The organism is Streptomyces sp. NBC_01446 (assembly GCF_026340095.1).
Classification (GTDB): Bacteria; Actinomycetota; Actinomycetes; order Streptomycetales; family Streptomycetaceae; genus Streptomyces; species Streptomyces aureus.
The window spans coordinates 4917672-5032233 of the sequence record NZ_JAPEPO010000001.1 but is presented as its reverse complement, the minus strand read 5'-3'; the positions used below and the strand labels follow the sequence as shown (position 1 = coordinate 5032233).

Annotated in this window: 98 protein-coding genes, 2 tRNA genes, 1 other RNA gene and 2 pseudogenes (2 of these 103 only partly in view); 31 read left to right on the top strand and 72 right to left on the bottom strand. The window is 70.0% G+C overall.

The features are described 5' to 3' along the window. Together OG456_RS22570 and OG456_RS22565 are read right to left on the bottom strand one after the other, a co-directional pair. Positions 1-230: the 5' portion of a co-chaperone GroES gene (locus OG456_RS22570; protein ID WP_116512770.1), read on the bottom strand. Its footprint begins 127 nt before the window's first position; only the first 230 of its 357 coding nucleotides appear in the window; the start codon lies at positions 228-230; its stop codon lies beyond the left edge, outside the window. Positions 231-275: 45 nt separating this feature from the next. Beyond that, a complete protein-coding gene (locus OG456_RS22565) occupies positions 276-614 on the bottom strand; it encodes a DUF3618 domain-containing protein (protein WP_266563773.1) in 339 nt (112 codons plus the stop codon). A 129-nt stretch (positions 615-743) separates the two neighbouring features. Here OG456_RS22565 and bcp point away from each other — a divergent pair, with 129 nt between their 5' ends. The 5 genes from bcp to OG456_RS22540 all read left to right on the top strand — a co-directional run bounded on the left by bcp (position 744) and on the right by OG456_RS22540 (position 4536). Further along, positions 744-1211 carry a thioredoxin-dependent thiol peroxidase gene (gene bcp / locus OG456_RS22560; protein ID WP_266563771.1) on the top strand — a complete coding sequence of 156 codons (468 nt, stop codon included), beginning with the start codon at positions 744-746 and terminating at the stop codon, positions 1209-1211. 140 nt (positions 1212-1351) lie between these two features. Continuing rightward, entirely contained in the window at positions 1352-2863 is a 1512-nt protein-coding gene (proP, locus tag OG456_RS22555; protein WP_266563769.1) for a glycine betaine/L-proline transporter ProP, read from the top strand. 236 nt (positions 2864-3099) lie between these two features. Then, positions 3100-3591: an HNH endonuclease signature motif containing protein gene (locus OG456_RS22550; RefSeq protein ID WP_266563767.1), complete on the top strand. Its 492-nt coding sequence runs from the start codon at positions 3100-3102 to the stop codon at positions 3589-3591. Between the two features lie 249 nt (positions 3592-3840). Further along, positions 3841-4416, top strand: a complete 576-nt coding sequence (locus tag OG456_RS22545; protein ID WP_266563765.1) for an HNH endonuclease — start codon at positions 3841-3843, stop codon at positions 4414-4416. A gap of 36 nt (positions 4417-4452) precedes the next feature. Next, positions 4453-4536: transfer RNA gene (locus OG456_RS22540), tRNA-Leu, on the top strand. Between the two features lie 49 nt (positions 4537-4585). On the opposite strand, the gene rdgB is transcribed toward OG456_RS22540, so the two are convergent. From rdgB to OG456_RS22520, 4 genes are all read right to left on the bottom strand, one after another. After that, a complete protein-coding gene (gene rdgB / locus OG456_RS22535) occupies positions 4586-5191 on the bottom strand; it encodes an RdgB/HAM1 family non-canonical purine NTP pyrophosphatase (protein ID WP_266563763.1) in 606 nt (201 codons plus the stop codon). Positions 5192-5237: 46 nt separating this feature from the next. Further along, positions 5238-5636 (bottom strand): hypothetical protein, encoded by a 399-nt coding sequence (locus tag OG456_RS22530; RefSeq protein WP_266563761.1) that lies wholly within the window; start codon positions 5634-5636, stop codon positions 5238-5240. Between the two features lie 108 nt (positions 5637-5744). Continuing rightward, positions 5745-6482: a ribonuclease PH gene (gene rph / locus OG456_RS22525; RefSeq protein WP_266563759.1), complete on the bottom strand. Its 738-nt coding sequence runs from the start codon at positions 6480-6482 to the stop codon at positions 5745-5747. 91 nt (positions 6483-6573) lie between these two features. Then, positions 6574-6894: a PTS glucose/sucrose transporter subunit IIB gene (locus OG456_RS22520; RefSeq protein WP_264484677.1), complete on the bottom strand. Its 321-nt coding sequence runs from the start codon at positions 6892-6894 to the stop codon at positions 6574-6576. A gap of 141 nt (positions 6895-7035) precedes the next feature. Between OG456_RS22520 and OG456_RS22515 the strand changes: the two genes are divergently transcribed. Further along, positions 7036-8325 (top strand): PTS transporter subunit EIIC, encoded by a 1290-nt coding sequence (locus OG456_RS22515; protein ID WP_266563756.1) that lies wholly within the window; start codon positions 7036-7038, stop codon positions 8323-8325. A 252-nt stretch (positions 8326-8577) separates the two neighbouring features. Then, positions 8578-9843: a PTS transporter subunit EIIC gene (locus OG456_RS22510; protein WP_266563754.1), complete on the top strand. Its 1266-nt coding sequence runs from the start codon at positions 8578-8580 to the stop codon at positions 9841-9843. 71 nt (positions 9844-9914) lie between these two features. On the opposite strand, the gene OG456_RS22505 is transcribed toward OG456_RS22510, so the two are convergent. Next, the gene (locus tag OG456_RS22505; protein ID WP_266563752.1) at positions 9915-10667 is read right to left on the bottom strand and encodes an MBL fold metallo-hydrolase; all 753 of its coding nucleotides are present in this window, start codon (positions 10665-10667) and stop codon (positions 9915-9917) included. 208 nt (positions 10668-10875) lie between these two features. Here OG456_RS22505 and OG456_RS22500 point away from each other — a divergent pair, with 208 nt between their 5' ends. Next, positions 10876-11379, top strand: a complete 504-nt coding sequence (locus tag OG456_RS22500) for a type II toxin-antitoxin system PemK/MazF family toxin (protein ID WP_266563750.1) — start codon at positions 10876-10878, stop codon at positions 11377-11379. Between the two features lie 172 nt (positions 11380-11551). Here OG456_RS22500 and OG456_RS22495 read toward each other — a convergent pair whose 3' ends face one another. The 7 genes from OG456_RS22495 to clpS form a co-directional block, all read right to left on the bottom strand. Next, complete coding sequence (locus tag OG456_RS22495) at positions 11552-12502, bottom strand: PLP-dependent cysteine synthase family protein (protein ID WP_266563748.1); 951 nt, start codon at positions 12500-12502, stop codon at positions 11552-11554. A gap of 5 nt (positions 12503-12507) precedes the next feature. Then, the gene (locus OG456_RS22490) at positions 12508-12786 is read right to left on the bottom strand and encodes a MoaD/ThiS family protein (protein ID WP_266563746.1); all 279 of its coding nucleotides are present in this window, start codon (positions 12784-12786) and stop codon (positions 12508-12510) included. A gap of 136 nt (positions 12787-12922) precedes the next feature. Further along, on the bottom strand, positions 12923-13027 hold the full coding sequence (locus tag OG456_RS50530) for a putative leader peptide (protein ID WP_323136349.1): 105 nt from the start codon (positions 13025-13027) through the stop codon (positions 12923-12925). Between the two features lie 105 nt (positions 13028-13132). After that, on the bottom strand, positions 13133-13549 hold the full coding sequence (locus tag OG456_RS22485) for a Mov34/MPN/PAD-1 family protein (RefSeq protein ID WP_227294987.1): 417 nt from the start codon (positions 13547-13549) through the stop codon (positions 13133-13135). A 151-nt stretch (positions 13550-13700) separates the two neighbouring features. After that, positions 13701-15173, bottom strand: a complete 1473-nt coding sequence (locus OG456_RS22480; RefSeq protein WP_266563742.1) for an amino acid permease — start codon at positions 15171-15173, stop codon at positions 13701-13703. 357 nt (positions 15174-15530) lie between these two features. Further along, the gene (locus tag OG456_RS22475) at positions 15531-16136 is read right to left on the bottom strand and encodes a DUF2017 domain-containing protein (protein ID WP_266563740.1); all 606 of its coding nucleotides are present in this window, start codon (positions 16134-16136) and stop codon (positions 15531-15533) included. A gap of 35 nt (positions 16137-16171) precedes the next feature. Continuing rightward, positions 16172-16489 carry an ATP-dependent Clp protease adapter ClpS gene (gene clpS, locus OG456_RS22470; protein WP_100593970.1) on the bottom strand — a complete coding sequence of 106 codons (318 nt, stop codon included), beginning with the start codon at positions 16487-16489 and terminating at the stop codon, positions 16172-16174. Between the two features lie 81 nt (positions 16490-16570). Here clpS and OG456_RS22465 point away from each other — a divergent pair, with 81 nt between their 5' ends. Next, positions 16571-17914, top strand: a complete 1344-nt coding sequence (locus tag OG456_RS22465) for a nicotinate phosphoribosyltransferase (protein ID WP_266563736.1) — start codon at positions 16571-16573, stop codon at positions 17912-17914. Between the two features lie 73 nt (positions 17915-17987). Beyond that, positions 17988-18572, top strand: coding sequence for an isochorismatase family protein (locus tag OG456_RS22460; RefSeq protein WP_266563734.1), 585 nt, complete (start codon positions 17988-17990; stop codon positions 18570-18572). Positions 18573-18763: 191 nt separating this feature from the next. Here OG456_RS22460 and OG456_RS22455 read toward each other — a convergent pair. After that, a pseudogene (locus tag OG456_RS22455) lies at positions 18764-19063 on the bottom strand (hypothetical protein); the annotation flags it as partial. Positions 19064-19185: 122 nt separating this feature from the next. Beyond that, complete coding sequence (locus OG456_RS22450; RefSeq protein ID WP_266563732.1) at positions 19186-21582, bottom strand: immune inhibitor A domain-containing protein; 2397 nt, start codon at positions 21580-21582, stop codon at positions 19186-19188. A gap of 397 nt (positions 21583-21979) precedes the next feature. On the opposite strand from OG456_RS22450, the gene OG456_RS22445 reads away from it, so the two are divergent. Further along, entirely contained in the window at positions 21980-22300 is a 321-nt protein-coding gene (locus OG456_RS22445; protein ID WP_266563730.1) for a hypothetical protein, read from the top strand. 36 nt (positions 22301-22336) lie between these two features. On the opposite strand, the gene OG456_RS22440 is transcribed toward OG456_RS22445, so the two are convergent. Both OG456_RS22440 and OG456_RS22435 read right to left on the bottom strand, forming a co-directional pair. Continuing rightward, a complete protein-coding gene (locus OG456_RS22440) occupies positions 22337-23107 on the bottom strand; it encodes an RDD family protein (RefSeq protein WP_266563728.1) in 771 nt (256 codons plus the stop codon). A gap of 99 nt (positions 23108-23206) precedes the next feature. After that, positions 23207-24853, bottom strand: a complete 1647-nt coding sequence (locus OG456_RS22435) for an RDD family protein (protein ID WP_266563726.1) — start codon at positions 24851-24853, stop codon at positions 23207-23209. 221 nt (positions 24854-25074) lie between these two features. Here OG456_RS22435 and OG456_RS22430 point away from each other — a divergent pair, with 221 nt between their 5' ends. Beyond that, positions 25075-25554, top strand: coding sequence for an SsgA family sporulation/cell division regulator (locus tag OG456_RS22430; RefSeq protein WP_266563724.1), 480 nt, complete (start codon positions 25075-25077; stop codon positions 25552-25554). 52 nt (positions 25555-25606) lie between these two features. Here the strand turns inward: OG456_RS22430 and OG456_RS22425 are convergent, their stop codons facing one another. Beyond that, a complete protein-coding gene (locus OG456_RS22425; RefSeq protein ID WP_266563722.1) occupies positions 25607-26977 on the bottom strand; it encodes an FAD-binding oxidoreductase in 1371 nt (456 codons plus the stop codon). Between the two features lie 108 nt (positions 26978-27085). On the opposite strand from OG456_RS22425, the gene OG456_RS22420 reads away from it, so the two are divergent. Beyond that, the gene (locus tag OG456_RS22420; RefSeq protein ID WP_266563720.1) at positions 27086-28747 is read left to right on the top strand and encodes a lipopolysaccharide assembly protein LapB; all 1662 of its coding nucleotides are present in this window, start codon (positions 27086-27088) and stop codon (positions 28745-28747) included. Between the two features lie 53 nt (positions 28748-28800). Here OG456_RS22420 and nthA read toward each other — a convergent pair whose 3' ends face one another. The 4 genes from nthA to hppD are packed head-to-tail and all read right to left on the bottom strand — an operon-like array spanning position 28801 to position 31117. After that, positions 28801-29388 carry a nitrile hydratase subunit alpha gene (gene nthA / locus OG456_RS22415; RefSeq protein WP_266563718.1) on the bottom strand — a complete coding sequence of 196 codons (588 nt, stop codon included), beginning with the start codon at positions 29386-29388 and terminating at the stop codon, positions 28801-28803. Further along, entirely contained in the window at positions 29388-29663 is a 276-nt protein-coding gene (locus OG456_RS50525) for an SH3-like domain-containing protein (protein ID WP_323136348.1), read from the bottom strand. Before OG456_RS50525 ends, nthA begins: the two co-directional genes overlap by 1 nt. After that, the gene (locus tag OG456_RS50520) at positions 29656-29940 is read right to left on the bottom strand and encodes an SH3-like domain-containing protein (RefSeq protein ID WP_116512741.1); all 285 of its coding nucleotides are present in this window, start codon (positions 29938-29940) and stop codon (positions 29656-29658) included. Before OG456_RS50520 ends, OG456_RS50525 begins: the two co-directional genes overlap by 8 nt. A 22-nt stretch (positions 29941-29962) precedes the next feature. Next, positions 29963-31117 carry a 4-hydroxyphenylpyruvate dioxygenase gene (hppD, locus tag OG456_RS22405; RefSeq protein ID WP_266563716.1) on the bottom strand — a complete coding sequence of 385 codons (1155 nt, stop codon included), beginning with the start codon at positions 31115-31117 and terminating at the stop codon, positions 29963-29965. A gap of 122 nt (positions 31118-31239) precedes the next feature. Between hppD and OG456_RS22400 the strand changes: the two genes are divergently transcribed. The 5 genes from OG456_RS22400 (at position 31240) to OG456_RS22380 (ending at position 35611) form a co-directional block, all read left to right on the top strand. Next, positions 31240-31710, top strand: coding sequence for an Lrp/AsnC family transcriptional regulator (locus tag OG456_RS22400; protein ID WP_266569382.1), 471 nt, complete (start codon positions 31240-31242; stop codon positions 31708-31710). Between the two features lie 131 nt (positions 31711-31841). Further along, a complete protein-coding gene (locus OG456_RS22395; protein WP_266563714.1) occupies positions 31842-32489 on the top strand; it encodes an ABC transporter permease in 648 nt (215 codons plus the stop codon). 91 nt (positions 32490-32580) lie between these two features. Next, positions 32581-33786, top strand: coding sequence for a betaine/proline/choline family ABC transporter ATP-binding protein (locus OG456_RS22390; protein ID WP_266569381.1), 1206 nt, complete (start codon positions 32581-32583; stop codon positions 33784-33786). Beyond that, positions 33783-34646 (top strand): ABC transporter permease, encoded by an 864-nt coding sequence (locus tag OG456_RS22385; protein WP_266563712.1) that lies wholly within the window; start codon positions 33783-33785, stop codon positions 34644-34646. Before OG456_RS22390 ends, OG456_RS22385 begins: the two co-directional genes overlap by 4 nt. Next, complete coding sequence (locus tag OG456_RS22380; protein ID WP_266563710.1) at positions 34643-35611, top strand: glycine betaine ABC transporter substrate-binding protein; 969 nt, start codon at positions 34643-34645, stop codon at positions 35609-35611. The genes OG456_RS22385 and OG456_RS22380 overlap by 4 nt, the downstream gene beginning before the upstream one ends. Before the next feature lie 43 nt (positions 35612-35654). Here the strand turns inward: OG456_RS22380 and OG456_RS22375 are convergent, their stop codons facing one another. From OG456_RS22375 to OG456_RS22360, 4 genes are all read right to left on the bottom strand, one after another. Further along, a complete protein-coding gene (locus OG456_RS22375; RefSeq protein ID WP_266563708.1) occupies positions 35655-36395 on the bottom strand; it encodes a S16 family serine protease in 741 nt (246 codons plus the stop codon). A gap of 508 nt (positions 36396-36903) precedes the next feature. Then, positions 36904-37545 carry an IclR family transcriptional regulator gene (locus tag OG456_RS22370; RefSeq protein ID WP_266563706.1) on the bottom strand — a complete coding sequence of 214 codons (642 nt, stop codon included), beginning with the start codon at positions 37543-37545 and terminating at the stop codon, positions 36904-36906. Positions 37546-37908: 363 nt separating this feature from the next. Next, entirely contained in the window at positions 37909-39717 is a 1809-nt protein-coding gene (locus OG456_RS22365) for a DEAD/DEAH box helicase (protein WP_266563704.1), read from the bottom strand. A 285-nt stretch (positions 39718-40002) separates the two neighbouring features. Then, positions 40003-41547 carry an MFS transporter gene (locus OG456_RS22360; protein ID WP_266563702.1) on the bottom strand — a complete coding sequence of 515 codons (1545 nt, stop codon included), beginning with the start codon at positions 41545-41547 and terminating at the stop codon, positions 40003-40005. A 213-nt stretch (positions 41548-41760) separates the two neighbouring features. Here OG456_RS22360 and OG456_RS22355 point away from each other — a divergent pair. Beyond that, positions 41761-41832 (top strand) — tRNA-Cys (locus tag OG456_RS22355). A gap of 109 nt (positions 41833-41941) precedes the next feature. Here the strand turns inward: OG456_RS22355 and OG456_RS22350 are convergent. Then, the gene (locus OG456_RS22350) at positions 41942-42583 is read right to left on the bottom strand and encodes a hypothetical protein (protein WP_266563700.1); all 642 of its coding nucleotides are present in this window, start codon (positions 42581-42583) and stop codon (positions 41942-41944) included. Positions 42584-42959: 376 nt separating this feature from the next. Here OG456_RS22350 and OG456_RS22345 point away from each other — a divergent pair, with 376 nt between their 5' ends. Continuing rightward, positions 42960-43316 carry a hypothetical protein gene (locus OG456_RS22345; RefSeq protein ID WP_266563698.1) on the top strand — a complete coding sequence of 119 codons (357 nt, stop codon included), beginning with the start codon at positions 42960-42962 and terminating at the stop codon, positions 43314-43316. A 63-nt stretch (positions 43317-43379) separates the two neighbouring features. Then, positions 43380-44045, top strand: a complete 666-nt coding sequence (locus OG456_RS22340; RefSeq protein WP_266563696.1) for a hypothetical protein — start codon at positions 43380-43382, stop codon at positions 44043-44045. Positions 44046-44348: 303 nt separating this feature from the next. On the opposite strand, the gene OG456_RS22335 is transcribed toward OG456_RS22340, so the two are convergent. Continuing rightward, positions 44349-44537 carry a hypothetical protein gene (locus OG456_RS22335; protein ID WP_266563694.1) on the bottom strand — a complete coding sequence of 63 codons (189 nt, stop codon included), beginning with the start codon at positions 44535-44537 and terminating at the stop codon, positions 44349-44351. Positions 44538-44553: 16 nt separating this feature from the next. On the opposite strand from OG456_RS22335, the gene OG456_RS22330 reads away from it, so the two are divergent. Together OG456_RS22330 and OG456_RS22325 are read left to right on the top strand one after the other, a co-directional pair. After that, the gene (locus OG456_RS22330; RefSeq protein WP_266563692.1) at positions 44554-45414 is read left to right on the top strand and encodes a hypothetical protein; all 861 of its coding nucleotides are present in this window, start codon (positions 44554-44556) and stop codon (positions 45412-45414) included. Further along, positions 45411-45953, top strand: a complete 543-nt coding sequence (locus OG456_RS22325; RefSeq protein WP_266563690.1) for a hypothetical protein — start codon at positions 45411-45413, stop codon at positions 45951-45953. The genes OG456_RS22330 and OG456_RS22325 overlap by 4 nt, the downstream gene beginning before the upstream one ends. A 751-nt stretch (positions 45954-46704) precedes the next feature. Here the strand turns inward: OG456_RS22325 and OG456_RS22320 are convergent. The 16 genes and pseudogenes from OG456_RS22320 to OG456_RS22240 form a co-directional block, all read right to left on the bottom strand. Next, complete coding sequence (locus OG456_RS22320) at positions 46705-47325, bottom strand: TetR/AcrR family transcriptional regulator C-terminal ligand-binding domain-containing protein (RefSeq protein ID WP_266563688.1); 621 nt, start codon at positions 47323-47325, stop codon at positions 46705-46707. Positions 47326-48966: 1641 nt separating this feature from the next. Beyond that, positions 48967-49128 (bottom strand): hypothetical protein, encoded by a 162-nt coding sequence (locus OG456_RS22310; protein WP_164324575.1) that lies wholly within the window; start codon positions 49126-49128, stop codon positions 48967-48969. Further along, entirely contained in the window at positions 49125-50357 is a 1233-nt protein-coding gene (locus OG456_RS22305) for an IS701 family transposase (protein WP_266556846.1), read from the bottom strand. Before OG456_RS22305 ends, OG456_RS22310 begins: the two co-directional genes overlap by 4 nt. 126 nt (positions 50358-50483) lie before the next feature. Continuing rightward, positions 50484-51200, bottom strand: a complete 717-nt coding sequence (locus OG456_RS22300; protein WP_266563684.1) for a hypothetical protein — start codon at positions 51198-51200, stop codon at positions 50484-50486. Positions 51201-51222: 22 nt separating this feature from the next. Next, complete coding sequence (locus tag OG456_RS22295; RefSeq protein WP_266563682.1) at positions 51223-53574, bottom strand: hypothetical protein; 2352 nt, start codon at positions 53572-53574, stop codon at positions 51223-51225. After that, positions 53574-54026 carry a hypothetical protein gene (locus OG456_RS22290; RefSeq protein ID WP_266563680.1) on the bottom strand — a complete coding sequence of 151 codons (453 nt, stop codon included), beginning with the start codon at positions 54024-54026 and terminating at the stop codon, positions 53574-53576. The genes OG456_RS22295 and OG456_RS22290 overlap by 1 nt, the downstream gene beginning before the upstream one ends. Before the next feature lie 705 nt (positions 54027-54731). Beyond that, positions 54732-55985, bottom strand: coding sequence for a type VII secretion-associated serine protease mycosin (mycP, locus tag OG456_RS22285; RefSeq protein WP_323136347.1), 1254 nt, complete (start codon positions 55983-55985; stop codon positions 54732-54734). 1826 nt (positions 55986-57811) lie between these two features. Then, positions 57812-58378: a hypothetical protein gene (locus OG456_RS22280; protein WP_266563676.1), complete on the bottom strand. Its 567-nt coding sequence runs from the start codon at positions 58376-58378 to the stop codon at positions 57812-57814. A 330-nt stretch (positions 58379-58708) separates the two neighbouring features. Next, positions 58709-61030, bottom strand: coding sequence for a xanthine dehydrogenase family protein molybdopterin-binding subunit (locus tag OG456_RS22275; protein WP_266563674.1), 2322 nt, complete (start codon positions 61028-61030; stop codon positions 58709-58711). After that, positions 61027-62685, bottom strand: coding sequence for a 2Fe-2S iron-sulfur cluster-binding protein (locus tag OG456_RS22270; protein WP_266563672.1), 1659 nt, complete (start codon positions 62683-62685; stop codon positions 61027-61029). The genes OG456_RS22275 and OG456_RS22270 overlap by 4 nt, the downstream gene beginning before the upstream one ends. Beyond that, positions 62682-63566: a xanthine dehydrogenase family protein subunit M gene (locus OG456_RS22265; protein WP_266563671.1), complete on the bottom strand. Its 885-nt coding sequence runs from the start codon at positions 63564-63566 to the stop codon at positions 62682-62684. Before OG456_RS22265 ends, OG456_RS22270 begins: the two co-directional genes overlap by 4 nt. Before the next feature lie 317 nt (positions 63567-63883). Then, positions 63884-65512: a beta-N-acetylhexosaminidase gene (locus OG456_RS22260; protein WP_266569380.1), complete on the bottom strand. Its 1629-nt coding sequence runs from the start codon at positions 65510-65512 to the stop codon at positions 63884-63886. 23 nt (positions 65513-65535) lie between these two features. Further along, positions 65536-66381, bottom strand: a complete 846-nt coding sequence (locus tag OG456_RS22255) for a carbohydrate ABC transporter permease (RefSeq protein ID WP_266563669.1) — start codon at positions 66379-66381, stop codon at positions 65536-65538. Then, positions 66378-67253, bottom strand: a pseudogene (locus OG456_RS22250) (carbohydrate ABC transporter permease); the annotation flags it as partial. The pseudogene OG456_RS22250 and the gene OG456_RS22255, both read right to left, overlap by 4 nt. A gap of 200 nt (positions 67254-67453) precedes the next feature. After that, on the bottom strand, positions 67454-67741 hold the full coding sequence (locus tag OG456_RS22245; RefSeq protein WP_100593929.1) for a DUF3039 domain-containing protein: 288 nt from the start codon (positions 67739-67741) through the stop codon (positions 67454-67456). Positions 67742-67841: 100 nt separating this feature from the next. After that, the gene (locus OG456_RS22240) at positions 67842-68402 is read right to left on the bottom strand and encodes a YqgE/AlgH family protein (protein WP_266563667.1); all 561 of its coding nucleotides are present in this window, start codon (positions 68400-68402) and stop codon (positions 67842-67844) included. Between the two features lie 326 nt (positions 68403-68728). On the opposite strand from OG456_RS22240, the gene murA reads away from it, so the two are divergent. Next, positions 68729-70069 (top strand): UDP-N-acetylglucosamine 1-carboxyvinyltransferase, encoded by a 1341-nt coding sequence (gene murA / locus OG456_RS22235; protein WP_100593927.1) that lies wholly within the window; start codon positions 68729-68731, stop codon positions 70067-70069. A 104-nt stretch (positions 70070-70173) separates the two neighbouring features. Here the strand turns inward: murA and OG456_RS22230 are convergent, their stop codons facing one another. From OG456_RS22230 to OG456_RS22165, 14 genes are all read right to left on the bottom strand, one after another. Continuing rightward, positions 70174-70455, bottom strand: coding sequence for an HU family DNA-binding protein (locus OG456_RS22230; protein ID WP_030680681.1), 282 nt, complete (start codon positions 70453-70455; stop codon positions 70174-70176). 296 nt (positions 70456-70751) lie between these two features. Continuing rightward, positions 70752-72185 (bottom strand): NAD-dependent malic enzyme, encoded by a 1434-nt coding sequence (locus OG456_RS22225; protein ID WP_266563659.1) that lies wholly within the window; start codon positions 72183-72185, stop codon positions 70752-70754. Between the two features lie 363 nt (positions 72186-72548). After that, positions 72549-74951: a UvrD-helicase domain-containing protein gene (locus tag OG456_RS22220; protein ID WP_266563657.1), complete on the bottom strand. Its 2403-nt coding sequence runs from the start codon at positions 74949-74951 to the stop codon at positions 72549-72551. Positions 74952-75032: 81 nt separating this feature from the next. Next, positions 75033-75833 (bottom strand): anti-sigma factor, encoded by an 801-nt coding sequence (locus tag OG456_RS22215; RefSeq protein ID WP_266563655.1) that lies wholly within the window; start codon positions 75831-75833, stop codon positions 75033-75035. After that, complete coding sequence (locus OG456_RS22210; RefSeq protein ID WP_227295039.1) at positions 75830-76405, bottom strand: sigma-70 family RNA polymerase sigma factor; 576 nt, start codon at positions 76403-76405, stop codon at positions 75830-75832. The genes OG456_RS22215 and OG456_RS22210 overlap by 4 nt, the downstream gene beginning before the upstream one ends. Before the next feature lie 146 nt (positions 76406-76551). Then, a complete protein-coding gene (locus OG456_RS22205; protein ID WP_266563651.1) occupies positions 76552-77145 on the bottom strand; it encodes a CGNR zinc finger domain-containing protein in 594 nt (197 codons plus the stop codon). Positions 77146-77239: 94 nt separating this feature from the next. Beyond that, positions 77240-77764: a GNAT family N-acetyltransferase gene (locus tag OG456_RS22200; protein WP_266563649.1), complete on the bottom strand. Its 525-nt coding sequence runs from the start codon at positions 77762-77764 to the stop codon at positions 77240-77242. 38 nt (positions 77765-77802) lie between these two features. Next, complete coding sequence (locus OG456_RS22195) at positions 77803-78963, bottom strand: uroporphyrinogen-III synthase (protein ID WP_266563647.1); 1161 nt, start codon at positions 78961-78963, stop codon at positions 77803-77805. A 97-nt stretch (positions 78964-79060) separates the two neighbouring features. Continuing rightward, positions 79061-80413: a NarK/NasA family nitrate transporter gene (locus tag OG456_RS22190; RefSeq protein WP_266563645.1), complete on the bottom strand. Its 1353-nt coding sequence runs from the start codon at positions 80411-80413 to the stop codon at positions 79061-79063. Between the two features lie 164 nt (positions 80414-80577). Further along, positions 80578-81549, bottom strand: coding sequence for a hypothetical protein (locus tag OG456_RS22185; protein ID WP_266563643.1), 972 nt, complete (start codon positions 81547-81549; stop codon positions 80578-80580). Positions 81550-81633: 84 nt separating this feature from the next. Beyond that, entirely contained in the window at positions 81634-82923 is a 1290-nt protein-coding gene (locus tag OG456_RS22180) for an acyltransferase (RefSeq protein ID WP_266563641.1), read from the bottom strand. Then, entirely contained in the window at positions 82920-85097 is a 2178-nt protein-coding gene (locus tag OG456_RS22175; RefSeq protein ID WP_266563639.1) for a glycosyltransferase, read from the bottom strand. Before OG456_RS22175 ends, OG456_RS22180 begins: the two co-directional genes overlap by 4 nt. After that, the gene (locus tag OG456_RS22170) at positions 85098-85781 is read right to left on the bottom strand and encodes a hypothetical protein (protein ID WP_266563637.1); all 684 of its coding nucleotides are present in this window, start codon (positions 85779-85781) and stop codon (positions 85098-85100) included. Between the two features lie 247 nt (positions 85782-86028). Beyond that, the gene (locus OG456_RS22165) at positions 86029-87042 is read right to left on the bottom strand and encodes a LysR family transcriptional regulator (RefSeq protein WP_266563635.1); all 1014 of its coding nucleotides are present in this window, start codon (positions 87040-87042) and stop codon (positions 86029-86031) included. Between the two features lie 83 nt (positions 87043-87125). Between OG456_RS22165 and OG456_RS22160 the strand changes: the two genes are divergently transcribed. Further along, the gene (locus tag OG456_RS22160; RefSeq protein WP_266563633.1) at positions 87126-88382 is read left to right on the top strand and encodes an MFS transporter; all 1257 of its coding nucleotides are present in this window, start codon (positions 87126-87128) and stop codon (positions 88380-88382) included. A 14-nt stretch (positions 88383-88396) separates the two neighbouring features. Here the strand turns inward: OG456_RS22160 and dacB are convergent, their stop codons facing one another. From dacB to ftsE, 6 genes are all read right to left on the bottom strand, one after another. After that, a complete protein-coding gene (dacB, locus tag OG456_RS22155) occupies positions 88397-90016 on the bottom strand; it encodes a D-alanyl-D-alanine carboxypeptidase/D-alanyl-D-alanine-endopeptidase (RefSeq protein WP_266563631.1) in 1620 nt (539 codons plus the stop codon). Between the two features lie 152 nt (positions 90017-90168). After that, positions 90169-90557, bottom strand: a transfer-messenger RNA (tmRNA) gene (gene ssrA / locus OG456_RS22150). 133 nt (positions 90558-90690) lie between these two features. Further along, positions 90691-91233: an SsrA-binding protein SmpB gene (gene smpB, locus OG456_RS22145; RefSeq protein ID WP_266563629.1), complete on the bottom strand. Its 543-nt coding sequence runs from the start codon at positions 91231-91233 to the stop codon at positions 90691-90693. A 30-nt stretch (positions 91234-91263) separates the two neighbouring features. Then, positions 91264-92418, bottom strand: coding sequence for a S41 family peptidase (locus tag OG456_RS22140; RefSeq protein WP_266563627.1), 1155 nt, complete (start codon positions 92416-92418; stop codon positions 91264-91266). Between the two features lie 78 nt (positions 92419-92496). Then, on the bottom strand, positions 92497-93414 hold the full coding sequence (gene ftsX / locus OG456_RS22135) for a permease-like cell division protein FtsX (protein WP_266563625.1): 918 nt from the start codon (positions 93412-93414) through the stop codon (positions 92497-92499). 44 nt (positions 93415-93458) lie between these two features. Further along, positions 93459-94148 (bottom strand): cell division ATP-binding protein FtsE, encoded by a 690-nt coding sequence (gene ftsE, locus OG456_RS22130; protein ID WP_116512695.1) that lies wholly within the window; start codon positions 94146-94148, stop codon positions 93459-93461. Between the two features lie 290 nt (positions 94149-94438). Here ftsE and OG456_RS22125 point away from each other — a divergent pair, with 290 nt between their 5' ends. Next, complete coding sequence (locus OG456_RS22125) at positions 94439-94630, top strand: hypothetical protein (protein ID WP_266563623.1); 192 nt, start codon at positions 94439-94441, stop codon at positions 94628-94630. A 74-nt stretch (positions 94631-94704) separates the two neighbouring features. Here the strand turns inward: OG456_RS22125 and OG456_RS22120 are convergent, their stop codons facing one another. The 4 genes from OG456_RS22120 to OG456_RS22105 all read right to left on the bottom strand — a co-directional run bounded on the left by OG456_RS22120 (position 94705) and on the right by OG456_RS22105 (position 99866). Beyond that, complete coding sequence (locus OG456_RS22120) at positions 94705-95355, bottom strand: hypothetical protein (RefSeq protein WP_266563621.1); 651 nt, start codon at positions 95353-95355, stop codon at positions 94705-94707. Between the two features lie 288 nt (positions 95356-95643). Beyond that, complete coding sequence (gene prfB, locus OG456_RS22115; RefSeq protein WP_266563619.1) at positions 95644-96747, bottom strand: peptide chain release factor 2; 1104 nt, start codon at positions 96745-96747, stop codon at positions 95644-95646. 78 nt (positions 96748-96825) lie between these two features. Beyond that, positions 96826-98061: a serine/threonine-protein kinase gene (locus OG456_RS22110; protein ID WP_266563617.1), complete on the bottom strand. Its 1236-nt coding sequence runs from the start codon at positions 98059-98061 to the stop codon at positions 96826-96828. 137 nt (positions 98062-98198) lie between these two features. Continuing rightward, complete coding sequence (locus OG456_RS22105) at positions 98199-99866, bottom strand: serine/threonine-protein kinase (RefSeq protein WP_266563615.1); 1668 nt, start codon at positions 99864-99866, stop codon at positions 98199-98201. Between the two features lie 404 nt (positions 99867-100270). On the opposite strand from OG456_RS22105, the gene OG456_RS22100 reads away from it, so the two are divergent. The 5 genes from OG456_RS22100 to OG456_RS22080 all read left to right on the top strand — a co-directional run bounded on the left by OG456_RS22100 (position 100271) and on the right by OG456_RS22080 (position 109854). After that, positions 100271-103630, top strand: a complete 3360-nt coding sequence (locus OG456_RS22100) for an FHA domain-containing protein (RefSeq protein ID WP_266563613.1) — start codon at positions 100271-100273, stop codon at positions 103628-103630. A gap of 211 nt (positions 103631-103841) precedes the next feature. Next, positions 103842-105245 (top strand): ABC transporter substrate-binding protein, encoded by a 1404-nt coding sequence (locus OG456_RS22095; RefSeq protein WP_266563612.1) that lies wholly within the window; start codon positions 103842-103844, stop codon positions 105243-105245. 9 nt (positions 105246-105254) lie between these two features. Next, positions 105255-106613, top strand: a complete 1359-nt coding sequence (locus OG456_RS22090; RefSeq protein WP_323136346.1) for a sugar ABC transporter permease — start codon at positions 105255-105257, stop codon at positions 106611-106613. Continuing rightward, positions 106610-107491 carry a carbohydrate ABC transporter permease gene (locus OG456_RS22085; protein WP_116512686.1) on the top strand — a complete coding sequence of 294 codons (882 nt, stop codon included), beginning with the start codon at positions 106610-106612 and terminating at the stop codon, positions 107489-107491. Before OG456_RS22090 ends, OG456_RS22085 begins: the two co-directional genes overlap by 4 nt. A 149-nt stretch (positions 107492-107640) precedes the next feature. Next, entirely contained in the window at positions 107641-109854 is a 2214-nt protein-coding gene (locus OG456_RS22080; RefSeq protein ID WP_266563610.1) for a bifunctional glycosyltransferase family 2 protein/CDP-glycerol:glycerophosphate glycerophosphotransferase, read from the top strand. A gap of 24 nt (positions 109855-109878) precedes the next feature. Here the strand turns inward: OG456_RS22080 and OG456_RS22075 are convergent, their stop codons facing one another. The 3 genes in view from OG456_RS22075 to OG456_RS22065 are tightly spaced (each overlapping or abutting the next) and all read right to left on the bottom strand, a layout consistent with a single transcriptional unit that may run on beyond the window. Continuing rightward, positions 109879-111045 (bottom strand): glycosyltransferase, encoded by a 1167-nt coding sequence (locus OG456_RS22075; protein ID WP_266563608.1) that lies wholly within the window; start codon positions 111043-111045, stop codon positions 109879-109881. Then, positions 111042-113804, bottom strand: coding sequence for a CDP-glycerol glycerophosphotransferase family protein (locus OG456_RS22070; protein ID WP_266563606.1), 2763 nt, complete (start codon positions 113802-113804; stop codon positions 111042-111044). Before OG456_RS22070 ends, OG456_RS22075 begins: the two co-directional genes overlap by 4 nt. After that, a protein-coding gene (locus OG456_RS22065) for a bifunctional glycosyltransferase/CDP-glycerol:glycerophosphate glycerophosphotransferase (protein WP_266563604.1) crosses the window boundary here: on the bottom strand, positions 113801-114562 show its final stretch. The gene runs 2748 nt beyond the window's last position; 762 of the gene's 3510 nt are visible here — the last part of the coding sequence; its start codon lies off the right edge, out of view; it ends in the stop codon at positions 113801-113803. The genes OG456_RS22070 and OG456_RS22065 overlap by 4 nt, the downstream gene beginning before the upstream one ends.

The following is a 114562-nucleotide window of genomic DNA, read 5'->3' as shown; positions in this document are numbered from 1 at the left end:
TCGTACAGCACCCGGTCGCCCGGCTCCACCGTCCGCACGTTCTGCCCGACGGCCACCACCACGGCCCAGGCCAGGCGCCGCCCGACCGCCGCGGTCGCCGGAATCAGGATGCCGCCGCCACTGCGCCGCTCGCCCTCGGCGGAGTCCTGCCGCACGAGCACACGGTCGTGCAGCATGCGGATGGGCAACTTGTCGTGCTGGGTGCTGTGCTTCTCGCTGTTGGCGCTCACGCCCCGAAACCTACCTGCCGCGGCCACGCCCGTACGCAGGAAGGGTCAGCGCTTGCGGCGCCGCACCGTCACCGCGAGCAGTCCCGCGAGCCCGACCACGGCGACAGCCACCGGAACGATGCGCTCCACACGCGGCGCGCCCTCCTCGGAGACGAACTGCACCTTCACGTCCGACACCAGCCGGTTCGCGGCCACATAGGCCCGCCCGACGGTGTGGTCGACACTCGCGACGAACTTGGCCTTCGCGTCACCGACGATCGTCTTCGGGTGCACTCGCACCCCGATCTCGTCGAGCGTCTCGGCCAGCGCCTCGCGACGGCGCTTTATGTCCGCCTCGATCTGCGCCGGGGTCCGCGCATCCGACGTTCTCGACGTGTCCGACACCGCGCTGCCTCCGTGGTCGCTGTTATGGCACTGGTCGTGGACAGTCTGTCAGCTCGGCGGCCGTCGCACCCCACGGCACCCCCATTACGCTCGGGTCCCGTACCCGTATCCCGTACGAGGAGTCCCACCATGAGCGAGCGACTGACGACCGGCGACACCGCCCCCGCCTTCACGCTGCCCGACGCGGACGGCAACGAGGTCTCCCTCGCCGACCACAAGGGCCGCAAGACGATCGTCTACTTCTACCCGGCCGCCCTCACCCCCGGCTGCACCAAGCAGGCCTGCGACTTCACGGACAACCTCGACGTCCTCGCGGGCGCCGGCTACGACGTGATCGGCATTTCCCCCGACAAGCCGGAGAAGCTCGCGAAGTTCCGCGAGAAGGAGAACCTCAAGGTCACCCTCCTCGGCGACCCCTCGAAGGAGACCCTCGAGGCCTACGGCGCGTACGGCGAGAAGAAGCTCTACGGCAAAACGGTGACGGGCGTGATCCGCTCCACGATCGTCGTCGACGAGGACGGCAAGGTCGAGCGCGCCCTCTACAACGTGAAGGCCACCGGCCACGTAGCGAAGATCATCAAGGATCTCGGAATCTGACCCCGGCCGCGGATCACCGCAGGCCTTCCCGGGTACGCGCAGATGTGACGGAAGTCCCCTCGAAGGGGACTTCCGTTTGCGATCGCCACCTTCGAGCAAGTGATTCCGTGGAACAACGCGTCCACAGAAGGGATCACTCCATGTCGGGCGTCCTCGACCCAGAGCAGACCGGGTCCGCCGCCGACCCCGCGGCGGTCAAACGCCACAGGACCCTCTTCCGCGCCGTCAAACGCAGGAAGAATCCACCTCTGCGGCGTACGGACATCACCGTCACCGACGAGGCGGCCGTGAAGCGGGCGGTCAAGGCAGCCTCGCTCGGCAATGCCATGGAATGGTTCGACTTCGGCATCTACAGCTACCTCGCCGTCACCATCGGCCACGTCTTCTTCCCCTCCGGGAACGCGACGGTCCAGCTGATCTCCTCCTTCGCGACCTTCGCCGTCTCGTTCCTGGTGCGACCCATCGGCGGCATGGTGTTCGGCCCCATGGGCGACAAGATCGGCCGCAAGAAGGTCCTCGCGATGACGATGATCCTGATGGCGATCGGCACGTTCGCCATCGGACTCATCCCGTCCTACGCCGTCATCGGCTTCTGGGCACCCGTCCTGCTGATCTTCTTCCGCCTCGTCCAGGGCTTCTCCACGGGCGGCGAGTACGGCGGCGCCTCCACCTTCATCGCCGAGTACGCACCCGACAAGCGCCGCGGCTACTTCGGCAGCTTCCTGGAGTTCGGCACCCTCGCCGGCTACGTCGGCGCGGCGGGCCTGGTCACCGTCCTGACCACCCTCCTCGGCAGCGGAGGCATGGAGTCCTGGGGCTGGCGCGTCCCGTTCCTGGTCGCGGGCCCGATCGGCCTCGTCGGCCTCTACCTGCGGCTGCGCCTCGACGAGACGCCCGCCTTCCAGAAACTCGAGGACGAGACCTCGCACCGGGCGTCCGACGCCGCCTCGAACGTCGAGACCACCGCCAAGGGCGACCTGGCCAAGATCTTCCGCGGCTACTGGCCGACACTCATCCTGTGCATCTGCCTGGTCGGCGCCTACAACATCACCGACTACATGCTCCTGTCGTACATGCCGACGTACCTGTCCGACGAGATGGGCTACAAGGAGTCCCACGGGCTGCTCATCCTCATCGCCACGATGGTCGTCCTCATGCTGGTCATCACCCAGGTCGGCAGGCTCTCCGACCGCTTCGGCCGCAAGCCGCTCCTCATGGCGGGGATGCTGGGCTTCCTCTTCCTCTCCATCCCCTCGTTCCTGCTGGTCAAGAACGGCGCCCTGTGGGCGGTCTCGCTCGGCATGCTGCTCCTGGGCCTGTCCCTGGTCTGCATGCTCGGCACCATGTCGGCGGCCCTCCCGGCCCTCTTCCCCACCCAGGTCCGCTACGGCTCGCTCTCCGTCGGCTACAACCTCTCCGCGTCGATCTTCGGCGGCACGACGCCCCTGGTCGTCACCGCCCTGATCAGCATCACGGGCACGGACATGATGCCCGCGTACTACGCCATGGCGGCGGCCCTGGTCGGCGTCATCGCGGTGGCCTGCATGAAGGAAACGGCCCAACAGCCCCTGGCGGGCTCCCCGCCGTCGGTGGAGACACAGGAGGAGGCGGCCGAACTGGTGGAGTCCCAGGCCCGGTCCCCGAAGTTCTGACCTTCCCTCGCCCTTCCTACCGACCCGGATCGGACCGCTCCGCATTTCGTGCGTGACGGTCCGATTTTCGGTTCGTTAGCCCGTACGAGGCGACGAACGGACAGCCGTACTGGAGGGGCACACATGGGCGAGAAGCGATACACGCGGGAGCTGCTGGAGGAAGCGGCTCGGGAGACGCGGACATGGGGTGCGGGGGTGAGCCGACCCGATACAGCAAGCGATACATCCGGCTGAAGATGATCGAGGCGGGCATCGACATCTCACACTTCCCTCAGCGGTGGGAACGGCACACTGAGGAGTTGCTGCGCGAGGTGGTGGCCGTCTCGTACAGCATCAAGGACGTCGTGCGGCGACTGGGAATCAGCAACGTCGGCGGAAATCAGGCACACATCAGTCGCCGGATCGCGAAATTCGGGATCGACACCTCACACTTCCTGCCCACTCCGCGACGGGCGGGAGCGCCGAAGGCTGCTCTAGTGCTTCGTAACCCCGACGACGGTCGCGTCCCCGGCGAACGGCTGCGCCGTGCCCTCCTACGTGACGGGCTCGCCGAAGACTGTGCAATCTGCGGAACCGGTACGGAGTGGAACGGTCGCCCCCTCTGCCTTGAGGTCGACCACATCAACGGTCAATGGTGGGACAACCGGCCGCAGAACCTTCGGCTCCTGTGCCCCAACTGTCATGCCGTGACCGATACTTACCGGGGCCGTAAGCGGAGGGAGGCGTGACGAACAAGTACCCCCGCAGCGTGCTGGCAGAGGCGGCCAAAGAATCGGCCAGCCTGGTCGACCTGATGCGCCGGGTGGGCGCCCCCATAGGCAGCAAGCCCTACAACTACCTGCGCCATCGACTCGCTCACTACGACATCGACACGTCCCACTTCCAGGACGAGCCGCTCCCGGAGCGCCCTAAGCGCTCGTACTCGAAGGCGATCCTGGGACAGGCGGCCCACCAGCATCCGCGAGATGTTCCCCCACATGGGAATCCCACCCGAGGACGGCCCGTACCAGCACGTCAAACGGAGGATCAGGCACTACAACATCGATACCAGCCACTTCATGCCGCCCCGGAGCCCACGCGACGGCAGCCTGTTTCCGGAACAGGAGTTCACACAAGCAGTCGCCGCCTCGCATGGCTTAGCCGACCTTATGCGCCGCCTAGGGCTCCCCGAGTTCAACGGGGCGGCGCGCAGCAAGGCCAAACGCAGCATCGACGCCTACGGTCTGTCGACCGAGCACGTCACCGGTCAAGGGCACGGCTCCGGGCAGCGCTCTCCCGCCCGCAGGAACGCCGAGGACATTCTGGTCCGGCTTCCTTCCGGCGCTCCACGTAGTCGCACAATGCTCCTGCGTCGGGCGCTGGACGACATCGACAGGGCACGTCTGTGCGCCGAGTGTGGTCTGGGCGAAACATGGCAAGGCAAGCGACTGGTCCTGGAGATCGACCACATCAACGGCGACAGGCTCGACAACCGGCCGGAGAACCTTCGCTACTTGTGTCCCAACTGTCACGCGACCACCAGCAGCTGGTGTCGGGGCGGCGAATCCGCCTAGGTTCTCGAGATGCCACCGCGTAACATGGGCGCCCATGCGGCCTTGGCGGAACTGGCAGACGCCTCGCGTTTAGGGCGCGATGGGAGAAATCCCGTGAGGGTTCGAATCCCTCAGGCCGCACCGGCAATGAAGGGCGCGACGTTCCCGACGCCGCGCCCTTCTTCGCATCTCAGCCCAACAACTCCCGCACCACCGGCACCAGCGCCCGAAATGCCTTGCCCCGGTGGGAGATCGCGTTCTTCTCGTCCGGGGTGAGTTCCGCGCACGTCCGCATCTCCCCGTCCGGCTGCAGGATCGGGTCGTAGCCGAAGCCGTTCGAGCCCGACGGGGTGTGCCGCAGCACCCCGCGCAGCTGGCCCTCGACCACGCGCTCCGTGCCGTCCGGCAGGGCCAGTGCCGCGGCGCAGGCGAAGTGGGCGCCGCGGTGGGTGTCGGAGTCGATGTCGCCGAGCTGGGCGAGGAGGAGGTCGAGGTTGGCCTTGTCGTCGCCGTGGCGGCCGGCCCAGCGGGCGGAGAAGATGCCGGGCGCTCCGCCGAGTACATCGACGCACAGGCCCGAGTCGTCGGCGACGGCGGGCAGGCCGGTGGCCTTGGCGAGGGCGTGGGCTTTGAGGAGGGCGTTCTCGGCGAAGGTGACGCCGGTTTCCCTGACGTCGGGGATGTCGGGGTAGGCGTCCGCGCCGACGAGGTCGTGGGGCAGGCCTGCGTCGGCGAGGATCGCCCTGAGCTCGGTGATCTTGCCGGCGTTGCGGGTGGCGAGGATGAGGCGGGTCATGGTGACCAGTATCGCGCCCGTGTTCGCGGCGGTGCTCGTGCCGGTGTCAGGGCGTGCAGACCTTGGTCAGTTCGCCGGCGGCATCGGTGACGGGGGTGATGTCGGGGGTTCCGTCGCCGTTCTTGATGGCCGTACGGACGTTGCCCACGGCGGTGTTGAGGTCGTCGACGGCCTTGGAGACGTCGGCGTTGTCGGTCTTGTCGCCGATCTTGTCGAGGTTCTTGTCGATGGAGTCGAGCGCCTTGTCGGCCTGCGCGGGGTCGTTCGTCGCGTTCTCGACAGCCTGTTGGAGGTCGCTGACGCTGTCGGCGATGGAGTCGGCGGTCTGGACGCAGTCGAGCGCCTTGTCGAGCGCGCCGCAGCCGGCGGCGGCCGGTACGGCGATGAGTGCCGCGGTGGCGGCTATGACGGCGATGCGGCGACGGTGGCGTGGGCGCGCGGCCATGGAGCGGTCCTCCCCTGTTGCGGATACGGGCGTACGGCGAGGTGCCGTACGCCCGTCCGTAGTGACGCGGTTGGCGTCTTTCGGGTTGCACCCTACTTGGCGTGCTCTTTACCTTTGGAGGGTGGCCTCGAGTGCCGCGCGCTGGGCGGTGGCGAGGTCGGCGCAGCCGGAAACGGCAAGGTCGAGAAGGGAGTTGAGTTCGTCGCGGGCGAACGGCTCGGCCTCGGCGGTGCCCTGGACCTCGACGAAGCGGCCGTCGCCGGTGCAGACGACGTTCATGTCGGTGTCGGCGCGTACGTCTTCCTCGTAGCAGAGGTCGAGGAGGGGGATGCCGCCGACGATGCCGACGGAGACGGCGGAGACGGTGCCGGTGAGGGGCTGGCGGCCGGCCTTGATGAGTTTCTTGCCCTGGGCCCAGGTGATGGCGTCGGCGAGGGCGACGTAGGCGCCGGTGATGGCGGCGGTGCGGGTGCCGCCGTCGGCCTGGAGGACGTCGCAGTCGAGGACGATGGTGTTCTCGCCGAGGGCCTTGTAGTCGATGACGGCGCGCAGTGAGCGGCCGATGAGGCGGCTGATTTCGTGGGTGCGGCCGCCGATCTTGCCGCGGACGGATTCGCGGTCGCCGCGGGTGTGGGTGGCGCGGGGGAGCATCGAGTACTCGGCGGTGACCCAGCCTTCGCCGCTGCCCTTGCGCCAGCGGGGGACGCCTTCGGTGACGGAGGCGGTGCAGAAGACCTTGGTGTCGCCGAAGGAGACGAGGACGGAGCCTTCTGCGTGCTTGCTCCACCCTCGTTCGATGGTGATGGGGCGGAGTTGTTCGGGGGTGCGGCCGTCGATGCGAGACATGGGGGGAGCCTAGCGAAAACGTCGAAGGCCCCGTTCCGGGTGTCCGGTGAGGGGCCTTCTTCGTGTGGTGTCTAGGCGGGTTGCCGGGTGCTCACATCATGTCTTCGATGTCGGCGGCGATGGGGTCGGCGTCGGTGCCGATGACGACCTGGATGGCGGTGCCCATCTTGACGACGCCGTGGGCGCCGGCGGCCTTCAGGGCGGCTTCGTCGACCTTGCTGGGGTCGATGACCTCGGTGCGCAGGCGGGTGATGCAGCCCTCGACCTCTTCGATGTTGTCGAGCCCGCCGAGCCCGGCGACGATCTTCTCAGCCTTGGTGGCCATGTGGTTCTCCCTGACTTCTCTCTTGGCCCGCCATGGGCCCGCTTTGTCACGGTAACCCACGGTTGGCCCATCTTCACGAGCGGTCATGCAACCCGTGACGAATGATGACGATCACGGCGTCATGCCCTCACAGGCCGGCGCCGACCGACCCGTCCCCCAACTGGTCTACACCAGTTTCCCACGACCGCCAAACGTACTGCCCCAGCGCCTTGTTCCGGGAGGACGCCCATGAGCGCCGACAGCGCGGCCGTCTACAAACCCAGCCCTTGGAACAACCTCTTCCAGGGGCTGCAGAAGATGGGTCGCAGTCTCCAACTCCCCATCGCCGTACTGCCGGCGGCAGGCATCCTCAACCGGCTCGGCCAGCCGGACGTCTTCGGTGACCAGGGCCTGGGGTGGACGGATGTCTCCAAGGTGATGGTCGGCGCCGGTGGCGCCCTGCTCGACGGCGCGCTCGGTCTTCCGCTGCTGTTCTGCATCGGTGTGGCGATCGGCATGGCCAAGAAGGCGGACGGTTCGACGGCGCTCGCGGCGGTCGTCGGTTTCCTCGTCTACTACAACGTCCTGCGCCAGTTCCCCGAGGCCTGCCCGGCGGGCTCCCAGGCGGTCGCGACGGGGTGCCAGGTGACGGTGGACCATTCGGTGGCGGCGTACACCTACCAGAATCCGGGTGTCTTCGGCGGCATCGTCATGGGCCTGCTCGCCTCCTTCTTCTGGCAGCGTTTCCACCGCACGAAGCTGGTCGACTGGCTGGGCTTCTTCAACGGCCGCCGTCTCGTCCCGATCATCATGGCGTTCGTCGCCATCGTCGTCGCCGCGATCTGTCTGTGGATCTGGCCGCCGATCGGTGACGCCCTGGAGAGCTTCAGCGACTGGCTCGTGGGTCTGGACTGGCTCGGCTCCGGCATCTTCGGTGTCGCCAACCGCGCGCTGCTGGTGATCGGCCTGCATCAGTTCCTGAACGTGCCCATCTGGTTCCAGTTCGGTACGTACACGAAGCCGGACGGCACCGAGGTGCACGGTGACATCAACATGTTCCTGGCGGGCGACCCGAACGCGGGCCAGTTCACCTCGGGCTTCTTCCCGATCATGATGTTCGCGCTGCCGGCCGCGTGTCTGGCGATGACGCACTGCGCACGCCCGGAGCGGCGCAAGGTGGTCGGCGGCCTGATGCTGTCGGTCGCCCTGACTTCGTTCGTCACCGGCATCACCGAGCCGATCGAGTACTCGTTCCTCTTCGTGGCACCGGTGCTCTACGCGATCCACGCGGTTCTCACCGGTGTCTCGATGGCGGTGACGTGGGCGCTCGGCGTGCACGACGGTTTCAGTTTCTCGGCGGGTCTGATCGACTACGTCATCAACTGGAGCTTGGCGACCAAGCCTTGGCTGATCATCCCGATCGGGCTGGCCTTCGCGGCGGTCTACTACGCGATCTTCAGATTCGCGATCACCAAGTTCGACCTGAAGACGCCGGGCCGCGAGCCGGAGGACCAGGTCGAGGACGTCACGAAGGCCTGACTCCCGCTCCCCCGAGCCCCGAGCTCCCGAAGCCCCCGGACCTCCTGGTCCGGGGGTTTTGTTTCGCGCTGTCGCATATGACCGAGCGCACAAGGATCCCGGGAAGGAGCGGGTTCCTTATACGACCTTCACCGTGCTACAACAGGTCTACACCACTGAGTGGTGTAGACCACGCGGCCGCAGAGCCGGGTTTCCGAGACGCCGCCGTCCCCACCTTTCCCCCGGGCGGCGCCTTGCCTACTGGAGGAAGTTGTGACCACGGCCAGTGCCGCCCCCGCGGCCGCCAAGAAGAAGGGCGCGGGCGCGATGGCTGTCATGCAGCGCATCGGCCGCAGCCTCATGCTGCCGGTCGCGGTGCTGCCCGCCGCCGCGCTCCTGGTCCGGTTCGGGCAGCCCGACATGCTCGGCAGGGACTCGTTCCCCACCTTCATCACCAAGCTGGCGTCGTACATGTCGGCGGGCGGCGGTGCGCTGCTCGACAACATGCCGCTGCTGTTCTGCGTCGGTATCGCCATCGGCTTCGCCAAGAAGTCCGACGGCTCCACCGCGCTCGCGGCGGTCACCGGCTACCTGGTCTTCCAGAAGGTGCTCGCCACCTTCACGGACAGCAACCTGCCGAAGGTCGCCGCCGTCGCCGACGGCAAGATCGTCATGAACGCGGCGCCGGTCAACGCCGGTGTGCTCGGCGGTGTCGTCATGGGCGTCGTCGTGGCACTGCTCTACCAGAAGTTCTACCGGACGAAGCTGCCCGACTGGGCGGGCTTCTTCGGCGGCCGCCGCCTCGTCCCGATCCTCTCCGCCTTCGCGGGCCTGGTCATCGGCATCGTCTTCGGTCTCATCTGGCCCGTGCTCGGTACCGGCCTGCACAACTTCGGTGAGTGGCTGGTCGGCTCGGGCGCGGTCGGCGCCGGCATCTTCGGTGTCGCCAACCGTGCGCTGATCCCGATCGGCATGCACCACCTGCTCAACTCGTTCCCGTGGTTCCAGGCCGGTTCGTACGAGGGCAAGAGCGGCGACATCGCCCGCTTCCTCCAGGGCGACCCGAGCGCCGGCCAGTTCATGACCGGCTTCTTCCCGATCATGATGTTCGCCCTCCCGGCGGCCTGCCTCGCGATCGTCCACTGCGCCCGTCCCGAGCGCCGCAAGGTCGTCGGCGGCATGATGTTCTCGCTCGCGGCCACCGCGTTCGTCACCGGCGTGACCGAGCCGATCGAGTTCACGTTCATGTTCATCGCGCCGGCCCTGTACGCGATCCACGCGGTGCTCACCGGTGTCTCGATGGCGCTGACCTGGGCGCTCGGTATGAAGGACGGCTTCGGCTTCTCCGCCGGCGCGGTCGACTACTTCCTCAACCTCGGTATCGCGACCAACCCGTTGGGGCTCGCGCTGGTCGGCCTCTGCTTCGCGGTGGTCTACTACGTGATCTTCCGGTTCGCGATCACCAAGTTCAACATTCCTACGCCGGGCCGTGAGTCCGACGAGGAACTGGCCGAGCTCCTCAAGGCCGAGAGCAAGTAGGCCCCGGCCCCCGCACGACGGCGAAGGCCCCCGGAACCGATGCGGTTCCGGGGGCCTTCGTCATGCCGGGCTCAGATCTCGTACACGCGCCCGGGCGCGGCCAGTTCGGCCGGTCCGGCGTACACGGCGCGGGCGTCCGCGAGGTTGACCTCGGGGTCCGTCCACGGCGGGATGTGGGTGAGGACGAGGCGGCGGGCGCCGGCCCTGGCCGCGGACGCGCCCGCCTCGCGGCCGTTGAGGTGGAGGTCGGGGATGTTCTCCTTGCCGTGCGTGAACGCCGCCTCGCACAGGAACAGGTCACTGTCCGCGGCGAGTTCGTCGAGCACGGCGCACGCGCCCGTGTCCCCGGAGTACGTGAGTGACCTGCCATCGTGCTCGACGCGGATGCCGTACGCCTCCACGGGGTGGCACACCTTCTCCGTGCGCACGGTGAACGGGCCGATCTCGTGCCAGCCCGGCTTCACGGTGTGGAAGTCGAAGACCTCACTCATCGAGGAGGCGGAGGGCGTGTCCGCGTACGCCGTGGTGAGGCGCTGTTCCGTGCCCTCGGGGCCGTAGACCGGGATCGGGGCGCAGCGGCCGCCGTCGTGGCGGTAGTAGCGCGCCACGAAGTAGCCGCACATGTCGATGCAGTGGTCGGCGTGCAGATGGCTGAGGAAGATCGCGTCGAGGTCGTAGAGACCACAGTGGCGCTGCAACTCGCCCAGGGCGCCGTTGCCCATGTCGAGTAGCAGCCGGAAGCCGTCGGCCTCGACGAGGTAGCTCGAGCAGGCCGAATCCGCGGACGGGAACGACCCCGAGCAGCCGACGACGGTGAGCTTCATAAGAGCCGGAACCTCCGCGCTGGCAGTCAGAGAGCGGGTGGGGAGCAGAAGGAAGAGGGGTCGAGCGGTCCGTCGAGCGTAAGGCGCAAAAGGGCCGGTCGCTCCTCCGTCGTGGGCCGTTGTGGGAGAACTCACCTGTGCTGTCACCGGTTCGGGGGGCGTGCGTCAGGTGCGGCGTCGCGCGGGTGCCACCGGTACCGTCTTCCGTATGGACACGTCATGGTGGCTCGCGCTCGCCGCGGTGCTGCTGCTCGCGCTCGTCGCGACGCTCGTCGACGGGTGGGGGCGCGGGCACCGTCGGCCCGGCGGCCGGACCCGCCCGCCACGGGGGCCCCGCGGACCGGGTGCGCGGCCGCAGCCGGGCGAGATCTGGTGGGCGCTGGTGCCGTACGAGGACGCGCCGGCGTCAAAAGGGGCCGCGCGTAGCGCGTCAGGCAGGGCGGTGGTGGGCGAGAGGCAGGCCAAGGACCGGCCGTGCCTCGTGCTGACGGTGCGCCGGCGGCAGGCGCGCGTTGCGAAGATCACCAGCAAGTACCACGACGAGCGGGCCGGGGTGATCGCGCTGCCGCCGGGCTCCGTGGGCGACGCGCAGGGCAGGCCGAGCTTCCTGGAGACGGATGAACTCCGCGAGGTTCCCGTGGGTGACTTCCGGCGCAGGGCCGGGGTGCTGGACCCGGTGGTCTGGGACCAGGTCCGGCATCTTGCGGGGTGACGTGAGAGCCGGCTGACGTGCCCGCGGGCTTACGTGACAGCGGCTTGCGCAGAAGCGGGCCTGAGCGAAAACGGGCTTACGTAGAAGCGGGCTTACGTGAGAGTGGGCTTACGTGCGAGCGGGGGCCGGGCCGTACTGCTGCCGGCCCGGCCCCCGCTTCGACGATTCGTGCTCACGCCCAGAGCTGGCCGTGCAGCGTCTCGATCGCTTCTTCCGTCGTGGCCGCCGTGTAGACGCCGGTCGACAGGTACTTCCAGCCGCCGTCGGCGACCACGAAGACGATGTCGGCGGGCTCTCCGGCCGCGACCGCCTTGCGGCCGACGCCGATCGCCGCGTGCAGGGCCGCTCCCGTGGAGACGCCCGCGAAGATGCCCTCCTGCTGGAGGAGTTCACGGGTGCGGGTCACCGCGTCGGCGGAGCCGACCGAGAAGCGGGTGGTCAGGACGGAGGCGTCGTACAGCTCGGGGACGAAGCCCTCGTCGAGGTTGCGCAGGCCGTAGACCAGGTCGTCGTAGCGCGGCTCCGCGGCGACGATCTTGACGTCCGGCTTCTGCTCGCGCAGGTAGCGGCCGACGCCCATGAGAGTGCCCGTCGTGCCGAGGCCCGCCACGAAGTGCGTGACGGAGGGCAGGTCGGCGAGGATCTCGGGGCCGGTCGTCGCGTAGTGGGCGCCGGCGTTGTCCGGGTTGCCGTACTGGTAGAGCATCACCCAGTCCGGGTGCTGCGCGCTCAGTTCCTTGGCGATGCGGACGGCGGTGTTGGAGCCGCCCGCCGCGGGCGACGGGATGATCTCGGCGCCCCACATGGCGAGCAGGTCCCTGCGCTCCTGCGACGTGTTCTCCGGCATGACGCACACCATGCGGTAGCCCTTGAGGCGGGCCGCCATGGCCAGCGAGATGCCGGTGTTGCCCGAGGTCGGCTCCAGAATGGTGCAGCCGGGGGTGAGCCGGCCGTCCTTCTCGGCCTGCTCGATCATGTGGAGCGCGGGGCGGTCCTTGATGGAGCCGGTCGGGTTGCGGTCCTCGAGCTTCGCCCAGATCCGTACGTCCTCGGACGGCGAGAGCCGCGGCAGCCGCACCAGGGGCGTGTTGCCGACCGCGGCGAGCGGGGAGTCGTACCGCATCCCGATCAGGCCATGCCGCCGGCCACGGCCGGCAGGATCGTGACGTTGTCGCCGTCGGTGAGCTTGGTGGTGATGCCGTCGAGGAAGCGGACGTCCTCGTCGTTCAGGTAGACGTTCACGAAGCGGCGCAGCTGCTCTCCGTCCACGATGCGGGCCTGGATGCCCGTGTGACGGGTCTCGAGGTCGGCGAAGAGCTCGGCGAGCGTGTCTCCACTGCCCTCGACGGACTTCTGGCCGTCGGTGTAGGTGCGGAGGATGGTCGGGATGCGGACCTCGATGGCCATGGCTGGACTCCAGTAGCAGGGGAGGGTACGGAAGGGCTTTGGCGTGCGCTGAAGCAGCGGTGCCCACGACACGTCGGACCGGCGGACTGGGTCCGCCGCAGCGGCCCGAAGCCTGCGAAGCAGTGCGGGGGACGCGTCAGGAATCGGGACAGATGGCGCTGGCGAGGCGGCACAGGTCGACGTGGAGGCGCGCCACGAGCAGCATGCCCGGCGTCTTGTCGCTCACGTCGTGAAGAACCATGGGGTCATCGTATCGATTCCCGTCCGGGATCCCGGAGTGTGATCTCACCATGTGGTCGATATCCGTCCGCTGAGTGGGACACGTATCCGGGAACGCGGGCCATGGCTACGGGGTGACCTCGACCTCTTCCTCGGTCACGACGCCCTCGACGATCCGGAAGGAGCGGAACTGGAAGGGTCCCGCGTCGTCGGTGTCCGCGGTGGAGACGAGGACGTAGTGGGCGCCCGGCTCGTTCGCGTAGGTGATGTCGGTGCGGGAGGGGTGGGCCTCGGTCGCGGTGTGCGAGTGGTAGATGATCACGGGCTCCTCGTCCCGGTCGTCCATCTCGCGGTACAGCTTCAGCAGGTCACCCGAGTCGAACTCGTAGAACGTGGGCGAGCGGGCGGCGTTGAGCATCGGGATGAAGCGCTCGGGCCTGCCGGTGCCCACCGGTCCCGCGACGACGCCGCACGCCTCGTCGGGGTGGTCGGCGCGCGCGTGGGCCACGATCTGGTCGTAGAGGGCCTGGGTCAGGGTCAGCATGGGGCTCAGGATAAGCAGACGGGCCCTCCCGTACCGGAGTGCGGTACGGGAGGGCCCGGATGCTGAGACGTGGGGTGTTGCCCCGGAACTGCTGAGATTGCTTGGACTGCTGGGACTGCTCGGACTGCGTCGACTACTTGGACTGCGTCGACTACTTGGACTGCGTCGACTGCTCGGGCTGCTTGCGCTTCGCGAACGCCGCGCTCTGCGGGTTGCGGCTGCGCAGGACGACGTACGAGATGCCGAGGATGACGGCCCACAGCGGCGCGCAGTAGAGCGAGACGCGGGCGTCCTTGTCGATGCCCATCAGCACGATCACCATGCCGATGAAGGCGAGCGCGAAGATGCTGGGGATGATGCCGCCGGGGGCCTTGAAGGAGGACTGGGGCAGTTCGCCACGGTCGGCCTTGATGCGGTAGCGGATCTGGCAGATCAGGATGACGATCCAGGCCCACATGCCGGAGATGGTGGCGAAGGAGACGACGTAGTTGAACGCCTCGCCGGGCCACTGGTAGTTGATCCAGACGCCGACCAGCATCATCGCGGCGGAGACCGTCGTGCCGATGAGGGGCGTGCCGGACTTGGTGAGCTTGGTGAAGAACTTCGGGCCCTGGCCGTTGAGCGCGAGGTCGCGCAGCATGCGGCCGGTGGAGTACATGCCGGAGTTGCAGGACGACAGGGCCGCGGTCAGGACGACGAAGTTGACGATGGCGGCGCCGACGCCGAGGCCCATCTTCTCGAAGGCGGCGACGAACGGGGAGACGCCCGGCTGGAAGTTCGTCCACGGCACGACCGAGAGGATCATGATCAGCGCGCCGACGTAGAAGACAGCGATGCGCCACGGCACGGTGTTGATGGCCTTGGGCAGGACGGTCTTCGGGTCCTTGGACTCGCCCGCGGTGACGCCGACGAGCTCGACGGCGAGGAAGGCGAACATGACCATCTGGAGGGTCATGAGGGTGGAGCCGATGCCGTTCGGGAAGAAGCCGCCGTCGGACCACAGGTGCGTGACGGAGGCGGTGTCGCCCGCGTCGGAGAAGCCGACCGTGAGGATGCCGGCGCAGATGAGGATCATGCCGACGATCGCGGTGACCTTCACCATCGAGAACCAGAACTCCAGCTCACCGAAGAGCTTCACGGAGATCAGGTTCACGACGTAGAGGATGAGGGTGAAGACGAGCGCCGTGAGCCACTGCGGAACGCTGTCGTGGGTCCAGTACTTCATGTACTGGGCGGCCGCGGTGACCTCGGTGATGCCGGTGACGACCCAGAAGAGCCAGTACGTCCAGCCGGTCACGAAGCCCGCGAAGGGGCCGATGAACTCACGCGCGTACTCCGAGAAGGAGCCCGAGACGGGGCGGTACATGAGGAGCTCGCCGAGCGCCCGCATGATGAAGAAGATGACGAGGCCCGCGATGGCGTACGCGAGGATCAGGCTGGGGCCCGCCTTCGAGATGCCCTTGCCCGCGCCGAGGAAGAGGCCGGTCCCGATGGCGCCGCCGATGGCGATCATCTGGATCTGCCGGGCACCGAGTCCGCGCTGGTAACCCTCGCCCTCACCGGACTCGCCGGGGGCCACGGCCTCATTGCCGTCGTGTTGCTTGCCGACCTGCACTGAGGTCATGGTGTTGCGCCTTTCTCCATGCCGATCCGTGCCGCTGCGGCTCGGATCGACTGTGACGATCCTCGGGGTCTGGGCCCCTGGATGGATGGAGCTGTGCCTACCGGCGGTCTGCCGGTCGGGGCGCACCCGACGGGACAGGGGTGGCGTCCGTCGGGCGGTCGTGAAGATTTATCACGACGGCAACACTGATCGAGAAAGGCACGTGTGGCACACACCACTGGAAAAACCGGACAAAAAACCCCTCGTGCGGCATACAAGACCGCTCAAGTGACAGGATCGTTATCCGGAATTGAGCAACCGCTGAGCGAACGCGCTTACATACGGACGCTTGGACTCCGCTCGATATATCCCGACAGGTCAGGGCATAAGGGTTTCGACCAGAGTCTCCTGGAGCCCGCCCAGCCACAGGTACGCCATCACCATCGGCTTGCGAGGGTCCTCGTCGGGAAGCCGGTAGAGGAGATCCGTGTCCTCCTCGTCGGTGATGTCGAGGCGGATGCCGATCGCGAGCCGCAGATCGTTGAGCGCGCGCATCCAGCGCAGGGACTCCTCGGGCGAGAGCTTGAGGACCGCTCCCCCCTCACCGGCGGACGTCAGCGCGTCCAGTGAGCGGATCACCGCGAGCGCGTCCTCGCGCTTGCCGGCCCGCAGGTCGTTCTCGGTGAAGCGCCTGAACTCGGCGGAGTGCGCGCGCTGTTCGTCCACCTGGTCCACCGTCGCCTCCTCGCCGCCCGGGCCGCCGTAGGCGTCGGGGAAGAGGCGCTGGAGCACCGGGTCGGACGGCGGCTCGCTCGGACCCTCCGCGAAGAGCTCGGCGAGCGGGTCGTCGGACGCGTCCCCGCCGGGCCCCGGGCCGATCAGCTCCAGGAGCTGGACCGCCAGGGAGCGGATGATCGAGATCTCGACCTCGTCGAGCGCGACGGCAGCGCCGCCGCCGGGAATCGGTTCGAAGTGTCCTGGCATCAGGTGCGTCGCTACTCCGTCGCTGCTTGCGTGCGCTACTTGCGGTCCTGCTGAAGGGTGGCCCACAGACCGTAGCCGTGCATGGCCTGCACGTCGCGTTCCATCTCCTCGCGGGAGCCGGAGGAGACGACCGCACGGCCCTTCTGGTGCACGTCGAGCATCAGCTTGGTGGCCTTGTCCTTCGAGTACCCGAAGTACGTCTGGAAGACATACGTCACGTAACTCATGAGGTTGACCGGGTCGTTGTGTACGAGCGTGATCCAGGGGACGTCCGGCTCCGGCACGGCGAAGGTCTCCTCCGCCGACTCGGTGCGTTCGATCTCTAGGGGTGCAGGAGCCGTCACACAGCCCATGCTGCCACTAGGGGGCGGCGACCGCACAAATGGGCCACGGAAATCGTCACACTGACGCTAATTGGGGGTAGCATCCCGCATATGAACACAGCGGACCTTGGCCTGCCGGTGGATGTTCCGTCGACAGCGCTCTTCACCGATCACTACGAGCTCACGATGCTCCAGGCCGCGCTCAAGGCGGGCACGGCCGACCGGCGCTCGGTCTTCGAGGTCTTCACGCGCAGGCTGCCCGAGGGGCGCCGCTACGGCGTCGTGACGGGCACCGGACGGGTGCTGGACGCCGTCGAGAACTTCCGGTTCGACGCCCGCGAACTGGGCTTCCTGCGCGAGCGCGGCATCGTCGACGAACGGACCCTCGAATGGCTGGCCGCCTACCGCTTCAGCGGTGACATCTGGGGCTACCCCGAGGGCGAGGTGTACTTCCCCGGCTCCCCCGTCCTGCGGGTCGAGGGCACCTTCGCGGAGTGCGTCCTGCTGGAGACGGTGATCCTCTCCATCCTCAACCACGACTCGGCGATCGCCGCCGCAGCCTCCCGCATGGCCTCCGCCGCGGGCGGCCGGCCGCTGATCGAGATGGGCGCGCGCCGCACGCACGAGCTGGCCGCCGTCGCCGCGTCCCGCGCCGCGTACGTGGGCGGCTTCGCCACCACGTCGGACCTCGCGGCCGGGTTCCGGTACGGGATCCCGACCGTCGGCACGTCCGCCCACGCCTTCACGCTGCTGCACGACGCCGAGCGCGACGCGTTCCGCGCGCAGGTCGACTCCCTCGGCGAGGGCACGACCCTGCTCGTGGACACGTACGACGTCACGGAGGCCGTGCGCCTCGCCGTGGAGATCGCCGGGCCCGGGCTCGGCGCCGTGCGCATCGACTCCGGAGACCTGCTGCTCGTCGCGCACCGTGTGCGCGGACAGCTCGACGAACTCGGCGCCACCGAGACGAAGATCGTCGTCACCTCGGACCTCGACGAGTACGCCATCGCCTCGCTCGCGGCCGCGCCCGTGGACGCGTACGGAGTGGGAACACAGCTGGTCACCGGCTCGGGGCACCCGACGTGCTCGATGGTCTACAAGCTCGTCGCGCGCGCCGAGTCCACCGATCCGAAGGCGCCGCTGCTGCCCGTGGCGAAGAAGTCCATGGGCGCGAAGACGTCCGTGGGCGGCCGCAAGTGGGCCGCGCGGCGACGCGACGAACAGGGGGTCGCCGAGGCCGAGGTGCTCGGCACGGGTCCCGTCCCGGCCCATCTCGTCGACCGGCAGCTCCTGGTCGAGCTGGTCAAGGGCGGCACGGTCGTGGCCCGCGAGCCGCTGGACGCGGTGCGCGAGCGGCACATCGCGGCGCTCGACGGGCTGCCGCTCTCGGCGAAGCAGCTGTCGCGCGGGGAAGCGGTGATCCCTACGGAGTATCTGATGAGCACGACCATTTGACGGTCACAGGCCCTCTCCCGCAACGCACTTCAAGTCTCTACGCTCGAAGTCTCCCAGCAGAAGGACACCTCCTATGCGCCGCGCACTGATCGTCGTAGATGTACAGAACGACTTCTGTGAGGGAGGCAGCCTCGCGCTGGCCGGCGGGGCCGACGTGGCCGCCGCCGTCACCGAGCTGATCGGGCAGGCGCCCGCCGGGTACCGGCACGTCGTGGCCACCCGCGATCACCACATCGCGCCCGGTGACCACTTCTCCGAGTCCCCGGACTTCGTCCACTCCTGGCCCCCGCACTGCGTGGCGGGCACGGAGGGCATCGGGTTCCACCCGAACTTCGCGCCCGTCGTCGCGTCCGGCGCGATCGACGCCGTCTTCGACAAGGGGGCGTACGCGGCCGCGTACAGCGGGTTCGAGGGGCTCGACGAGAACGGGGTGTCCTTGGCGGACTGGCTCCGCGCGCGGGGGATCACCGAGGTGGACGTGGTCGGGCTCGCCACGGATCACTGCGTTCGCGCCACCGCGCTGGACGCGGTGCGTGAGGGGTTCCGGGCTCAGGTGCTGCTCGATCTGACGGCCGGGGTGGCCGCGGCGACCACTGCGGCGGCGCTTGAGGAGATGCGGAGCTCGGGTGTCGAGCTGAGCGGTAAGCCCGTCGTCTGAGTTTCCCTCTCCCCCGGCCCGCCCGGCCGTGCCGATATGCGGCTCCGCCGCGTGGCCCGGGGCTCAGCCCCGGGCCACGCGGCTCAAACGCCGGAGGGGCTGGAACGGCCCGCCCTGGAACGACCGGCACCGAAATGGCCCGCCGGGCTGGAGGCCGAGCTGGAATAGCCGGCCCGGTCGGGGTGTCTCGGTCTCATGAGCGCTCTGATCGGGTGCCACAGTTCGCCCGCCGCGCAGCGGGGGGCGGCTCGCCAGAGCAGGCCGTCCGGGTGGTGGAGGACCGCTGTGACCTCGTCGGGCGTGGGGGGCTCCGCGTTGCCTCTCAGGTAGATCGCCCGCAGGCCCAGGTTGCGCAGCCGGGTCAGGGCGCGGGCGCGGTTCGCCGCGTGCACCAGGACCCGTACCGCACCGTCGTCCGGCGACGGGCTGGGCACGGTCAGCGCCACCACCACGCTGCCGTTCGGCAGCTTGCAGAACCCTCCTGCGGACATGACTGTCACACCCCCGTGAGACGTAGTGTCAATAAGGAACTCACAGGACGCACCTAAACACGATCGGCCGCCGCCCGCTAGAGGGCGACGGCCGATCATGCTTTGACCTGCGGCGATGTGGATTACTTCGCCGAGGGACCCACCTTCACCGTGATCGACGAGCCGTCGAGCGGCTGCCCGACGATCGAGATCCGGGTGTTGGTGTCAGTTGTCTGGACACTGCCGGTCGCGTTCTCCTTGTACCAGTACGTGCCCTTGTGGTCGTCGAAGACCGGAACGCCCAGCTGTGCCGGGATCTTGGTTTCGACGCCGAGCTTGTGCAGCGAGAAGCCCCGGTTCGGGAACCAGCTGAACGCGGCGTCGTACGGCTGGATCTTGTTGGTGATGTATTTGCCGTCGGCCCACTTGAGCGGCTTGGCATGCGCGTCGACCGGCAGGATCAGACCCTTGCCGGGGTGCTGGCCGACGTTGTTGTTGCGCTGCGAGGTGTCCCACTGCCAGATCATCAGGCCGGGACGGTACGAGTAGTGCTCGACCCAGTCGTTCTTCGCACCGCCGTCACGCCAACCGAAGTTGTACGGACCGACCTTGAGGGTCTGGTCGTAGGAGACGTACTGGCGGTTCTCCGCGAGGTAGAACTGCGGGAAGTCGCCCGTCACGGAGGCGCCGACGCGCGAGAAGCCGCGCGCGGTCCAGCCGTTGTCGTCACCCTCGGCGTTGTCGGTGAACAGCGCCTGGCCGTCCGCCTTGACGGTGAGGTTGTCGGCGGTGAAGCCCATGCCGCCGGCGCCGCCGTCCGTCTTGTAGCGGAAGCGGACGCTGATCTTCTTGCCCGCGTAGGCGTCCAGCGGGAACACCAGGTGCTGGAACTTGCCGGAGACGCCGGTCAGGGCCGGCTTGTCGCCGCCGTCGCGCGGGATGGTGACGCCGTCGGCGGTGCCGTCGATCGTCTTCCAGCTGGCGCCGTCGTCCGTGGACACCTGCGTGTACAGGTAGTCGTAGTCCTTCTCGATGTCGTACCAGCCGTCGAGTTCGAGGGCCGCCTTCGACCTGCCGGTCAGATCGACCGGGCGCGTCAGGGTGTTGGAGAGGTCGTCACCGTAGTCCGACCACCACTGCTTCGCGCCCTCGGTGGGCTTCACGATCTCGGTGGTGACGTTCTTCTTCTCGGGCAGCTCGACGACCAGGGCCTGCTTGCGCTTGGTGTTGTACTCCGAAACACCCAGCGTGTGCGTCGACTTGGTCGCCGCCTTGGCCTTGTCGTAGTCGAGCCAGCCGAGCTGCAGCTTGTCCCAGGCGGTCATGTCGCCCGGCATGTCGCCGATGGAGTCCTTGCCGGTGCCGAGCCAGGAGCCGGCCGACATCAGGGACCAGAAGCCGACCGAGTTCTCGCCGCTGTACGTGGTGTCGTACAGGTCGGGCAGGCCCAGGTCGTGTCCGTACTCGTGGGCGAAGACGCCGAGTCCGCCGTTCTCCGGCTGCATCGTGTAGTCGCCGACCCAGATGCCGGTGTCGCCGACCGGGGTGCCGCCCGCCTTGAAGCCGGTCGGGCCTGTGTCACCGTCGTCGCGGCCGTAGGCGTAGCCGCGGTGCGCCCACAGGGAGTCGCCGCCCTGCGCGCCGCCGCCGGCCGACCCGTCCTCGCCCGCGTGGACGATCTGGAAGTGGTCGATGTAGCCGTCGGGCTCGTTGAAGTTGCCGTCGTTGTCGTGGTCGGTACGGTCCCACTGGTCGTACTGGGACAGGTCCGCCTTGATGTCGGCGTCGGACTTGCCGGCCGCCTTCTGCTGCTCGACCCACGCGGTCACGCCGTCGCGGACGAGGTCCTCGACGTTCGGGCAGTTGTCGGCGCCGCAGTAGTTGGAGCCGTAACGGGCCTCGTTATAGGGGACCTTGACCCAGTCCGAGACCTCGCCGTCGACCGAGTAGCGGCCCGACGACGTCTTCTCGTAGTAGGTCTTCAGCGAGTCGACTCCCTTGCCCGAACCGAAGTACAGGTCCTGGAAGTGCTTGCTGCTGTAGTCCTTCTGCCAGGCCGTGCTGTTGTTCTTGGCACGGTCCGGCTCGGCTATCTGGTTGTGCAGCGGGCCGGGCGTGCCCCCGTACTTGGGCTTCAGGTCAGGCGTGTCGTCGTCGGCGCGGTCGACCAGCGTCGTGTTGTCGACCTTGTCGCCGAACTCCGTCAGGATCGTGAAGATCTTGTCGGTCCGCTCCCGGCCCAGCTCGACGTACTTGTCCTTGCCGAGCTTCACGACCTGTGAGCCGTCGCGCTTGACGACCTTCGACTTCCCGGAAAGCACCTGCTCCAGCGCGGTCTTGCGCTGCTGCTCCATCTGCTGACTGAAGGGGCCGCCGATGACGTGCCCCTTGCCCCCGTACGTCTTGCCGTGCGACGTGGAGCTTCCTACGGCCGGGGTGTCGGCCTGGGCGCCCGTCGCGAGGACCGATCCGGCAGCCGCGGTCGCGGCCAGCGTCACGAGCACGGCGGCGGATCTCAACGCCCGTCTCTTGGTGGTCACTTGATGGTTCCCCTCCTCCGTGGCGATTCAGCCACGTATCACAAGTGACGCTATTTGACCGGAGGTGAAGGAGAAATAACAGACCTTGACTGGGGCAACCGAAGTGCACTATGCAGTGGCGCGACACCGATATCCGGACACGGACTTACCCCCAACGGGCGCGCCGAACCGTCCACTTCGTGGACTCGGTGACTCCGTGCGCCCCCCGTGCACCGGCACCGTGGGTTAGGTCACGCTTACCGCCCGTTCCTCTCGGGCATGCGTCGGATTAGAGTCATTTGACGGCGCGCTACGGCCAAGTCGACCTGGCTCCGCATCCCTTACATATGCAGCTGCCAATGGCTCCTGCTATACGCCAGTCAAGTAAGCATCCGCTGTCCCGAGGACGGATAACGCCATGCCGCGTCCGACTGCCGCACAGCTCGCCTACGGTTCCGCGACCGTGATCTTCTCGACACTCGCCATGCTGCTGTTGTCGCAGACGAGTTCGGGCCTCGGCGTCGCGGTCATCGCCCTGGCCGCACTCGGCCTCGGTCTCCTCGTGGCGCTGACGGTCCCCCTGTCGAAGTCGCGGCCCGCCGCCGCGCCGCCCTCCGCGGCCGAGGAGCGGGTGCCGGTGCGGCGAACGACCGTGCCCTCGGCGGCCGCCCCGCAGACCACCCCCACGTCCGTGTACGAGGTCGCGCCGTCCGGCACACGCGGACCGGCGGGCCCGTGACCCACGGACCCGCCGGAAGCACCATCCCGCACCTGCTCAGCCGGTGCTGACCACCACCGTCTTCGCGGCCTTGTCGTGCAGGCCCTGCTTGTAGGGCTTGTCGAAGAAGCTCCAGCCACCACAGATCGCGGTCCAGATGCAGGCGCAGCAGAACACCGCCGGCAGCCACAGGACCGCGGCGCGCACCAGGTTGGTCTGGACGCTGGGCGTGGCACCGTCGTTGAGGTTCGCCACGCGCAGCTTGAGGAGCCGCTTGCCCAGGGTCTGGCCCGTCTTCGCGGTCATGAAGGTGTCGTACCCGATGTAGAGGACCGCGGCGAGGACGGACTGGCCGAACTGTCTGCCGTACTGGATCTTGTCGGGGTTCGTCTGGTACTCGGCGATCCCGAACGCCCAGGACAGCAGCCCCACGACGATGCTGACCAGGATGATGTCGATGATCCGCGCGAGCACGCGCTTGCCGCTGTCCGCCAGCGGCGGCATCCCGGCCAGCGGGTCATCCCCGTAGGGACCGCCACCGTAGGGGTCACCCCCGTAGGGGCCACCTTCACCACCACCGCCGTACGGGGGCGGCGGGGTGCCGCCGGGCGGGGGCGGCGGGGAGTCGTACGGATTCCCTGAGCCCGGGGGGTTCTGCGGGCCTTGGGGGTTCTGCGGGCCCTGGGGGTTCTGGGGGTCCTGAGGAGCCCCGTACGGGTCCTGCGGGCCGTCGTACGGTGAGCCGCCGCCCTGGGACGGCGGCGGCTTTCTGAACGGGTCGTCTTCCGGGGGCTGGCCTGAGCCGGGGGGCGGCGGTTCGGTGCTCATGGCCCGAGTCGACCGCGAACCCCCCGATCCCGCATCCGGCGAGCCGCCGTCCGGAGTACGACGGCTCGCCCGTGCGGCGGCCGAGTGGGACGGCCGGGGTCAGCCCGCGACGAACGTACGGGCCGCCTTGTCGTGCCAGCACTGCCGCCACGGCCGGTCGAACAGGCACCACAGCACGCCTAGGACGCCGATGGCCAGCAGGCCGGTCACGCTGTACACCAGCCAGCGCCGCAGCGCCGCGCCGAACGTCGGCGCCTCGTGCTCCTCGATGTCCCGCACCTGGAGCCCGCACACCTTCTTTCCCAGGGTGCGGCCCCACTTGGCGGTCGGCAGGGCCTCGTAGAGGACGCCGGCGACGAGGAGGACGGCGAGGACGATGCCCAGGTAGGCGCCCGTCGTGCCGTCCAGCAGCCAGACCGTGGCCTCGCGGCCCGACGCCTTCGCCGCGTCGATCTTCCCGTCGATGTGGTCGATGGCCTTGGTGCCGAGCGGGACGGCCGCCACCGCGGTGACCGCGCCGAGCACCACCGAGTCGATGAGCCGCGCGGCAAGACGCTTGCCGAGCCCCGCGGGCCGCGCCGACGCCTGCGCCTGGGCTGCCGCCAGGAACGGGTCGTTGGCCACGGGCTTCCACGGCGTGACGGGTCCTTCCGGCTCCGCGGGTTCGCCCGCGGCGGGCCGAGCGGGCTGCGCGGACTGAGGCTGGGCGAGCTGGTGTACCTGCTGCGCCCAGGAAGGCGAACCGCCGCCGGGGCCGGAGGTCATGGGGGTGCCGGAGGCGGCACCGGCGGCCTGCGGCGGAACCGCTCCGGGGCGGCCGGCCTGGGGCTGCTGCGCCGGGGTCGGGGCCTGGGGTGAGTAGGGCACATGTGGGTGGAGGGGGGCGGCTTGCGGGGCGTGCGCCTGGTGGGCCTGCGCTTGCTGGGCCTGCGCTTGCTGGGCCTGGGGCTGGTGGGCCGGCCCCTGCGGGGCGAAGCCCGCTTGAGGCTGCGGCTGCGGCTGGGAGCCGGACCGGGGCTGGGCGTCGGCCTGCGCGGGCTGCTGGGGCACGGGCTGCTGGGCCGCCTGCGGGTGCTGGGCGACGGGCTGTTGGGGCTGAGCTTGGTGGGCCTGCGCTTGCTGGGCCTGCTGACCCGGAACCTGCTGACCCTGCCCCTGCTGGCCCTGTACCGCAGGCCCTTGCTGGCCCGGCACCTGACGCGCGGACAGCGCTCGCATCGTCATCGTGCCTTCGGGGCGGTCCGTGGGCGGGGTGGGGCGGCGGAACGTGACCGTCCCGTCCGTGGGCGGCGTCGGGGGCTCCGGCTGTGCCGGGCGGTTCGTGACCGCCCCGTCCGCGCGCTCCTGCTGCTGCTGCGGAGCAGGCACGCGCGGGTCGGTGCCCCAGGACACGCGGCGGTCCTGCTCGCCGCCGAAGCCGGTCTGGCGGGACGCGTCCGCCTGCCAGGCCGTGGCGGGTTCGGGTGCGGCCGGCTCGTCCGAGTAGCGCTCCGGCTCCTCGTCGAGGAAGACCGGGCCGGTCTCCTCCACGGACGCGGGCGCAGGCGTGCGGGCCGGCTCGGGTGCGGGGGCCGGGGTCGCCCCGGCGGGGGCGGCGAGGGGTTCGCCGTCGGACGGGGCCGGGCGGCTCGTGCCGGGCACCCACGCGGCACCGTTCCAGTACCGGACGTATCCGGGAATGGACGGGTCGGGGTAGTACCCGTCGCGGGGCCTGTCGTCGCCGGGTGCCGGAGTTGGGGCGCTCATGTCCGTCGTCCCGTATCTGCTCGGGGGTTTTGTTGGGGGTCCACATCTATCAGACCACCGCCCGCCACCGGGCGGGTCCGCCCGTACGGACCACTTTCCGGGGACGCCGAAAAAACTTTCCGGAACTCGCGTAATGCTCCACGCCCTTCGCCCTCTCCCCTTGCACGGGCCCGCTCTCGCGAGGCCCCGCACGCCCCGTACGAGGAGAGGAAACGCACGACATGCACACCGTGGTGGAGCGCGAACTCGAGCTGAGGCTCGTCCTGTCGCCCGAGCGCAGCATCCCTGTCCCTGCCCGGCTCACCTACCGGACCGACGACCCGTACGCCGTCCACATCGCCTTTCACATCGGCTCCGAGCACCCGGTCGACTGGACGTTCGCGCGCGAGCTGCTCGTGGAGGGGGTGTTCCGGCCGTGCGGGCACGGGGACGTGCGCGTGTGGCCGACGAAGGTCGACCGCCGCAGCGTCGTCCTCATGGCGCTGAGTTCACCGGACGGCGACGCGCTCCTGGAGGCGCCCGCCGCCGCCGTGTCCGCCTGGCTGGAGCGGACACTGCGGGTGGTCCCTCCGGGCTCTGAGTCCGAGCGGCTCGGCATCGACGACGGCCTCGCCGAGCTGCTCGCTCCCGCCTCGGGCCGCGTCGACGACCTGTGGCTGCGCGACCCGTGGCCCTCGGACGAGTCCCAGGACGGTGAGTGAGCGCGCGTCCCACGGGGGTGGACGCGGGCCGACCGGCCAGGAGCAGCGGGCGTCAGAAGAGTTTGCCCGGGTTGAGCAGGCCGAGCGGGTCGAAGGCCGCCTTGACGGCGCGCTGCATCTCGATGCCGACCGGGCCGAGCTCGCGCGCCAGCCACTCCTTCTTGAGTACGCCGACGCCGTGTTCGCCGGTGATGGTCCCGCCGAGTTCGAGACCGAGCGCCATGATCTCGTCGAAGGACTCGCGGGCCCGCCGGCCCTCGTCGGCGTCCTGGGCGTCGAAGCAGACGGTGGGGTGCGTGTTGCCGTCGCCCGCGTGGCAGCAGACGCCGATCGTGAGGCCGTACTTCTCGGCGATGCGGTCGACGCCGGTGAGCATCTCGGCGAGCCTAGAACGCGGCACGCACACGTCGTCGATCATCGTCGTGCCCTTGACCGCTTCGAGTGCGGTGAGCGAGAGGCGCCGGGCCTGGAGCAGGAGTTCGGACTCGGCGGCGTCCTCGGCGGGGACGACCTGGGTCGCGCCCGCGGCCTCGCACAGGGCGCCGACGGCTGCGAGGTCGGCGGCCGGATCGAGGGTGTCGAAGGCGGCGAGGAGCAGCGCCTCGGTGGTCTCGGGGAGCCCCATGTTCGCCATCGCGTTGACGGCCTTCACGGTCGTACGGTCCATGAGTTCGAGCAGCGACGGGACGTGACCGCCCTCCATGATCTTGCAGACCGCGTCGCAGGCGGCGTCCGTGGAGGCGAATTCGGCGGCCAGGACCAGTTGCTGCGGCGGCTCGGGCTTGAGCGCGAGTGTGGCCCGTACGACGATGCCGAGGCTGCCCTCGGAGCCGACGAACAGACGCGTGAGGTCGTAGCCCGCGACGCCCTTGGCCGTGCGGCGTCCCGTGGACAGGAGCCGGCCGTCGGCGAGGACGACGTCGAGCCCGAGGACGTACTCCGCCGTCACCCCGTACTTCACGCAGCACAGGCCGCCCGACGCCGTGCCGATGTTCCCGCCGATGGTGCACATTTCCCAACTGGACGGGTCCGGCGGGTAGTAGAGGCCCCTCTCGTTGACGGCGCGGGAGAGCGTGGCGTTGATGACGCCCGGCTCGACGACCGCGATCCTGTCGACGGTGTTGATCTCCAGGATGCGGTCCATCTTGACCAGGGACAGCACGATGCAGCCCTCGGACGCGTTCGCCGCGCCGGAGAGGCCCGTGCGGGCGCCCTGCGGGACGACGGGGACGCGTAGCTCCGTGGCCGTGCGCATCACGTGCTGGACCTGCTCGACGGTGCGGGGCAGCACCACGACGGCCGGCGCTCCCGCGTCGCAGAAGCTGGCCATGTCATTGGCGTACGAGGCCGTGACGTCGGGGTCGGTGAGGACCGCCCCGGCCGGCAGGCCTTCCTGAAGTCGTTCGACGAGTGTGCGGCTCATGATCACAGCCTCGCACTCGGGGCCATCGGTGTGAACCCGTGTGCGGCGGCCTTCACCTGCCGGGATGTTGCCGTGATGTGCTCTTCGTATTGACGCACAGTGTGCGCCATGAAGACCGAGGAGATCGAAGCGGAAGCGCAGGCTCCGGCCACTGTTCCCGAGCCGGGACGCCCTCTGTCCCCGCTGGCGAAGGGCGCCCTGGTCAGCGCCGTCACGGGGTCCCTGGTGCTCGGCGGCATCCTGCTGGTGCCGCCGTCCTCGCCGGAGCGCGGCGCGGCGCCCGCTCCGGGGTCCGCCGGCCGCGCGGCGACCGCGGAGGCCGCGGGGGCCGAGGCGTCGCTGCCCGATCTGACGGCCCTCATCAGGGACCGCGAGTCGTATCTGCGGGCCCATCCGCGTGACGACCGGTCGTGGGCGGTGCTCGGGGCCGCCTACGTGGAGCGGGGGCAGCGGACGGCCGACTCGGCGTACTACCCGAAGGCGGAGCGCGCCCTGCGGATCTCGCTGAAGACGCGGCCCGCCGGGAACGTGGACGCCCTGAACGGGCTCGCCGCGCTCGCCGACGCGCGGCACGACTACCGCACCGCGAAGAAGTGGGGCGAGGCGTCCGTGAAGCTGGCGCCGAAACGGTGGACGACGTATCCGCTGCTGATCGAGACGTACGGGCGGCTCGGGGACTACAAGGCCGTGGACCGGGCACTGGGCACGCTGACGAAACTGCACTCGGGTGCGGCCGTGATGGCGCGCGCGGGGCAGGTCTACCGGGACCGCGGCTGGCGTGACGACGCGCTCGCGTCGCTGACCGACGCGGCGGCGCTCGCCTCGACGCCGTCCGAGCAGGCCGCGTGCCTGCACCGGGCGGGCGAGCTGACGTGGGAGCGGGGCCAGCCCGCACAGGCGCTGAACTACTTCACCCAGGCCCTCGCGGCCGACCCCGACCACGACGCGTCGCTCGCCGGGAAGGGCCGCGCCCTGACGTCGCTGGGCCGTACGACGGAGGCGATCCAGGCGTACCGGAGCGTCCTCGCCAAGTATCCGCGACCCGAATACTCCCTGGAACTGGGCGAGTTGTACGAGTCGATCGGGTTCGGCGACGCGGCGAAGGCACAGTACGACCTGCTGCGGAAGCGGGTGGACGCGGACGGGGCGAACGGGGTCGACGACTCACTCCTCCTCGGCCGGTTCGAGGCGGACCACGGGGACCCGCGGGCGGCCGTGACCCGGCTGCGGGCCGAGTGGAAGCGGGCGCCGAGCGTGCAGACGGCGGACGCGCTGGGCTGGGCGCTGCACAAGGCGGGCGACGACAAGGAGGCGCTGACGTACGCGAAGCGTGCGACGGACCCGGAGCACGGGGGCACCGTGCGCAGTGCGCTCATCGCCTACCACCGGGGAGAAGTGGAAAGGAAGCTGGCGCTGGACGGGCCCGCCCGCCGGCACATCGGCGAGGCCCTGCGCATCAACCCGGCGTTCTCGCCGCTCCTGTCCCCGCTCGCGAAGGAGGCGCTGGCCGCGCTGGGCGACCCGCCGGCCGACCGGCCCGACAAGGTGCGGGAGACGGGGGCGAACGCGGCACCGGGGCACCACGCGGCACCCCGGGACTCGGCCCCCGAGCGCCCCGCATCCCGGCGTCCGGCGAGCCAGGGCCCCGCGGCCCGCCCGACCACTCCCGTCGCGCCGCCCAAGTCCGCGGCCCCGCCGGCCACGCCTCCGGCCCCGGCCGAGCCGTCGCACCGGGAGGCCCCTCAGACGCCCAAGCCTCCCGGCGCGTAACCCCCGGAACTCGGGGCCTCCGGACCGCCGGACCCCGGCCCGGGCCCGGACCCCTAAAGCACACCCGTCCCGATGAGCCCGTTCCGCGTGATCAGGGACGCCAGCTCTTCCTCGTTCAGGCGGTCCGTTCCCGCGGGGCGCCTGGGCAGGACCATGTACCGCGTCTCCGCACTGGAGTCCCAGACCGTGATGTCCACGGACTCCGGGAGCGTCACGCCGAACTCGGCGAGGACGCCGCGCGGGTCCCGCACGACGCGGGAGCGGTACGCCTCGCTCTTGTACCAGCCGGGCGAGGGACCGAGCAGACGCAGGGGATAGCACGAGCACAGCGTGCAGACGATGACGTTGTGCGTGTCGGCGGTGTTCTCGACGACGCGCAGCCGCTGCTTCTGAACTCCCCCGGCGGAGAAGCCCAGTTCACCCACCGCCGAGGTGCCGTCGGCGAGGAGCCGCTCGCGGTAGGCCGGGTCGGTCCACGCGCGGGCCACGACCTTCGCGCCGTTCACGGGCGAGGCGCCCGCCAGGAACCCGTCGATGACCTCGTCGACGGTGTCGCCCCCGACGATGCCCTCTGCCTCCAGCAGGCTTTCCAGGCGCCGTACCTGACGGGAGATCACCGCGTCCTCGTGCGTACCGGACATCACTCGGCCTCCCTCAGATAGCTCTCGGACAGGTCGAGTACGACGTGGTGGTCGCCCTCGCCCCACAGCTCGCGCGCCGCGAACCGGACCGCGTAGATCATCTCGACACGGGCGTCGTCCCGGCCCTGCGCGCGCACGTCGGCGAGCGGTGCCCGCCCCTCCGGCTCGACCACGACGCCGCGCTTTCCGCGCGCGTACCGCGGCAGGCGCGTGTGGTGCGGCGGGTCGTGCGGGTACGTGCGGACGTGGGCGCCGGCCGCGAACCGGTCAGTCATCGCGCAGCGCCCCCTCCTCGATGACGCCCTTGCGTTCGAGGAGCGTGCGGATCGCGTGGAACCAGCGCTCGTAGTACGAGGCCGCCAGGTACTCGCCCGGCGGCATCGTCTCGATGGCGTCCCTGAACTCGTCGAGGTTGAAGACCCCTTTGACGAGGAGCGCGCGCTGGAGGGCGAAGACGCGCGCCTCCCAGTCCGCGTGAAAGGGCTCGGCGTCGTCGGTGGTGTCGATGGCGCCGAACCCTGTCATGCCGCCCACGTCGTTAATCCTGGCCATAGGACCAGCCTAGACGCGCTCCTCAGAGATTGCCGCGCTTCTCCTGCTCGCGCTCGATCGCCTCGAAGAGCGCCTTGAAGTTGCCCTTTCCGAAGCCCATCGAGCCGTGCCGCTCGATCATCTCGAAGAAGACGGTCGGCCGGTCCTGGACCGGCTTGGTGAAGATCTGCAGCAGGTAGCCGTCCTCGTCGCGGTCGACGAGGATCTTCAGCTCGCGCAGCGTCTCGACGGGCACGCGCGTCTCGCCGGCCCACTCGCCGAGGGTGTCGTAGTACGAGTCGGGGGTGTCGAGGAACTGGACGCCCGCGGCGCGCATGGTCCGCACGGACGCGACGATGTCGTTCGTGGCGAGCGCGATGTGCTGGACGCCGGCGCCGCCGTAGAACTCCAGGTACTCGTCGATCTGGGACTTCTTCTTGGCGATGGCCGGCTCGTTGATCGGGAACTTGACCTTGAGCGTGCCGTCGGCGACGACCTTCGACATCAGCGCCGAGTACTCGGTCGCGATGTCGTCGCCCACGAACTCCTTCATGTTCGTGAAGCCCATGACCTTGTTGTAGAAGCCGACCCACTCGTTCATCTTGCCGAGCTCGACGTTGCCGACGCAGTGGTCGACGGCCTGGAAGGTGCGCTTGGCCGGCGGCTCAACGATCGGGTCGGCCGCGGCGAAGCCGGGCAGATACGGGCCGTCGTACCCGGTGCGCTCGACGAGCGTGTGGCGGGTCTTGCCGTACGTGGCGATCGCGGCCCGCACGACGGTGCCGAACTCGTCCTTGGACTCGTACGGCTCGGTGATGCCGCGGGCACCGTGCTCGACGGCGTACGCGTACGCGGCGCGGGCGTCCGGGACCTCGATGGCGAGGTCGACGACGCCGTCGCCGTGCTCGGCCACATGGTCGGCGAGGAAGTGGCCCCAGTCGGTGGAGACCTTGATGACGGAGGTGAACACGAAGCGGGCGGAGCCGTTCGTGAGCACGTAGGAGGCCGTTTCGCGGCTGCCGTTCTCCGGGCCCGAGTAGGCCACGAGCTTCATGCCGAAGGCGGTCGAGTAGTAGTGGGCCGCCTGTTTGGCGTTGCCCACGGCGAAGACGACCGCGTCCATTCCCTTCACCGGGAAGGGGTCGGCCTCGCGCGCGGTGTCAGGGGTGGGCTGGATGTGCGCAGAAGTAGCTGCCATGGTCCGAGGCTCCCTCCGAACCACAAGGTGCGCAATAGTTTGTGATTCTGGTGGTCAATCTGCTCAGCGGATCGGCAATATGGGCGAGCTATCTGTACAGGATGACCATCACGGAGGCCCGTATGGCGATCGATCATCTGGACGGGCAGCTGATCCTGCTGCTCGCGCGCGAGCCCCGGATCGGGGTCCTTGAGGCGTCCCGGCGCCTGGGGGTCGCGCGCGGCACCGTGCAGGCGCGCCTCGACCGGCTTCAGTCGAACGGAGTCATCAGCGGCTTCGGACCTCAAGTCGACCCGGCGGCCCTCGGCTATCCGGTCACGGCGTTCGCCACGCTCCAGATCCGGCAGGGCCAAGGATCCGACGTCAGGGCGCACTTGACCACGGTCCCCGAGGTCCTCGAACTCCACACGACGACCGGCAGCGGCGACATGCTGTGCCGCCTCGTGGCCCGCTCGAACGCCGATCTCCAGCGGGTGATCGACCGGGTCGTGGGTTTTGATGGCATCGTCCGGGCTTCCACCGCGATCGTCATGGAAAACCCCGTTCCGCTGCGGATCATCCCGCTCGTGGAGCAGGCCTCGTCGGATTCCTGACCCGCACGTCCTCGACGCTCACGGAGTCCGCCCGGACGAGGTGAGTGCCGGCGCTGCGTCTTCCCGGGGACAACCCCGGACCACCGGCCGCAGCCGGCCGGACGTCAGCCCGGCGCAAGGAGGTGAGGCCCGTGAACTTCTGGGAGTACATCAGCACAGCCCATCAGCAGCTGCTGGCGGACGCCTACCAGCACGCCAGCGCCGTCTTCCAGTGCATGGTCGTCGCGACCGTCATCGGCGTGGTGATCGGTGTGGTCACCTACCGCAGCGAGTGGGCGGGCAACCTCGCCACCACGACGACCTCGACCATCCTGACGATCCCCTCGCTCGCCATGATCGGTCTGCTCATCCCGATCGTCGGCCTCGGCGTCCCGCCCACCGTCATCTCGCTCACCCTGTACGGGCTGCTGCCCATCGTGCGGAACTCGATCGTGGGCCTGCGGGGCGTGGACCCCTCCCTGATCGACGCGGCGAGCGGGATCGGCATGTCCCGCATGGCCCGGCTCGCCAAGGTGGAGCTGCCGCTCGCCTGGCCGCCGATCCTCACCGGGATCCGGGTCTCCACCCAGATGCTGATGGGCATCGCCGCCATCGCGGCCTACGCGTCAGGCCCCGGGCTCGGCAACGAGATCTTTCGCGGCATCGCGTCCCTGGGCAGCAAGAACGCGCTGAACCAGGTGCTCGCGGGCACGGTCGGCATCATCATCCTCGCGCTCCTCTTCGACGCCGCGTACGTCCTCATCGGCCGCCTGACCATCCCGAGGGGGATCCGTGTCTGACTCCGTGCCCGAGGCCCCCACGGCCGCCACCACGGCGACCGTCACCGCCGACGGCGGCGCCGGGGAGTCCGGCTCCACGACCGGGGCGACGATCGAGCTGGAGAACCTCACCAAGCGTTACCCCGGATCCGCCGCGCCCGCCGTGGACAACGTCAGCCTGGAGATCAAGGCGGGCGAGACCGTCATCTTCGTAGGACCCTCGGGTGGCGGTAAGACCACCCTCCTCAAGATGATCAACCGGCTCATCGAGCCGACCAGCGGCCGTATCAGGATCGGCGGCGAGGACGTCACGGACATGGACCCGGTGAAGCTGCGCCGCAAGGTCGGCTACGCGATCCAGTCCTCGGGCCTCTTCCCGCACATGACGGTCGCGCAGAACATCGCCCTGGTACCGAAGATGACCGGCTGGTCCAAGTCGAAGATCAAGGCGCGCGTCGAGGAGATGCTGGACCTGGTCGGCCTCGACCCCGCCGAGTTCCGCGGCCGCTATCCACGCCAGCTCTCCGGAGGGCAGCAGCAACGCGTGGGCGTGGCACGGGCGTTGGCGGCCGACCCGCCCGTACTCCTGATGGACGAGCCGTTCGGCGCCGTCGACCCGATCACCCGCGACCACCTCCAGGACGAGCTGATCCGCCTCCAGCGCGAGCTGCACAAGACGATCGTGTTCGTCACCCACGACTTCGACGAGGCGATCAAGATCGGCGACCGCATCGTGGTCCTACGCGAGCGCTCGCACATCGCCCAGTTCGACACCCCCGAGGCCATCCTCACCAACCCCGTCGACGACTTCGTGTCCGGCTTCGTCGGAGCGGGCGCCGCCCTCAAGCGCCTCAACCTCACCCGCGTACGGGACGTGGAGGTCACCGACTACCCGACGGTGCAGGTCGACGATCCTCTCCAGACCATCTTCGACAAGCTGCGCGACGCGGGCACCAACGAACTGCTCCTGCTCGACAAGCGGCGCCGCCCCTACAAGTGGCTGCGGCGCGGCGACCTGATGCGCGCCAAGGGGTCGCTGGCCCGCGCGGGCACCCTCGTGCACGACACGGTGACCCGGGACGCGACCCTGCGCGACGCGCTCGAAGCGGTCCTGATCGACAACGCGGGACGCGTCGCGGTCACCGGGCGGCGCGGCGAGTACGAGGGCGTCGTCGACATGGAGACGCTGATGAACTCCGTGCACGAACTCCTGGACGCCGACCGGCTCGAAGCCGTGGAGCACCAGCACGAACTGGAGGAGCTGCGGGCCCAGCAGACCCACCAGGAGCAGGAAGGCGAGGGGGGACCGAAGGCGTGAACACCCCCAAGTCGCCCCCGGACAAGCGCCCGGAGGGCGAGCACGAGGTAAAGGGCGTCGCCTTCCGGGACGAGGGCGAGGCCGAGCAGGAGGCGCCACCGCAGCCACCGGTCCGCGAGAAGCCCCGGATCTCCTGGCAGAAGTTCACGTTCCTGCCCGCCGTGGTCGCGGCCGTGCTGCTGGCCACCTGGATCTGGTTCCAGCAGGCCACCCTGGACACGATCTCCGAGAACGCCATCGCGGGCGGTGTGGTGTGGAAGCTCCTCAAGCAGCACATCTACCTGACGGTGGTCTCCACGTTCTTCGTGCTGATCATCGCGATCCCGCTGGGCATCCTGCTGACCCGCAAGATGTTCCGCAAGGCGACCCCGGTCGCCCTCGCCTTCGCCAACATGGGACAGGCCACCCCCGCGATCGGCCTGCTCGCCCTGCTGGTGATCTGGCTGGGCATCGGCCGGCGGTCGGCCCTGATCGGCATCATCATCTACGCGATCCTGCCCGTGCTCTCCAACACGATCGCGGGCCTGAAGGCGAACGACCCCACACTCCTCGAATCGGCGCGCGGCATCGGCATGTCACCGCTCGGCGTCCTCACCAAGGTCGAACTGCCGCTGGCCGTACCGCTGATCCTCGCGGGCGTGCGCACAGCGCTCGTCCTGAACGTCGGCACGGCGACCCTCGCCACGTTCGGCGGCGGCGGCGGACTCGGCGTCCTCATCACCACCGGCATCACCAACCAGCGCATGCCGGTCCTCGTCCTGGGCTCGGTCCTGACGGTCGCGCTGGCCCTGCTCGTGGACTGGCTGGCGTCACTGGCCGAACTCCTGTTGCGGCCCCGCGGGTTGGAGGTCCGGGTATGAGGCGTACGTACCGTGCGGCGGCGGCAGCGGGCCTCGTGGCGTCCTTGCTGGCCGGCTGCGGACTGACCAGCGGCAGCCCGATGGTCGACACCGTGAAGCCGGGCTCGGTCGGTCAGGGCGAGCCGCTCAAGGGCGCCGCCATCACCGTCACGTCCAAGGAGTTCACCGAACAGCTGATCCTCGGCGCCATGATGGGCATCGCCTTCAAGGCGGCCGGCGCCAAGGTCCTCGACCGCACCGGCATCCAGGGCTCCATCGGCGCCCGCGAGGCCATCAAGAACGGTGACGCGGACGGGATGTACGAGTACACGGGCACGGCCTGGATCACCTACCTGGGCCACTCCCATCCCATCCCGAACCCGCAGGCCCAGTGGCAGGCCGTGCACGACGCCGACCTCAAGAACGGCATCACCTGGCTGCCGCCGTCCGTACTCAACAACACGTACGCGCTGGCCATGAACGAGGCCAACTTCAAGAAGTACGGGACGAAGACCCTCTCGGACGTGGCCGCGCTCGCCAAGAAGAACCCCAAGGCCGTAACGCTGTGCGTGGAGAGTGAGTTCGCCAACCGCGCGGACGGGCTGCCGGGCATGGAGAAGGCGTACGGCATGAACATCCCGACCGCGAACATCACGCAGATGGACACCGGGATCATCTACACGCAGGCCGCGAAGGGCACGTGCACGTTCGGCGAGGTCTTCACGACCGACGGCCGCATCAGGGCGATGAAACTCCGGGTGATGGCGGACGACAAGCACTTCTTCCCGAACTACAACGCGGCCCCGGCGATGAACACCAAGTCCCTGGAGAAGTATCCGGCGATGGCGAAGGTCATCGAGCCGATCACGAAGAAGCTCAACAACACGGTCGCGCAGGAGCTGAACGCGAAGGTCGACGTCGAGGGCCAGGACCCGCACGACGTGGCGAAGGAGTGGCTGGTGCAGGAGGGCTTCGTGACGGAGTGAGCTGATCCGGCCGCCGGGGGCTCCGGCCGTCAGGGACAGGGATTCAGCAGCTGGGGACCTTGCTCGCGTCGCCCTTGTCCAGGGCCGTCAGCGCGGAGACCGCGCCCCGCAGCGTCGTCACGGGGACCAGCCGCATGCCCTTGGGCAACTCGGCCTTGGCGTCCCCGCACTCCGCCCTCGGCACCAGGAACACCTTCGCGCCGTCCCGCCAGGCGGCCTGCGTCTTGAGCGAGACCCCGCCGACCGCGCCGACCTTCCCGCCGGAGGTGATGGTGCCCGTACCGGCGATGGAACGGCCGCCAGTAAGGTCGCCGCCGCTGCCGTTGCCGTCCAGCTTGTCGACGATGCCGAGGGAGAAGAAGAGCCCCGCGCTCGGCCCGCCGACGTCAGCGAGCTGAAGGTTCACGTGCACGTCCTGCGGGTCCTTGCCCAGATAGCCGAGCGCGGCCTCGGTCGCGGAGTCCTGCGACTTCTTCATCTCGCCGAGGTTGTGCCGCTCGATCTCCTTCGTCGAGTCGCCCGCCGGGTATACGGAGTCGCGGGGCATGACCGCACGGTCCGTACGGAACCAGCTGTCGACGACATCGCCCAGACTCACCTCCGCGTCGGGCCCCGTAGCCACGATCGTCACCATGCGCAGGTTCCCCGACGTGTCACGGGTGGGCGCCCCGGAGATCTCGATGACGGGCTTCCCCTTCGAATCCCCGAGCACATCCGTGGTCGGCCCGGGCTGCGCGATGGCGAACGGCAGCGGCGCGAACCCCGCCACGGCAAGCAGAGCCACCACAGGCAGAGCACAAACGGCAAGGGCCCTGGGCCGAGAAATCCGAGAGAGAAGCACGAGCCCAATCTAACGCGAGGGACAGACGCGACCACTGTGGCGGGGGCACCCCGCCGGTTGCCCAAGACACGCGAGAAACGACGCCGCTCCCCCACTCAGGGGCGCGGGGAACTGCGCGACCAGCCGAGACGAACCGGCAGCCGACAACGAACCCACACCTCATCCAGGGACGCGGGAAACCGCGCAATCAACCGAGACTGACCCGCAGCCGGAAACGAACCCCTTCAAGGGGCGCGGGGAACTGCGCGACCAGCCGAGACGAACCGGCAGCCGGAAACGAACCCACACCTCATCCAGGGACGCGGGAAACCGCGCAATCAACCGAGACTGACCCGCAGCCGGAAACGAACCCCTTCAAGGGGCGCGGGGAACTGCGCAAAACGCCCGCCACTGATGCCCCGCACAAACACCGGCACCGACACCCCGCACAGACAACCGACCAGGCAGCGCGCTAGCGCAACGCGTCGGCCACTTCCCGCGCCGCATCAAGGACCCGCGGCCCCACCCGCTCAGGGACGGAGTCCGAAAGCATCACAACCCCCACACTCCCCTCGAGCCCGGTCACCCCCACCAAGGGCGCCGCAGCGCCACAGGCACCGGCCTCCAGCTCCCCATGGGTCAGCGTGTAACCGGGCCCGGGCGCAAGCCCCTGCCGCGCAGCGAGTATCGCCCGCCCCGCGGCCCCCCGGTCGAGCGGATGCCGGAACCCCGCCCGGTACGCCACGTGATAGTCCGTCCAGGTCGGCTCGACGACGGCCACGGCGAGCGCCTCCGACCCGTCGACCAACGTGAGATGCGCGGTGGCCCCGATGTCCTCGGCAAGAGATCGCAGCGCCGGCAGCGCGGCCTCCCGTACCAGCGGATGCACCTGGCGGCCCAGGCGCAGCACGCCGAGCCCCACACGCGCCCGGCCTCCGAGATCGCGTCGGACCAGAGCGTGCTGTTCGAGCGTGGCGAGCAGGCGGTACACGACGGTGCGGTTCACGCCGAGCTTGTTGGACAGCTCGGTGACCGTCAGTCCGTGGTCGGTGTCGGCGAGCAGCTTGAGGACACGCAGTCCTCGGTCGAGCGTCTGGGAGGTCTCCGCGGTCACGACGCCCACTCCTTAGTGGTGAAGGCGGCGGCCCCCTCCGCGGCGGTTGCGACGCCGGTCCCGTGGGCGACGCGCGTCAGAGGCCGCCGGTCGGCAATCGACCCGGTTCGGATGGTCCCGGGCGGAGGCGCATGGCGCACCGGCTGCGCTCCGCGGCGGCTCTGCCACGGGGCGTGTGCGTTGCCGGGAATGTAGCGAGGTCGTCCCGCTCAGCGGAAGACTCCGTCCAGAATCCGGGCAGTAACTATCCTGACCTGTACCGATTGCCCCATTACGCGGGGCGCGATCAACGGAGCGTGCACCACGTCTGCACGTAGCGCACACGATTCCCGGCGCGCCGGTCCGGAACGGCGCGAGGGGATGTCACTTCATCCGGGTGGCCCACTCCTGGACCTTCGCGATGCGCTGCCGCAACTGCCCGGCCGTGGCCTCCGCGCTCGGCGGCCCCCCGCACACCCGGCGCAGCTCGGTGTGGATGACGCCGTGCGGCTTCCCGCTCTGATGTACGTACGCCCCGACCATCGTGTTCAGCGACTTACGGAGTTCGAGGAGCTCCTTGTGCGAGACGACGGGCCGCCGCTCGGCCGGCATCTCCAGGAGATCGGCCTCGCTGTCCGGCTTCTTCTTGCTGTGCGCGATCTGCCGGGCCTGCCGCTTCTGGAGCAGCATCTGCACCTGGTCGGGTTCGAGGAGCCCGGGAATGCCGAGGTAGTCCTGCTCCTCCTCGCTCCCCGGGTGGGCCTGCATGCCGAACTCGGCGCCGTCGTAGAGGACCCGGTCGAACGTGGCCTCGGACTCGAGCGCCTCGAAGGAGAACTGCTCCTGCTCCCCCGTGTCCTCGTCCTGCTCCTTGTTCGCCTCGTCCATCTCCTGCTCGGACTCGGCGTAGGGGTCCTCCTCCCCGTCCTTCTTCGGCTTGTCGAGCACGTGGTCGCGCTCGACCTCCATCTCGTTGGCGAAGCCGAGGAGGTCGGGGACGGTGGGCAGGAAGACGGACGCGGTCTCGCCGCGCCGCCGTGAACGTACGAAACGGCCCACGGCCTGCGCGAAGAAGAGCGGGGTCGAGATCGTCGTCGCGTAGACACCCACGGCGAGCCGGGGCACGTCGACGCCCTCGGACACCATGCGGACGGCGACCATCCAGCGGTCGTTGCTCCCCGAGAAGTCGTCGATCCGCTTCGACGCGCCGGTGTCGTCGGAGAGGACGGTGGTGGGCTTCGTGCCGGTGATCTCCCGGATCAGCTTGGCGTAGGCGCGGGCGGAGTCCTGGTCGGCGGCGATGACGAGACCGCCGGCGTCCGGGATGCCCTTGCGGACCTCGGTGAGCCGCTGGTCGGCGGCGCGCAGCACGCTCGGCATCCACTCGCCGCGCGGGTCGAGGGCGGTGCGCCAGGCCTGGCTGATGGCGTCCTTGGTCATGGGCTCGCCGAGCCGGGCGGCGATCTCGTCGCCGGCCTTGGTGCGCCACCGCATGTTGCCGCTGTAGGAGAGGAAGATGACGGGCCGCACGACGCCGTCGCCGAGCGCGCTGCCGTAGCCGTACGTGTAGTCGGCGGAGGAGCGCCTGATGCCGTCCTTGCCCTCTTCGTACTGGACGAAGGGGATGGGGTTGGTGTCCGAGCGGAACGGCGTACCGGTGAGGGCGAGCCGGCGGGTCGCCGGCTCGAAGGCCTCCAGGCACGCCTCGCCCCACGACTTGCTGTCACCGGCGTGGTGGATCTCGTCGAGGATGACGAGCGTCTTGCGCTGCTCGCTGCGGTTGCGGTGCAGCATCGGCCGCACGCCCACACCCGCGTACGTGACGGCGACGCCCTGGTACTCCTTGTTGAGCGGCCCCGCGCTGTACTCCGGGTCCAGCTTGATCCCTATGCGCGCGGCGGCCTCGGCCCACTGCTTCTTCAGGTGCTCGGTCGGCGCGACCACGGTCACCTGCTGCACGACATGGTGGTGCAGCAGCCAGGACGCGAGGGTGAGCGCGAACGTCGTCTTGCCGGCGCCCGGGGTGGCGACGGCGAGAAAGTCTCGCGGCTGCTCCTGGAGGTACCGCTCCATGGCCCCTTGCTGCCAGGCACGCAGCTTGCCCGCGGTGCCCCAGGGGGCGCGGCCGGGGAAGGCGGGTGAGAGGTGGTGGGAGGAGGCGGAAGCGGTGGTGGCGGCGGCGGTGGTAGTCACGGTCTCCGGGTTCGACGGGCGCGGGAACGGGGCGACGAGGCGGGTTACGCGTAGGGGGCGACGAGGCGCGGGACGGGGCGATGCTCGTAGGGGTCGGGTACGTACGACAACCGGGCCACCCTACCGGTGGGCCGCTCGCTTCCCGGGGCAGACTCGGGGGCTCGGGGGCTGGATGCGACGGGCCTCACATCGGTCGTGCCGTCGGGCTCACACCGGTCGTGTCGTTGGGCTCACACCGAGCGTGCCGTTGGGCTCACACCGGTCGTGCGGTGGGGCTCACATCGGTCACGGGACGGGCTCCCAGCGCCGCTCGGCCCGTACCCGCGTGGCCACCCACGCCCCCACCAGCGCCACCACGGCCATCGGCAGGAACACGGCCGCGAACGCCGCCGGATGCGACCCGCCGGCCGCCGTCTCGCCGTGCGCGGCTCCCACCGCCCCGCCTCCGAGCGCGGCGAACGCGGCGCCGCCCACGGCCAGCAGGACGACGTTCGACAGGCCGTCCGAGATCTGCAGCGCGGCCGAGTTCGCCCCCGCCTCCTGCGGCGCGGACAGCTGGAGCAGCAGCACGCTCGTGGACGAGATCACCAGGCCCATCCCGAGACACCCGAAGCCCCACGCCACCGCCACGATCCACACCGGAACGGCCTGGATCAGCACGCTCGGCGCGGTCACGATGGCCGCGGCCACCAGGACCATCCCGCCCGCCATCATGCGCTCCCGGTACGGCTCGAGGCCCGGACGGGACTGCACGTACGAGCCCAGCGCCCACGTGGCCCCGCCCACCGCCAGTGACAGCCCGGCCGCCGTCGGCGAGAGCCCGCGCTGAGTGACGAGCATCAGCGGCACGAAGGACTCGGCCGCGATGAAGGACCCGGCGGCGACCCCGCGCAGGAGGACCACGGCGGGCAGTCCGCGGGCGGCACGGTACGTACCCCGGGGCAGCAGCCCGAGCACGGCCGGCACGAGCAGGGCGACGCCCACGGCGCCGGGGAGAAGGGAGACCCAGGCCAGGTCCTGGGCCGCGTACTGAAGGAACCCGGCGCCGAAGGAGATCCCGAGAGCGAGCCGGACACGACGCCGGTCGACGGCGCCCGGGACGGCGCCGTCGGCGGGTCCGGAGGCGCGGCGCCGGATCTGCGGCAGGGCGAGCGCGAGCGGGAACACGACCAGCACGGGAATCCCGATGAACACCCACCGCCACCCGAGGTGCTCGGTCACGGCGCCGGAGGCGAGCGGCCCGACGACGGAGGGGACCACCCAGCTCGCGGCGAAGGCGGCCATGATCGCGGGCCGCAGGCGCTCCGGATAGGCCCGGCTCACCACGACGTACAACGCCACGATGACCAGCCCGCCCCCCAGCCCCTGCACGGCACGCCCGGCGATGAACATCCACATCGACCCCGCGGTCCCGGCGAGCAGCAGCCCGGCCGCGAACGCCGCGATCCCCGCCCCGAGCGGCGCCAGCGGCCCACGCCGGTCGGCCCACTGCCCGGACAGCACCATGCCGAAGAGGCTGGTGGTGAAGTAGGCGGAGAAGGCGAACGCGTAGAGCGACACCCCGTCGAGCTCACGCGCGGCGACGGGCATGGCGGTCCCTACGGCGGTGGCCTCGAACGCGATCAGCAGAACGACGGAAACGATGCCGATGCTGAGGGCGCGATAGCCGCGCCCGAGCACGCCTTCACCGGCCCTGACGTCGGCAGCGAGATCGGCGGCCATACCGGCAGCGCCATCAGCTCCGAGTTCGGCAGCGAGTTCGGCGGGGGTGTCGGGGGCGATGTCCCGGGCGGCATCGCCCCCGACACCGGACGGTTCCAGGGCGGTCATGAGCTTCAGAGTAAGGGGCACGACACCGATTGACCCCTGTCGATGGTCCTCGTTCCCCTGGTCCCTTGGTCGTACGACTCCTCGTACACGCCGCGCCCACCATGAACGCCGTATGGCAGTCACATTGCGACGCACGCGCCCCTCTTGGCTCGACGGCGAGGGGGCCGTACGGTCAAGTCATCGAGTTCAACGCATCTTGTTCCGAACTCAGTTGGCCGTGTGCCCGAGTGGTTTAGGGATTCGCCTGCAAAGCGAAGCACACCGGTTCGATTCCGGTCACGGCCTCGAGCAGCTCAACGGAGCTGAGCCGCAGCCTTAGGGGTGGCCCACCATTGGTGGGCCACCCCTAAGGCGTTACGGCGACACGCGGGCGACGACCGCCCACTACGCCGCGTCAGCCGATGCTCGGCACCCCATCGGGGAGGCGAGTCGCGCTGTCGCAGCCTTCCACCCGCTGCCCCAGAGCTCGCGCGCTGTCCGCTGCCAGTGCCGCGACTCTCGCCATGGTGGGCCGATCCTTCAGCTTCCCGCTCTCGCCGCCCAGACTGACAGTCACCTGAAGCAGGCCGTCGTGCCCGTTGACGCGGGGGCAGTTCACAAAGAGCTTCACGGCGCCGCCCGCCACATACCCCTTGCCCTTGCCAAGACCGACGGGGAGATTCCCCGGCTTCTTGGCGTCCCGGTCGACATCTTCTTGCCTGTATCCGTCGGGCCAAAAGATCACGTAGTAGCCAATGTGAACCGACTTTCCGCCACCCGACAGAACGCACCTACCGGGCGCTGACAGCGATCCCCGCGGTGAGAAGTCGAACGCGTACTCCTCGAAGGCTTCCCCTCGCTCCGGCAGCAGCGGCCGGAGCGAATCACCGGGCAGAGACCGCGAACACACGCGGTCGGGCACCGCGACGAGCGGGTCGTCGGACAGCCAGAACTTCCAGACGCCGAATCCAGCCAGCAGTACCACGATCAACGCAACAGGAACGACAACTCCCTTGCGCCAGCTGGCACGTTCCGGCTCCGAAGCTATGACTTGCATGAGACCTTCGCTGCCCCCTACTGCTGACCCTGACCGTAGCTGTCCTTCACCTTCTCGGACGCAGTGGTGGCCATGCTCTTTGCCTGGATATCGCTGACACCTGCCTCCGTGGCCGCCGTATATGTCGCGTCACCTTCTCGCCAGTTGACCGCGCCTGGCATCGAGCCGCGCCGTCAAGGCCGACCGGATACGTCACCCACGACGGGCCGCCCGTCACCCGCCCCGTTACTGGGCTGCACCACCCATCACCCGGACGTGGGGTGACCAGCGCGTCCGGTCCTTCGTTGCCCAGAATCCCGCCTCGCCTCAAGAGAGTTGAGACTTGAGCGACGGGCGCGGGATGCGAGCACGGACACACGGGGAGGACATCAGCATCATGGTCATCGGACCTGCCCAGGGGCAGCAGAACCTCGCTTCGTCGCCGGCGCGGAAGCGTGCCGCGGCCCGGGCGATCGAGAACCACATCGAACCGGACACGCGCCGCTCGGGCGAATGGGCGGACGAGGACACGGGCGCCGCTGTCCGGGCGTTCGACGCGAAGGACGGGCACGGCTGGGTCACGTCGTCGTCCCTGAAGAAGGCGCACAAGGCCTGGGGGGATCAGGTGAAGTCCCTTATGAACAGGCTGAGTTCGGAGAAAGTGTCGCTGCGCGCCACTACGGCACTTCTCCAGGGGACGGACTTCGGGGTAGGGGCACACGTCCGGACGTCGTCGACGCTCGACCGCTACTGACCGCCGTACGGCCCACCCCGACCGACGCACGAGGACCGACCCATGCCCACGTACCACGAGATCATGACCACCGACCTCGCCACGCTCACCACGGCGGCCGACCGCTGGGACGGTATGGCGAAGGAATTCGGAAAGCGGGAGACCGAATACAAGCGGGACGTGCACGGCATCACGCCCGGCCCGCCGTCCCCCTCGACCTGGACCGGCCTGAGCGCCGACGCCGCCGGCAAACGCTTCGACGTGACGCTCCATGAATTCCGGAACGCCCAGACGGAAGCCAAGGCGATCGCCTCGCTTCTCCGGGACGCTCACGCGCAGTTCACCACGCTGCGCGGCCACCTCAAGTCCGAGCGCGAGACAGCCGTCAAGGCCGGCATAAAGGTCTCAGATCGAGGTGTGGTGGCATACGACGAGGAACGTGCGGCCGCGAGCGAGTCCGGCTCGGCGATGCACGACCCCGGCAGCAGGGCCGAGGTTCACAGGGCGGTCGAATCCTGGCAGGGGCGCATCGACAAGGCGGTGCGCGCGGTAGGGGACGCCGATACGGGCGTTGAGATCGCGCTGAGCGCAGCCGTCTTCGACTCCGACCTCACCGACGGTACGGGAAACGGATTCAACGCCCGCGCGAAGGGAGACATCGAACAATACGAGGTCGCCGTAGCAAAGGAATCCGCCCGCAAACTCGCCAACGGCGAGCGACTCACGCCACCCCAACTGGCGGAACTGTAACGCTCGTTCCGCGACAACAGCCACGATCCGGCATTCAGCCGCACCCTCCTGGACAGCCTGGGCCCGTGCGGCACGATCCGCCTGACCAACAACCTGGGCGACCTCGCCCACGTGACGGACCCCCGACACGCGGCGGACTACGCATCCCTCGAAACGGGTCTCGCCAACTCCCTCGCGACGGCCACCAAGAACCCCAACTCCCAGTGGTACAAGGAGTGGCGGACGGAGATGCGGAAGGCGGGCGTCGCCCGCTACGACACCGATTTCCAGGCAGCCAGGCTGGACAAGGTCCACGGATACCAGTCACTGGTCACGCTCATGCAGCACGGTGACGGATACGGGCGCGACTACCTGGAGGACCTCGGCGACGACATGATCAATGCCGAGAAGAAGCACCCGGATATCTTGGACCTCAAGGGCGAGTACAGCGGGAATCAGGACGGCTGGTTCGCCAACGACCCGGTCGACGGCGTACTCGGCATCATGAGCCACGAGCCGGCCGTACCTGATGCACGAACGCGACTGGAAGATCACCCTGCACACGGAGGAGACGCCGAAGGCGACGGTCTACACCCCGTCCCTGGACACGGACACCCGAGCAGGCTTCGCGACGGCACTCCAGGCGGGAGAGACGGGCCTGGACCCGTCGGACCCGAACGCCAAGTACGTGGAGCACTCCACGGACAACAACAAGGTGTTCAAGTCGTCGCTGAAATACCTGGCAGACGAGGGAGACAAGTTCCCGGCGTCCTTGCGGGAACCTATGGCAAAGATCCTGGTCAATCACGGGGATACGGTGCATGCGGCGGCGAGCGACATCGACATGGCGGATCCCGGGCTAAAGCAAGATGAGCTCTATGAAGTCGTGAAGCAGATCTCCAAAGATCAGGGATCATACGCAACGCTCAACAGCGGAATCAACCACGCCATCATCTCAGACATTCACGCCTCCGGCCAAGAGCACCCCAAGGACTCTCTAATTCAAGCGGGGCGAACGATGGGGTTCTTGGAGCAGGCGAGCGTTGAAGCAAAAGGCGACCCAAAGGTTGCCGAATTCAAGCACAAATGGGTGGTTGACCAAGCAATCGGCTACATCCCCGTGGGTGGTGATGAAGTTCAGGCAGGCGTCGACTATGTAACAGAAAAGTGGCTTGCTGACGAACAAGAGAAGCTAGACGAAAAAGCCTCCGACGCCGCAGTCGCGGAATACGGTAGCAGGAATAAGCAGCTGATGGCTCTCACCGAGGAGTGGTGGAAGGTGCACGGTAGTGGCGGGGAGGCCCCATACGAACTGCGCCACTATACGGAGCAGGCCGCAAGTGCGGGAATCGAGCGCGCGCGTGGCGTTTCCGGGAAGGGAAGCAAGTGAGCTTCAACCGCAAATCAGTTGGATCGCTCACCCTGGCCACCCTCTCGTCCCTGGTCACGTTGACTTCCTGTAGCGCGCAACACGTCACTCCGCCAAAATCCATCTGCGGCACGAAGGTCGCCAGGGGCCTCATCGAACCACTGCTGAAGCCCAGTGGAAAAGTGTCCGAGTGGCACAGCGCCGGCTGGGGGGAATCCGGGTCGGCGTGGTGCATCGTGAGCGTCGGCAAGGAGAGGGCTCTCCGATTCCAGTTCTCCTGGCATCCGGATTCCATCGATCCGCTGAAATTCGCCTCGCCCGACGACACTGTCACCGGCCTTTGGGACCCCACTCGGATGCGCTTGGCCGAGTCCGCGGCCATCGGTGACAACGGGGCGATCTCTACTACTCGATGCAAAAGCGGCAAGGGAGATCATTTCACCGTCGCCCTAAGGCTGACCCAAGAAGGATCGGTACCACACCTGAGAAGTGACGTCGAGAAGTTCATGCGCGCCTACATGCCCGCCACCATGAAAACCGTCGGCTGCACACCGCCCTGAGTTGTCCTCATCCACCGGCCGTAAGAATGACGCCCCCACCGACAACAATCACCGCGAACGCGACGAACACCGCCACAAACAGCAGCAGTTTCCCGGCGGAGGGGCCCGGCTCGTAAGAGCGCGGCTCGGGCCCGTCCGCCGGATCCTGGCGACCTGAAGACTCACCTGTCGTCACCGCTGCCGTCCTCTCTCCGTGAAGTTCGCACTCCCAAAGTACGACCTCACCGAGACCCACAGTCAGCCACCCCGACGCAGTCGGCGCGCCAGCCCGCCCCTCACCCTCGGAGCGAACCTCCCCGCGCGGAGCGAACCTCACGCACGGTCGTAGCGAACCCCACGATCGGTCGTACAGGGCCCCGCATCAGATACGAGGCCCCTCCGACCGCTCCTGCCACCCCCGTGACGCGGCAGTGCCGCCACACCATAGGCCTGGACCACTGCAATTCCACCGTGCGGCCACTGGATGACCACCGAGCTTCCGCAAACGGAACGAGGGCCGCCCAACCACGGGGGGGGAAGTGGGGCGGCCCTCGTACTCAACAGTAAGTTCCCGGCAGTGCGTGAGGGCACCAAGAGGGCCGAAGTTTGCTCGATCTGCACGCCCGGCGCGCGACCGTCACACACGCGTCTGCGCTGGTCACCGCCATGAAAGAGTCGTGCGGGCGGCACCACGCGGCCGCGCCCGTTCGGCTGGAGTCGATCGCTGTACCCACCCACGCGCGGCAGCCTGCCCCTCACCCCGACTGCACATCTAGCCCCCCGCCCCCTCTCCACCAAACACCCCGCCGCGCGCCGCCCGGTACGCAGCCTCGGCGCTCGCGCGGACCAGCCGTTCGTCGATGGAGCCCCGCATGATGAGGAGCCGGTAATAGAAGGGCGCGCTCAGGGCGGCGATGACTTCGTACGCGTCCGTGTCCGGCGGTACCTCACCCCGGTCCACCGCACGGTGAACCAGTGCCGTCACGACTTCGGTGCGCGCGACGAAAGCACCGCGCACAAGATCCGCGATATGCGGGTCGTACGCGGCGGCCGCCACCATCGCCTCGACGAGATTGCGGCTGCGCGGCTGGGCGTGGAACCCGGCGATGGCCTCGGCCAGCTCGTACAGATCCTGACGGAACTCGCCGGAGTCAGGCGTGGCGATGGTCTTGCTGTGCTGGGCCATCAGATCGACGACGACACCTTCGACGCTGCGCCAGCGGCGCCTGATCGTCGAGACGTGCACACCCGAGCGCGCCGCGAGCTTGTCGAGGGTGAGCCCGGCGAACCCGGTCTCGTCGAGCTCGTGCAGCGCGGCCGCGAGAACGGCCGCGCGTGTGCGGGCCGTACGTCCGCCGGGGCGGGCGGAGCCGTGCTGTGGTCGCTCAGTCATCGACGCCAAATGTAGACGCCGCCACACCAAGGCAAACGCCGAGCCGCGAGGCAGGCCCCAGCCGGTGGCCCGAGCCGTGCGCCGGACGCGCCCCACCCCAACACCAGTCCTATGGGCACCAGATCTTCACGTGCGGTCAGGACGATTCCTACCGGTTTCGCTTTGCGCGCCCGCTCGGCTTCCGGATAACGTGGCCACACCTTAATGCGCGGCGCGGAGCATTAGCGCGTCGCGCATGGGTGCACGGGGGAACGTGGGCCCGGGTCGAACCGGGCGCACACAACGGGGGATATCGTCACCGCTGCCGCCGCCGGCCTACGCCGCGCGGCAGCGGTGGCGCCACGCCGTAGCCGAACGCCCCACCCAACCGTGGAGCCCACGGAGGGCGCCGATGGCGCTGGCGCAGCAAGCATTGACGGATACCTGGGGTACGAGACTGGGCCCGCCTCCGACCAAGACGGAATGGGTCGAATTGGCGGCATCGAAGCCGTACTGACCGCATCGAGGTGTTCACGACGCGGTGGACCGCCACCCGGCCGGCCCCGCGATCAAAACCAAAGAACTCAGGGAGAGAACCTCCCCAACCACCCCCAGACCCCCGAGGCTCCCACGCCCCCGAGGCCACGCCTCACCCACAAGGGTGATCACACTCAACTCGACTTGCAGAAAGCCCCGTTCACACCTCACGCTCACCCAGAGCAGCACAACTCAAGAAAACAGAACGGCCCCCGCCGGGACGGCAATCCCAGTGCGAGGGCCTGACCACCAAGGAAGCAGAACCTTCCCGATGGCTGATCAGCAGCTTAGCGCGCCCCCGCGCCCGCAATCCGAGGTTCCCGCAGGCGGCATCCGCCACGAGAACCGCCGCCACCCGGACCGCTACACGGTGATCGGTAACCACCTCGCCCAACACCGCGAACTGTCCCTCATGGCCATCGGCTTGGCCGCACACATCCAGTCGCTCCCACGCGGAGCCAGCGCCACGATCAAGACGCTGGCGGCCCGCTTCCCGGAGGGCGAGGTCCGCATCGCGGCGGCGTTACGCGAACTGGAGGCCAAGGGCTACATCTCCCGCACCCGCGAACGCCTCCCGTCAGGCCGGGTAGTCACCCGCACGGTGTCGTACAACAACCCACAGGCGACGAAGTGCAGTTCCACGCCATCGAATCGAGCGCCCCGCGAGCCTGCCGGCGCGCCGCCGCCTCCCCGGCAACGCACGACACCACCGGCGCCTCCCGAACCGGAGGGTCCAGCCGCAGCCCTGCTCGCGGACCTACGGCGCCACGACCCTCGACTGCTCCTGGCCACCCGGGATGTACACCGTCTGGCGCCCGCAGTCACAGCGTGGCTGGACCGAGGCATCGCACCCGAAGCCGTACGCCGAACCCTCACAACCGGCCTGCCTGCGGAGCAGCTTCGCAACCCAGCAGCCCTCCTGTCCCACCGCCTCACGGAGCTCCTGCCGCCGCCCCTCCCCACAACGCCCCCGCGCCCGACAACACCACAACACACCACCCCAACCACGGCCCCACTCCAGAACTGCGACGGCTGCGACCGCGCCTTCCGCTCCCCGACCCCAGGGAAGTGCCGGTCGTGCCGAGACGCCACACAGGAGGCCGCCTAGTACTACAGCCGGTGGTCTTACGGTGAGTGAGCGCGGGCGGTTCGGGTGCGGTAGTGGCTGGTTCGGGCTCGGGTCTGGTGGCGGGTGCGCCAGCGGTGCCAGTGCATGGCCAGCCAGGTCCGGGCGGTGCGGGCGGGAGCGAGGACGATCCGGTCGTACAGGCGGCGGATCTCGTTCACGGTCGGGGGTCGGGAGTCATCGGTGGGGCGGGTATGAGCCGGCTCCGGACGGTGACGAGGAAGGCCATGGCGAGCATGCACACGGTGGTGTGCCGGTACCACGAGCACCATTTGCGTACCTCGTGCTCGTCCAGCCCCACCTGTCCCTTGGCGACCTGGAACGACTCCTCCACCATCCAGCGCTGTCCGGCGGCGACGACCATCTCGGCCAGGGTTGTGTCCAGGTGGGTGTGGCACAGGAAGTAGGCGATCTCCCGGACGAGTTCGCCGGTCTTCTTGTCCTTCTTGTTGGGCACGATCGAGCGGCGGATCAGCAGATGCCGCTCGAAGTCCCCTTCAGTGGTGGCGAGTTGGACGGTGGCCCAGTCGTACTCGCGCGGGCCCTTGGCGCCGTCCGCGCAGGGCCGGCGCTCGAAGGCGTCCTCGGGTACCAGCGCCCACAGCTCGCGGGCCTGCCGGGTGCGCCCGTCGGGCAGCGGCAGCACCTCATCTTTCGGGACGGCGAGCACGTAGCGGACGTGGTGTTCCTCCAGCCAGGCGCGCAGCGCCCGGCACTGCCCGTATGCCTCGTCGGCCAGGAAGTAGGTGAACGGCACCGAGGCCGCCAGCGCGCGCTCCAGCATCCGCCGGGCCAGCTCCGGTTTGGTGACCACCGCGCTCGCGCGTTCGGGCGGGATGCCCTGCTCGGCGCAGCGGCGTTCGTGCTCCACGGTGGTGCCGGCCCAGTTCCTGCCGAGGTAGAGCTCGGCGTCGATCAGAGTGCGACCCCGGCGGGATCCGTACGACAGGTGCACGCTGACCTGGGCATTCTCGACCCTGCCCGCAGTTCCGGTGTACTGCCGCTGGACACCGGCGGTCTTGGTGCCCTTCTTGATGTCGCCGGTCTCGTCCGCGATCAGCACCGCGTCGTCGTCGGCCAGGGCGTCGACCGCGACGGCGCGGACCCGGTCGCGCAGTTCGTCCGCATCCCACGCGGCCTTGGCCAAAAAGCCCTGCAGCCGGTCCGGGTTGGGGTGGCCGGCCGCCTCCGCGAGCTGCCACAGGTTCTTGCGCGGCACCTCGCTCAGCAGCCCACGCACCATCGCCCGCAGGTTCTCCCGGGAGGCCGGACGCGCAAACACATCGTCTACCGAGGCACACAACGCCTCCAGCTCCCCCTCAAGCTCCCGCACTTGGCCCTCGGCCAGCTCGTCCGTCCGCACCACACCAAGCGACAGTTTCAACCCCACGAACGGAGCAACGAGCCAACCATCGTCACGTCACGTGAACCACCGGCTGTAGTACTAGCCGTGCCATCACGCCGTGTCCACGTATGAGTTGTGGGATCTCGCCAACTGAGAACGCACAGTTTGGACTCAGGACTTAACGGAGAGCGGCAACAAATGCTCAAGTTTCTCGGGAGAAGCTATGTTCGAAGCGCATCCCATTTGCTCGGCTAGTTTCCGGGCCGCTGAGTGCGAGATGCGAGTCAGGAGCTCCGGCTTGTCCGAGTTGCGGTACGAATCCAGGCGCGAGGTCAGAGTATTGACGCTGAGCACCACGTCGCCCTGTTTGCCGGGCCCCACTGGACAACGCAGCCCCAGCCACACGCCGGCGTCAGAGGCACTGGCATAGGGGAGTTGTCCAGGCTTCCCGTTCTTGGAGAGGGGGAAGACCGTGCGGCTCTCGCTACTCGAAGTCTCATATTCCGACGGCTTCATGCGAATCCAGCGAGTGGAAATCTGAAATGTCCCTGAGGTGGATTTATCAGTGGAACGGAAGAGACAGAGGTAGACTCGCTTGCCATTTCTGGCTGGAATCGCTTCCTGCTCAAGCTGTCCGGCAGCCCGAGCAATGGGCTGCACCTTTAGTGTTTCGTCCTCGTCGGAGTCGCTGAATCCCTTGGAGCGAGTAATCTGCTCCACCGCGGATCCGCCACTCTTTCCCAGAATTCCATCACAGATCTGAGAGGCCGATCGTCCTTGCGCTGCCGACGACTTGGCCGTGCCACTGGCACCGTCCGGCGAGCTCGAGCAGCCGCCCAGTACCAAGGCCGCTATGGCCAGAGACAGCGAGAGAGTTGACTTCTTCACTGCAGTTCTCATGCAAGCGGCCTTACTGGGGAGTGGGGAGCTGACCGACGTTCTCTTGGTTCTGGCTTCCGCGCGTGTATCCGAGGTTCTGGGCCCTGATCAGCGCTTCGTTCAGGTCCTGGTATTTGTCCCGTGGCCACTTGTCGGACTCATCAGCACGCTCCAGCAGCGAGTAGCCTGGCTGCCAGGATGCCTTGTTACCACTGGCGAAGATGTCGTTGCCATCCGCATGGGATTTCTCGGAGTTATCTCGGTGATGCGCCTCCGCATACTGGTCCAAGTTGTGTTCGATGAGAGCACCGGTCACACCTTCGGCCTGGCCGCTTGCGATGGGAACGACGGTCGCGGCCAATCCAGTCGCCGGCTCGGGGACAAGAGAGAAGAATCCACCGGTAACGACGCCCGAGATGACCTTGTCTCGTTCGATGCGAGCATCAACGGCATCATTATATTTCTTGTCCGCCTCGACGCCTTCGGCCTTGACCTCCTCCACTCGCGACTTGTCCAGGACCCCTTGGACTTCAGCCCCTGTCCGAATCGACGTTTCGGCTTGCGTCGAGTTCACATCGCCATCGGCTTCGATCGTGGGCGGGTGAGCGTCGGTCAATGAAGTGGTGTACACCTGCTGGGCGGTGCCCAAGCTTGCATATCCATCCGGGTCTTGACCGACAGCGCTGATGAACTTCGTGACGTCGAAGTTCCCCTCATTGAAGTGAGCGCGCTCGCTCAGGGAACTGCGTTCCCCGTTGTCCATCGCGTAAAGCGACTTGTCTCCCCCACCGTTCATGGCCCAGTTGATATCGTCGATATAAGCGGAGCCGATTTTACCGAGGCTGTCCCCGATGCCTTGTTGCTTCTGCATCAGTTGCGCACCGCTGAGTCCGGTCTGCTTGTCGTCCTTGTACTCTGCGTCCTGTCCGTATCGCTGCACAACACTCTCGGCGACCTTGGCAGTGTCGGCGTCACGATGGAGCTCGGGCGGATGCGTGTCGTATGCGGCGCCGGTTGTTGCCGACTCCAGCGCATGCCCCAGCGAGTCGTACCCCGCGATGGTTTTGGCTCCGGTCTCGGCGTAATCCTTGGGCCACTCGCGTTCCTCGGTGAGGTAATCGAAATTCTTGCCCTCGTTGAAGAACTCGGTGGACGCCTCCGCGTTGTGGCCAAGGCCCTCCATGAACCCGGTCATCGGGTCCGTACCCGCGTCATTGGACGCCCCGTAGTGAAGCCTCTCGTAACCACTCGTCTTGTCCCACGGCAGGACGTCCTCACGCGTCTTGTGGCGCTGAAGGCCGGCGTACTCATCGGACTTATGCTTCTTCTCGTAGTCGATCAGCTCGGTGCCGTAGTCATGCATGAAGTCCTTGTCGAACGTCCCATTTCGCATGAAGTTACTCATGACCTGGAAGCCGTAGACCGGGTTCTGGCCGTTGGGACGGACGTTTGTCCCGCCATTCGCGATGACGTCGCTCTTCCACTTCTGCATGGCGTCGCTGTCGGAGTGACTTGCTGTGGCGAGCGTGGTGCCGAGCTGCTTCTCGAGACCACCGAGGAGCCTCATCCGTTGCTTCTGTTCGTCGGACAAGCCTTGCCGGGAACGAGGGTTCACAGCAAATTGGGAGTCGTCGGCTGCTTCCGCGTAGAACTGCATCACCCTCTTGGCGCCGACGTCGGTCGCGATCTTCTCGGCGAAGAGCGGATCGTTCTTGTACTTGGCGAGGGCCGTATTGAGCGAGTTGAGCTCGGTGTTGCTGATGTCGTCCGGATCCTTCTTCAGGATCCTGGAGATTTCGTCGGCCTTCTTGATGGCCTCGGCAGCCTCGTCACGGTTCTCGTAACTGACGCCAGAGAACCCGTACTTGGCCTGGTCGACGATGAGGCGAAGAGCTTCAGCGGCGGTCCTGTCGCTTTCCGCCGCCTTGGTGAGGATGCCCTCGATCTGGGTCTTGAGGCTCTCCAGCGCACCGGCGGGAGGTTCGGGGACGGGCGGGCCCTGGCCGACGAGCGGAGGCGGGCCCTGGACGCGGAACGTTCCGTTGCCCGTGTCGGTGACCGAGAGGCTGTTCTTCCTTCCGCCCTCGATGGCCTCGTTGAGCTGGGTACGGAAGTCCTTCAACTCTCCATGGGTGTCCGAGAGGATATTGGTGATGGTCTCGGCCTGCGTGTGGGCATCACCATATTCACCGGCGGTCTTGTCGATGAATTCCCGCGAGACGGTGGCGTTCACCCCAGCCCAGCTGGCTCCGTCTGCCTTCTTCTTGAGATTCTGCTCGGCGTCGTTCTTGAGAGTCAGCAGCTTCTTGGTCATCTGCTCCCAGTCGGTGATCGCCTCACCGAGCTGGCTGAAGTTGCCGAAACGGAGCATGTCGAGGTCCATCAGCGGTCCTTCCGCTCGTCAAAGCCCTTGTCGAGCTGCGAAATGCTGCTGATGGTGCCTGCGATGTAGACCTCGTCCTTGGCGTGTGCGCCCTTCGTGTAGTCGAGATGATTGGAGATGTGGGCGGTGGCGTCGAGGAGAGACTGGACCTGATCGACCCAATGCTCGGCGACGTGGTCCAGCGCCCCGCCGATCTCAAACCCCTGGCTCTTCAGGCCGCCCGCCGCTTTCATGGAGGCGATGCGCGCGTGATCGCTGTAGCGCCCGAAGTCCTGGTGGAGCTTGTACGCCGCATCACCCACCGCGGCCAGCTCCTTCTGACTTACCCGCAGGTCTCCCTGGGTATTTCCACCGCCGCTCCCCGGCTCAGGTGCCAGCTGGTTCAACTGCATCTTTGCGGAGCTTTTCTCGGCTGCCTGAGCTTTGAGCTGCTCCCACTCGTCCCACGCCATGCGGTAGTCGCCTCCCCCGTGCCCGACTGGCCGACATCCGATCGTGGCCACGTGGGGAGCAAAGTACCAAAGGAGAGTCCTGATCAGGTTTCGGGGATGCAAAGATGTCGTGCATTTGCACGTGCATGGTTGGCGATGGTACGACCGATCGACTGCGCTTCCCCAGGTATGGAATTCACTGAACTCGCCTACCACTCAGGGTCTGTGCGTACTCAGGTGGCGAAATCTGCAATCCGTACGTGGACGCGGCGTGATGGCCTGCTCATCCCCGCTTGAGTGCAACAAGATCGATCCCTGATGATCAAGGTTCTCGTAGTCTTTGATCACGGGCACGGGCACGGACCCGCCTCGCCATCCGTCGCGAGTGCTCCCTGACCCGCTCTGGGTGCGGGGCCGCCGTTACCAACCGCGACGCTCACACTGCGCCTGCTGCCTGTGCTAGGCAGTGCCATCACGCTGGCGGCCATCGTCCTGCTGCGACTTGCAGGGAACAGGTGCGGGGGCCGTTGGGTCAGCGTGGAGGTATGCGGAGGTCTATTGCTGAGCAGCGCTTCGCTTACGGCTCCCGGTAAGCCCGACATCGACGCCGGCTGGTCGGCATGCGACTGCCTCTCGCTGTTCCTCGCGCCGTGTGTGTCCGGTGACCAACGGCCCTCCCGGGCCATCGTTGGGACGGTCGCCTTGATGACTTTCGCCCGCAGGACATCAGCCTCGCGTTGTCGGTCCCGGCTCCTTCGGGCTGCTGTACGGCGAGTTCGGGTCGTGGCTCACGGGGTGGTTCTGCGGAGGGCCGTATGGCTGGTACCGCGGCTGCCCGAGGCCAGGGGCAGGGGAGGCCTGCGGGTACGCGGGTGGTTGCTGAGCGGTGCGGTTCTTGCGGCTGCGGGCAACCCCGAGGGCGACGCCCGCGGTGATCACTACCGCGGCGCCCACGCCGATGCCGGTCCACAGGGGGGTGTTGCTGTCATCGCCGTTGGACGCGGCGGCGGCCGCAGCGGACTTGTCGGCGTTCGTGCCCTTGGAGGGGGCAACGGACGGTGACTTGGGGGCTGCGACGGGGTAGTCGGGGAGCGGGTACTTGTCGGCCGCGCCCGGGTTTCCCGGGGTCTTCAGGGCGATGCGGGGGCGGACGATTCCGTACCCGATGCCGTCGTTTCGCTTGGCGCCGTCCGTCGGGCCACCGATGGTGTTGAGCATGACCCGGAGTACCTGGTTATTGGTCCAGTTCGGGTGCTTGGACCAGATCAGAGCGGCGCTGGCGGAGGCGATAGCGGTGGCGTCACTGGTTCCGTCCGTCTTACAGAGGCCGGTTTTCCCTCCACATGCATGGAGCATGTCTTCACCGGGCGCGGCCATGTCGACCTGAGCTCCGTGTGTCGACCACGCCGCCCGGTGGAGATTCTTCCCGATGGCCCCAACGCCGACTACGCCCGGTGTGGCTGCTGGAAAGCCGAGGGAATTGTCCTTGTCACCGTCATTTCCAGTACCGGCAAAGATCAACACACCCTTCTTCAAGGCGAAGTCGACGGCTTTGGTGATCTTCGGAAAATCCCCCGGTTCCCCGGAGATGGCTTGAGAGATGTTGACGACCCGTGCTCCATGATCCGCCGCGTAGTGAATCGCCGTTGCTACGGAGTCTTCGAATTTGGCCTCGGAATCCCACTTGTTCGCGGACTTCGTCACGTCGGGCAGTCGGATCGGCATGATCTTCGTGCCCGGAGCGAGGCCAAAGGAGCCCTGTCCGCCGCCGTACGCCCCGGTTCCGGCAATGAGACCTGCCATGCCCGTCCCGTGACCGTTCCGGTCGGTGGTCTCATCGCCGGCTTCGTCGGTAGCCAGGTCCTCGCCCTGTACGATGCGGCCTTGCAAATCCGGGTTCGACGGATCAACACCCGTGTCGACGACAGCGACGGTAACGCCCTTGCCTGTGCTGGTCTTCCACATGCTGTCGGCCTGCATGGCGTCCAGGAACCACTGCTGGGGTCGCGTCGAGCCAGCGTGTGCGGAAGTAGTCGCCGTACCCACCAACAGCAAACCGAGGGCGGCCGCTGCTGCCGCACCGCGGCGTCGGTGACGAGTGCTGGTGGTGGGCATGCGCTACCTCTCGTTATTCCTGGTCACGTCGTCGACGACCGGCGGCACGTGGCGACGCGCATCAGACTGCCACGTCGACTCGTCCTCCGTCAGATAGTCAGGGCGAGCATCGCTCTCTTCACCACGGCGTGAGCCGGGCCGGGCGTTGTGAGGAGCTCCTCCAGTACCCGTCGAGCGGCCGGTCTGGTTCGCGCCGTGGGTATCATCCGTGGAACCACCTGACACTCCGCCCTGGCCACGTACCAACCCCGTACCGCCCGAGCTGAACGAGCGCGCGCCGGACCTGCCCGATGGCGACTGCGGCCGCCCACCGACGATGCCGCCCTTCGCACCAGTAGCCCCAGTGACCGCCCGGCCCGAATTTGCGCCTCGCGTACCGGAGGCCCCGGTGACCGTGGGCTTGCCGGTCACGGGCCCCTGGCCGGCCGGACCACGGCCGCTACCGGTGGAAGACTCGCCGCCCATGACTGTGCCGCGCGGAATTCCCTTTGCGGGCCTGCCGGTTACAGGTTGTGGACGGCCTCCCGCCACACCGTTGTTCGTCGGCAGCCGACCAGGAGCTCCGGGGGTTCCCGCACGTCCAGTGGCCGTGGCGCTCGGGCCCTGTGCCATCGGACCACCACGCATCCCAGGGGTGGCCGGACGCCCCGTTGCCTGCGGCGTCGCAGTCCTCCCCGTTCCGCCCGTCGTGGCCGACGGTGTGCCGCCCCGCCCGTTGATACCTGGCGTTCCGATCACACGTCCGCCGACCGGCGTCCCGAAGGTCGGGGAGCTGGGCCCGACGCTGGGGACCCCCGTGGGCGAAGGCGTTGGCGTGTGCCCCACCGTCTGCGTAGGAGTTACCTGAGGCGCATCCGGAAGCGTTCCGACCGAGTCGATACCCATCCGTGCGGGAGGTTCTACGACCTCGGGTGTGACGGCCGCGTGCCCGGATCCAGCGCCCGCACCCACCGCTTCCACGCCTGCCGACCGTGAAGGGGCCGCGCTCGCCGCGGATCCGCTGTGGGCTGACGGGGCCGCCACGGCGCCCCCCGACGAGGTGGCAGCTCCTCCCGTCCCTGGGCGAGCCACGTCAGTTGAGGAACGGTCGATATCAGGGTCTTGGATGGCGGTGGGCGGCGGTGGAAACTTAGGCCTGTCCAGCGAGTCCATCTGCGAAGAAGACAGCGAATAAGCCTGCCCCAGCTTCGTCATCTCGGCAGCTGCCTCAAGGCGGACCTTCTCCCGGTCGGCCTTGAGAGCGGCGAGTTCGCTCGACGACTTTGACGCAACTGCCTGGGCATCCGGGTCGTTGTGCGCGGCGTGTGCCGCATCGAGGTTCGCCTTGGCGCTCGGCATGTCCCGGGGAATCGAGGCCTGGGCGGTGCCGATCGCGGTGGCCGCCTGCCCCATCCACTTGGACGAGTCCTGGCTGAAGTCGCCGAGCCGGACTGTCGCGTTGGCCAGATCGGCTGCCCATCCGCGGAAGGCATCCGCACCCTCGCCCTTCCAACTGACCCACTGCGGACGGATCTTCAGGTCGTCCGCGATCTTGTGAATCTCCTTGGCAGCAGACGCGAGCCGACCCGCTGCCGCCTGGACCTCGCCACTGTTGGCCTGGTCGAGCCACTCCAGCATCTGCTCATGAGTGAGGCCCGAGAACTGGGTACCTCCACTGCCACTGCTGCCGCCGTCAATCGGTGCTTCTGCCATCAGATCGCTCCGCCCGTATCGCCGCCCGAAGAACCGTCTGCGGGCGAGTCCGTGCCGCCCTTGCCGGAGCCGCCGGTGGAACCGTCGTCACTATTCTTGTGGGTCGGCGGCTCGTACTCTCCGCCGTAATGCCGCGTCGTCTCGGCGCTGATCGCCTGCATCCGACGCCGGATATCGTCATCGATGTTGGCGTAGCCCTTGTGCGAGGCCATCACCGCGATGCCCATGCCCTCGATGGAGTCGGACAGCAATTTCGAGAGGTTCTCCAGTTCGCTGATCACCGTCGAGTACGACGAGTGGAGACCGGACGCTTCCTTGAACCCGCCGTCGCCACCACCGAACTGCTGCCGGGCCAGCACCTCCTGGCCGACCTTTTGCGGACCGGCAGGCGAGCCCTTCAAGTCCTTGACCAACTGGTCCACGCGCTCCTGGAACTTGGTGAACGACTCCAGCTCGGTGACAACCTCCCCCACCGCCGCCTGCGCCGCCCCCACCGCTCCGAGTACGCCGAAGAAGGCCCACGGTGAGCCGTCGCTGCCGCCGCCCTTGTCCGCTGCCTCTGCCATCGCGTCCTCCCCGTTCCCCGCGTCCCCGTGTCCCGTACATCGCCGAGCCGCGCCGGCCAGCGTCGTTCAGACCGCTCGTCCCGTCACGTCGCCCGCCGAAGGTCCATCGACCGGCGCCCTCGTCTACGAAGTCTCGACAACAACTCTAGCCATGCGCACTGTCAGTTCACACGCGGCCTGTGGCAGAGACCATCAACATCGCGTCACACAACGACACGTCGTGTCACAACTTGCAACGGGCAAGGAGGGACAGCCTGTTGACGCCAGCCATCGTCGGGTCGGCCGTGCTCGTCACCAACGTCACTCACCTGTGGGCCGGACCGGAGAGGATCAGTCCGTCGACACCATCGCCGGAGCGGACGCGTTCGTCACCACTGCCGCCTGCGGGCGGATCGGGAGGCGGTTGACGGGGCGGCCCGTGGCCGCGCGGACCGCTGAGGCCACTGCCGCCGGGGACGCGACCACCGGGACCGCGCTTGCCGCCTTCGCTCCGAAGGGGGCCACCACGTCCCGTTCCTCGACCAGTTTGACGATGCGGATGTCGGGGGCGTCCAGGGACGTCGGGAGCGCGTAGCCCGTGAAGTCGGGGTGGCGGACCAGGCCCCTGGGAGTGCGGAGGTTCTCCGTGAGGGCCGCGCCCACGCCCTGCGTGACGCCCGCTTCGATACGGGCCGCCAGCTGGACGGGGTTGAGGACCCGGCCCACGTCCTGGGCGACCGCCAGTTCCACCACCCGCACCGAGCCGAGTTCGATGTCCACGTCGACCACCGCGCGGATCGCGCAGAACGCGAGGCCCACGAACGCGTCGCCCTGGCCGTCGGCGTCGAGGGGTTCGGTGGGGTGCGGGCGGCACTGGGCCGTGGCCCACAGTTCCTTGCCGTCCATCGCCTCGGTGACCGTCGTCGACAGGACTCCGTCGTACGACGTGATCTTGCCGTCGGCGATCTGGAGCAGCTCCGTGGACATGCCGAACTTGTGCGCCAGGGGCTGGAGAAGCTGGGTGCGGACCATTTTCGCGGCGCGTTCGACCGCTCCGCCGGAGACCCACGTGTGGCGGCCGCGGCAGCCGGGGCCGGCCGGCGGCTGGTCCGTGTCGACCGGGGCGACCTGGACCTCGTCGATGCCGAGGGTGTCCTGGACGATCTGCCTCGCCAAAGTGGTAAAACCCTGGCCGGTTTCCACGGCAGCGCAGATGACCGTCGCCACGCCGTCGTGGACCTTCACCGTCGCCGTCGACACCTCGTCGGTGCCTTCCGCGCCGAGCATGTGCACCATGCCGATGCCGTAGCCGACACCGCGGCGCACCGCACCCGGTTCGCCCGCGCCCTCGGGGCCGCCGGGCAGCAGCCAGTCCGCCTCGGGGGTGTCCCTGGGCAGCTCCGGCAGCGGGAAGTCCCGTACCGCGCCCAGCAGTTCCGCGACCGGCGCCGGGCACGTCACCGTCTGCCCGGTCGGGAGTACGTCGCCCGTCGCCATGGCGTTGCGCAGGCGCAGCTCCGCCGGGTCGATGCCGAGTTTCTTCGCCAGCTTGTCCATCTGCGCCTCGTACGCGGCGCAGACCTGGAGGGCGCCTTCTCCGCGTACGTGACCGGAGGGCGGGTTGTTGGTGCGTACCGCCCAGCCCTCGATGAAGGCGTGCGGAACGACGTACGGGCCGCAGGCGAAGGAGACCGCGGCGGCGAGCGCCTCCGAGGACGTGTCGGCGTACGCGCCCGCGTCGAGGAGGATCTGCGCCTCGACCTTGACCAGCTTGCCCTCGGCGTCCGCGTGGTGGCGGTAGCGCAGGAGGGTGGGGTGGCGGTGGGCGTGACCGAGGAAGGACTCCTCGCGCGTAGCGGTGAGTTTGACCGGGCAGCCGGTCCTCAACGCGAGCAGTCCGAGCGGGAGTTGGAAGCTCTGGTCCTCGCGGTCGCCGGTCGCGCCGGGCACGCCCGTGACGACGACCTTCACGCGCTCGGGTTCGAGGCCGTAGCGGGCGGCGGCGAGGTCGCGGTCGCCGTGTGGGTCGGTGGAGGCGATGTAGAGCTCCACTCCCCCGTCGGGCCGCGGGACGGCGAGGCCGGCCTCGGCGCCGATGGGGGCCGGGTCCTGGCGGCCGATGCGGTACTGGCCCTCGACGACGATTTCGCCGACCGCGTCCTGGTCGCCGTGGCGCAGGGGGATGTGGCGGATCAGGTTGCCGTCGGGGTGCAGGGGCTCGGCGGCGAAGGACTGTTCCGGGTCGGTGACCGGTTCGAGCACCTCGTACTCGACGAGGACGGCCGCGGCCGCCATGCGCGCGGTGTCCGGGTGGTCGGCGGCGACGGCCGCGATGGCCTCGCCGTGGTGGCGTACGACGTCGGAGGCGAACACCGGGCGGTCCGCGGCGCGGTGACCGGGAAGCGGCGCTCCGGGGACGTCCTCGTGCGTGATGACGGCGCGTACGCCGGGCATCTCACGCGCGTGGGTGGTGTCGATGGAGAGGATGCGCGCGTGCGGGTGCGGGGAGCGCAGGACGGCCGCCCACAGCAGGCCCTCGGCCCACAGGTCGGCGGCGTACGGGAAGGTGCCCTCCGTCTTGGCGCGCGCCTCGGCGGGCGGCAGGGAGGCCCCGAGGCCGTGCGGCAGTGGCTCCTCCACGGGGGGCGCGGTGGCTGTTGCTTCGTCACTCACGCCAGGCCTCCGTCCTGAATACCTTCGGTCGCGCTGGGTCCCGCCTGGTGCGGGATGCGGGCCTCGCCCCCGGCGTCACCCGCGAAGGCGGTCGGGCCCGTCGAGTCCGTCGCGGTGGTCGCGCCCGTCGCCGTCGCCTCGCGTTCGGTGACGACCTGCTGGACGGCGTCCAGGATCCCGCGGTAGCCGGAGCAGCGGCACAGGTTGCCGCACAGCGCCTGGCGGGCCTCCAGTTCGGTGGGGGCGGGGTTGCCCTCGAGGAGGTCGTGCACGGTCATCGCCATGCCGGGCACGCAGAATCCGCACTGGACGGCACAGCGGGCGGCGAGGGCGCGCTGCACGTCGGAGGGCTGCCCGTCTGCGGCCAGACCCTCCACGGTGCGTACTTCGCTGCCGGCGGCGGTGGCGCCGGGCACGAGGCAGGAGGCCACGAGACGGCCGTCGACCTGCACGTTGCAGGCACCGCACTCGCCCTGCGAGCAGCCGTCCTTGGCCCCGGCGAGGCCGAGGCGCTCGCGCAGGACGTAGAGCAGGGACTCGCCGATCCAGGCGCCGGTGACGGGACGGTCGGTGCCGTTGACCCGCAGGACGTAGGAAGCGAGGGGGTGGTCGTCGTGGAGAGGGGCGACCACGGCGTCGGGGGCGGGCCCGTCGGCGGCGGCGTCCTCAGGAGCGGGGGCTTCGGTGACCTCAGGGGTCTCTTCGACCACAGGAGCCGCAGGAGCCGCCGGAGCCGGAGAGTCCTCCGGGACCTCATGGACCTCATGGACTTCATGGACCTGCGAAGCCTCGGGAGTCGGCACCCGCACCGGCTCCTCCGCCGACTCGGCGGCGACGTCCGCGAAGGCGTGCGCCTCGCCGTCCGCCGTCCCGAACGGCTCGGGTCCGCCGTGTTCGCCGCGTTCGCCATGTACGGCGTGTATGCCGCTTACATCCACCTGCGCCGGCTCCGGCGCGACCTCAGGCGCGACTTCGGGCTCGGCCTCAGGCTCGAACTCGGGCTCGAACTCGTCCTCCGGAACGCCCCGCGAAGGCTCCCGTGCCCACTCCTCCGCCGCCCAGGGCGCCACCGCGCCCCCCGGCAGCGTCGCCGGAGGCGTCCGGCCCCACTGCGCGGCGATGGACGATGTGGTGAACTCGCCCGACTCGTCTGGAAGATCCCCTTCGGCGATGACCGGAATCGACCACTGCCCGGTCTGTCCCGCCTGCCCCGCCGGTTCGGCCACCGCATCGCCGTGGGCGGGGGGCGCCTGGTGCCCGGCGTCCGAGAAGTTCCACTGCCCGGTCACTCCGGCCCCGTGACCGTACGAAGGCATCGCCTCCGGAGCGGCCGGCTCGGCGTGTTCGGCGGGTTCGGCAGGTTCGGGCCAGTGCACCTCGCCGGTCGCCGCGCCCGTGGGCGCCGCCTGTGCGCCCGTCACGTCGGGCGGCAGCACCCACACACCCGTCGCCGCCGGGTCCGTGGCCGCGGGGCCGCCGGGCGCGATGGTGATCTGCGGCGGTACGTAACCGTGTCCCGGCGCGGCCAGCGGCACGTCGGGCAGGCCACCCTCGGGGAGTTGCACGAAGGCGGTGGCGTCCGCGTCGTAGTCGCCCTGGGGCAGCGGCTCCCAGCCGCCGCCCTGGTGGCCACCGTGGTTGTGCTCGTCAGTCACGACAGCGCCCTCCCAAGTGCACGTCGGGCCAGCGCGGCGACCGTGCGCCGCAGGTGCAGTACGGCGGGCGGCAACTGTTCCTGGGTGCCGTCCGGGGCCGGGGCGGCGTCGGGGATGCAGGCCGCGGCGACGTACTCGCCGAATGCGGTCAGCGCCTCGGGCACGAGCGTCCGCTCGCCGTCCCAGTCGATGAGCGAGGCCACCCACTGCTCGGCCTCCAGGGGCCGCAGCGGCATGGGCGCGACGGCGCCGACCGCGCACCGCACGCCGCGTCTCGCGGGGTCGAGGACGAGCGCGACGGACGCGAGGGCGCGTCCGGGGCCGGTACGGCCGGTGGCCTTGAGGAAGGTCTGCGGGGCGTGCAGGAGCGGCACGCGTACGAAGCCGATGAGTTCGCCGGGGCTGAGCATCTCCATGCCCGCGAGCAGGTGGGAGACGGGGACCTCGCGCCGGGCGCCGCCGGGGCCCGCGATGACGAGGGTGGCTTCGAGGGCGGCCAGGACGGGCAGGGTGTCGCCGGTCGCCGCGGCGGAGGCGATGTTGCCGCCGAGGGTGCCCGCGTTACGGATCTGGGGCGGCCCGGCGGCGCGGGCCGCGGCCGCGAGCGCGGGGATCAGAGCGGCGAAGTCGGGGCGCCCGATGCGGGCGTGGGTGAGGCCGGCGCCGAGCAGAGCGTGACCGTCCTGATACTGCCAGCCGCGGATCTCGCTGATGCGGCCGAGGCCGACCAGGGCGGCGGGGCGCAGCAGTCCGGCGTTGACCGAGGCCATCAGGTCGGTGCCGCCCGCGACCGGGACCGCGGCGGGCATGGCGGCGAGTGCTGCCACGGCCTCGTTGAGCGAGCCCGGGAGCGTCACGGCCTGCGTTGCGTGCGTGGTCAAACCGGCTGCCCCTTCCCGATGTCCGGCACTTCGCCCGGCGGCTTCGGCATGTGAGCCGTCGTTCGCGCCGTTACGCCTGTTCCGCCGTACGGTACGTGCTGACAGGCCGGACGTGGCAACTCTGGCACATCTTCCCGGGGGCCCGGCGAGGGGGTCCGCTAGGAGGCTTTCGCCCCGAGGACCAGGGAGATGGATCGATTTCACCCCTGGTCACCGGTCAGTACGCATTGCCACTCTTCGGTGATTTTTGTAAGGCTTTTTCGTGCGGTCCCACGGTCCCAGGGCCGGAGCCCCGGGGCACGCGTACGGCGGGCGTCTCACACGTTCGGGGGCGCCCCCTCGATCGGGCGTCCGAGCACACCCGGTCGCTGCTGCCACGGAAGGGGTCCCGTGGGCGGGCGGTAGCCGACGCCGAGGGCGTCAAGGCGGGCGTAGTGGGCGGTCATCCGGCGCCGGAAGTCCGCGTAGTCGCGCTCGGCCGGCGCGGGCAGGGCGCTCCAGGCGACCTCGGCGAAGGCGGCCAGGCGCGGGAACACCTGGTAGTCGACGCGGGCCTGGCTCTCCATCACCTCGGTCCACACGTTGGCCTGGGTGCCCAGGACGTGCCGCGCCTCCTCCTCGGTGAGCTGCGGGGGGACGGGTTCGAAGCGGTAGACGTCCTCCAGCGTGCGGACGTATCCGATGGGCATCGGCTCGTCGTCGCCCGGCGCCTGACGGTGGTCCAGGTACACCTGCTGCTCGGGGCACATGACGACGTCGTGTCCGGCCCGGGCGGCGGTGATGCCGCCCTGGTAGCCGCGCCAGGACGACACGGCGGCGCCGGGCGCGAGGCCGCCCTCCAGGATCTCGTCCCAGCCGATGAGGCGACGGCCGCGTTCGGTGAGCCAGGTGTCGAAGTGCCGGATGAACCAGGACTGGAGCTCGTCCTCGTCCTTCAGGCCGAGTTCGGCGATCCGGGCCTGCGCGCTGGGCGACAGCTTCCACTGGTCCTTGGGGCACTCGTCGCCACCGATGTGAATGAACGGCGAGACGTCGGCGGGGAAGAGGCCGAGGAGTTCCTCGAATACGCCCTCGTAGAAGCGCAGCGTGTGGTCGGTCGGCGCGAGTACGTTCGGGGTTACTCCCCAGTTGTCCCAGACGGTGAGGGAGGCGGTGTCGACGACGTCCGTGTTGCCGAGTTCCGGATAGGCCGCGATGGCCGCCTGGGAGTGGCCGGGGACATCGATCTCGGGGACGACGCGGATATGCCGGTCGGCGGCGTACGCGACGATCTCCCGGATGTCGTCCTGCGTGTAGAAGCCGCCGTGCGGACGGTCGTCCCACAGGGGGGAGGCGCGGTGGCCGAATTTAGTGCGTGCGCGCCAGGCGCCCTGCTCCGTGAGCCTGGGGTGGCGCTTGATCTCGATGCGCCATCCCTGGTCGTCGGTGAGGTGGAAGTGGAAGACGTTCAGTTTGTGCGCGGCGAGCAGGTCGAGATAGCGCAGGACCCCGTCCTTGGGCATGAAGTGGCGTGATACGTCGAGCATCAGGCCGCGCCAGGCGAAGCGGGGGGCGTCCTCGACGGTGCCGGTGGGGACGGTCCACCTGCGGCCCGGTTCGAGGGGGGCGCGCCGGAACGCGTCGGGGCCGAGGAGCTGACGGAAGGTCTGGGCGCCCCAGAAGACGCCGGCCGCGCCGCCGCCTTCGATACGGACGGTGCGCCGGTCGACGGTCATCCGGTAGGCCTCCGGGCCGAGTTCCGCGTCGATGCGCAGCTCGATACGGGTTTGACCGTCGCGCAGGTCAACGCCGGTGCCGGCGTGGGGCAGGCCGAGGCCCGTGGCCGCTCCGACGGTCGAGCGCAGCCAGCGGGCGACGCCCTCGGTGCCCGCGCCGGCGTCGATCGTGGTGGTGTCGCCGAGTTCGTGGAGGCCGTCACCGGGCGCCGTCCGGCGGGGTGCGGGAATGAGATCTGCCGAAGTCACTGACGTCAGTCCTTAACCGCGCCGCCGAGCCCGGACACCAGGCGCCGCTGTACGAGTACGAAGAAGACCAGTACCGGAATGGTCATTACCGTCGACGCCGCCATGATGCCGCCCCAGTCGTTCTCGTCGGGTTTGAAGAAGACGAGCAGGGCCATGGGCAGGGTCGACTGCGAGGTGTCGCTGATGATGAAGGACTTCGCGAACAGGAAGTCGTTCCAGGTGGAGATGAAGGAGAAGACGCTGGTCGCCACGAGGCCGGGAAAGACCAGCGGGAAAAGGATCTGCCAGAGGAACCGGGTGCGGCTCGCACCGTCGATGTACGCGGCTTCCTCAAGCGCTTCAGGGACCGCCTTCACAAAGCCCCGGAGAATCCACACGGCGAACGGCAGGGAGAACGCCAGGTGGGGCAGGATCAGTGAGCCGAGTGTGTTGAGCTGCCCGAAATCCCGCATGAGGAAGAAGAGCGGAATGGTGAGGGCCTCGACAGGCACCATCTGTGCGACCAGGAACATGATGAGAAGCGTCGTGCGGAACCTGAACCGGAACCTTGTCACCGCGGTCGCGGCGAGGAATGCGACGAGGGCGGAGATCACGACGACGGTGCCCGCGACGATCAGGCTGTTGACGAAGTACCGGCCGAATTCCTCCTGTTGGAAGACGCGCCGGAAGGAGTCGAGCGAGGGCGCGAGCGTCCAGGGTCTCGGCTCGGTCGACTCGATCTCGCCGGCCGGTTTGAAGGCGCCGAGCACCATCCAGTAGAGGGGGAAGGCGACGACGAGGGCGATCAGGAGCGCGGACGCCTCGGCGGCGAGCCGCCACGGCCTCCGCACCCTCACCCGTACCGGATTCACAGCTCCTCCCCCCTGCGGCGCAGGATCCGCAGGTAGCCGAGCGTGACGGCGAGCAGGATCAGCAGCATGACGACGCCGATCGCCGAGCCGAGGCTGTACTGGCTGGACGCGAAGGCCTTTTGGTACGCGTACACGTTGAGCACGAGGTTCTGGCCCGCGATGCCGCCGCCGTTCGTCATGACGTAGATCTGGGTGAACACCTTGAAGTCCCAGATGACCGACTGGACGGTGACGACGAGGAGGATCGGCCGCAGCATCGGCGCGAGCACCGAGCGCCAGATCCGCCACTGCGAGGCCCCGTCGAGCGCCGCCGCCTCGACGACCTCCGGCGGGACCGCCCTGATGCCCGCGTACACGGTGACCATCACGAACGGGAAGGAGCACCAGACCACTTCGAGCAGGACGAGCGCGAAGGCGCTGTAGCGGCCGTACGTCCACGAGAAGTCGCCGAGCCCGAACACCCGGTTGACCGGACCGAAGTCCGGGTCGAAGAGGAACATCCAGACCGTGGAGCCGGTCACGGCGGGGGTCGCCCAGGCGCCGAGCGCGGCCAGCATGAGGGCGAGCCGGGGCAGGGCGCGTACGCGGGTGAGCAGCACGGCGAGGGCGCAGCCGACGGCGAGCGTGGAGACGACGCACGCGGCGGCGAACAGGACCGTGGCGAGCAGCACCTGCCGGAACTGCTCGTCGGCGAAGAGCGTCGCGTAGTTCCCGAGCCCCTGGAAGGTGGTCGGTTCGCCGCCGCTGACCTGGGCCTGGGTGTATTCGAGGAACGAGATCAGGCCGAGTTGGTAGACGGGGTAGACGAGGAGCCCGCCGAGGAGGAGCAGGGCGGGGGCGAGATAGAGCCAGGGGGTCCAGGCGCCGGTGCGGCGGCCCGTGGTGGTGGCCATGTCGTCAGCCCGCGGTGCAGGAGGCTAGGAGGTCCAGACCACTGAGCGCAACGGTTGCGGAGGCAGCACAAAGGCCCCCATGGCACGACAGATGCGCACCTCGGGGGCCTTTCGCGGCAGACTCAGGAACCTTCCGCGGCGGCGCGGGCCACCACTTCTCGCCCGCTACCTCTTGCCCGCTACTTCTTGTCCTTGCCGCCCTTGTCCTTGTCGCCGCCGGCGCCCATGGACTCGTAGATCTCCTTGCACATGGGACACACCGGGTACTTCTTCGGGTCCCGGCCCGGCACCCAGACCTTGCCGCAGAGCGCGACGACCGGCGTCCCCTCGAGGGCGCTCGCCATGATCTTGTCCTTCTGGACATAGTGGGCGTAGCGCTCGTGGTCGCCGTCACCGTGCGATGTCTGCGGCGTCGGCTCTACGAGGGTCCCCGTACCTGTCCCGCGCTCGGGCTCAAGAGTGCTCATAAAGGCCAAGGGTACTGAAGCGCCGGAGGAAGGGGCAGCGCCCTCGGGGTGAAGGGCCCACGCCCCCGGTTCCCGCCGATCACGGCACCGGCCGGCGGCCTCAGTTGAGCGACGGATCGTCCGGGTATGTCGCCACCATCGCCAGGTCGCTGCGCTGACGTCGCAGCACCGCGCGCCACAGCCCCTCGGGGTCCGTCGACGAGACGTCGCCCGGCTCGGACTCGACGACGTACCAGGCGCCGTCCGTCAGCTCGGACTCCAGCTGGCGCGGGCCCCAGCCCGCGTACCCGGCGAAGATCCGCAGGGATCCGAGCGCGGAGGCGAGCAGTTCGGGAGGGGCCTCCAGGTCGACCAGGCCGATCGCGCCGTGGACGCGGCGCCAGCCGAGGGGCCCTTCGTCGCCGGGGATCACCGCGACGCCGAGCGCCGAGTCGAGCGAGACCGGGCCGCCCTGGAAGACGACGCCCGGATCGCCGGCGAGCGCGCCCCAGCCTTCCAGGATGTCGCCGACCCCGACCGGCGTGGGCCTGTTGAGGACGACGCCGAGCGAGCCCTCCTCGTCGTGGTCGAGGAGCAGCACGACCGCCCGGTCGAAGTTCGGGTCCGCGAGGGCGGGTGTGGCCACGAGCAGCCGCCCTGTGAGCGAGGACACCTCGGTCATGCCAGACATGATCCCGCATCTTGCCGCCGAGCGGGGAGTCAATGGCCCTTCCGGGGTGCGCCCAGCTCAGAGACGCCTCACGCGCCCGGGGCGCGCGCCGCGAACCGCCCCCGGAAGGTGACCCTCCGCGCCCGTTTAGCGACATTTCGTGTTGTAGCGAAGTCATGACGTCCCCCTGGTGCACTTGGGCTTACGGAAGGGGGGTAGGCGGCCCTTAGGCTTATGCCTTGGCCCGCCCAGCGGCCCGGCCCGAAAGGCCTCGCCCGACGGCTCCGCCCTGCGGTCCTGCCCACCTGTCCTGTCCATCTCATCGGAACGCGAGATTCATGACCGTCACCGACGATGTACTGCTTGTCCACGGCGGAACCCCGCTGGAGGGCGAGATCCGTGTCCGCGGCGCGAAGAACCTCGTGCCCAAGGCCATGGTCGCCGCGCTGCTCGGCAGCGAGCCGAGCCGGCTGCGCAACGTCCCGGACATCCGGGACGTCCGGGTCGTACGCGGCCTCCTCCAGCTGCACGGCGTGACGGTCCGCCCGGGTGAGGAACCCGGCGAGCTGATCATGGACCCGTCGCACGTGGAGAGCGCCAACGTCGCCGACATCGACGCGCACGCGGGCTCCTCGCGCATTCCGATCCTGCTGTGCGGGCCGCTCCTGCACCGGCTCGGCCACGCGTTCATCCCGGGCCTCGGCGGCTGTGACATCGGCGGCCGGCCGATCGACTTCCACTTCGAGGTGCTCCGCCAGTTCGGCGCGACCATCGAGAAGCGGGCGGACGGCCAGTACCTGGAGGCCCCGCAGCGGCTGCGCGGCACGAAGATCCGGCTGCCGTACCCGTCGGTCGGCGCGACCGAGCAGGTCCTCCTGACTGCCGTGCTAGCCGAGGGCGTGACCGAGCTCTCGAACGCGGCCGTGGAGCCCGAGATCGAGGACCTCATCTGCGTGCTGCAGAAGATGGGCGCGATCATCGCCATGGACACCGACCGGACCATCCGGGTCACGGGTGTCGACAAGCTGGGCGGCTACACGCACCGCGCCCTCTCGGACCGCCTGGAGGCCGCGTCGTGGGCGTCGGCCGCGCTGGCGACCGAGGGCAACATCTACGTCCGCGGCGCCCAGCAGCGCTCGATGATGACGTTCCTGAACACCTACCGCAAGGTCGGCGGCGCCTTCGAGATCGACGACGAGGGCATCCGCTTCTGGCACCCGGGCGGCTCGCTGAAGTCGATCGCCCTGGAGACGGACGTCCACCCCGGCTTCCAGACCGACTGGCAGCAGCCGCTCGTCGTGGCGCTGACGCAGGCCTCGGGCCTGTCCATCGTCCACGAGACGGTCTACGAGTCCCGCCTCGGCTTCACGTCCGCGCTGAACCAGATGGGCGCGCACATCCAGCTCTACCGCGAGTGCCTGGGCGGCTCGGACTGCCGCTTCGGCCAGCGCAACTTCCTGCACTCCGCGGTCGTGTCGGGCCCGACGAAGCTCCAGGGCGCCGACCTGGTCATCCCCGACCTGCGCGGCGGCTTCTCGTACCTGATCGCCGCCCTGGCCGCCCAGGGCACGAGCCGCGTCCACGGCATCGACCTGATCAACCGCGGCTACGAGAACTTCATGGAGAAGCTCGTCGAGCTCGGTGCGAAGGTCGAGCTGCCGGGCAAGGCACTGGGCTAGCCACAGGCCCTGCCGGCGCCCTTCCTGAGCGCCGGCAGGACCCCCGTGACAACACAGAAGGGGCGGCCACCCGAACCGGGTGGCCGCCCCTTCTGTTGCCTGGCTTACTTGCCCTTGGCGGCTTCCTTGAGCTTGGAGCCCGCGGACACCTTCACGCTGAAACCGGCCGGGATGTTGATCGGCTCGCCGGTCTGCGGGTTGCGGGCGGTGCGAGCGGCACGGTGCGTGCGCTCGAAGGTCAGGAAGCCGGGGATGGTGACCTTCTCGTCGCCCTTGGCAACGATCTCGCCGACCGTCTCGGCGAACGCGGCCAGCACGGCGTCGGCGTCCTTGCGGGTCACCTCGGCGCGGTCGGCCAGCGCGGCCACCAGCTCACTGCGGTTCATGTTTGTACTCCCGTGTTCTTCTTGCCGTTGAGGCGTGCCACGCGGCGGAGCCGCATGTTGGGCACAGCGAAGCCGATGCTGCCAGGGTCCTCGGTCAGGCCCCGGACCCGGGTCCGTCTTCAGACCCTCGCGCCCGAAGACGCATCCTGCCCCCACCAGCGGCGGGAAAGCCAATCCGGCGCCCTTGGGGGTCACACGGATTGCGTCGCCGTCCCGCTAGGGGGCGGGGTGGGGCCGTGCTTCCCGGCCACCCTAGAGGGCGGCCAGGGGCCCCGCATTCCGCGACGCGCCGGGCCTCAGGAGGCCGTGGCGCCCGTCACAGCGCCGCCGACGGCCTTCGCGGCGTTACGCACCGCTCCGGCGACGGCGCCCGCGACCTTGTCGTTGAAGACGCTCGGAATGATGTAGTTCGGGTTGAGCTCGTCCTCGCTCACCACGTCCGCCAGGGCGGCCGCGGCGGCCAGCATCATCTCCGTGTTGACCGTACGCGACTGGGCGTCGAGGAGGCCACGGAAGACGCCCGGGAACACGAGGACGTTGTTGATCTGGTTCGGGAAGTCCGAGCGGCCCGTGGCCACAACTGCCGCCGTCTGACGGGCGATTGCGGGGTCGACCTCGGGGTCGGGGTTCGCAAGCGCGAACACGATCGCATCCTCGGCCATGGCCGCCACGTCGTCGCCGTCGAGCACGTTCGGAGCGGAGACCCCGATGAAGACGTCGGCGTCGCGCACGGCCTCCTTGAGCGTGCCCGTGAGGCCCTCGGGGTTGGTGTTGTCGGCGATCCAGCGCAGCGGCGAATCGGCCTTGGCGTCGACGAGGTCCGCGCGGTCCGCGTGCACGACACCGTGGATGTCGGCGACGACGGAGTTCTTGACGCCGGCCGCGATCAGGAGCTTGAGGATCGCCGTGCCGGCCGCGCCCGCGCCGGACATGACGACGCGGATGTCGCCGATGGCCTTACCCGCGACACGCAGGGCGTTCGTCAGGGCGGCGAGGACGACGATGGCCGTGCCGTGCTGGTCGTCGTGGAAGACCGGGATGTCGAGGGCCTCGCGCAGGCGGGCCTCGATCTCGAAGCAGCGCGGGGCGGAGATGTCCTCGAGGTTGATGCCCGCGAAGCCGGGGGCGATGGCCTTGACGATCTCGACGATCGCGTCGGTGTCCTGGGTGTCCAGGCAGATCGGCCAGGCATCGATGTCGGCGAAGCGCTTGAAGAGCGCCGCCTTGCCCTCCATGACCGGCATGGCGGCCATCGGGCCGATGTTGCCGAGGCCGAGCACGGCGGAGCCGTCCGTCACGACCGCAACGGTGTTCCGCTTGATCGTCAGACGCCGGGCGTCCTCGGGGTTCTCGGCGATCGCCATGCACACGCGGGCCACACCCGGCGTGTAGATCATGGACAGGTCGTCACGGTTGCGGATGGGGTGCTTCGACTGCATCTCGATCTTGCCGCCGAGGTGCATCAGGAACGTACGGTCGGAGACCTTGCCGAGGATGACGCCCTCGATGCCGCGCAGGCCCTCGACGATCTCGTCGGCGTGCGCGGTGGAGCTCGCGGCGATCGTGACGTCGATCTGGAGTTTCTCGTGGCCGGACGCCGTCACGTCGAGACCGGTCACCGAGCCTCCGTGGGACTCCACGGCCGTCGTGAGTTGGGATACCGCTGTTCCGCTGGCGGGCACCTCAAGGCGGACCGTCATCGAGTAGGAGACGCTGGGCGCCGTTGCCATGGCCGACTTCCTCTGCTTTCACCGTGTGGCTGCTGCTGTTTTTCCGTCCGATCGTCGCACCTACCGCCGAGTACGTGGTAGCCGCCCCGGATTGCGAACGTTTTGTTCACTGCCCGGACAGCACCCCGGTCGCGCACTTTCGGAAAGTTGTTTCCACCATACGAGAAGTGACGGGAAACAGAAAGAGGTCCACGTCAGCTGACGTGGACCTCTCACTTACGTTAATGACACCGACCCGCCATGCTCGCCTCGCGGCAAGTGGTCGCTCGTAGCGACGAAGGTTGGGCCCGGGGGCTTGGATCGAGCCGGTGCCACGTCCAAGGTAACAAAGGATCCCCGTAAGGCAATTCCCATCCCTCGAACTCATTCACGCAGCAGGTCCGCCACCCCGTCCGCGTCCGGTTCGTCGCGGCTGCCCGAAACGACCGTGAGCTGCTGCGTGGCGCGGGTCAGCGCCACGTACAGGACGCGCAGGCCCGCCGGGGACTCGTCGGCGATCTCCGCGGGCGACACGACGACCGTCGCGTCGTACTCCAGGCCCTTGGCCTCCAGGCTGCCGAGCGCGACCACGCGGTCGCCGAGCCCCGCCAGCCAGCGCGCCGCCTCGTCCCGCCGGTTCATCGCCACGACGACGCCGACCGTGCCGTCGACCTGGTCGAGCAGGCGCGCCGCCTCCTCGCGGACGGTGTGCCCGAGGCCGTCCCGTACGACCGCGAACCGGGGGCGCACCCCCGTCGAGCGGACCGCCGACGGGGACTCGGAGCCCGGCATGGCGAGCGCGAGGACCTTGGCGGCGAGCTCGGCGATCTCGGCCGGGTTGCGGTAGTTCACGGTGAGGGTGAAGCGGCGGCGCGGACGGGAGCCGAGGGCCTCGTCGCGGGCCTCGGCCGCCTCGTCCGGGTCCGACCAGGACGACTGGGCGGGGTCGCCGACCACCGTCCAGGTCGCGTGCCGGCCGCGGCGGCCGACCATCCGCCACTGCATGGGCGTGAGGTCCTGCGCCTCGTCGACGATGACGTGCGCGTACTCCGTGCGCTCCTGGGCCAGGCGCTCGGCGCGCTCGCGCTGCGTCTCCTCGCGCGAGGGCATCAGCTCCTCGAGACCGGTGAGCTGGTCCAAGGGGTCGTAGTCGCGCTTCTTCCTCGGGCGTACGGGGGTGCCGAGGACCGCGTTCAGCTCGTCGAGGAGCGCCACGTCGTGCACCGACAGGGCGTCGCGGCGCAGCGAGCGGGCGACCTTGCGGACCTCACCGGGATTGAGGATCCGGCGGGCCCAGCGGCCGAGGCGGCGCTCGTCGCCCATCGCGGCGAGGACGCCGCGCGGGGTGAGCTCGGGCCACCACGCGTCGAGGAAGCGCAGGAAGTCGTCCTCGGAGGTGATGTCGTCGTCGAACGAGGAGCGCAGCTCCGCGGCGAGTTCCGGGTCGCTGTGGCGGGTGCCCGCGCCGGACTGCGACCACAGGGCGTCCAGGAGGAGCTTGCGGGCGCGCGGGCGCAGCAGGTTGACGGGAGCGGTGCCGCTCAGCGCGTTCTGGCGGATCCTCGCCAGGTCGGCGGCCTCCAGCTCCAGGCGGCGGCCGAAGGCGACGACGCGCAGGCGTGTGGGCTGCTCGGCGGGAGCCTGCGCCTCGTCCCCGTCGGAGTCGTCGTCGCCGAAGGCCAGCTGGCCCTGCCTCTGCTGCGGCGACGTCACGGTCCCCATTTCCAGGGCTCCGCGCGCGGCCTTGCGCAGGACGCGCAGCATCCGCGAGGAGCCCTTGACGCGGGCCACCGCCGGGGAGTCGTAGACCGTGGCCTCCGCGCCGGAGGCGTCGTCGGCCAGTGAGCCGACCGCACGGATCGCGACCTGGCCCTCCTCGCCGAGCGAGGGCAGGACGCCCTCGGTGTAGGCGACGAGGAGCGGCGTCGGGGAGACGATCAGGATGCCGCCCGCGTACCGGCGGCGGTCCTGGTAGAGCAGATACGCGGCGCGGTGCAGGGCGACGGCGGTCTTGCCGGTGCCGGGGCCGCCCTCCACGTACGTCACCGACGCGGCGGGAGCCCGGATCACGAGGTCCTGCTCGGCCTGGATGGACGCCACGATGTCGCGCATGGTGTGGCTGCGGGCCTGGCCGAGGGCGGCCATCAGCGCGCCGTCGCCGATGACGGGCAGCTGCTCGCCGTCGAGGTACGCGGTCAGCTCGGGGCGCATCAGGTCGTCCTCGACGCCGAGCACCTTGCGGCCCTTGGAGCGGATGACCCGACGGCGTACGACCCGTCCCGGATCGACCGGGGTCGAGCGGTAGAAGGGCGCGGCGGCCGGCGCCCGCCAGTCGATGACCAGGGGCGAGTAGTCGGCGTCCAGGACGCCGATCCGGCCGATGTGGAGCGTCTCGGCGATGTCGGCGGTCCGCTTCCCGTCCGCGTCCTCGCGCACGGACCCCTCGGCGGGCTCCACGGCCGTGTACGCGCCGTCGGGGCCCTTCTTGCCGTCCTTGCCGGGCAGCAGGTCGATCCGCCCGAAGAGGAAGTCCTCGAACTCGTTGTTGAGGCGGTTCAGGTGGATCCCCGCGCGGAACACCTGGGCGTCGCGCTCGGCGAGGGCGCCGGGTGTGCCGACCTGCCCCCGCTGGGCCGCGTCGTTCATCAGGAACTCGGCCTCGTGGATCTTTTCCTCGAGCCGGCGGTAGACCTGGTCGAGGTGTTCCTGTTCGACACCGATCTCGCGATCCCGTACGGAATCGCGGTCCTGGTCGAGCGCGGTCTGCTGATGAGCCTGAGCGGCCACCGGGCCCCCTTCTGACGTGCTGGGCAGCCGTCAAAGGTACGCGAAGGGAGGCCCGGGAGGCTACGCATCCGGCTGCCGGGGCTACGCGTCGACCTCCACGAGGCGTTTGCCGTCGAGCGTCTCGACCTCGAAGTGGTCGATGGCGTTGCGCTCGAACGCGGCGCCTCCGTGCACGTACAAGGGGTACTTCGACGCCTCGTGCTTGCTGTTGGGAATGCCGTAACCCCACCTCGGGACGGCCCAGGTGGTGACCGTCTCGCGCTGGCCGTTCTTGCCGACCGCGACCAGCGAGCAGGTGAGCGGGCCCTTGACGTTCTTCAGCTCCAGGACGGTGTGGGTGCCCCAGGCCTTCTTCTCCATGCCGATGGTGGCGGTGACCTTCGTGGCCGGGTCGGTCGCCTTGACCTTCACGTCCATGTGGTTGAAGAAGGCGTCCTCGGCGGGGCTGGTGGGGTGGGGCCCCTCGGCGACGCCGTTCGTCCCGCCGTCGTTCACGGCGAGCACGGTCAGCGGGCCGCCGATGATCAGCGCGGCGGCGGCCGCCACCAGGTACATCCCGCGGCGGCGCTTGCGGGCCCGCTTCTGCGCCACCTCGTCGAACAGCCGACCGGCGAGCTGGTCGCTCGGGCGGGCGCCGAGCTGCGCGCCGAGGCGTTCCCTGGCGGGGGTGCCCTGCGGTTCGGGGATGTCCGCGAGGGCGGCGAGCATCGGCTCCATGCCGGCGAACTCCTCCAGCTGGCGCGCGCACAGCTCGCAGCCCGCCAGATGCGCCTCGAAGGCGCTCGCCTCGGCGTCGTCGAGTACACCGAGCACGTAGGCGCCGACCGTCTCGTGAACGTCACCGGACCCATGCGGTCCGTAGTCGTCGTACGAGGCACTCATGCCGTCACCCCCCGCTCCTCCAGCGCCAGCTTCATGGAACGCAGCGCGTAGAACACCCGTGAGCGCACCGTTCCGCTGGGAATACCGAGTGTCGCGGCCGCCTCGTTGACCGTACGCCCCTTGAAGTACGTCTCCACCAGCACCTCGCGGTGGGCAGGCGTCAGGTCCTCGAGCGCGTCCGAAAGCGTCATCAGCCACAGCGCCTTGTCGATCTCGTCCTCCGCGGGGATGACCTCCAGCGGCGACGGATCGACCTCCTGCGGCCGGGCCTGCCGACTGCGGTGAGCGTCGATGACGATGCGCCGGGCGACCGTCACCAGCCAGGGGCGTACCGAACCGGTCGCTCGGTTGAGCTGACCGGCGTTCTTCCAGGCACGGATGAGCGTTTCCTGCACGACATCTTCGGCGCGCTGCCGGTCCCCCGCCACCAGCCTGAGCACATAGGCCAGAAGCGGACCCGCGTGCTCGCGGTAGAGCGCGCGCATCAGCTCCTCGTCGGGCTCAGGAGGCTGCGGCGCGCGATGTCGTGCCCTCGGCGGGCGTTCATCGGCCACGGCGGAATCCTTGCGCACGCCTACCTCCGCTGTCCCCTGGTTGAGCGTTCCGGCTGTGTCGCCGCTCGGCTGGACCCACCCCAATACGTAAGCGGGCCGCGAAGTGTTCAAACGATCTGCCGGGACATGTCAAAAGGGGGTTCGGGGAGGTCTTCGGGGGATCTTCAGGCCCGGGTGAGTGCCGCCCTGCGGCGGTGCCGCGCCACCCGCTCGCGGTTGCCGCACACCTCGCTGGAGCACCAGCGGCGGCGCCGCCCCCGGGACGTGTCGAGGTAGATGATCGGGCAGCTGTCGCCCTCGCAGCGGCGCAGACAGGAGCGGGCGACCGGGTCCGTGAGCAGTTCCACGGCGTCGCGGGCGACGGCCGCGAGCAGCTCGCGGCAGCCGGGGTCGGCGTGCAGGTCCCGGGCGAGGGTGCCGTCGGTGCGGCGGGTCGCGCGGGGCGCGGGCGGTGCCGCGCGGGCGAGGGCGTTGACCCGCTCCAGGGCGCCGGACGCGGGCCTGCCGTCGAGTTCGCCGCGCACCAACTGGCCTATGTGGCCGCGCAGTTCGTGCACGGCGGCGAGCCAGGCCGCGTCGGCGCCGCGCAGCGGCGTGTCCGCGGGCACGAGCCCCGAGCCGACCAGCCAGGCCCGCAGCCGCCCCACCGAGTCGAGCCGTTCGTCGGGATGCGCCGTGGTCAGGAGATCCAGCGAACTGCGCCCGGAGTCGAAGCGCAGCTCGTACGAGGACAAGGACGAGGACGATGGCGATGCCATGCCCCTACAGTGCCCGCACGCACGCACCGCCGGAACCCCTGGTACCGGGCCCCTCACGAAGGGTTCACGGACCAAGGGTTCACGGACCAAGGGTTCACGGACAGGCCGGCGGGCCGTCGTGCAGGATCCGCTGGAAGAGGTGGTGATCGCGCCAGCGGCCGTTGATGTGGAGGTACTCGGGAGCGGTCCCGTAGCGCTCGAATCCGCAGGCGGCGAGGACGCGCTGGGAGGCGTGGTTGTCCAGGAGCGTGCCGGCGTCGAGGCGGTGCAGGCCCAGCTCGTCGCGGGCAGCCCGGCACACCTCCCGCACGGCCCGGCGGGCGAGGCCGCGGCCCACGTAGCCGGCATCGATCCAGTAGCCGAGCGAGGCGCTGCGGAACGGGCCCAGAACGATGCCGGAGAGGTCGGCGCGGCCGATGACGAGGTCGCCGTCGGTGACGACCCAGCGTGCGCTGCCCGGCTCGGCGAGCCGCGCCGCCTGACCCGCCGCGGTGGCGAACTCGGGCCCGCGGTGCGGCTCGAAGGGGCGCAGGTGCTCGCGGTTGCGCAGATAGGCGTCGGCGATGGCCTGAGCGTCGGCGGGCACGGCGGGGCGGATCCGGAAGGCGTCGGTGACCATCCGCCCACGGTAGCCGGGCGGACCGGCGCCGAACTGACCTACTGGTCCGCGTACTTGGAGTCGGCCGCCGGGTCCAGGGCCAGGCGGTAGCCGCGTTTGACCACCGTCTGGATCAGCTTGGGCGCGCCGAGCGCCGAGCGCAGTCTGGCCATCGCCGTCTCCACCGCGTGTTCGTCGCTGCCCGCGCCGGGCAGCGCGCGCAGCAGTTCGGCACGGGGCACCACCCAGCCGGCCCGGCGCGACAGGGAGCGCAGGAGCGACATCCCGGCGGGCGGCACCGGGCGCAGGTCGCCGTCGACCAGGACGGCCTGCCCGCGGATCTCCACTCGGTGCCCGGCGACCGGCAACGTACGGGCCCTGCCCGGGAGTTCGGCGCACAGGAGCTGGACGAGCGGGCCGAGGCGGAAGCGTTCGGGCTGCACGGTGTCCACACCGTGGGCCTGAAGGGGCAGCGCGGTCACGGGACCGACACAGGCGGGCAGGACGTCGTGGTGCAGGGCGGCGAGCAACTCCGGCAGCTGGCCCCGAAGTTCGGCCCGGGAGAGCAGGGACACGGCGGCGGGCGCGCTGGTGAACGTGAGCGCGTCGACACCCCGGGTGAGAGTCGCGTCGAGCAGCCGGTCGAGGGGCCCGATGTCCTCCGGCGGCATCCACCGGTACACCGGCACCCCCACGACGTCGGCGCCCGCCTCGCGCAGCGCCTCGACGAAGCCGGGCAGCGGCTCGCCGTGCAGCTGGACGGCGACCCGGCGGCCTTCGACGCCCTCGTCGAGGAGCCGTTCGAGGACCTCCGCCATCGACTCGGACGACGGGGACCACTCCTCGGTGAGCCCGGCGGCCCTGACGGCGCCCTTGACCTTGGGCCCGCGGGCGAGCAGCTGCACGCCGCGCAGCCGGGCGACGAGCGCCTCGCCCAGGCCCCAGCCGTCGGCGGCCTCGATCCAGCCTCGGAACCCGATGGCGGTGGTCGCGACGACGACGTCGGGCGCGTGGTCGACGATGTCCTTGGTCGCCGCGAGGAGCTCACTGTCGTCGGCGAGCGGGACGATGCGCAGCGCGGGTGCGTGCAGGACGACGGCGCCGCGCCGCTGGAGCAGCGCGCCGAGCTCGTCGGCGCGGCGCGCGGCGGTCACGCCCACGGTGAAGCCCGCGAGGGGGCCGTGCTGCCCCGCCGGGGGGCCCTGCTGTGCGTCGTACATGTGGCTCTCGTCCCGCTCGGGTGGTTCTGCCGGGGTCGACCGAGCCTGTCAACGTCCCGTGACGGGCTCGGTTCCCCATGATGTCAGCGGTGTTACGTCACACCTCGGCGTAGCTGAGCCGGGGCTCCGTCTCCGAGGCCTCGACGGGAGCCCCCGCGGCGGCCGGGCGGCGGAGGTATACGGCCCAGGTGAGGGCGAAACACGCCGCGTAGAAGACGAGGAAACCGACGAAGGCGGCCGTGCCGGTGCCCGCGGTCTGGAAGGACTGGCGGAAGGCGAGGTTGATGCCGAGCCCGCCGAGCGCGCCCACCGCGCCGATCAGCCCCATCGAGGCCCCGGACAGGCGCCGCCCGTACGCCGCGGCCTCCTCCCCCGCGAGCCCCTTGGCGGCGGCCTTGGCCTGGAAGATGCCGGGGATCATCTTGTACGTCGACCCGTTGCCGAGGCCGGTGAGCACGAACAGGGCGATGAACGCCGTGGTGAACAGCGGCAGCGACTTCTGCGCCGACGCGAGGACGACCACGGCGGTGGCGGCGGCCATCCCGACGAAGTTCCACAGCGTGATGCGGGCGCCGCCGAACCGGTCGGCGAGCCGGCCGCCGACGGGCCGGATCAGGGAGCCGAGCAGCGGCCCGATGAACGTGATCGACGCGGCCTGCAGCGGCGTCCTGCCGAACTGCGTCTGCAGGACGAGCCCGAACGCGAAGCTGTAGCCGATGAACGACCCGAACGTCCCGACGTACAGGAACGCCATGATCCATGTGTGCGGGTCGCGCACGGCCTCCTTGGCGGCGCCGGTGTCGTTCTTCACGGTCGCGAGGTTGTCCATGAACAGCGCGGCGCAGATCGCCGAGACCGCGATGAGCGGGATGTAGATCCCGAGCAGTACGCGCGGCCCGCCGCTCGCGCCGATCACGGCGAGCCCGGCGAGCTGCACGACGGGGACGCCGATGTTGCCGCCGCCCGCGTTCAGGCCGAGCGCCCAGCCCTTCTTCCGCAGCGGGAAGAAGGAGTTGATGTTGGTCATCGACGAGGCGAAGTTGCCGCCGCCGACCCCGGTGAGCAGCGCGCACACCATGAACGTCGTGTACGAGGTCCCCGGCTCCATCACGGCGAACGCGGCAACGGTCGGGATCAGGAGCAGGCTCGCCGCGAAGATCGTCCAGTTCCGGCCGCCGAATCGGGCCACGGCGAAGGTGTAGGGCACACGGACGACCGCACCGACCAGCGTGGCCATCGAGACCAGGAAGAACTTGCCGGCCGGGTCGATGCCGTACTCGGGCCCCATGAACAGGACCATCACGGACCACAGGGTCCAGATCGAGAACCCGATGTGTTCGGACAGGACGGAGAACGCGAGATTGCGCCGCGCGACCTTCTCGCCGCCCTCCTGCGACCAGAACCTCTCGTCCTCCGGATCCCACCTCTGGATCCAACTCCGGGCTGTCATCACACGCCTCCAGGGTCACGGTTCTCGGCTGATGACCCCGAAGGTAGGGAGGCGGGATTACCGCGCTGTGCCGCACCGTGACCGGCGGGGAACGTTGCTCTCACCGGGCGCGGGGCCCGGCGGTGAGCTTCGCTCCCCGGCGTGGGTCAGGTCGTGGGCGTGGGTCAGGTCGTGGTGCCCGCCCACTTGAGGCTTGCCGAGCCGCCCTTGTCCCACTTCAGCGTGACCACGTCGTCGGCCTGCGTCAGGTTCGCCCCGAAGACCTCGTCGCCGGTGTCCTTGCCCATGCACTTGACGGCTATCCGGAACGCCCCGCCGCTGCGGTTCTCCCCGATGCCCGTGCAGATTCCCTTACCGCCCGCGTCGATGTAGGACACGCTGTACTTGCCCTTGGCCGTGCCGGACGCGACCTTGTCGCCGACCGTGAGGGTCCTGGCCTTCTCGTCCTGCCACTGGCCCTGGTAGCCGGTGGACCCGGCGGGCCGCTCCTCCACCGTCCCCGAGGGGTCACTCGGCTCCTCGACGGGGTCCTCCGTCGCGGGGTCCTCGGTCGTGGGCTCGTCAGAGGGCTCGTCCGACGCGGTGGGCTCCGCGGACACGGAGTCCTTCGCCTTCGGCTTGTCGTCGCCGCCGCCACTGTTCGTGGCGAGGAAGATCCCGCCGACGATCACGACGAGCGCGACGACCGCGGACCCGACGATGACGGCCGTCCGGCGCTTGCCAGCACTGCCCTGCGGGGGCGGGGGCGGCGGATAGGCGCCCCCGCCGTAGGGCGGCTGCCCGCCGTACGGGGGCTGCCCGTACGGGGGTTGACCCTGCGACTGTCCCTGCGGGGGCTGACCGTAGGGGGGTTGGGCACCGTATCCGGACTGGTCACCGTAGCCAGGCTGGTCCCCGTAGCCGGACCGGTCACCATAGCCAGGCTGATCGCCGTAAGCGGGCTGGTCGCCGTAGCCGGATTGGCCCTGAGGGGCCGGTGGCGGTGTCTGCGGCGGAGCCGGCGGCGGGGTCGGCGCGCCGGCGTACGGGTTGTCCTGCCCGCCGCCGGACGGCGCCTGCGGCGGGGTGGGCGGCGGCCCGTACGCCGGGTGGTGCCCGGATCCGTCCTGCGGCGGCTGGCCGGGAGGCTGTGTCATCGGTCCGGATCCCCCTCGTGGTCCTGCGGTCACTGGTCGCTCACGCCCCAACCTCCCCCACCCCTGCTCACCGCACAACCCCGTCTAGCGGCTGTGTGCCCGCTTCTTGACGCCGTTCGGCCACAGCCGCGGGCGCCGCTTGGCGGCCAGGTCCTCGATCCAGCCCGTGCCGAGGACCGCGAGGGCGATCAGCGGCCAGGTCAGCACGAACATCCAGAGCATGTACGTGGAGTCGAGGGCGCCGCTCCATCTCGCGTCCTCCATGAACGGCAGGTTGTACGCGAGGTCGATGATCGGCACCGTCGCCATGATCAGCATGTTGTGCCAGAGATAGATCGTGACCGCGCGGTTGTTGGACAGCGTGATGAGCTTGTCCCACTTGGCGAGCCGGCCCGGCAGTTCCTGCCAGGACGGCGAGTACTGGAGCAGGATGACGACGAACCCGAATGACCAGGTCGCCTGCGCCAGCGGGATGTCGTTCAGGTCCCAGCCGTCCGGCCCGAGATGGCCCGAGGCCCACCACAGTCCGAACGCCATCACGATCGCCGAGCAGGACACGGCGAGATAGCGCGGCACCTTTGCCAGGACGCCCTCGTGGTGGGCGAAGCCGAGGACCCAGCAGCCGCCGTAGACCGCGAAGTCGGTGACCGCGTTCCCCGTCTCGCCGGGGATGGTGACGATGCCCGTACCGACGACGGCCGTCAGCGCGAGCGGCGCGAGCAGCGTCGCCCACGGCACCTTGCGGAACGCCCAGAGCAGCAGCGGGGAGGCGATGACGAACCAGAGGTAGGCCCGCAGATACCAGAGCGGGCCCGCGGCCTGCGACGGCCAGGTGTCCTCAAGGAGGCCCGCCTTGTCGCCGAGGTGCCAGGGGAACGACGGCGCACCGACGGGCACGAAGTAGTTGAACAGGCCGATCCAGCCCCAGGTCCCGCCGCTGTCGGGGTCCTTGCCGGGGTTCCAGCCGCCCAGGAAGAGCAGGGCGAGGACGACGACGCTGAACGCCCACATGGGCGGCAGGAGCCGGCGGATACGGCCCCTGATCACACCGATCGCGGGCCGGCTCAGGGAGCGCGCCATCAGCGAGCCGGCGAGCGCGAACATCACGCCCATGGACGGGAAGAGGACCGTCAGCCAGGCCCACCCGAAGAGGTGGTAGGCGACGACGCGGACGAGCGCGATGGAGCGCAGCAGGTCCAGATAGCGGTCGCGGCCCGGCTTCTTGGGCGCGGCCGCCTGCGCGGGCGGAACGGGCGGAACGGGCGCGGGCGCCGGTTCCGGTGTGAACGGCACCTGCGGGAAAGGCACCTGCGGCAGGCGCCGCGTCTGCTGGAACCCGCTCTGGCCGCCGGTGGCGGGAGTGGGATACGTCATGCGACGGGCCTCCGATCGTTGCCGCGCGACGCCCGCTGACGCGGAATCGCCCCCGGCGCCTCCACCGCTCCGGTGCGCCGCAGCTTCTGCCAGCGCAGCCGGCCGCCGGTGAGCGCGGTGATCCAGGACTGGAGCAGCACGACGTACATCAGCTGCCGGTAGAGGACCTGCTGGAGCGGGAGTGAGATGAGATGGGTCATGCGTTCGCGGTCGAGCCGGAAGGCGTACGCCGCGCAGACGGCCTGGATGGCGAGGACGCCGAGCCAGGCGACGATCGTCTTCTCCGTGGGGCCGAACACGAGGCCGTAGAGCAGGAAGACGTCGATGAGGGGCGCCAGGAGCGGCGCGAGGACCATGAAGAGGGCGACGAACGGCAGGCCGATGCGGCCGAAGCGCCCGGAGGGGCCCGACTCGATCACGGATCGGCGGTGTTTCCAGATCGCCTGCATCGTGCCGTACGACCACCGGTAGCGCTGGGACCAGAGCTGCTGGACCGACTCCGGGGCCTCGGTCCAGGCGCGGGCCTTCTCGGCGTAGACGACGCGCCAGCCGTCCCGGTGCAGGGCCATGGTGACGTCGGTGTCCTCGGCGAGCGTGTCGTCGCTCATGCCGCCGATGCGCTCGAGCGCGCTGCGGCGGAAGGCGCCCACGGCCCCGGGGATCGTGGGCATGCAGCGCAGCATGTCGTACATGCGGCGGTCGAGGTTGAAGCCCATCACGTACTCGATGTGCTGCCAGGCCCCGATCAGGGAGTCCTTGTTACCGACCTTCGCGTTGCCCGCGACCGCGCCGACGCGACGGTCGCCGAAGGGCTGGACGAGCTCGCGGACGGTGGCCGGCTCGAAGACCGTGTCGCCGTCCATCATCACGATCAGGTCGCACCGGGCGTTGGCCAGGCCCCTGTTGAGCGCCGCCGGCTTGCCCGCGTTGTGCTGGCGGACCACCCGGACGCCCGGCAGGCGCAGATTCTCGACGATGCGGGCCGTGCCGTCGGTCGAGCCGTCGTCGATGACGATGATCTCGATGGGGTGCTCGCTCGACATGAGCGAACGCACCGTGTTCTCGATGCACTTGGCCTCGTTGAACGCCGGGACCAGGACCGACACCGGTTCGGTGACGGGCGGCCCCCAGGAGAATCCGCGGCGCCGCACGCGTCGGGCATGCGCCCCGGACAGGAGGAGCATCAGGCCGAAGCGGGTGAAGACGAGGACGCCGATCACGGCGAGGCCCACGCCGAGGACGTCCGTCACGTTGTCCGACGCGTCTACGGCGTAGATCCACGCCTTGCCCTTGGCCAGCTCGAGACCGTGCACGGGCGTGTGAGCGCTGGGCGCGCCGAGCGCCTCGGTGAGGTTGACGAAGTCGTATCCCTGGCCCTGGAGCTGGGGCAGGAAACGGTCGAGGGCGGCGACGGTCTGCGAGCGGTCGCCACCGGAGTCGTGCATCAGGACGATCGCGCCCTTGCCGCCCTTGGGCGTGGCGCGGCGGACGATCTCGTCGACGCCGGGGCGCTTCCAGTCCTCACTGTCGGTGTTGTTGACGACGGTGATGTACCCGCGGCTGCCGATGTACTTGGTGACCGGCCACGACTTGTTGTCCATGGCGTCGGCGAACGAGGAGTACGGCGGCCGGAACAGTGAGGTGCGGATGCCGGCCGCCCCGGCCAGGGCCGTCTGGTTCTGGGTGAGTTCCCAGTCGATGCGGCTCTTGGACTGGTACGAGAGGTCGGGGTGGTTGAAGGTGTGCAGGCCGACTTCGTGGCCCTCGTCGACCATGCGTTTGACCAGGTCCGGGTAGCGGGAGGCCATGGTGCCGGTGACGAAGAAGACGCCGTGCGCGTGGTGTTCCTTCAGGACGTCGAGGACCTTCGGGGTCCACTCCGGGTCGGGGCCGTCGTCGAAGGTGAGGACGAGCCGGTGCTCGGGCACGCTCATGCTGGTCTCGCGACCGTTACGCGTGTCGATGACCGGTCCGCCGTCTAGGATCTTCTCGGGCACGTGATCGGTGGCGGCGGGCGGCTGGATGCGGTGGTCGGCGAGGATCTCGCTGTGCACGTACCCGCGGAGCATGAGCATCGCGAGCAGGGCGACCAGGAGCAGCGACGGCAGCAGATAGCGCATCGGCAGGCGACGGCGACGCGGCACCCTGCGGTTGCTGCGTGGGCGGGAGGACATTTACAGGATGCCGCTTTCCGGGGACGAGGCCGTTGGCGGTCCGGCCGGACTCTGGCTCAGGTCGACGGGCGACACGACGGATGACTCGACGGGCGGCGCGGCGACGGTCTGCGTGCCGCCCTGGGCCGGGGAGTCCGACGGCTGCACGGGCGGTCCGCTGTCCGACGGGGACGGCTCGCCGGGGCCGGGTGAGCCGGGCGGCTCCGAGGGGCCGGGGCCCGGGTCGGGTGACTGGCCGGGCTTGGGCTTGCCGGGGCCGGCGGACGGCTTCGGGTCGGGCGACTTGCCGGGTTTGTCGCCCGGCTTGGCGCTCGCGCTGCCGCCGACGCCGGTCGACGGACCGGCGCTGGGCTCGCTGGACGCCGCTCCGGTGCCGGAAGTACTGGGATCGGCCGTGACGCCCGCCGAGGAGGACGGCCTGGCCGCCGGGTCGGCTGGCAGCGGCGACGTGTCCACCTTGCCCGCGGGCTTGTCGCGGTCCTCGCCCTGGATGGGCAGCCAGGGCGCGTTCGAGTTTCCGGAGAGCAGTGTCGCCACGATGACCACGGCGTAGACCGCGCAGATCATCCCGACGATCGCGCCGAAGCGGCGGTACCTGCGGTTTCGCCGACCCGAGTCGTCCACGAAGACCGGGACTTCCTTGTCGGCGGCACCCTCGCGCCGCGCGGCGATGAGCTCGGCCAACTGACGGCCTGCGCCGTCGAGTTGGATCGTTACTTCATTAGGATCGTGAGTTTGCCCGGAACGGGCATTTTCTCGCCAATGTTCCACCGTACGCACATCCCCCCAAGGACATGAACATTGGGTGCGCGCACGACGTACCGAGCCCTCGTCGTTCGGACCGGGCCCCCACCCGATCCGAGCGCCCCCCTTATCACAATGCGCTCGGACGACGAATGTAGCGCACGCGAGTGACAGCCGCGGCCAACCCTCAGTCCTGACTCATCATGATGAGTGCATCTATGGCCGGTATCCAGGCGCCTGGGGGCTTACGGAGCCAGTCGTTCTCCTCCGCGAGCGTGGCGGCCGCCGCACGGAGCGCGTCGATCCCCGGGTGCACGAGTCCCGCCGGCCACACCAGCGACACCGGCGACAGGGGCACGGGGTCGGTCAGGGGCCTCACGACGGAGCCGGGCATGGCCGGAAAATTCCCCGCGGCGAGCACCGGGGTCCCCGTCTTGGCCATGATGCGCCGGAACTCCTCGACACCCACGGCGAGCGGCGCGGGCGGCGCGACCGCTATCCCGCGCCCCTCGAAGAGCCGCCCGGCCAGGTCGGTCCACTCCGGCGTACGGGGATTGCCCGCGCCCGCGTACACCGTCTCGCCCGCGAGCCGCGCGAGCGGCACGGCCTCCAGGGCGGCGAGGGGATGACCGTCCGGCAGGACCACCGTCATCGGCTCGTACCGCACGGGCTGCTGCGAAAGGCGCGCCCGCACCGCCGGATCGAGCCCCGCGTACCGCCCGAACGACGCGTCCAGGCGGCCCGCGGCCATCTCCGAGGCGGCGCCGGTCAGACCGCTCTCGTAGCGGGCCATCAGTTCGCACTGGGGGGCGAACTCGCGGGCCCGCTGCAGGATGCGCTCGAAGACGAGGCCGGGGCTGTTCACGTCGACGAGCAGCGGCCGCGCTGCCCCCGCGGCCGGGCGGCGCGTGAAGGCGGCGAGCAGTTCGTCCTGCGCGTCGAGAACTCGCCGCGCGTACGGCAGCAGCCGCGCCCCGTCCGTGGTCAGGGCGACCTGGCGCGTGCTCCGCGCGAACAGCTCGGCGCCCAGCTCCCGTTCGAGCCGGCGGATGTCCCTGCTGAGGGCCTGCTGCGCGACGTACAGCCGGGCTGCGGCGCGCGTGAAGTGCAGCTCCTCGGCGACGGCGAGGAACGCGCGCAGCAGCCGGGGCTCCAGGTGGGCGGGGGCGGACGTGCCGGGCGCGGCCGGTTGGTCGGGCATCCGGCGAACTTACAACGCCGGCGCGTGAATCGGTACGGAGAAGGTGTTGGACCGGGCGCCCGGCCCACGGCGACGCTGATCACATGCCCGACGCGATATCCGAGCCCGCCACCGCTCCCCTGATTTCCACCCACCGGCCACAGCCCGGCCGCTCCCCGTACGTCCGTCTCCTGTCCACGCCCGGCGCGCTCGCCTTCACGCTCGGGAACCTCCTCGCCCGCCTCCCCATGGGCATGTTCAGCGTCAGCGCCGTCATCATGATCGCCGGGGCGCGCGGCTCGTACGCGCTCGCCGGGGCCGTCACCGCGACCGGGATGGCCGCGACCGCGGTCGTCGCCCCGTGGACGGCACGCCTCGTCGACCGGTACGGGCAGGCCAGGACCGCCGTACCCGCCACAGCGGTCGCGGTCTGCGGATCGCTCGCCCTGCTCCTGTGCGTGCACTACGGGGCGCCCGACTGGACGCTCTTCGCGGCCTACGCGGCGACGGCCACGACGCCCAACACGGGCGGCATGTCACGCGCCCGCTGGGCCCATCTCCTCAAGGGCGACCCGGCCGCCCTGCACACCGCGAACTCCTTCGAACAGGCGGTGGACGAGCTGTGTTTCATGCTGGGCCCGGTGCTCGCCGCCTTCCTGTGCGGGTCGCTCTTCCCGGAGGCCGGCACCCTGATCGGCGCGGTCCTGCTGTTCACCGGTGTACTGGTCTTCGCCGCGCAGCGCGCCACGGAACCGCCCACCCATGGGCGCACGGCCACGAAATCGCCCCTCCGCGCGCGCGGGATGCCCGTTCTCCTGGCGTCGTTCCTCGCCACCGGCGCCGTGTTCGGCTCGATGGAGGTGGTCACGCTCGCGTTCGCGGACGAGGGGGGCCACAAGGCGGCGGCCGGCGCGGTCCTCGCGCTCCAGGCGGCGGGTTCCTGTGTGGCGGGCCTGGTCTACGGGGCGGTGCGGCCCGCCGGTCCCGCGGCGCGCCGCCACCCGTGGTGCGTCGCCGCGATGACCGTCCTGCTGGCCCTCCCCCTGTTCGCGGCGCTCACCGGCTCCCTCCTTGTGGTCGCCGGGGCTCTCCTTGTCGCCGGTATGGCGACGGCCCCGACGATGGTCACGGGCATGACGCTGGTCCAGGCCCGCACCCCCGAGGGCCAGCTGAACGAGGGCATGACCCTCGCCGTGACCGGCCTGCTCGGGGGCATCGCCGGCGGCGCGGCGGCGGGCGGCTCCGCGGTGGAGCGCCTCGGCCCCACCGCGGGCTACGCGGTCCCGGCCGCCGCGTCGGCGTGCGCGCTCGTACTCGCGCTCATCGGTTACGTACGCAGCGACGTACGCGACCGTACGTAGTCACCCGCAAGCCGTCAGCACACTGCCGGCTTGCGCCACGAGCACTCCAGGTCGCCCTTCCGCTCGGAGACCGGCACGGACCGCAGCGAGCGCGGCTGCACGGCGACTGCCGCGTCCGCGTCGGACTTCGCGAGCGTCACCACGATCGCGTCCTCAAGGGGCTTCACGGAGCCGACCAGGTAGTTGTTCTGGACGATGCTGTACACGAGTTCGCGTCCACCGGCGTCCTTCACATAGCCGGAGAGCGCGGACGCGCCGGTCAGGGAGCCGGTCTTGCCGCGGGCGTTGAGCGCGGCCGGTGTCCCGCACATCCGCGAGCGCAGGGTGCCGCCGACGAACCGGTCCGGGGCACAGGCCACCGGGAGCGCCTTGTACCAGTCGCCGAACCACGGCTCGGCGCGCACCGCGAGCAGCAGCTTCGCGATCTGGCCCGCCGGGATGTTGTCCATGCGGGAGAGCCCGGACCCGTCGGCCTGGCGCAGCCGCCCGATGTCGACACCGATGCCCTTCAGATAGCCGCTGATCGCCGCGAGTCCGTCGTCCCAGCTCCCGGCGCGGCCGGTCGCCTTCGCGCCCATGGCCTTGGTGAGGATCTCGGCGTGCATGTTGTTGCTCAGCTTCAGGAAGGGGATCAGCAGGTCCTTCAGGGGCATGGAGTCGTGCGTGGCGAGCCGCACGGCGCCCTTCGGGGTGGCACGCCCGAGCTTCGTGCCGCCCGACACCTTCACGCCGTGCGCGGCGAGCGCGTCTCGGAAGACGGAGGCCGCGTATCCCGTGGGCTCCCAGACGGTGACCCACTCCTTGGTGGTGTCCCCGCCGACGGGAACGGTGCCGCTGACGGTGACCGTGTTCGTGCCGTGCTGCCGCTCGACGGTAAGGCTGTCGTCACCGCCGGCCGCGACGGTCGTGGCCTGCACGTCGATGTCCACGTAGTGAGTCCTCGGCGTGACGGTGATCTTCGGCTTGTCCCCGGCCTTCGCGCCCGGCGAGGCCTCGACGATCACCGTTCCGGTGTCGTAGTCGGTGTCCGGCGCGACGCTCAGGGCGGAGATCTGCGCCGAGTAGTACGAGGACTCGTCGTCGGCGGCCCATGAACGGCCCAGGCGCTGACTGTCGAACGCGGTGTCGTCGGCGACGAGGCGACCGCTGACCGACTTCACACCCGACGCGGCGACCTGGGCGGCGAGCTCGTCGTAGTCCTTGGCGAGGGCGGTCGGGTCGCCGGTGCCGCGCAGATACAGATCGCCGTCGAGGACGCTCCCCCGCCGCCGCCCGTCACCGAGCACGTCGGTGGTGAACCGGTAGCCGGTGCCGAGGAGCTCCGTCGCGGCGGTCGAGGTGAGGAGTTTGGTGTTGGACGCGGGCATCAGGCGTCCGGTGGGATTGTGCTGGTAGAGGATGTCGCCGCTGTTCGCGTCGGCGACGACGACGCTCGCCGCGCCGCCCTCCATGGACGGGTCGCCGAGGATGGTGTCCATGGCCTCGGGGAGACCGGTGCTGTCGCCGTCGGCACCGGCCGGTGAGCCCCAGGTCAGGCCCGCCGCGAGCGCGAGGAGGGCGGGCCAGACGAGGTAACGCCGTTGACGCGCAAGGGGATTGAGGAGTCGTCTCACAGGTCCGTCGGGTCTACTCATGCCTCAGGAGCATCCCGGATCGCGGCGCCCGGGGACAGGGTGCGTCAGCCGAGCCCCCCAGGACCGCACAAGACTCGCGCGCCTGTGGCACGACGACGGCACGACGAAGGCCCGGCTGCATCGCAGCCGGGCCTTCGTCTCACATGGGAATTCTGTGGAGATGGCGGGAATCGAACCCGCGTCCAACGGTGCAGCAGCAGGGCTTCTCCGTGTGCAGTTCGCTTCGATTTTCTCGGCCCCGGTGATCACGCGAACAAGTCGCCGACGGGCCCAGTCACTGTTTGATTTCCCATCGAACCCCGTGACCGGGCTCGATGGTTTAGTCCCCTAGATTATGCCAGGATCCGGGTCGGGAACATCCCCGGGCTGACACCCTTTTAGGGTCCTTCACTCACTGCTTATTAGGCAGCGAGGGCGAAGGACTGGGAATCGCTCTTAGAAGTGGCGATTATTGGTTGCGACATATGGTTAACGAGATCATTGTCGCTTCCTCGACACGCTTCCCCTGCTTCGACAGCCGCTGTCGAAACCGATCATCCCCATGTTGATTTTTCAAAACCGGATCTTTCGATCCAGGGCGTCCCGTCACCAGCGGGACAACACCCATCGTACGTGACCGACGGGCGACGGTGCCAGCCTATTACCGGCGGACCGGGCAGAACCCCAGCGCGGCGTCAGCGCTCCCGCGCCCGCTGCCGCCGCTTGGCCGACGCGATGGCGCGGTCCGAGTCCCTGCGGTCCTGCTGCTCACGCAGCGTCTGCCGCTTGTCGTACTCCTTCTTGCCCTTGGCGAGCGCGATCTCCGCCTTCGCGCGGCCGTCCTTGAAGTAGATGGCCAGGGGCACGATCGTGTGACCCGTCTCCTGGGACTTCGACTCCAGCTTGTCGATCTCCTCGCGGTGCAGGAGAAGCTTGCGCTTGCGGCGCACGGAGTGGTTGGTCCAGGTGCCCTGGCTGTACTCCGGGATGTGGGCGTTGTGCAGCCACGCCTCGTTCCCGTCGATCTGGACGAAGCCGTCGACCAGCGAGGCGCGGCCCTGCCGCAGCGACTTCACCTCGGTCCCGGTCAGGACGATGCCCGCCTCGTACGTGTCGACGATGGCGTAGTCGTGCCGGGCCTTCTTGTTCTGCGCGACGATCTTGCGCTTGCCGTCCTTGTCCTTGCCGGACTTCCCGGACGCGCCCTGCTTGGGCTGTGATTCCTTCGGTACGAACATTCCCTTAGACATAGTGCGCCCATTTTCGCACTACGAGGGGTCCCCGAGGCCACTCAATACTGTCTCGGCCCGCTGCCGGGCCCCCTCCTCGGCCTCGAGGTCGGGGGTGATGCCCCGGCCGTCGACGGCGCGGCCGGTGGGGGTGCGGTAGTGGCCGACGGTCAGCTCGGCCACGGAGCCGTCGGGAAGCCGGCTCGGCATCTGGACCGAACCCTTGCCGAAGGTCCTCGAGCCCACGACGACCGCACGGCCGCGGTCCTGGAGGGCCCCGGTGAGCAGCTCGGCCGCACTCATCGTGCCGCTGTCGACGAGCGCGACCACCGGTCTGGAGGTGTCACCGCCGCGCTCGGCGTGCAGGGCGCGCTGGCGTCCCCGTACGTCGTACGTCGCCACGAGCCCGCCGTCGAAGAACGCCGACGCCGCGGTGACCGCCTCCGCGACCAGGCCGCCCGAATTGCCCCGCAGGTCGAGGAGGACGCCGTCGCCGTGGGGGGCGTCGCGCACGGCGGACCGTACGCGATCACCGGAGCCCTTGGTGAAGGCGGCGACCTTGATCAGGACGGTGCCGCCAGGGAGGCGGGAGACGGTGACGGGCTCGGTGGCGAGGTTCGCCCGGCGCAGGGTCTCGGTCCACGCGCGCGTACCGCGCGTCAGGCCGAGCCGGACGGCCGTCCCCGCGTGCTCGCCGCGCAGCAGGGAGACGACCTCGGTGACGGGGCGGCCGGTGACGGGCCGGCCGTCGACGGTGCGGAGCCGGTCGCCGGGACGCACGCCCGCGTGCGCCGCGGGGGAACCGGAACCGACCTTGGAGACCTCTATCCGGCCGTCGGCGGTACGCCTGGCCCAGAGGCCGACGCCCGTGTACTGGCCGTCGAGTTCCTGCTCGAACTCCTTGTACTCGCCCTGCGAGTAGACCGCGCCCCAGCGGTCGCCGCTGCGGCTGACGGCCTCCTCGGCAGCCTGCGTCGGGGACTTGCCGTCGGCCATCGCCTCTGCGGCCGCGTCCCGCACGTCCTCGTGTCCGCCGCCGGTGGCCGAACCGGCCGGGCGCTCCTCGGACTTACTGCCCTCGGCGCTCCACGAACCCGTCGCAACGCCGGTCGCGAGGACGCTCGCGAAGACCAATGTCAGGGCCGCCCCGCGGCCGAAGCGGCGGGGCCGGGAGAACAGTTCGGGGCCCGACATGACGGTGAGTCTAGGACAACGCGAAGCGCCGTACGGCTCGTTGAACCGCACGGCGCCCTGCAACTCCGGGGAGTCTTGTCACACCTTCAGGTACTTGCGCAACGCGAAGAACGCGGCGATCGCGGGCATCAGCAGGCCGATCGCGAGGACGAGCGGCAGCTTGGTCAGGACCGCGTCCCAGCCGATGAAGTTGATCAGGTTCAGCTTCTCGGAGAGCGCCAGACCGTGGTCGATCATGAAGTAGCGGCCCACGAGGAGCATGCCGCAGGCGACCACACCGCCGATGACTCCGGCGACGGCGGCCTCCATGATGAACGGCATCTGGATGTAGAAGCTGGACGCGCCGACCAGGCGCATGATGCCGGTCTCTCTACGGCGGCTGAACGCCGAGACGCGCACCGTGTTGACGATCAGCATCAGCGCGACGACGAGCATCAGCGCCATCACGGCGAGCGCCGCCCAGTTCATGCCGTTGAGGAGTCCGAAGAGGTTGTCCAGGATGCCCTTCTGGTCCTGCACGGACTGCACTCCGTCACGCCCGTCGAAGGCGGTCGCGACGACCTGGTACTTCTCCGGGTCCTTGAGCTTGATCCGGTACGACTCCTGGAGCTGGTCCGGCGTCAGCGAGCTGGCCAGCGGGGAGTCGCCGAACTGCTCCTTGTAGTGCTTGTACGCCTGGTCCGCCGACTCGTGGGAGACCTTCTCGACGACCGGCATCTTGTCCAGGTCGGAGAGGATCTGCTGCTTCTGCTCGGCGGTGACGGCTCCCTTGGCGCACTTCGGGTCCGACTCGGCGTCGCCCTTGTTGCACAGGAAGATCGAAACGTTGACCTTGTCGTACCAGTAGCCCTTCATCGTGCTCACCTGGTCACGCATGAGCAGCGAGCCGCCGAACAGGGCGAGCGAGAGGGCGACCGAGACGATGACCGCGAAGGTCATCGTGAGATTTCGGCGGAGACCTACGCCGATCTCCGACAGGACGAATTGGGCGCGCATGGCGTCTGCTCAGGCCTTTCTCAGTGCTCTGGTGCTCACGGGGCTCAGTGCTGGTAGCCGTAGACGCCGCGCGACTGGTCGCGGACGAGACGGCCCTTCTCCAGCTCGATGACGCGCTTGCGCATCTGGTCCACGATCTGCTGATCGTGGGTGGCCATCACGACGGTCGTCCCGGTGCGGTTGATCCGGTCCAGCAGCTTCATGATGCCGACCGAGGTCTGCGGGTCGAGGTTGCCGGTCGGCTCGTCGGCGATCAGGAGCTTGGGGCGGTTCACGAAGGCGCGGGCGATGGCCACACGCTGCTGCTCACCACCGGAGAGCTCGCCGGGCATCCGGTCCTCCTTGCCGCCCAGGCCGACGAGGTCGAGCACCTGGGGCACGGACTTGCGGATCTCGCCACGGGACTTGCCGATGACTTCCTGCGCGAAGGCGACGTTCTCGCCGACGGTCTTGTTGGGCAGGAGCCGGAAGTCCTGGAAGACCGTGCCGAGCTGGCGGCGCATCTGCGGCACCTTCCAGTTGGACAGTCGTGCCAGGTCCTTGCCCAGGACGTGCACCTGGCCGTGGCTGGTGCGCTCCTCGCGCAGGACCAGCCGCAGGAAGGTGGACTTTCCGGAGCCGGAAGATCCCACAAGGAAGACGAATTCGCCGCGCTCGACCTCGAGGGACACATCCCTGAGGGCGGGCCGGGTCTGCTTGGGGTAGGCCTTGGAGACGTTGTCGAATCGGATCACGGGTGCGCCTCGGTGCATCGTGGGCGTCGGGGGTAGGTGAGCGTGACCATACGCGAACCCGGCTGCCCGCCGCAGTCGGCGTCCTGGGTTGAGCGGTTTGTCCCGATGATTGCCCGGTCACAGGCGGGTCCTGGCGGGAACGGAACGGGTCCAAAGGGGCAGCATCCGGGGAGGCGCGCCGAAATCCGCGGAAGCTGGCACAGTGGTAGGGGAACGGTTGCGTTCCCCGGAGCGTTGTGCGGAGAGAATTATGCTGTGGCGGCTCCGCCGCGCGGGAGGAGGAAGAGCGCATGACCTATGACCGGCTGGTGTGCGCGAACTGCGCGGCGCCCGTGAGCGAGGGTCGCTGTCCCGTATGCCGGGCGAACCGTGAGCGACTTCAGCAGGAGAGCCCGTTCGCGGGTCTGCACCCGATGGCCCTGATAGTTCTTGTGGCTGTGCTCATCGCGGCGGTGGCGCTCCTCGCCCACCAGACCGTCTAAGACACGAAGAAGGGCCCGGAGCGATGCTCCGGGCCCTTCTCGCGTTACGTGCGGTCGTACGCGCCTACGGCTGCCTAGGCAACCGTGCGGCCGCCGCCGACGAGGCGGGGCAGCAGGCGGAAGCCGATGCCGCCGGCGATCATCGTCGCGGCGCCGATCAGCAGGAACGTGGTCTCGGCGGCGCCGGTCTCGGCCAGCTCACCGCCGGACTTGCCGTTCTGGGCGGGCTGGGCGACCGGCACGGAGCCGGTGTCCTGCAGGCTGTCCTTGCCCTGGCCCTGCTCGACCGGGTTGTTGCCGCCGTCGGGGTCGGTGTTGCCGTTCCCGCCGCCGTGGTTGCCGCCGCCACCGCCGTGGTGACCGCCGCCGTTGCCGCCACCGTTGCCCGGGGTGGTCGGGTCCTCGGTGGGCTCGGTGGGCTCCTCGGTGGGCTCGGTCGGGTCCGTCGGGTCCGTGGTGGGCGGGTCCACGGTGGGCGTCGGGTCCGGGATGTCGGTGGGCGGAGTGGCCGGCGGAGTGGTCGGCGGGGTCGGGTCGTCGTCGTCACCGAGGCTCACGCCGGCTGCGACACCGTCGTCGCCCGCGTGCACCTTCGCGCCGACACCCGGAAGGTTGACGCCGATGTCGAGGGCCGAAGCGGCGCCCGCGGCGGTCAGCGACGCACCCGCCGCGATCACCGCACCGGCTGCTATCCGCGCGACACGGATGCGCGTCTTCTTGGTCATCTGCCTGCTACCCCCAGTAGCTAATCGTTGATGGAGCAGCGCGCGGGACGGGGGCCGCCCGGGTGGTCGGCGACTGCTCGCTCGTCCCCCGGTGCACACGCGTCCCACTGATACGCATGCCGCGCGTCAGCCTTCCCAGTTTTCATGTCAGCGTCAAGGTCGTTGCGTACGCGATGCCCGAATTCAGGGGAGTTGACCGCCGTACGGACATGTGACTGTGACGTAAAAGGCAACTGCCGCCCGGTGGGCGGCAGTTGCCTTGTCGACAAAGCTGGAAAAGACCTGAGGTTACTTCTCCTGCTGCTTGCGCCAGCGAATTCCCGCTTCGAGGAATCCGTCGATTTCGCCGTCGAGCACCGACTGCGGATTACCGACCTCGAATTCCGTCCGGAGGTCCTTGACCATCTGGTACGGGTGCAGGACGTACGAACGCATCTGGTTGCCCCACGAGCTGCCGCCGTCCTTGAGGGCGTCCATCTTGGCCCGCTCCTCCTGACGCTTCCGCTCGAGGAGCTTGGCCTGGAGGACGTTCATCGCGGTCGCCTTGTTCTGGATCTGCGAGCGCTCGTTCTGGCAGGAGACGACGATGCCGGTGGGCAGGTGCGTCAGGCGGACCGCGGAGTCCGTCGTGTTCACGCCCTGGCCGCCGGGGCCCGAGGAGCGGTACACGTCGACGCGCAGCTCGGACTCGTCGATCTCGATGTGGTCGGTCGTCTCGACGACCGGGAGCACCTCGACGCCCGCGAAGGACGTCTGGCGGCGGCCCTGGTTGTCGAAGGGGGAGATACGGACCAGCCGGTGCGTGCCCTGCTCGACCGAGAGCGTCCCGTACGCGTACGGGATCTGCACGGCGAAGGTGGTCGACTTGATGCCGGCCTCCTCCGCGTACGACGTCTCGTAGACCTCGGTCTTGTAGCCGTGGCGCTCGGCCCAGCGCAGGTACATGCGCTGGAGCTGCTCGGCGAAGTCCGCGGCGTCGACGCCGCCCGCCTCGGCGCGGATGTTGACCAGCGCCTCGCGGGAGTCGTACTCACCGGACAGGAGGGTACGGACCTCCATCTCGTCCAGCGCCTTCTTGACGGAGGTCAGTTCGGACTCGGCCTCGGCACGGGTGTCCGGGTCGTCCTCCTCCTCGGCCATCTGGAAGAGCACGCTCAGGTCGTCGATCCTGCCGCGCAGGGTCTCCGCCTTGCGCACCTCGGCCTGGAGGTGGCTCAGCTTGCTGGTGATCTTCTGTGCCGCGTCGGGGTCGTCCCACAGGGACGGCGCCGCCGCCTGCTCCTCGAGCACGGCGATATCTGCCCTCAGCTTGTCGAGGTCCAGGACGGCCTCGATCGACTCCATGGTCGAGGAGAGGGACTTGAGCTCTTCGGAAACGTCGACGACTGCCACGACACCAGCGTAACGGCTGGGGCAAGTGCTCCGGTCCGGGTGGCCGCGGGGCCGGGTCCCGGGGCCTGCCGGGCCGTCTCAGGGAGAGGCCGGAGCCGACTGCCCGGGGTTCTTGCCCGGCGTCGCGTCCGCGTCGTCGCCGCCGACGGCCGCCCACGTGCCCATGCCGGCCGCCACCACCAGGACGGCTCCGGCCACGCCGAGCGTGATCCTCCGGCGCCGGGCGGAGGCGCGGTGGCGGGCCGAGCCGGGGCGGGGCGCTCCGGCGGCGCGAGGGGCGCGAGCGGTACCGCGGGCGCCGCCCGCCAGCTCGTCGGGGGCCGGGACCCGCATCGACGTGTGCGTGTCCCTGTTCGAGTCGGCCGGGGTCGCGCCGGGGACCAGCGGGACGGCGCCGCGGCGGGCGGCGGGCGCCTCGGGCGCGGCCGGGGCTGCTTCCGGCTCCGGGTCGGGCTCGGTGTCCGGCTCGTCCACGTCGAGGGGCGCCATCCCGGCGAGCTGGGGCAGCTGCTCGCGCAGGCGGGCCGCCAGCTCGGAGGCGCGCAGCCGGGACGCGGGCGCCTTCGCCAGGCACTGGACGAGGAGCTGCCACAGCTCGTCGGGGATGCCCGGGAGCGGGACGACCGTCTCCGTGACGTGCCGGCGCAGGATCGCGCCGGGGTGGCCGCCGCCGAAGGGTGTGAACCCGGCGAGCAGCTCGTACAGGACCGTCGCCAGGGCGTAGATGTCGACGGCGGCGCGCGGCGGGAGGCCCTCGATGAGTTCGGGGGCGAGGTAGTCCGGGGTGCCGATGATCTTCGTGGCGCGGGTGCGGCGCGGGGAGTCGATGAGCTTGGCGACACCGAAGTCGGTCAGGAGCGCCGGGTGGGAGCCGCCGGGGCCGAGGGGGCCCTGCATGTCGAGGAGGACGTTCTCCGGCTTCACGTCGCGGTGCACGATCCCGGCAGCGTGCGCGGCGGCGAGCCCGTCCGCGATGTCCGCGACGATGGCGACCGCGGCCTCGGGGGCCAGGCGCCGCTCGCGGTCGAGCCGGGTGCGCAGGTCTGTGCCCCGTACGAGGTCCATGACCAGGGCCAGGTCGTTCCCGTCGACCACCAGGTCACGGACGCCGACCACGCGCGGGTGGTCGAGGCTGAGCAGGGCCGTGCGCTCCTGGACGAAGCGGCCCACGAGCTCCTGGTCGGAGGCCAGGTCCTCACGCAACAGCTTGATGGCGACGGGCCCCTCAGGTCCCTCGCCCAGCCACACCGTGCCGGCGCTGCCGCGTCCCAGGATCTGGTTCGCGGTGTACCGGCTGCCGATCTTCCGTGCCAAGACTGCTCCTACAGACGCGTGTTGGCGCCCAAGCTACGCGGCTCGGACGCCAACCATCACATCCGCGGGGGAAATCACCCTCCGGAAGTCGACAAATCTCCAACATCACGCCCAACGCCGGGCGCGCGTGGCTCACTTCAGTTGCCGGAACCCCCGCTGCCCGAGCCGTTGCCCAGGTCGCCGATCCAGCCGCTGACCGTGTCGTACCAGGACGCGAGCTGGGCCCAGTAACCCTTGCCCGTGCCGATCCAGTCCTGGAGCGGGGTGAACTCCCACACGAGCCAGCTCACCACGAACAGCATGACGATCATGAAGAGGCAGCCCTTGAGGCAGCCGAGCCCCGGGATCTTCATCCGGTTCGCGCTGCGCTGCCTCGGCTGCCGCGGCTCACGCTGCGGCGCCTGCGGCTGCGGCTGGCGGGGCTGCTGCGGCGGCGCGTACTGCTGCTGCTGGGGCTGCGGCGCGTACCGCTGCGGCTGCTGCTGCGGCTGCTGCCGACGGGGCTGCTGGGGCGCGTACTGCTGCTGAGGCGGCTGCTGGGGCTGCTGCTGCGGGTGCCCCTGCTGGCGCTGCGGCCGGCGGCGCAGCGGATCGTCGTTCGGGTCCAGGTACTGGACCTGTGTCTGCTCGTTGCGGTCGCGGGCCGCCCGCATCTGGTTCTGCCAGGGGTGCGGGTCGTCCGGGTTCGCGCCCGGCTGGTGCGGCGGGACCGGCGGCATGACGGCCGTCGGGTCGGCCGCGCCCCGGTTCGGCAGGACCGAGGTGGGGTCGGCGTCACCCATGCCGGTGGACTGCATGACGCTCGTCGCCGCGTTCGGATCGTACGAGCCCGCGTTACTGGGCAGTACCTGCGTCGGGTCGGCCGCACCGGGCATGCCCGGCACCTGCGCGGGCGCTGGATCCGGCATGAGGAGGGCGCCGACGCCCTCGGCGGCCGCGATCTGCGCCGAGTTCGCGTGCACGCCGATGCCCTCGGCGACGGCGCGCAGGCCGCGGGCGAGGTTCTCGGCGCTGGGGCGCTCCTCGGGGTTCTTGCGCAGGCAGCGCTCTATGACCGTCCACAGCGGGTCGGGCACCGTGGACGGGCGGCGCGGTTCGGCGCTCAGGTGCTGGTGCAGGACCTCGAGCGCGGAGCCCCCGGAGAACGGCGGCCGGCCCGTGACCAGCTCGTACAGCAGGATTCCGGCGCCGTAGATGTCCACAGCGCTGGTCTGCGGGCGGCCCTCGGCGGACTCCGGCGCGACGTAGGCGGGCGTGCCGACGAACTCGTGCGTGCGGGTCAGGCCCGGGGAGTCGGCGAGGCGGGCGATGCCGAAGTCGGTGAGCATCGGGTGCATCTCACCGCCGTTCTGCTTCAGCAGGACGTTCGCCGGCTTCAGGTCGCGGTGCACGACGCCGTCCGCGTGGCTCGCCGCGAGCGCGTCCGCGACCTGGGCGGTCAGCAGGGACGCGGCCACCGGGGAGAAGGGGCCGTTCTCGCGGAGGTAGCGGTGCAGGTCGGGGCCGTCGACCAGGTCCATGACGAGGGCGAGGAGCTCGCCCTCGACGACCAGGTCGCGGGTGCGCACGATGTTCGGGTGCGTCAGGCGGAGCAGCACGGAGCGCTCGCGCAGGAAGCGCATCACGACATCCGCGTCGTTGGCGAGCTCCTCCTTGAGGACCTTGATCGCCACGGTCTCGCCGGGCTGCCCGGCGACGGCCGCCTCGGCTCCCGCGGTCTCCCGCTGGCGGGCCCGCCAGACGGTGCCCGTGGCGCCGCGTCCGATCGGCTCCTCGAGCAGGTATTTACTGCCTACCGGCCGCACGTCATGCGCTCCCTGCTTGCTGCGTACTGGCGTACTGCTTGGTCTTGCTCGTTCCTGGGTGTTCCGACCCACTGTAGTGCCGTCGAACAACCCACTGTCTGTTGATCTTCCGCGCCTCCCCCGCCCGCCGGAGCCGCGTTCGACGGAAAGACGCTCGGGGTGGGCTGTTGGTTGCCACCGGCAAGGACGTGAGCGGTCCCAAGCGGCGTCATGCAGGCACTTTTGCGGGCAGAGCCGACCAATCAAGATCACTTACGGGTGGCCGACGGGCGTGTTGTCGTTGGCAAGTGCGAGGATGCCTCTCGTACTGGCCTACGTGCCCGTTGTGCGGTGGGGGATCTGCGGTGGGGTGACCGCGGTGCAGCCCCTTCCCGGGCGCCCGCGCAGAAGGGACCGCTGACGCGATGCAGATCCGGCTGACCGTCGTAGACCCCCTGGGGACGCGCCCCGACCCGCAAGGCCGCGCGGCGTCGTGCGACGTGCTGGTCACCGCCCCGGCGGGCACCGCGCTCGCCGCGGTGGCCTCCGCCTTGGTGGCGGCCGTCGCCGGCGGTGAGGGCACGGCGATTCTCTACGCGGGACCCGAGCGGCTCGACGGGCAGCGGTGCACGCTGGGCGAGCCGCCGCTGACCGACGGGGCCGTGCTGTCCCTGGGCGTTCCCGCCGAGCCGGGACCCGAGATCGAGGGCGCCGCGGCGCAGCTCCATGTGGTGGCGGGGCCCGACGCGGGCGGTGTGCATCTGCTGCACGGCGGCGAGATCCGCGTGGGCCGCTCCGCGGACGCCGATGTCGCGCTCGACGACCCCGATGTGTCCCGGATGCACTGCGCTGTGACGCTCGGCACCGACGGCCGTGTGACGGTCACGGATCTGGGCTCGACGAACGGGACGACGGTCGACGGCAGCCCCGTCGGGGACCGCCCCGCCCGGCTCGCCCCCGGCGCCCTCCTGCGCCTCGGCGAGTCCACTCTGCGGCTGGCCCTCGAGGGTGCCGCGGGTTCCTCGGCTTTCAACGGTTTCTCAGGTTCCTCAGGGTCCTCAGGGCCCGTGCTGCGAACGGCGCCCGACGGCGAGGGCCACGTCCGCGTGACGGCCCCGGACTCGGGCGCCTGCGAAGACCCCTCCGCCGATCCCGCTCTCGCGGGCGAGACCCGGCACACGTACGGGCCCGCCGCGCTCGCCGCCGGTTCCGGCCCCCTCGTGCCCGAGCAGGGCGGGCCGCCCGCCGTCGAGAGCACGCCGCCCTTCACCCCCGCGCGCGGGACGCCCGTGCCACGCGAGCAGCGCAGGCGCGGCGGGCTCGGCGCCTGGGCACGGCGCCTGGCCGGCGGGCGCACGGGCGAGGGCCTGTCCCCGTACGACAGTGGCGCCTACGGCGGCGAGCCGCCGCACGTCCCCGAGACCTTCGCGCCCGCCTCCCCCTCCTCCAGGGGATCCGCCGAGGCGTGGCCCGACGCCGCCGCGCTGCTGCTGACCGCGCTCGGCCCGGGGCCCCGGCTCTGGGAGCGCGGCCCCGAGCACCCCGAGGCGCTCGCGGTGCGGCTGGGCACGGACGACCGGACGTCCCCGGACCGCACGGGGCTGCTGCCCGGCGTGCCGGTGACGGTGGGGCTGCGGGAGGCGGGCGCGCTCGGTCTCGCCGGGCCGCGGGCGCGGCTGTCGGGCGTGGCCCGTTCCGTCGTCGCGCAGCTCGCGGCGCTGCACTCGCCGGACGTGCTGGAGATCGTCCTGGTCAGCACGGACCGGTCGCGCGGAGTCCAGGACCGCGCGGCCGAGTGGTCCTGGCTCGGCTGGCTCCCCCATCTGCGTCCCGCGCACGGCCAGGACTGCCGCCTCCTCCTGGCGTACGACCGCGAGCAGGCGGTGGCCCGTACGGGCGAGCTCCTGCGCCGCCTCGACGACCACATCGCGGATGAGGCGCGCCGCCCCGACGCCGGGACGGCGGCCGCCCGCGCGGGGCAGCAGCAGGCCGGCTTCGGTCCCATGGTGCCGAGGTCCCGTTCGGGTGAGGCCGCCGACGCCGGGGAGCGCGGTGGCCGGATGACCGCGCCCGGGCCGTACGGGCACGAGGGTGCGGGCGGCCGGTCCGACGCCGTGGCGGACGGCCACGGGGACTTCAGGCCCACCACGGACCGGGCCGGGCGCGCGTCGGAGTACGCCGCCGGGCACCCCGCCACGGAGGAGACCTGGCCGCCCGGGCCGGCACAGGGACCCGGCGCCGGGCACCGCTGGACCGGCCCGCTGACCGTTCTCGTCGTCGACGGAGACCCGGGGTCGGCCGGGCTGCGCGAGGCCACCGTGCGGCTCGCGACGGAAGGGGGCCGGGCCGGGATCCACGTCATCTGTCTCGCCGAGGCCCCCTCGTCCTCGCCCGCGTCGCCGGTCACCCAGACCTATGAGATGGCGTGCGCCGTGTCGCCCGCGTTCAAGTCGTGCGGCGCCGTCGCGCTGCTCAGCGGGGACGTGGCGACGGCGCTACGGCTGTTGCGGACGTCCCACGGCCAGGTCGTCGGGCACGGCACGGTCGCCGCGATCGACGCGGTGTCGGCGGCCTGGGCCGAGCGCTTCGCGCGGGCCCTCGCCCCCTTGCGCACCGACAGCGGCCCGAGCGAGCCGCACCCCAGGGTCTCGGCCCCCCTGCCCCAAATCGCCCGCCTGCTGGACGAGTTGGGTCTCGCGCGGGCCACGCCCGCGTCCCTGATGGCCCGCTGGGCCGCCGCCGGGGACGACACGGAGGCGCTCGGCGGGCGCGCCTGGGCCGTGCTCGGCGCCGGGCCTCGCGGCCCGGTCGTCGTGGACCTGGCCGCGGAGGGCCCCCATCTTCTGATCGAGGGCCCGGCGGGCAGCGGCCGTACGGAGCTGCTGCGCTCGATCGCCGCCTCGCTCGCGGCGGCCGAGCGGCCGGACCGGCTCGGGCTCGTCCTCGTCGACGGCCGGGACGGCACGGGCGGCGCCGACCGGGGCGACGGACTGCGCGTCTGCACGGACCTGCCGCACGTCACGACCCACCTGGCGGCCAACGACCCGGTGCGTATGCGGGAGTTCGCCCAGTCGCTCGCCGCTGAGCTGAAGCGCCGCGCCGAGCTGCTCGGGCGGCAGCACTTCGCCGAGTGGCACACCCAGCGCGAGGTGTCGGGCCGGATGGTCTCCCAGCGCCCCGCGCCGCCCCGCGCGTCCGACCAGGGCGCCGGGGACCTGGAGGCGCCGCCCAGCTCGACCATGCGCCTGCGGCCCGCCGCCGCCCGCCAGGAGGCCGACCCGGCGCCGCCCCTGCCCCGGCTCGTCGTCCTGGTGGACGACCTGGACGCGCTGCTCTCGCCTCCGCTCGGCTCGCCGGGGCGGCCCGCCGCGGGATCCGTCGTACGGGCCCTGGAGGCCGTCGTCCGGGACGGCGAGCGGCTCGGGGTGCATCTGGTCGCGGCCCGCCCGTCCGGTTCCGAGCCGGCGTGGGGCGTGGCGCTTCGGGTCGTGCTCGACGCCCCGTCGGCCGGTCCCGACGATCCGGCGCCCGGCCGCGGCCGGCTCTCCGGCGCCGACGGACGCGAGCTGGCGTTCCAGGCGGGCCGGGTCACGGGGCGCATCCCCCGTACGGCCACGCAGCGGCCCACGGTCGTGCCGCTCGACTGGACACGGATGGGTGACCCGCCGACCCGGCGCCCCGTACGGGAGCTGGGGAACGGACCGACCGATCTCGCCCTGCTGGCCAGCGCGTTGGAGCGGGCCGCCCGTTCCGTCGCGGCACGGGAGGTGCCGTCCCTCCTGTGACGGCACACCCGGCGGGACGGCCCGGGAATTCCCAACTCGCCATGTTCAAGGCCGACATCACGACCCCGTCACGATCTTCGAGCTGACCCTGCAGGCGCCCTTGCCGGGTGTCCCCGGCCGGGCGTAGAACCAGACGCCACGAGACAGCGCACATACGTACGTTCAGCGTTCGGGGCGTACGTTCAGCGTTCAGGACGAGAACGGGGCAGCGATGCGCAGCATTCGTACACGCACGACATCAAGGGCGTCCAGGACGTCCGGGGCAGCGAAGGCCGCAGCGGCAGCTCTGACCGCGGGCGCTCTCGCGCTGACGCTGACCGCCTGCGGCGGCGGGGACGGCAAGGACAAGGCCGGCAAGGACAAGAGCGGCGGCGAGAGCAGCAGCGCCTCCGTCCAGCTTCCCAAGCTCGACGGGCAGACCCTGGAGGTCGCGGCCGTCTGGACCGGGCCGGAGCAGGACAACTTCACCAAGGTCCTCAAGGAGTTCGAGAAGCGCACCGGCGCCAAGGTCAACTTCGTGCCGACGGGCAACAACACCGCCACGTTCCTCAGTACGAAGATCGAGGGCGGCAAGCCGCCGGACGTGGCGTTCCTGCCGCAGGTCGGCGTGCTGCACCAGTTCGCCGACAAGGGCTGGATCAAGCCGCTGGGCAGCGAGGCACAGGCCCAGGTCGACAAGAACTTCTCGGCCGGGTGGAAGAACCTCGGGGCGTACAAGGGCAAGCAGTACGGCGTCTATGTGAAGGCCGCCAACAAGTCGCTGGTCTGGTACAACACGGCCGCGTTCGAGGCGGCCGGGATCTCCAAGACCCCGGCGACGTGGGACGACTTCCTGTCCACCGCGCAGACCCTGTCCGACGCGGGCTCCCCCGCGGTCTCCATCGGCGGCGCGGACGGCTGGACGCTCACGGACTGGTTCGAGAACATCTACCTCTCCCAGGCGGGCCCGGAGAAGTACGACCAGCTCGCCACCCACAAGATCAAGTGGACGGACCCCTCCGTGAAGGAGGCGCTGACCACGCTCGCCCAGCTGTGGGGCAAGGACGATCTGATCGCGGGCGGCCGCAAGGGCGCGCTCGGCACCGAGTTCCCGAAGTCCGTCACGCAGACGTTCTCCGGTGACAACCCCGCCGCGATGGTCTACGAGGGCGACTTCGTGACCGCCAACATCAACGCGGACACCAAGGCCAAGGTCGGCACGGACGCCAAGGTCTTCCCGTTCCCCGCGGTCGGCGACAAGGCCCCCGTGGTCAGCGGCGGCGACGTGGCCGTGGCCCTCAAGGGCGGCAAGGGCGCCCAGGCCCTCGTCACGTTCCTCTCCTCGACCGACGCGGCCGAGATCTGGGCGGCGCAGGGCGGCTACATCTCCCCCAACAAGGAGATGGACACCTCCAAGTACAAGGACGCGGTCACCCGGGACATCGCGAAGGCGCTGCTCGCGGCGGGCGACGACTTCCGCTTCGACATGTCCGACCAGGCGCCCGCGGCGTTCGGCGGCACGCAGGGCGTCGGTGAGTGGAAGGCCCTCCAGGACTTCCTGAAGAACCCGAAGGACGTCGCCGGGACCCAGCGCCAACTCGAGGCCGACGCCGCCAAGGCGTACAAGAACGGCTGACGGCGCGGTATGTCGTCCTCCGTGGCGAAGGCGGGGGGCGCCGGCGCACTGCCGCCGGCGCCGTCCGCAACACCGCGCAAGAGCGTGATCGGGACCCGGCCGTGGGTGGCGGCGCTGTTTCTGCTGCCCGCTCTCGTCCTGCTCGGCGCGCTCGTGGTCTACCCGATCGGGTACTCGGTCTGGCGCAGCCTCTACGACTCCGGCGGCTCCCATTTCGTCGGCGTCGACAACTACGTCGACATCTTCCGTGACGACCAGACGCTGATCGCGGTCAGGAACACGGCGATCTGGGTGGCCGTGGCACCGGCCCTGTGCACGGCGCTCGGCCTGATCTTCGCCGTGCTGACCGAACGGGTGCGCTGGGGCACGGCGTTCAAGCTGATCGTCTTCATGCCGATGGCGATCTCGATGCTGGCGGCGGGCATCATCTTCCGCCTGGTCTACGAGCAGGACCCGAACCAGGGCGCGGCCAACGCGATCGTCACGTCCGTGCACGACGCGTTCACCGACGCCTCCGTCTACCCGAAGGCGCGCCCCGCCATCGGCAGTGACCTCAAGGCATCCGGCGGCGGGTCGTTCACCACGAAGCGGACCGCGCAGGCCGGCACCCCGGCGTTCCTGCCGCTGGTCGGCATCGCGCCCGACAAGGTGCCGGGCAGCCCGCAGGACGCCAAGGCGGCGAGCACCGGGGGCGACAAGGTCACGGGCACGGTCTGGCTGGACTTCAAGCTCGGCGGAGGCGGCACGAAAGGCGCCGTCGACGCGGGCGAGAAGGCCCTGAAGGGCGTCAAGGTGGAGGCGGTGCGAGGCGGCAAGGTCGTCGCGTCCACCACCAGCGGCGCCGACGGTACCTTCACCCTGCCCAAGGCGGCGGACGGCGCCCAACTCCGGCTGCCGGGCTCGAACTTCGCGACCGCCTACAACGGCGTCGAGTGGCTCGGCCCGGCCCTGGTGACCCCGTCGATCATCGGCGCGTACGCCTGGATGTGGGCGGGCTTCGCGATGGTCCTGATCGCGGCCGGGCTCGCGGGCATCGACCGTAATCTCCTGGAGGCGGCGCGCGTCGACGGGGCGAACGAGTGGCAGGTGTTCCGCAAGGTCACCGTGCCGCTGCTCGCGCCGGTCCTGACCGTCGTCCTGGTCACGCTGATGATCAACGTGATGAAGATCTTCGACCTGATCTACATCATCGCCCCGCAGCCGTCCCAGGACGACGCCAACGTCCTGGCCCTCCAGCTGTTCCTGTCCGCGTTCGGCGGCCAGGGGAACTTCGGCGCGGGCAGCGCCATCGGCGTGCTGCTCCTGCTGCTCGTCCTCCCGGTGATGTGGGTCAACATCCGCCGGCTGCGGAAGGAGCGTCAGCGGTGACCGCACTCGACACGTCCGTGCGCGCCAAGCGTTCGCTCGCCGCCCGGATCGCGAGCGGCGCGGCGGGCGGCGCGCTGCGCGCCTTCCTGCTCGTGGTCGGCCTGTTCTGGCTGGTGCCGACCTTCGGGCTGCTGGTCTCCTCGTTCCGCGATCCGACGGACATCGCCGCGTCGGGCTGGTGGAAGGTCTTCACCGCCCCGGCCCAGCTGACGACCAAGAGCTATCAGTCGCTCCTGGAGAAGGACGAGATCACCCACGCCCTGTTCAACACGATCTGGATCACGGTCCCGGCGACGCTCCTCGTCGTGATCATCGGGTCGATGGCCGGATACGCCTTCGCCTGCATGGACTTCAAGGGCCGCGACGGATGGTTCATGGCGGTCGTCGGGCTGCTGGTGGTGCCGGTGCAGGTGGCGCTGATCCCGCTCTCCGAACTCTTCGGGAAGATCGGCATCTTCGGCAGCATCATCGGCGTCATCCTGTTCCACGTCGGCTTCGGGCTGCCGTTCGCCATCTTCCTGCTGCGCAACTTCTTCGCGGAGATCCCCCGTGAACTCCTGGAGGCGGCGCGGCTCGACGGCGCGGGAGAGGCGCGGCTCTTCGCGACGGTGGTCCTGCCGCTCGGCGGACCGGCCATCGCGTCGCTCGGCATCTTCCAGTTCCTGTGGGTGTGGAACGACATGCTGGTCGCGCTGATCTTCTCCGACTCCGGCTCGCAGCCGCTGACGGTCGCACTCCAGCAGCAGGTACGGCAGTTCAGCGGGAACATCGAGATCCTGGCGCCCGGAGCCTTCATCTCCATGGTGATCCCGCTGGCCGTGTTCTTCGCCTTCCAGCGGCAGTTCGTGTCCGGTGTGATGGCAGGAGCGGTGAAATAGGCGCATCCGCAGGCGAATTGAGGGGCGGACCGGTCACGGTTCGCCCCTCTTCGGTTGCCCGGGTCCCCCGTATGCCACAACTGGCGTAACCGGATCACTCCATCGGCCGTTGCCGGGCAGTATGCCCCGTGTCGACCCATGGATGTGCCTTGCCCCGGTTCAGTGTCATCGTCCCCGTGTACAAGGTGCAGGCCTACCTGCACGCGTGCCTCGAATCCGTCCTGGAACAGTCATGTTCCGATCTTGAGGTGATCGCGGTCGACGACTGCTCGCCGGACGCGAGCGGCGCGATCGCCGACGAGTTCGCGGCACGGGACGAGCGGGTGCGGACGCTGCATCTGCGGGAGAACGTGGGACTGGGCCGCGCCCGCAACGCCGGCCTCGAGCACGCCACCGGGGACTACGTCCTCTTCCTCGACAGCGACGACACCCTCACACCGGGCGCGCTCCAGGCGATCACGGACCGTATCGAGGCGACCGGCGGCCCCGACGTCCTGGTCTACGACTACGCCCGCACGTACTGGACGGGCGAGGCCGTGCGCAACCAGTACGCGGACCGTCTCACGCAGGACGGACCGGCCCCCTTCGCGCTCGCCGACCGGCCCGAGATCCTCCAACTCCTCATGGTGGCCTGGAACAAGGCGTACCGGCGCGCCTTCGTCGAGGAGCAGGGCTTCGTCTTCCCGCCCGGCTACTACGAGGACACCCCCTGGACCTATCCGGTCCTGATGTCGGCGCGGACGATCGCCACCCTCGACCGGGTCTGCGTCCACTACCGCCAGCGCCGCCGGGGCAACATCCTCGGCACCACGTCCCGCGAGCACTTCGACGTCTTCGACCAGTACGACCGTGTCTTCGCGTTCCTCGACGTCCACCCCGAACTCTCGGACGCGTGGCGCCCGTTGCTGTTCCGGCGGATGGTCGAGCACCTCGCCACGGTGTTCACGCATCCGGACCGGCTGCCGCGCGGCTCCCGCCCCGACTTCCTGCGCAGGGCCCGCGCGCACTACCGGCGTTACCGCGTCCCCGGCGCGCCCGTCGCCGCCCGCGACCGTCTCCGGCACGGCCTGGTGCGGCTCGGCTCGCATCGCACGTACCGGTCGCTGGCCGCGGCGATGCGCTGCGTGCGGCGGGCCCGGGGGCTCGCGGGCCGGCTGCGGCACGCGGCCCGGGCGGCCGCCCTCCAGGCGCACTACCGCGTCCAGCTGCGCCTCCCGGTGCGTGCGGACCGTGCCGTGTTCTCCAGCTACGGGGGGCGCGGCCACGGCTGCAACCCGGGCGCCCTGGAGTCCGCGTTCCGCACGTACGCGCCGCACATCGCCACCGCGTGGATCGCCGAGCCCGAGCACCACCACACCCTGCCGTCCGGAACGCGCGCCCTGAGGCCCGGGACCGCCGCCTACTGGACGGCGCTGGCCCGTTCCAAGTACCTGGTCAACAACGTCGACTTCGACCACAGGCTCGTCAAGCGCGCCGGGCAGGTCGTGATCCAGACCCAGCACGGCACACCCCTGAAGAAGATGGGCCTCGACCTCCAGGACCATCCGGCGGCGGCCCGCGGCCAGGACTTCGGCCGGCTCCTGCGCTCCGTCGACACCTGGGACTACGTCCTGTCCGCCAACCGGCACTCCACCCTCGTGTGGGAGCGCGTCTACCCGTCCGCGTACACGACGCTGGAGTACGGGTATCCGCGCAACGACGCGTTCCACCGGGCGACTTCGCGCGACGTGGCCCGCGCCCGCGAGAGCCTCGGCATCCCGGACGGCGCGACGGCGATCCTGTACGCGCCGACCCACCGCGACTACCGCCGCACCCAGACCTGCGCCCTAGACCTGCAGCGGGTGCTGCGCCGGCTCGGCACGGACTTCGTCGTCCTGACCCGCGCCCACCCGCTTCACCCGGCGCCTCTCGCGCAGAGCGCCGGGCGCCTCATCGACGTCTCCGGCCACGCGAGCGTCGAGTCGCTCTGTCTGGCGGCGGACGCCCTCGTCACCGACTACTCGTCCCTGATGTTCGACTACGCCAACCTCGACCGGCCCATCGTGATCCACGCCGACGACTGGGAGGCGTACGAGGCGTCGCGGGGCACGTACTTCGACCTGCGCGCGTCCCCGCCCGGCGCCGTCGCCCGCAGCGAGGACGAGCTGATCGACATCTTCGCGACCGGGCACTGGCGCGGCTCGCGCTCGGCGCAGCTGCGGGCCGCGTTCCGCAAGCGGTTCTGCCCGTACGACGACGGGCGGGCGGCCGAGCGGGTCGTGCGGCACGTCGTGCTCGGCGAGGAGCCGCGGTCCCTGCCCGAGGTGTCGCTCGCCGGGCCGCGCCGGGCGCCCGCGGGTGAGCCGGTCGGCCCGCGCTCCTGAGCCCCGAAGGCGCGGGCCCGGGCCTCACCGCTCCAGCAGGGCGAACAGCTCCTCCCAGCGTTCCAGGACGCGCTCCTCGGAGAACCGCTGCACATTGACCCTGGCCCGCTCCCCCATGGCGTCCCGCAGCCGCGGGTTGCCGGTGAGGCGCAGGAGGCGGTCGGCGAGCGCCGCGGTGTCGCCGGGAGGTGCGAGGAGCCCGTCCTCGCCGTCGCACACGATCTCCCGGACACCGGGCGCGCAGTCGAACGCGGCACACGGCACGGCGCTCGCCATGGCCTCCATCAGCGCGAGGGGGAAGCCCTCGCCGCGCGACGACTGGACGAACACGGCGCTCTCTGCGAGCGCGCCCGCCACGTCGTCCGTGCGGCCCATCCACTGCACGGAACGGTCGAGGCCCAGCTCGGTGCACTGGCGCCGCAGGTCCGGCTCGTCGGATCCGGCGCCGTAGATCCGCAGGGTCCAGTCGGGCCGGTGCGGGGCGACCTCGGCCCAGGTGTCGACGAGCATGTCGATGCCCTTCTGGTCGGCGAGGCGGCCGATGCTGCACACGACCTTCGCGGTGCGCGGCGAGGGGATCTCCGGGAGGTGGGCGAGGGCGTTCGGCATGGCGCCGACGTTGTGCATGCCGTCGGCGATCCAGTCGTCGGCGTCCTCCTGGGTGAGGGCGAGCCAGCGGTCGGCGGACGGGTAGTTCCGCTTGACGGAGCGGTAGCGGTGGCAGGCACGCGTGTAGGCGTACGACTCGTGGCTCATGCCGATGATCCGCAGGCCCGCGGTGTCCGCCTCGCGCAGCCACTCCATGGGCCACACCTGGGTGACGACGGCGACGGCGCCGGGGCGGGCCGCCCGGAAGAGCTCCGAGAGCCGGGCGACGGCGCGCCCGAGGTCCGCGAGGCGCCGGCCCTCGCGGCGGTGCGCGGCGGGGCTGAGACGGTTCAGGCCGCGCACGGGGCTTGGGGTCGGAGGGTGGGCGGGGTAGAGGCTGGTCACCTCGTAGCCGAGGTCGGCGGGGAGGGTGAGTTTGAGCTCCGCCTCGTGGACGCCGATGACGTGCACGCGGTGGCCCGCGCCCTGGAAGAGGCGGGCCATCTGGTGGGTCCAGGCGGTGACGCCGCCCAGTTCGTCGACGGTGTTGGCGACGAGGAAGAGGTCGCGGCCCGTGCTGCGCGGGGCAGTCGTGGAGGTCATGCGCGGGCCTTCTTCCCGAGGATGAGGTCGGCGGCCGCGCGGGCGGCGCCGCCGCCGTCGTACGAGCCGAACTCGGCGGCAAACGCGCGGCGTGCCGCCTGCCACTCCCCGTCCGCCTTCTTGAGCCTGGCGAGGGTCCGCAGCAGCTCCTCCTGCGTCTCGATGACGGGCCCGCCGGCGCGCTTGCGCAGGTCGAAATAGGTGCCGCGGTCCGCCGCGTAGGCGTCGAGGTCCGGCGCGAAATGGACGAGGGGCCGGTCGAGGAGGGCGTAGTCGAACATGATCGACGAGTAGTCGGTGATCAACACGTCGGCGAGAACGAGGAGTTCGCTCACGTCGTGGTGGCCGGAGACGTCGACGACGGTGCCGGGAGGGGTGACCGGCAGGCTCGCCGCCTCCATGTAGTGGGCGCGCACGAGCAGCACGTGCGTGTCACCGAACCGCTCAGCGAATTCCCGTACATCGAGGGGCAGTTGTACGACCTGTCCCTTCTTCGGTACGCCGCGGAACGTGGGGGCGTACAGCACGACCGTGCGGTGGTCGGGGATGCCGAGTTGCGTGGCGAGCGGCGGGCGCGGGAAGCGGCCCTCGCGCTCGTCGCGCTCGCGCGCCTCGACGAGACGGTCGTTGCGCGGGTAGCCGGCGCGCAGCAGCCGCTCCTCGGGGATGCGGTAGGCGCGGGCGAGGGTCCGCACGTCGTGTTCCGAGCGGACCGTGAAGTGGTCGAACCGGCCGACCGCGCGCCGGAGTCTCTCGCGCTCCGGCGCGTTCCGCGTCCTGTGCCGCGCCTCGTCGAACCCCATGCGCTTGTACGCGGATCCGTGCCACGTCTGGAGATACGTGGTGTGGCGCGGCTTGTCGAGGGCGTGCGGGAACCCCTGGTTGTCGACCCACCACTCGGCGCGGGCCAGCGCCCACAGATAGCGCCAGGACCAGCGGCGCACGAGCCGCGCCCCGTCCGGGAACCCGGCGGGCGACGTGGCGTACGACCAGACGCAGCGCACCCTGGCCCCGCGGGCGAGGAGTTCCTCGTGCACGGCGCGCGGGCTGTCCCCGTAGCACTTGCCCATGTGGCTCTCGAAGACGACGAGGCCCCTGCTGACGGGCAGTTGGGACAGGATCCGCCGGTACACGCGGAGCTTGACGCGCTGGGAGTGCAGGGCCTCGCGCTTCCTGCGCAGGGTGCGGAGTACGGGCTTCAGCTTGCGGGCGGGCCTGAAGTGGGTGACGTAGTGCGCCAGGGCCTGCGCGGCGCGGGCCGCGCGGCGGCGGGGCAGCAGGCAGACGGCCAGGTGCTGCGTGGCCGTGACGTAGGGCTGCCAGGTATCGCCGGTGAGGCGCGTCAGGAGGGGGCGGGCCGGCAGGGCGGTGGCACGGGTGGGGACGGCCGACTTGTCGGCGAGCAGGTCGGTGGTGACGGGGACGCCGTCGACGGTGAGGACGAGCCGCGGGTCCCACACGCGGTCGCCGATGCCGCGCGGGCGCAGCGCGCCGGTGAGGGGCAGCTCGGCCCGCCACACGACGCCCCCGTCCTCCTGGCGTACGTCCCGCACCGGCACGGAGAGCGTGTGCGCGCGGCCGCCGCGCACCGAGAGGTCGAGCCGGGCGGCGAGCGCGGGCCGGTCGTCGAGGAGTCCGAGCGGCACGACGAGCCGTCCCCCGACGGCGAGCACCGCTCCCTGGCGCAGGCAGTGCGTGACGCGGTTCAGGAGGCGGAGGTCGGTGAACTGCCGGTACTGGTGGCCGAGTTCGGTGACGTCGAACGTGTCGTCGTCGGCGTGCTCCGCGCTCCAGCGGACCCGCCCGTCACGCGTCCTGACGAGCGGGGAGACGACGGTGCCCGGCCGGGCCAGTGCGTACGCGGCCGCCTGCACGCCGTCCGCGTCGCCGTCGGTGAGGAGCCGTACGCCGATGCGCTCGACGGGCGGCAGCGCGCCCAGCGCCTCCGGGGTGACGAGGCTGAAAAGGCTCCTGGCGAGGGTGTCCGCCGCCTCGCGGCGGTCGTCGGGGCCGAGCGGCAGGAAGGCGCGGACACACGGGATGACGTGGTCGCTGAGGAAGGCGCTCTCGCGGGCCGCGCGCAGGGCGTCGTCGCCGTGCAGGAGTTCCAGCGTGTCGCGCTGGGCGTCGGCGGCGCGGGGCAGGTCCCGTACCGGGTCGGCCGGGGCGCATCCGGTGGTGATCAGGTTCGGGACGAGAGCGATGCTGCGGGCGGCGAGCGCGGCCCGCACGCCGAAGTGGGCCCGCCCGGCGCCGGACAGCGCGCCGAGTAGGCCGCGCCGCACGCAGAACCCGCCGCTCAGGCTGTCCCGCGTGACGAGTTCGGGCGCGTCCGCGAGGTCCTCGACGACGCGGGACCTGGCGTGCAGCTCCTTGTGCCAGGCGGGTGCCTTGTCCCGGCGGCCCGCGACCAGGTCGGCGTCCGTGCGGCGGCCCGCCTCGAAGAGGTTGCGGCAGGCGTGCCGTTCGAGCCGCTCGCCCGGGGCGGCGACCATGACGTACCGGCCGCGGGCGGCGGCGAGGCCCAGGTCGCGCAGGACGCACGCGGGGCTCTCCGGTCCCGCGTGGACGAGCCGGATCCGCTGCGGATCGGCGGCCGCGAGCGACGCGGCCGTGTCGTCCGCCCCGGCCGTGACGAGGACCGCCTCGGTGCCGGCCAGCGTCTGGTCGAGCACGGAACGCACGGTGGCGCGCAGGGCGGCGGCGTCCGCGCCGCACACGACGACGCAGCTGATGTCGTACGCCTCGGGGGTGGTCATCGGCGGCCTCCCGGCAGCATGGCGTCGGCGACGTGGGCGGCGGCGCGCCCGTCGTCCAGGTCGCAGAACACCTCGCGGAAGCGGCGGTAGGCCTCCTCGTGCCCGGCGGTCGCGGCAACCGGGTCGCGCAGCGCCTCGACGACCTCCTCGCCGGTGGCGAGCAGCGGTCCCGGCGCCTGCGCGACGAAGTCGAAGTAGAAGCCCCTGAGCGTGTCCCGGTAGTGGTCGAGGTCGTAGGTGTGGAACAGCATCGGGCGGCCGGTCTGCGCGAAGTCGAACATCAGCGACGAGTAGTCGGTCACCAGCACATCGCTGATCAGGAGGAGTTCACCCACGTCCGGGTAGCGGGTGACGTCGCGCACGAAACCGGACGTGGTGCCCGGGACGGTGCCGCCGACCAGGTAGTGGCGGCGCACGAGCAGGACGTGGTCCTCGCCGAGGGCGCGCTGGGCCGCCGCCAGGTCCAGGCGCAGGTCGAGTCCGTAACGGCCGCCCCTGCGCGGCTGGTTCTCGCGCCAGGTCGGGGCGTAGAGGACGACGCGCCTGTCCTCGGGGATGCCGAGGCGTTCGCGGACCGCGGCGGCGACCTTGGCGCGGTCCGCCGCGTGCAGCAGGTCGTTGCGCGGGTAGCCGGACTCCAGGACCTCGCCGTGGTAGCCGAACGCGCCCCGCAGGACGGGGGTGGAGAAACGGTTCGGGGAGACGAGCAGGTTCCACTGCGCGGCACGCTCCGGCAGCGTGGCGATGTAACGCTGGTC

What these genes read in the sequence shown, in the direction of transcription:
- bcp (WP_266563771.1), top strand. Translation starts at nt 744, where the DNA reads ATGAGCGAGCGACTGACGACCGGCGACACCGCCCCCGCCTTCACGCTG.
- proP (WP_266563769.1), top strand. Translation starts at nt 1,352, where the DNA reads ATGTCGGGCGTCCTCGACCCAGAGCAGACCGGGTCCGCCGCCGACCCC.
- OG456_RS22550 (WP_266563767.1), top strand. Translation starts at nt 3,100, where the DNA reads ATGATCGAGGCGGGCATCGACATCTCACACTTCCCTCAGCGGTGGGAA.
- OG456_RS22545 (WP_266563765.1), top strand. Translation starts at nt 3,841, where the DNA reads ATGGGAATCCCACCCGAGGACGGCCCGTACCAGCACGTCAAACGGAGG.
- rdgB (WP_266563763.1), bottom strand. Translation starts at nt 5,191, where the DNA reads ATGACCCGCCTCATCCTCGCCACCCGCAACGCCGGCAAGATCACCGAG.
- OG456_RS22530 (WP_266563761.1), bottom strand. Translation starts at nt 5,636, where the DNA reads ATGGCCGCGCGCCCACGCCACCGTCGCCGCATCGCCGTCATAGCCGCC.
- rph (WP_266563759.1), bottom strand. Translation starts at nt 6,482, where the DNA reads ATGTCTCGCATCGACGGCCGCACCCCCGAACAACTCCGCCCCATCACC.
- OG456_RS22520 (WP_264484677.1), bottom strand. Translation starts at nt 6,894, where the DNA reads ATGACCGCTCGTGAAGATGGGCCAACCGTGGGTTACCGTGACAAAGCG.
- OG456_RS22515 (WP_266563756.1), top strand. Translation starts at nt 7,036, where the DNA reads ATGAGCGCCGACAGCGCGGCCGTCTACAAACCCAGCCCTTGGAACAAC.
- OG456_RS22505 (WP_266563752.1), bottom strand. Translation starts at nt 10,667, where the DNA reads ATGAAGCTCACCGTCGTCGGCTGCTCGGGGTCGTTCCCGTCCGCGGAT.
- OG456_RS22500 (WP_266563750.1), top strand. Translation starts at nt 10,876, where the DNA reads ATGGACACGTCATGGTGGCTCGCGCTCGCCGCGGTGCTGCTGCTCGCG.
- OG456_RS22495 (WP_266563748.1), bottom strand. Translation starts at nt 12,502, where the DNA reads ATGCGGTACGACTCCCCGCTCGCCGCGGTCGGCAACACGCCCCTGGTG.
- OG456_RS22490 (WP_266563746.1), bottom strand. Translation starts at nt 12,786, where the DNA reads ATGGCCATCGAGGTCCGCATCCCGACCATCCTCCGCACCTACACCGAC.
- OG456_RS50530 (WP_323136349.1), bottom strand. Translation starts at nt 13,027, where the DNA reads ATGGTTCTTCACGACGTGAGCGACAAGACGCCGGGCATGCTGCTCGTG.
- OG456_RS22485 (WP_227294987.1), bottom strand. Translation starts at nt 13,549, where the DNA reads ATGCTGACCCTGACCCAGGCCCTCTACGACCAGATCGTGGCCCACGCG.
- OG456_RS22480 (WP_266563742.1), bottom strand. Translation starts at nt 15,173, where the DNA reads ATGACCTCAGTGCAGGTCGGCAAGCAACACGACGGCAATGAGGCCGTG.
- OG456_RS22475 (WP_266563740.1), bottom strand. Translation starts at nt 16,136, where the DNA reads ATGCCAGGACACTTCGAACCGATTCCCGGCGGCGGCGCTGCCGTCGCG.
- clpS (WP_100593970.1), bottom strand. Translation starts at nt 16,489, where the DNA reads ATGGGCTGTGTGACGGCTCCTGCACCCCTAGAGATCGAACGCACCGAG.
- OG456_RS22465 (WP_266563736.1), top strand. Translation starts at nt 16,571, where the DNA reads ATGAACACAGCGGACCTTGGCCTGCCGGTGGATGTTCCGTCGACAGCG.
- OG456_RS22460 (WP_266563734.1), top strand. Translation starts at nt 17,988, where the DNA reads ATGCGCCGCGCACTGATCGTCGTAGATGTACAGAACGACTTCTGTGAG.
- OG456_RS22445 (WP_266563730.1), top strand. Translation starts at nt 21,980, where the DNA reads ATGCCGCGTCCGACTGCCGCACAGCTCGCCTACGGTTCCGCGACCGTG.
- OG456_RS22440 (WP_266563728.1), bottom strand. Translation starts at nt 23,107, where the DNA reads ATGAGCACCGAACCGCCGCCCCCCGGCTCAGGCCAGCCCCCGGAAGAC.
- OG456_RS22435 (WP_266563726.1), bottom strand. Translation starts at nt 24,853, where the DNA reads ATGAGCGCCCCAACTCCGGCACCCGGCGACGACAGGCCCCGCGACGGG.
- OG456_RS22430 (WP_266563724.1), top strand. Translation starts at nt 25,075, where the DNA reads ATGCACACCGTGGTGGAGCGCGAACTCGAGCTGAGGCTCGTCCTGTCG.
- OG456_RS22425 (WP_266563722.1), bottom strand. Translation starts at nt 26,977, where the DNA reads ATGAGCCGCACACTCGTCGAACGACTTCAGGAAGGCCTGCCGGCCGGG.
- OG456_RS22420 (WP_266563720.1), top strand. Translation starts at nt 27,086, where the DNA reads ATGAAGACCGAGGAGATCGAAGCGGAAGCGCAGGCTCCGGCCACTGTT.
- nthA (WP_266563718.1), bottom strand. Translation starts at nt 29,388, where the DNA reads ATGTCCGGTACGCACGAGGACGCGGTGATCTCCCGTCAGGTACGGCGC.
- OG456_RS50525 (WP_323136348.1), bottom strand. Translation starts at nt 29,663, where the DNA reads ATGACTGACCGGTTCGCGGCCGGCGCCCACGTCCGCACGTACCCGCAC.
- OG456_RS50520 (WP_116512741.1), bottom strand. Translation starts at nt 29,940, where the DNA reads ATGGCCAGGATTAACGACGTGGGCGGCATGACAGGGTTCGGCGCCATC.
- hppD (WP_266563716.1), bottom strand. Translation starts at nt 31,117, where the DNA reads ATGGCAGCTACTTCTGCGCACATCCAGCCCACCCCTGACACCGCGCGC.
- OG456_RS22400 (WP_266569382.1), top strand. Translation starts at nt 31,240, where the DNA reads ATGGCGATCGATCATCTGGACGGGCAGCTGATCCTGCTGCTCGCGCGC.
- OG456_RS22380 (WP_266563710.1), top strand. Translation starts at nt 34,643, where the DNA reads ATGAGGCGTACGTACCGTGCGGCGGCGGCAGCGGGCCTCGTGGCGTCC.
- OG456_RS22360 (WP_266563702.1), bottom strand. Translation starts at nt 41,547, where the DNA reads ATGACCGCCCTGGAACCGTCCGGTGTCGGGGGCGATGCCGCCCGGGAC.
- OG456_RS22350 (WP_266563700.1), bottom strand. Translation starts at nt 42,583, where the DNA reads ATGCAAGTCATAGCTTCGGAGCCGGAACGTGCCAGCTGGCGCAAGGGA.
- OG456_RS22345 (WP_266563698.1), top strand. Translation starts at nt 42,960, where the DNA reads ATGGTCATCGGACCTGCCCAGGGGCAGCAGAACCTCGCTTCGTCGCCG.
- OG456_RS22340 (WP_266563696.1), top strand. Translation starts at nt 43,380, where the DNA reads ATGACCACCGACCTCGCCACGCTCACCACGGCGGCCGACCGCTGGGAC.
- OG456_RS22330 (WP_266563692.1), top strand. Translation starts at nt 44,554, where the DNA reads ATGCACGAACGCGACTGGAAGATCACCCTGCACACGGAGGAGACGCCG.
- OG456_RS22320 (WP_266563688.1), bottom strand. Translation starts at nt 47,325, where the DNA reads ATGACTGAGCGACCACAGCACGGCTCCGCCCGCCCCGGCGGACGTACG.
- OG456_RS22295 (WP_266563682.1), bottom strand. Translation starts at nt 53,574, where the DNA reads ATGGACCTCGACATGCTCCGTTTCGGCAACTTCAGCCAGCTCGGTGAG.
- OG456_RS22290 (WP_266563680.1), bottom strand. Translation starts at nt 54,026, where the DNA reads ATGGCGTGGGACGAGTGGGAGCAGCTCAAAGCTCAGGCAGCCGAGAAA.
- mycP (WP_323136347.1), bottom strand. Translation starts at nt 55,985, where the DNA reads ATGCAGGCCGACAGCATGTGGAAGACCAGCACAGGCAAGGGCGTTACC.
- OG456_RS22280 (WP_266563676.1), bottom strand. Translation starts at nt 58,378, where the DNA reads ATGGCAGAGGCAGCGGACAAGGGCGGCGGCAGCGACGGCTCACCGTGG.
- OG456_RS22245 (WP_100593929.1), bottom strand. Translation starts at nt 67,741, where the DNA reads ATGAGCACTCTTGAGCCCGAGCGCGGGACAGGTACGGGGACCCTCGTA.
- OG456_RS22240 (WP_266563667.1), bottom strand. Translation starts at nt 68,402, where the DNA reads ATGACCGAGGTGTCCTCGCTCACAGGGCGGCTGCTCGTGGCCACACCC.
- murA (WP_100593927.1), top strand. Translation starts at nt 68,729, where the DNA reads ATGACCGTCACCGACGATGTACTGCTTGTCCACGGCGGAACCCCGCTG.
- OG456_RS22230 (WP_030680681.1), bottom strand. Translation starts at nt 70,455, where the DNA reads ATGAACCGCAGTGAGCTGGTGGCCGCGCTGGCCGACCGCGCCGAGGTG.
- OG456_RS22225 (WP_266563659.1), bottom strand. Translation starts at nt 72,185, where the DNA reads ATGGCAACGGCGCCCAGCGTCTCCTACTCGATGACGGTCCGCCTTGAG.
- OG456_RS22215 (WP_266563655.1), bottom strand. Translation starts at nt 75,833, where the DNA reads ATGAGTGCCTCGTACGACGACTACGGACCGCATGGGTCCGGTGACGTT.
- OG456_RS22205 (WP_266563651.1), bottom strand. Translation starts at nt 77,145, where the DNA reads ATGGCATCGCCATCGTCCTCGTCCTTGTCCTCGTACGAGCTGCGCTTC.
- OG456_RS22200 (WP_266563649.1), bottom strand. Translation starts at nt 77,764, where the DNA reads ATGGTCACCGACGCCTTCCGGATCCGCCCCGCCGTGCCCGCCGACGCT.
- OG456_RS22195 (WP_266563647.1), bottom strand. Translation starts at nt 78,963, where the DNA reads ATGTACGACGCACAGCAGGGCCCCCCGGCGGGGCAGCACGGCCCCCTC.
- OG456_RS22190 (WP_266563645.1), bottom strand. Translation starts at nt 80,413, where the DNA reads ATGACAGCCCGGAGTTGGATCCAGAGGTGGGATCCGGAGGACGAGAGG.
- OG456_RS22185 (WP_266563643.1), bottom strand. Translation starts at nt 81,549, where the DNA reads ATGACACAGCCTCCCGGCCAGCCGCCGCAGGACGGATCCGGGCACCAC.
- OG456_RS22180 (WP_266563641.1), bottom strand. Translation starts at nt 82,923, where the DNA reads ATGACGTATCCCACTCCCGCCACCGGCGGCCAGAGCGGGTTCCAGCAG.
- OG456_RS22175 (WP_266563639.1), bottom strand. Translation starts at nt 85,097, where the DNA reads ATGTCCTCCCGCCCACGCAGCAACCGCAGGGTGCCGCGTCGCCGTCGC.
- OG456_RS22165 (WP_266563635.1), bottom strand. Translation starts at nt 87,042, where the DNA reads ATGCCCGACCAACCGGCCGCGCCCGGCACGTCCGCCCCCGCCCACCTG.
- OG456_RS22160 (WP_266563633.1), top strand. Translation starts at nt 87,126, where the DNA reads ATGCCCGACGCGATATCCGAGCCCGCCACCGCTCCCCTGATTTCCACC.
- dacB (WP_266563631.1), bottom strand. Translation starts at nt 90,016, where the DNA reads ATGAGTAGACCCGACGGACCTGTGAGACGACTCCTCAATCCCCTTGCG.
- smpB (WP_266563629.1), bottom strand. Translation starts at nt 91,233, where the DNA reads ATGTTCGTACCGAAGGAATCACAGCCCAAGCAGGGCGCGTCCGGGAAG.
- OG456_RS22140 (WP_266563627.1), bottom strand. Translation starts at nt 92,418, where the DNA reads ATGTCGGGCCCCGAACTGTTCTCCCGGCCCCGCCGCTTCGGCCGCGGG.
- ftsX (WP_266563625.1), bottom strand. Translation starts at nt 93,414, where the DNA reads ATGCGCGCCCAATTCGTCCTGTCGGAGATCGGCGTAGGTCTCCGCCGA.
- OG456_RS22125 (WP_266563623.1), top strand. Translation starts at nt 94,439, where the DNA reads ATGACCTATGACCGGCTGGTGTGCGCGAACTGCGCGGCGCCCGTGAGC.
- OG456_RS22120 (WP_266563621.1), bottom strand. Translation starts at nt 95,355, where the DNA reads ATGACCAAGAAGACGCGCATCCGTGTCGCGCGGATAGCAGCCGGTGCG.
- OG456_RS22100 (WP_266563613.1), top strand. Translation starts at nt 100,271, where the DNA reads ATGCAGATCCGGCTGACCGTCGTAGACCCCCTGGGGACGCGCCCCGAC.
- OG456_RS22095 (WP_266563612.1), top strand. Translation starts at nt 103,842, where the DNA reads ATGCGCAGCATTCGTACACGCACGACATCAAGGGCGTCCAGGACGTCC.
- OG456_RS22090 (WP_323136346.1), top strand. Translation starts at nt 105,255, where the DNA reads ATGTCGTCCTCCGTGGCGAAGGCGGGGGGCGCCGGCGCACTGCCGCCG.
- OG456_RS22075 (WP_266563608.1), bottom strand. Translation starts at nt 111,045, where the DNA reads ATGACCTCCACGACTGCCCCGCGCAGCACGGGCCGCGACCTCTTCCTC.
- OG456_RS22070 (WP_266563606.1), bottom strand. Translation starts at nt 113,804, where the DNA reads ATGACCACCCCCGAGGCGTACGACATCAGCTGCGTCGTCGTGTGCGGC.